Source organism: Gemella haemolysans, assembly GCF_012273215.1.
Classification (GTDB): Bacteria; Bacillota; Bacilli; order Staphylococcales; family Gemellaceae; genus Gemella; species Gemella haemolysans_A.
Genome location: NZ_CP050965.1, coordinates 976,523 through 1,091,865 on the forward strand (window position 1 = coordinate 976,523; position 115,343 = coordinate 1,091,865).

General features: G+C 30.1%; 98 protein-coding genes, 3 rRNA genes, 1 other RNA gene, 1 riboswitch and 1 other annotated feature (2 of these 104 running past the window's edge). Of the genes, 13 read left to right on the plus strand and 89 right to left on the minus strand.

All coding sequences use genetic code 11. The features are described from left to right. The 10 genes from FOC48_RS04615 to FOC48_RS04660 all read right to left on the minus strand — a co-directional run. Positions 1-1,358, minus strand: the 5' end (the start) of a protein-coding gene (locus FOC48_RS04615) for a BspA family leucine-rich repeat surface protein (protein WP_172497874.1). Its footprint begins 2,146 nt before the window's first position; 1,358 of the gene's 3,504 nt are visible here — the first part of the coding sequence; it begins with the start codon at positions 1,356-1,358; its stop codon lies off the left edge, out of view. A 34-nt stretch (positions 1,359-1,392) separates the two neighbouring features. After that, on the minus strand, positions 1,393-2,001 hold the full coding sequence (locus FOC48_RS04620; protein WP_003145821.1) for a YSIRK-type signal peptide-containing protein: 609 nt from the start codon (positions 1,999-2,001) through the stop codon (positions 1,393-1,395). 225 nt (positions 2,002-2,226) lie between these two features. Continuing rightward, on the minus strand, positions 2,227-3,579 hold the full coding sequence (locus tag FOC48_RS09960) for a sensor histidine kinase (RefSeq protein ID WP_035466751.1): 1,353 nt from the start codon (positions 3,577-3,579) through the stop codon (positions 2,227-2,229). Positions 3,580-3,581: 2 nt separating this feature from the next. After that, positions 3,582-4,232, minus strand: a complete 651-nt coding sequence (locus tag FOC48_RS04630) for a response regulator transcription factor (protein WP_003145817.1) — start codon at positions 4,230-4,232, stop codon at positions 3,582-3,584. Positions 4,233-4,461: 229 nt separating this feature from the next. Further along, a complete protein-coding gene (locus FOC48_RS04635; RefSeq protein WP_172497876.1) occupies positions 4,462-6,114 on the minus strand; it encodes a thioester-forming surface-anchored protein in 1,653 nt (550 codons plus the stop codon). A gap of 752 nt (positions 6,115-6,866) precedes the next feature. Beyond that, a complete protein-coding gene (gene secD / locus FOC48_RS04640) occupies positions 6,867-9,161 on the minus strand; it encodes a protein translocase subunit SecD (protein ID WP_003145814.1) in 2,295 nt (764 codons plus the stop codon). Between the two features lie 137 nt (positions 9,162-9,298). Next, the gene (locus FOC48_RS04645) at positions 9,299-10,132 is read right to left on the minus strand and encodes a Cof-type HAD-IIB family hydrolase (protein ID WP_003145813.1); all 834 of its coding nucleotides are present in this window, start codon (positions 10,130-10,132) and stop codon (positions 9,299-9,301) included. Continuing rightward, positions 10,132-10,566, minus strand: a complete 435-nt coding sequence (locus FOC48_RS04650) for a GtrA family protein (protein ID WP_003145812.1) — start codon at positions 10,564-10,566, stop codon at positions 10,132-10,134. Before FOC48_RS04650 ends, FOC48_RS04645 begins: the two co-directional genes overlap by 1 nt. Positions 10,567-10,901: 335 nt before the next feature. Continuing rightward, positions 10,902-12,467 (minus strand): peptide chain release factor 3, encoded by a 1,566-nt coding sequence (locus FOC48_RS04655; RefSeq protein WP_003145811.1) that lies wholly within the window; start codon positions 12,465-12,467, stop codon positions 10,902-10,904. 20 nt (positions 12,468-12,487) lie between these two features. Further along, positions 12,488-13,984: a UDP-N-acetylmuramoyl-L-alanyl-D-glutamate--2,6-diaminopimelate ligase gene (locus FOC48_RS04660; protein ID WP_003145810.1), complete on the minus strand. Its 1,497-nt coding sequence runs from the start codon at positions 13,982-13,984 to the stop codon at positions 12,488-12,490. A gap of 235 nt (positions 13,985-14,219) precedes the next feature. Here FOC48_RS04660 and FOC48_RS04665 point away from each other — a divergent pair, with 235 nt between their 5' ends. After that, a complete protein-coding gene (locus FOC48_RS04665) occupies positions 14,220-15,383 on the plus strand; it encodes a class I SAM-dependent methyltransferase (RefSeq protein WP_003145809.1) in 1,164 nt (387 codons plus the stop codon). A 52-nt stretch (positions 15,384-15,435) separates the two neighbouring features. Here the strand turns inward: FOC48_RS04665 and brnQ (FOC48_RS04670) are convergent, their stop codons facing one another. The 14 genes from brnQ (FOC48_RS04670) to FOC48_RS04735 form a co-directional block, all read right to left on the minus strand. Further along, a complete protein-coding gene (gene brnQ / locus FOC48_RS04670; protein WP_003145807.1) occupies positions 15,436-16,767 on the minus strand; it encodes a branched-chain amino acid transport system II carrier protein in 1,332 nt (443 codons plus the stop codon). Positions 16,768-16,927: 160 nt separating this feature from the next. Next, the gene (locus tag FOC48_RS04675) at positions 16,928-18,229 is read right to left on the minus strand and encodes an NCS2 family permease (protein WP_003145806.1); all 1,302 of its coding nucleotides are present in this window, start codon (positions 18,227-18,229) and stop codon (positions 16,928-16,930) included. 755 nt (positions 18,230-18,984) lie between these two features. Continuing rightward, complete coding sequence (locus FOC48_RS04680; RefSeq protein ID WP_003145803.1) at positions 18,985-19,704, minus strand: amino acid ABC transporter ATP-binding protein; 720 nt, start codon at positions 19,702-19,704, stop codon at positions 18,985-18,987. Positions 19,705-19,713: 9 nt separating this feature from the next. Then, entirely contained in the window at positions 19,714-20,355 is a 642-nt protein-coding gene (locus FOC48_RS04685) for an amino acid ABC transporter permease (protein ID WP_003145802.1), read from the minus strand. Positions 20,356-20,374: 19 nt separating this feature from the next. Beyond that, positions 20,375-21,196 carry a transporter substrate-binding domain-containing protein gene (locus tag FOC48_RS04690; protein ID WP_003145801.1) on the minus strand — a complete coding sequence of 274 codons (822 nt, stop codon included), beginning with the start codon at positions 21,194-21,196 and terminating at the stop codon, positions 20,375-20,377. Positions 21,197-21,412: 216 nt separating this feature from the next. Continuing rightward, positions 21,413-21,608: a binding site (T-box leader), on the minus strand. A gap of 53 nt (positions 21,609-21,661) precedes the next feature. Continuing rightward, positions 21,662-22,237 (minus strand): MptD family putative ECF transporter S component, encoded by a 576-nt coding sequence (locus FOC48_RS04695; protein WP_003145799.1) that lies wholly within the window; start codon positions 22,235-22,237, stop codon positions 21,662-21,664. A gap of 3 nt (positions 22,238-22,240) precedes the next feature. Beyond that, the gene (locus FOC48_RS04700) at positions 22,241-23,641 is read right to left on the minus strand and encodes an ABC transporter ATP-binding protein (RefSeq protein ID WP_003145797.1); all 1,401 of its coding nucleotides are present in this window, start codon (positions 23,639-23,641) and stop codon (positions 22,241-22,243) included. Then, entirely contained in the window at positions 23,641-24,321 is a 681-nt protein-coding gene (locus FOC48_RS04705) for an energy-coupling factor transporter transmembrane component T (RefSeq protein ID WP_003145796.1), read from the minus strand. The genes FOC48_RS04700 and FOC48_RS04705 overlap by 1 nt, the downstream gene beginning before the upstream one ends. A gap of 190 nt (positions 24,322-24,511) precedes the next feature. After that, the gene (locus FOC48_RS04710) at positions 24,512-25,936 is read right to left on the minus strand and encodes a leucyl aminopeptidase (protein ID WP_003145795.1); all 1,425 of its coding nucleotides are present in this window, start codon (positions 25,934-25,936) and stop codon (positions 24,512-24,514) included. Between the two features lie 33 nt (positions 25,937-25,969). Continuing rightward, positions 25,970-27,367, minus strand: a complete 1,398-nt coding sequence (locus FOC48_RS04715) for a protoporphyrinogen/coproporphyrinogen oxidase (protein ID WP_003145794.1) — start codon at positions 27,365-27,367, stop codon at positions 25,970-25,972. Positions 27,368-27,378: 11 nt separating this feature from the next. After that, on the minus strand, positions 27,379-28,617 hold the full coding sequence (locus FOC48_RS04720) for an ABC transporter permease (RefSeq protein WP_003145793.1): 1,239 nt from the start codon (positions 28,615-28,617) through the stop codon (positions 27,379-27,381). Next, positions 28,610-29,353, minus strand: coding sequence for an ABC transporter ATP-binding protein (locus tag FOC48_RS04725; protein ID WP_003145792.1), 744 nt, complete (start codon positions 29,351-29,353; stop codon positions 28,610-28,612). The genes FOC48_RS04720 and FOC48_RS04725 overlap by 8 nt, the downstream gene beginning before the upstream one ends. Beyond that, positions 29,331-29,942, minus strand: coding sequence for a dephospho-CoA kinase (gene coaE / locus FOC48_RS04730; RefSeq protein WP_035466837.1), 612 nt, complete (start codon positions 29,940-29,942; stop codon positions 29,331-29,333). Before coaE ends, FOC48_RS04725 begins: the two co-directional genes overlap by 23 nt. A gap of 149 nt (positions 29,943-30,091) precedes the next feature. Next, a complete protein-coding gene (locus tag FOC48_RS04735; RefSeq protein ID WP_003145790.1) occupies positions 30,092-31,534 on the minus strand; it encodes an amino acid permease in 1,443 nt (480 codons plus the stop codon). Positions 31,535-31,908: 374 nt separating this feature from the next. Here FOC48_RS04735 and FOC48_RS04740 point away from each other — a divergent pair, with 374 nt between their 5' ends. The 4 genes from FOC48_RS04740 (at position 31,909) to FOC48_RS04755 (ending at position 35,737) form a co-directional block, all read left to right on the plus strand. Next, positions 31,909-33,036 carry an acyl-CoA dehydrogenase family protein gene (locus FOC48_RS04740; RefSeq protein WP_003145789.1) on the plus strand — a complete coding sequence of 376 codons (1,128 nt, stop codon included), beginning with the start codon at positions 31,909-31,911 and terminating at the stop codon, positions 33,034-33,036. Positions 33,037-33,277: 241 nt separating this feature from the next. Further along, entirely contained in the window at positions 33,278-34,102 is an 825-nt protein-coding gene (locus FOC48_RS04745) for a phosphate/phosphite/phosphonate ABC transporter substrate-binding protein (RefSeq protein ID WP_003145788.1), read from the plus strand. A 2-nt stretch (positions 34,103-34,104) separates the two neighbouring features. Continuing rightward, a complete protein-coding gene (locus FOC48_RS04750) occupies positions 34,105-35,280 on the plus strand; it encodes a cobalamin-independent methionine synthase II family protein (RefSeq protein ID WP_003145787.1) in 1,176 nt (391 codons plus the stop codon). Beyond that, positions 35,273-35,737 carry an OsmC family protein gene (locus FOC48_RS04755; RefSeq protein WP_003145786.1) on the plus strand — a complete coding sequence of 155 codons (465 nt, stop codon included), beginning with the start codon at positions 35,273-35,275 and terminating at the stop codon, positions 35,735-35,737. The genes FOC48_RS04750 and FOC48_RS04755 overlap by 8 nt, the downstream gene beginning before the upstream one ends. Before the next feature lie 129 nt (positions 35,738-35,866). Here the strand turns inward: FOC48_RS04755 and ftsZ are convergent, their stop codons facing one another. The 15 genes from ftsZ to FOC48_RS04830 all read right to left on the minus strand — a co-directional run bounded on the left by ftsZ (position 35,867) and on the right by FOC48_RS04830 (position 54,155). Continuing rightward, a complete protein-coding gene (gene ftsZ / locus FOC48_RS04760; RefSeq protein ID WP_003145784.1) occupies positions 35,867-36,958 on the minus strand; it encodes a cell division protein FtsZ in 1,092 nt (363 codons plus the stop codon). A gap of 20 nt (positions 36,959-36,978) precedes the next feature. Next, positions 36,979-38,352 carry a cell division protein FtsA gene (gene ftsA / locus FOC48_RS04765; RefSeq protein WP_231291922.1) on the minus strand — a complete coding sequence of 458 codons (1,374 nt, stop codon included), beginning with the start codon at positions 38,350-38,352 and terminating at the stop codon, positions 36,979-36,981. A gap of 230 nt (positions 38,353-38,582) precedes the next feature. After that, on the minus strand, positions 38,583-39,548 hold the full coding sequence (locus FOC48_RS04770) for a cell division protein FtsQ/DivIB (RefSeq protein ID WP_003145781.1): 966 nt from the start codon (positions 39,546-39,548) through the stop codon (positions 38,583-38,585). A gap of 6 nt (positions 39,549-39,554) precedes the next feature. Then, entirely contained in the window at positions 39,555-40,895 is a 1,341-nt protein-coding gene (gene murD, locus FOC48_RS04775; RefSeq protein ID WP_003145780.1) for a UDP-N-acetylmuramoyl-L-alanine--D-glutamate ligase, read from the minus strand. Position 40,896: 1 nt separating this feature from the next. Continuing rightward, positions 40,897-41,880, minus strand: coding sequence for a phospho-N-acetylmuramoyl-pentapeptide-transferase (gene mraY / locus FOC48_RS04780; RefSeq protein WP_003145778.1), 984 nt, complete (start codon positions 41,878-41,880; stop codon positions 40,897-40,899). A 9-nt stretch (positions 41,881-41,889) separates the two neighbouring features. After that, on the minus strand, positions 41,890-44,049 hold the full coding sequence (locus tag FOC48_RS04785) for a penicillin-binding transpeptidase domain-containing protein (protein ID WP_254263200.1): 2,160 nt from the start codon (positions 44,047-44,049) through the stop codon (positions 41,890-41,892). Between the two features lie 39 nt (positions 44,050-44,088). Continuing rightward, a complete protein-coding gene (locus tag FOC48_RS04790; RefSeq protein WP_003145776.1) occupies positions 44,089-44,415 on the minus strand; it encodes a cell division protein FtsL in 327 nt (108 codons plus the stop codon). 16 nt (positions 44,416-44,431) lie between these two features. After that, on the minus strand, positions 44,432-45,367 hold the full coding sequence (gene rsmH / locus FOC48_RS04795) for a 16S rRNA (cytosine(1402)-N(4))-methyltransferase RsmH (RefSeq protein WP_003145775.1): 936 nt from the start codon (positions 45,365-45,367) through the stop codon (positions 44,432-44,434). 11 nt (positions 45,368-45,378) lie between these two features. Then, positions 45,379-45,810, minus strand: coding sequence for a division/cell wall cluster transcriptional repressor MraZ (gene mraZ / locus FOC48_RS04800; protein WP_003145774.1), 432 nt, complete (start codon positions 45,808-45,810; stop codon positions 45,379-45,381). A 148-nt stretch (positions 45,811-45,958) separates the two neighbouring features. Continuing rightward, positions 45,959-46,843 (minus strand): primosomal protein DnaI, encoded by an 885-nt coding sequence (dnaI, locus tag FOC48_RS04805; RefSeq protein ID WP_003145773.1) that lies wholly within the window; start codon positions 46,841-46,843, stop codon positions 45,959-45,961. After that, positions 46,843-48,219 carry a DnaD domain protein gene (locus tag FOC48_RS04810; RefSeq protein WP_003145772.1) on the minus strand — a complete coding sequence of 459 codons (1,377 nt, stop codon included), beginning with the start codon at positions 48,217-48,219 and terminating at the stop codon, positions 46,843-46,845. Before FOC48_RS04810 ends, dnaI begins: the two co-directional genes overlap by 1 nt. Beyond that, on the minus strand, positions 48,212-49,207 hold the full coding sequence (locus tag FOC48_RS04815) for a hypothetical protein (protein ID WP_003145771.1): 996 nt from the start codon (positions 49,205-49,207) through the stop codon (positions 48,212-48,214). The genes FOC48_RS04810 and FOC48_RS04815 overlap by 8 nt, the downstream gene beginning before the upstream one ends. 115 nt (positions 49,208-49,322) lie before the next feature. Next, a 5S ribosomal RNA gene (rrf, locus tag FOC48_RS04820) occupies positions 49,323-49,437 on the minus strand. A 70-nt stretch (positions 49,438-49,507) separates the two neighbouring features. After that, positions 49,508-52,390, minus strand: a 23S ribosomal RNA gene (locus tag FOC48_RS04825). Between the two features lie 208 nt (positions 52,391-52,598). Next, positions 52,599-54,155: ribosomal RNA gene (locus FOC48_RS04830) — 16S ribosomal RNA — on the minus strand. The 16S, 23S and 5S rRNA genes sit together here, the layout of an rRNA operon. 575 nt (positions 54,156-54,730) lie before the next feature. Here FOC48_RS04830 and FOC48_RS04835 point away from each other — a divergent pair. Further along, the gene (locus tag FOC48_RS04835; RefSeq protein WP_003146841.1) at positions 54,731-55,240 is read left to right on the plus strand and encodes a GNAT family N-acetyltransferase; all 510 of its coding nucleotides are present in this window, start codon (positions 54,731-54,733) and stop codon (positions 55,238-55,240) included. 33 nt (positions 55,241-55,273) lie between these two features. On the opposite strand, the gene FOC48_RS04840 is transcribed toward FOC48_RS04835, so the two are convergent. From FOC48_RS04840 to FOC48_RS04880, 9 genes are all read right to left on the minus strand, one after another. Beyond that, a complete protein-coding gene (locus FOC48_RS04840) occupies positions 55,274-57,613 on the minus strand; it encodes an endonuclease MutS2 (protein ID WP_003146843.1) in 2,340 nt (779 codons plus the stop codon). Positions 57,614-57,776: 163 nt separating this feature from the next. Beyond that, the gene (locus FOC48_RS04845) at positions 57,777-58,310 is read right to left on the minus strand and encodes a CvpA family protein (protein WP_003146845.1); all 534 of its coding nucleotides are present in this window, start codon (positions 58,308-58,310) and stop codon (positions 57,777-57,779) included. Positions 58,311-58,441: 131 nt separating this feature from the next. Then, a complete protein-coding gene (locus tag FOC48_RS04850) occupies positions 58,442-60,091 on the minus strand; it encodes a DAK2 domain-containing protein (protein WP_003146847.1) in 1,650 nt (549 codons plus the stop codon). An 11-nt stretch (positions 60,092-60,102) separates the two neighbouring features. Further along, positions 60,103-60,462, minus strand: a complete 360-nt coding sequence (locus FOC48_RS04855) for an Asp23/Gls24 family envelope stress response protein (RefSeq protein WP_003146848.1) — start codon at positions 60,460-60,462, stop codon at positions 60,103-60,105. 133 nt (positions 60,463-60,595) lie between these two features. Further along, on the minus strand, positions 60,596-61,528 hold the full coding sequence (locus FOC48_RS04860; RefSeq protein ID WP_003146849.1) for a ketopantoate reductase family protein: 933 nt from the start codon (positions 61,526-61,528) through the stop codon (positions 60,596-60,598). A 153-nt stretch (positions 61,529-61,681) separates the two neighbouring features. Beyond that, complete coding sequence (locus tag FOC48_RS04865; RefSeq protein ID WP_003146850.1) at positions 61,682-62,728, minus strand: PTS sugar transporter subunit IIC; 1,047 nt, start codon at positions 62,726-62,728, stop codon at positions 61,682-61,684. Between the two features lie 207 nt (positions 62,729-62,935). Next, on the minus strand, positions 62,936-63,649 hold the full coding sequence (gene rsmG / locus FOC48_RS04870; RefSeq protein WP_003146851.1) for a 16S rRNA (guanine(527)-N(7))-methyltransferase RsmG: 714 nt from the start codon (positions 63,647-63,649) through the stop codon (positions 62,936-62,938). Then, complete coding sequence (mnmG, locus tag FOC48_RS04875; RefSeq protein WP_003146852.1) at positions 63,642-65,525, minus strand: tRNA uridine-5-carboxymethylaminomethyl(34) synthesis enzyme MnmG; 1,884 nt, start codon at positions 65,523-65,525, stop codon at positions 63,642-63,644. Before mnmG ends, rsmG begins: the two co-directional genes overlap by 8 nt. 169 nt (positions 65,526-65,694) lie before the next feature. Next, the gene (locus FOC48_RS04880; protein ID WP_003146854.1) at positions 65,695-67,095 is read right to left on the minus strand and encodes a cation:dicarboxylate symporter family transporter; all 1,401 of its coding nucleotides are present in this window, start codon (positions 67,093-67,095) and stop codon (positions 65,695-65,697) included. Between the two features lie 287 nt (positions 67,096-67,382). Here FOC48_RS04880 and FOC48_RS04885 point away from each other — a divergent pair, with 287 nt between their 5' ends. Beyond that, positions 67,383-67,829, plus strand: coding sequence for a flavodoxin (locus FOC48_RS04885; protein WP_003146855.1), 447 nt, complete (start codon positions 67,383-67,385; stop codon positions 67,827-67,829). Between the two features lie 40 nt (positions 67,830-67,869). Here FOC48_RS04885 and FOC48_RS04890 read toward each other — a convergent pair whose 3' ends face one another. The 19 genes from FOC48_RS04890 to FOC48_RS04980 form a co-directional block, all read right to left on the minus strand. Further along, entirely contained in the window at positions 67,870-68,373 is a 504-nt protein-coding gene (locus FOC48_RS04890) for an RrF2 family transcriptional regulator (protein WP_003146856.1), read from the minus strand. A gap of 77 nt (positions 68,374-68,450) precedes the next feature. Continuing rightward, positions 68,451-69,578, minus strand: coding sequence for a THUMP domain-containing class I SAM-dependent RNA methyltransferase (locus tag FOC48_RS04895; RefSeq protein WP_003146857.1), 1,128 nt, complete (start codon positions 69,576-69,578; stop codon positions 68,451-68,453). Positions 69,579-69,634: 56 nt separating this feature from the next. Next, positions 69,635-70,026: RNase P RNA component class B (rnpB, locus tag FOC48_RS04900), an RNA gene on the minus strand. A 54-nt stretch (positions 70,027-70,080) separates the two neighbouring features. Continuing rightward, positions 70,081-70,278: a DNA-directed RNA polymerase subunit omega gene (gene rpoZ, locus FOC48_RS04905; RefSeq protein WP_003146858.1), complete on the minus strand. Its 198-nt coding sequence runs from the start codon at positions 70,276-70,278 to the stop codon at positions 70,081-70,083. A gap of 9 nt (positions 70,279-70,287) precedes the next feature. After that, on the minus strand, positions 70,288-70,908 hold the full coding sequence (gene gmk, locus FOC48_RS04910) for a guanylate kinase (RefSeq protein ID WP_003146860.1): 621 nt from the start codon (positions 70,906-70,908) through the stop codon (positions 70,288-70,290). 167 nt (positions 70,909-71,075) lie between these two features. Beyond that, positions 71,076-71,402, minus strand: coding sequence for an AzlD domain-containing protein (locus FOC48_RS04915; protein ID WP_003146861.1), 327 nt, complete (start codon positions 71,400-71,402; stop codon positions 71,076-71,078). Beyond that, positions 71,389-72,096: an AzlC family ABC transporter permease gene (locus FOC48_RS04920; protein ID WP_003146863.1), complete on the minus strand. Its 708-nt coding sequence runs from the start codon at positions 72,094-72,096 to the stop codon at positions 71,389-71,391. The genes FOC48_RS04915 and FOC48_RS04920 overlap by 14 nt, the downstream gene beginning before the upstream one ends. A gap of 28 nt (positions 72,097-72,124) precedes the next feature. Continuing rightward, positions 72,125-73,792: an Rqc2 family fibronectin-binding protein gene (locus tag FOC48_RS04925; RefSeq protein ID WP_003146864.1), complete on the minus strand. Its 1,668-nt coding sequence runs from the start codon at positions 73,790-73,792 to the stop codon at positions 72,125-72,127. Between the two features lie 137 nt (positions 73,793-73,929). Continuing rightward, positions 73,930-74,694, minus strand: coding sequence for a TerC family protein (locus tag FOC48_RS04930; RefSeq protein ID WP_003146867.1), 765 nt, complete (start codon positions 74,692-74,694; stop codon positions 73,930-73,932). Between the two features lie 12 nt (positions 74,695-74,706). After that, a complete protein-coding gene (locus FOC48_RS04935; RefSeq protein WP_003146869.1) occupies positions 74,707-75,468 on the minus strand; it encodes a hypothetical protein in 762 nt (253 codons plus the stop codon). Then, complete coding sequence (locus FOC48_RS04940) at positions 75,468-76,310, minus strand: hypothetical protein (protein ID WP_003146870.1); 843 nt, start codon at positions 76,308-76,310, stop codon at positions 75,468-75,470. Before FOC48_RS04940 ends, FOC48_RS04935 begins: the two co-directional genes overlap by 1 nt. A gap of 175 nt (positions 76,311-76,485) precedes the next feature. After that, positions 76,486-77,820, minus strand: a complete 1,335-nt coding sequence (gene brnQ / locus FOC48_RS04945) for a branched-chain amino acid transport system II carrier protein (RefSeq protein ID WP_003146871.1) — start codon at positions 77,818-77,820, stop codon at positions 76,486-76,488. A gap of 283 nt (positions 77,821-78,103) precedes the next feature. Continuing rightward, on the minus strand, positions 78,104-80,155 hold the full coding sequence (topA, locus tag FOC48_RS04950) for a type I DNA topoisomerase (RefSeq protein ID WP_003146872.1): 2,052 nt from the start codon (positions 80,153-80,155) through the stop codon (positions 78,104-78,106). Between the two features lie 77 nt (positions 80,156-80,232). Continuing rightward, positions 80,233-80,994 carry a type I methionyl aminopeptidase gene (map, locus tag FOC48_RS04955; RefSeq protein ID WP_003146873.1) on the minus strand — a complete coding sequence of 254 codons (762 nt, stop codon included), beginning with the start codon at positions 80,992-80,994 and terminating at the stop codon, positions 80,233-80,235. Positions 80,995-81,008: 14 nt separating this feature from the next. After that, complete coding sequence (locus tag FOC48_RS04960) at positions 81,009-81,776, minus strand: TIGR01457 family HAD-type hydrolase (RefSeq protein WP_003146874.1); 768 nt, start codon at positions 81,774-81,776, stop codon at positions 81,009-81,011. Between the two features lie 212 nt (positions 81,777-81,988). Continuing rightward, positions 81,989-82,765: a phosphotransferase family protein gene (locus FOC48_RS04965; protein ID WP_003146875.1), complete on the minus strand. Its 777-nt coding sequence runs from the start codon at positions 82,763-82,765 to the stop codon at positions 81,989-81,991. A 235-nt stretch (positions 82,766-83,000) separates the two neighbouring features. Further along, the gene (pepV, locus tag FOC48_RS04970; protein ID WP_003146876.1) at positions 83,001-84,398 is read right to left on the minus strand and encodes a dipeptidase PepV; all 1,398 of its coding nucleotides are present in this window, start codon (positions 84,396-84,398) and stop codon (positions 83,001-83,003) included. Between the two features lie 14 nt (positions 84,399-84,412). Further along, positions 84,413-85,120, minus strand: a complete 708-nt coding sequence (locus FOC48_RS04975; RefSeq protein ID WP_003146877.1) for a pseudouridine synthase — start codon at positions 85,118-85,120, stop codon at positions 84,413-84,415. Beyond that, on the minus strand, positions 85,120-86,751 hold the full coding sequence (locus FOC48_RS04980) for a putative polysaccharide biosynthesis protein (protein WP_231291944.1): 1,632 nt from the start codon (positions 86,749-86,751) through the stop codon (positions 85,120-85,122). The genes FOC48_RS04975 and FOC48_RS04980 overlap by 1 nt, the downstream gene beginning before the upstream one ends. A gap of 448 nt (positions 86,752-87,199) precedes the next feature. Here FOC48_RS04980 and FOC48_RS04985 point away from each other — a divergent pair, with 448 nt between their 5' ends. Next, positions 87,200-87,583 carry a MerR family transcriptional regulator gene (locus tag FOC48_RS04985; protein WP_172497878.1) on the plus strand — a complete coding sequence of 128 codons (384 nt, stop codon included), beginning with the start codon at positions 87,200-87,202 and terminating at the stop codon, positions 87,581-87,583. A 46-nt stretch (positions 87,584-87,629) separates the two neighbouring features. Continuing rightward, positions 87,630-88,967 (plus strand): type I glutamate--ammonia ligase, encoded by a 1,338-nt coding sequence (glnA, locus tag FOC48_RS04990; RefSeq protein WP_003146881.1) that lies wholly within the window; start codon positions 87,630-87,632, stop codon positions 88,965-88,967. A 102-nt stretch (positions 88,968-89,069) separates the two neighbouring features. Here glnA and trxA read toward each other — a convergent pair whose 3' ends face one another. The 3 genes from trxA to FOC48_RS05005 form a co-directional block, all read right to left on the minus strand. After that, positions 89,070-89,375, minus strand: coding sequence for a thioredoxin (gene trxA, locus FOC48_RS04995; protein ID WP_003146882.1), 306 nt, complete (start codon positions 89,373-89,375; stop codon positions 89,070-89,072). Between the two features lie 84 nt (positions 89,376-89,459). After that, a complete protein-coding gene (gene groL, locus FOC48_RS05000) occupies positions 89,460-91,064 on the minus strand; it encodes a chaperonin GroEL (RefSeq protein ID WP_003146883.1) in 1,605 nt (534 codons plus the stop codon). Positions 91,065-91,108: 44 nt separating this feature from the next. Next, positions 91,109-91,384, minus strand: a complete 276-nt coding sequence (locus FOC48_RS05005; RefSeq protein WP_003146884.1) for a co-chaperone GroES — start codon at positions 91,382-91,384, stop codon at positions 91,109-91,111. Positions 91,385-91,706: 322 nt separating this feature from the next. On the opposite strand from FOC48_RS05005, the gene FOC48_RS05015 reads away from it, so the two are divergent. Then, on the plus strand, positions 91,707-93,068 hold the full coding sequence (locus FOC48_RS05015; RefSeq protein ID WP_196792839.1) for an NAD(P)/FAD-dependent oxidoreductase: 1,362 nt from the start codon (positions 91,707-91,709) through the stop codon (positions 93,066-93,068). Between the two features lie 120 nt (positions 93,069-93,188). Here FOC48_RS05015 and mtrB read toward each other — a convergent pair whose 3' ends face one another. The 4 genes from mtrB to FOC48_RS05035 form a co-directional block, all read right to left on the minus strand. Continuing rightward, a complete protein-coding gene (gene mtrB, locus FOC48_RS05020; RefSeq protein ID WP_003146887.1) occupies positions 93,189-93,392 on the minus strand; it encodes a trp RNA-binding attenuation protein MtrB in 204 nt (67 codons plus the stop codon). 28 nt (positions 93,393-93,420) lie between these two features. After that, a complete protein-coding gene (folE, locus tag FOC48_RS05025) occupies positions 93,421-93,981 on the minus strand; it encodes a GTP cyclohydrolase I FolE (RefSeq protein ID WP_003146888.1) in 561 nt (186 codons plus the stop codon). 69 nt (positions 93,982-94,050) lie between these two features. Next, a complete protein-coding gene (locus tag FOC48_RS05030; RefSeq protein WP_003144688.1) occupies positions 94,051-94,323 on the minus strand; it encodes an HU family DNA-binding protein in 273 nt (90 codons plus the stop codon). A gap of 178 nt (positions 94,324-94,501) precedes the next feature. Next, a complete protein-coding gene (locus tag FOC48_RS05035) occupies positions 94,502-95,512 on the minus strand; it encodes an NAD(P)H-dependent glycerol-3-phosphate dehydrogenase (protein WP_003146889.1) in 1,011 nt (336 codons plus the stop codon). A 196-nt stretch (positions 95,513-95,708) separates the two neighbouring features. Between FOC48_RS05035 and FOC48_RS05040 the strand changes: the two genes are divergently transcribed. The 3 genes from FOC48_RS05040 to FOC48_RS05050 are packed head-to-tail and all read left to right on the plus strand — an operon-like array spanning position 95,709 to position 96,759. Next, positions 95,709-95,912 (plus strand): hypothetical protein, encoded by a 204-nt coding sequence (locus FOC48_RS05040; protein ID WP_003144653.1) that lies wholly within the window; start codon positions 95,709-95,711, stop codon positions 95,910-95,912. Position 95,913: 1 nt separating this feature from the next. Next, positions 95,914-96,120, plus strand: a complete 207-nt coding sequence (locus FOC48_RS05045; RefSeq protein WP_003146890.1) for a hypothetical protein — start codon at positions 95,914-95,916, stop codon at positions 96,118-96,120. Between the two features lie 21 nt (positions 96,121-96,141). Continuing rightward, positions 96,142-96,759, plus strand: coding sequence for a DUF7489 domain-containing protein (locus FOC48_RS05050; RefSeq protein WP_003146891.1), 618 nt, complete (start codon positions 96,142-96,144; stop codon positions 96,757-96,759). 49 nt (positions 96,760-96,808) lie between these two features. On the opposite strand, the gene FOC48_RS10105 is transcribed toward FOC48_RS05050, so the two are convergent. From FOC48_RS10105 to FOC48_RS05130, 15 genes are all read right to left on the minus strand, one after another. After that, positions 96,809-98,002 (minus strand): cobalamin-independent methionine synthase II family protein, encoded by a 1,194-nt coding sequence (locus FOC48_RS10105; protein ID WP_263639684.1) that lies wholly within the window; start codon positions 98,000-98,002, stop codon positions 96,809-96,811. A gap of 195 nt (positions 98,003-98,197) precedes the next feature. Continuing rightward, a complete protein-coding gene (gene yedF / locus FOC48_RS05065) occupies positions 98,198-98,539 on the minus strand; it encodes a sulfurtransferase-like selenium metabolism protein YedF (RefSeq protein WP_003146895.1) in 342 nt (113 codons plus the stop codon). Positions 98,540-98,791: 252 nt separating this feature from the next. Then, positions 98,792-100,636, minus strand: a complete 1,845-nt coding sequence (gene typA, locus FOC48_RS05070; RefSeq protein ID WP_003146896.1) for a translational GTPase TypA — start codon at positions 100,634-100,636, stop codon at positions 98,792-98,794. Between the two features lie 208 nt (positions 100,637-100,844). After that, entirely contained in the window at positions 100,845-102,500 is a 1,656-nt protein-coding gene (locus FOC48_RS05075) for an L-lactate permease (protein WP_003146897.1), read from the minus strand. A gap of 539 nt (positions 102,501-103,039) precedes the next feature. After that, positions 103,040-103,504, minus strand: coding sequence for an SsrA-binding protein SmpB (gene smpB / locus FOC48_RS05080; protein WP_003146898.1), 465 nt, complete (start codon positions 103,502-103,504; stop codon positions 103,040-103,042). An 11-nt stretch (positions 103,505-103,515) separates the two neighbouring features. Beyond that, entirely contained in the window at positions 103,516-105,642 is a 2,127-nt protein-coding gene (rnr, locus tag FOC48_RS05085) for a ribonuclease R (RefSeq protein WP_003146899.1), read from the minus strand. Between the two features lie 93 nt (positions 105,643-105,735). Beyond that, a complete protein-coding gene (gene secG, locus FOC48_RS05090; protein ID WP_003146900.1) occupies positions 105,736-105,966 on the minus strand; it encodes a preprotein translocase subunit SecG in 231 nt (76 codons plus the stop codon). Positions 105,967-106,042: 76 nt separating this feature from the next. Then, positions 106,043-107,122 (minus strand): PIN/TRAM domain-containing protein, encoded by a 1,080-nt coding sequence (locus FOC48_RS05095; protein ID WP_003146901.1) that lies wholly within the window; start codon positions 107,120-107,122, stop codon positions 106,043-106,045. Between the two features lie 235 nt (positions 107,123-107,357). Beyond that, a complete protein-coding gene (radA, locus tag FOC48_RS05100; RefSeq protein WP_003146902.1) occupies positions 107,358-108,740 on the minus strand; it encodes a DNA repair protein RadA in 1,383 nt (460 codons plus the stop codon). 2 nt (positions 108,741-108,742) lie between these two features. Beyond that, on the minus strand, positions 108,743-111,217 hold the full coding sequence (locus FOC48_RS05105; protein ID WP_003146904.1) for an ATP-dependent Clp protease ATP-binding subunit: 2,475 nt from the start codon (positions 111,215-111,217) through the stop codon (positions 108,743-108,745). 4 nt (positions 111,218-111,221) lie between these two features. Continuing rightward, positions 111,222-111,740: a CtsR family transcriptional regulator gene (locus FOC48_RS05110; protein ID WP_003146905.1), complete on the minus strand. Its 519-nt coding sequence runs from the start codon at positions 111,738-111,740 to the stop codon at positions 111,222-111,224. A gap of 218 nt (positions 111,741-111,958) precedes the next feature. Continuing rightward, positions 111,959-113,218 carry a nucleobase:cation symporter-2 family protein gene (locus FOC48_RS05115; protein WP_003146906.1) on the minus strand — a complete coding sequence of 420 codons (1,260 nt, stop codon included), beginning with the start codon at positions 113,216-113,218 and terminating at the stop codon, positions 111,959-111,961. A gap of 135 nt (positions 113,219-113,353) precedes the next feature. Then, a riboswitch (purine riboswitch) is annotated at positions 113,354-113,455 on the minus strand. Between the two features lie 126 nt (positions 113,456-113,581). Next, positions 113,582-114,514, minus strand: a complete 933-nt coding sequence (locus tag FOC48_RS05120) for a dihydroorotate oxidase (protein WP_003146907.1) — start codon at positions 114,512-114,514, stop codon at positions 113,582-113,584. Positions 114,515-114,680: 166 nt separating this feature from the next. Further along, positions 114,681-115,058, minus strand: a complete 378-nt coding sequence (locus tag FOC48_RS05125; protein ID WP_003146908.1) for a DUF302 domain-containing protein — start codon at positions 115,056-115,058, stop codon at positions 114,681-114,683. Between the two features lie 198 nt (positions 115,059-115,256). Then, positions 115,257-115,343, minus strand: the 3' portion of a protein-coding gene (locus FOC48_RS05130; protein ID WP_003146909.1) for a hypothetical protein. The gene runs 102 nt beyond the window's last position; the window shows 87 of its 189 coding nt (coding positions 103-189); the start codon falls outside the window, past its right edge — the gene reads right to left on this strand; it ends in the stop codon at positions 115,257-115,259.

Here is a 115,343-nt window from a genome sequence, read left to right on the forward strand (position 1 = left end):
GAAGATAACTGTTCATTTACATTTTCAGTATGTGCCCACTTGATATGATCTTTCCCATTATCGAATTCTCCTTCTTTACCATCTGTTGGTGAAAACTCTAATGTTCCATCTTTATATACTCTCCAAGTAACTGTACCTAGAATTCCAGATGCTTTTTCATCTACAAGTAGTTCATTATGGTTCTTCTCATAGATTTCTTTTAATTCATTTAAATATTTATTTTTCAACTCATCAATTTTTTTATTCTCAGGAAATTCATCTTTCACTAATGCTTCTCTAGCTTCTTCATATTTCTTATCTAGATTTCTAACCTTCTCCCTACTAAAGCTATCTTCTTTTAATCTAAGTTTATCAGCATAATCTCCTACTTTTTCTATTAATTCTTCAATTGCTTTATATCTATATGGTACTCCTAATTTATTTTTTAAGGTGTTTTCTATTTTATCTAAAACTTCCTCTCTAAATTCTCCTAAATCCTTAGGTGTATCTATTTCTTTCTTAAGTTCTTCATATAATTTTTCAAATAAAGTTAGAAGTTTTTCTTTATCCTCTTTTGTATAAATCTTACCACCTTTTTTGGCAATTTCTTGAACTTCTTTTATCTCTTGTCCTGCTATAGCAGCTCTCTTATCTTTTTCTAATAATTTCCCATCTCTCGTATTATTTTCAATAATCTCGCTTTCACTATTAGCATCTTCACTTCTATTAGGGAATTCATCTCGTTTTGATGAAGAAATTAAATCAGAACGTTTTACAGAAATTACATCACTTTCACCTGCAGACAGCGATGTACCATCAACACTTTTTTTACCTCTTACTATAACATTATACTCAACTTTTTCCTCTAAATTATTGAAGATAACTTCTCCCTTTGAATCGGTTTTCTTATTTTCAATTTTCTGACTAACTGTATTTTTCAATTCAACTGTATAATCTGTAACAGGTTTTTCATTTTCATCTACTACTTTAACTGTAATTGAATTCTTATTTTTATTATTTAGCTTTGGTATATTTTTATCAAGCTCTTCAATTTTTTCACCTGAAGCAGCCTTATTCAAATTAATTACATAATCATCTAATAGTTTTTTAAGTTCTAACTTTGCAGGGAAATTCTGGTCTTTTATCTTGTTTAACCCAATTTCATATTGTTTTTTTAACTCTTTTTTCCTTTTAATTTTTTCGCTATCTTCAACAGTTTCTAAATTTTTATCTATCTCAGATAATTTTTTTTGATATTCTTCTCTTAAATTATTTAAAATTTCGAATCTATCTAAATTATTCCCTAAAGTATATTCTTCTTCCCTACTTATCTCATCTATTATCTTACTCGCAAAATCTTTTTCGTTTCTTTCTGACATCTTGGGGATACTCTCAATAAGATCCTCTTTCAATTCACCAAAACCTTGTAATAGTAAAGTTTTTTTCTTCTAATGTATAAATTTTACTTCCATGTTCTACTCTATCTCTTGCATTTTCAATAAAATCAGTAATTATACTTTCTCGTTTTTTATCATCAAAGTTCTCATTAGTTGATATTTCTCTTCTTACTCTTGGTTTTACATGATCTTTTTCTTGATTATCATTTCTTATTGCATTATTCATATCCTCATTGTTTTTTGTCACCTCATGGAAAGTGCTTTTATTAACAGGGGTATCTGCATTTTTGGAATTTACCACATCCTTCGAAGTTTGAACTGAATCAACTCTTTCTTTAATTGACTTTATCGCTTTTCTTATCTCGGAACTTTCCCCTTCATTATTATTCACCCCTTTTTCTTTTTTAGTATTTTCTGAAGTTTGTTCCATATTTTTTATTGTTGGTGGTACAACTCTTCCTTGTATAACTGATTCAGTAGTTTCTTTATTTTCTTCTTTTGTATTAGAGTCACTAGCTTGCACAGTTCCTCCCATAAACATTATCGAAGCAACTGCTACACTGAATACTCCAACACTATATTTTCTTATTGAATATTGATTTGTTTTATTAAATTGTTTTAACATATTTTATCTCCTTTAATCTTAATAATCACATTATATTCAATTAATATTAAACCAATATGAAAAAATACGTATAATTTCATTTCTTATTAATTTTTGAATTAACAAAAAAGCATCGAAGATGATATCAAGATTTTAAAAAAATCTCGTTCTCTCTTCGACACTTTATTTTTAAAAGTAATATTTACTTTTTGTATTAAAGACTATCTATATAACTCATTTTATGATCTAATTTTCTTTTTTACATTCATTAAAATTAATACTAAATCTCATCCCTTCATCGATTGGTTCTAAACTATATGTATAATTATAACTATCTAAAATATTTTTCACTATATACAACCCTAATCCTGAACCTCTATTCTTATTACTTTCTATTGTATTCGAGTGAAAGAAAATTTTAAAAAGATTACTAAGTTCTTTAGAAGTTAGTGGTTGACACGTATTATCTACTATTAGACTATTATTACTAAGATAAATATTCACTTTACCTTCAAAATATGAATACTTAATAGCATTACTAATTATATTACAAATTACTTTATCCAAGGCTTTTTTATTCATATCTACTTTAAAATCATCTATTATCTCATAAGTTAATTTTATATTTTTACTTAAATATAGTTCTTCATATTTCCCTAGAATATTTCTTATGAATGATGACATCTGTATTGTATTTTTATTTTCTGTCCATTCTTGAAATTTCGAAGAATCTAGGACTTCCTTCAGCAGCGAATCCATATTATCGATTACAACTATACTTTTTTTCAGGTACTTCTCATGATCTTTATATCTACCAATATTAAATAGCATATTTTCAGACATTATTCTTAAACTAGTTAACGGTGTTTTTAATTCATGTGATGCACCTCTTAAAAAGCTTACTTTCTGTTTTTGCATTCTACATATATTTTCATTTTTTCTTTCTAAATCATCTATTACACTTATTAACTTTTCATAAAGATTATCAATCTGTCTACAAACATCGCCAAATTCATCTCCATAACATGTATTAAATCTAACACTCTTATCCATTTGCTCCATTTTCTTTGTTACTCTGGAGATATGTAATAATGGACTTACAATTCTCTTTGAGTAAAAATACGAGAATATAATTGAAAAAATTAATGTTATACAGGCTATTACTGGAATTGTTAAATTCATCATTTTTATAAATCTAGTTTTTATATCTTTATTTAAAACCACTTGAACATAAACATGTTCTCCATCTTTTGTTGTTAGTTCTCTTTCTTCAATTAAAAGATGATTGTCAAACGTATCTTCTTTTATATCTAAGTCATGTGTTAAACTAAAAGTTCCATTCTCTATATCTCTTCTCAGATGTGCAGCTACATTTATATTTTTTGAATATGCGATTAACTCATCTCTTATAACACTAATTTCTTTTCCTTCTAGACTTCTAACTAGTATATCAGCACTTTTTCTAACTTCTTCTTTCTGTTGTTCAATATAAACATTAGGAAAGATTAGATAAAAAATTAAATGAGCTAAAACAACAACACTCCCTAAAATACTAACTGTGTAAATAAATGTTTTGGGTAAAATCTTAAAATTTTTCATTGTCAAATTAATTTATACCCCACATTTTTTACTGTGACTATACAGTCAAGACCTAATTTCTTTCTTAAATTTTTAACATATACATCTATTACCCTGTCTAATGGAGGCTCTTCCAGACTATTCCACAACTGTTCTATTATCTGTCCTCTACTTAAGACTCGGTTTTGATTTCGCAAAAGTAATTTCAGTATATCAATTTCTTTAGGTTTCACATCTACCGAATTCCCTTCGAAAGTTGCTGTATAACTAGAAAAATCAATAATCGCATCTTTATATGTCCAAATTTCATGTTCACCGTAATGTCTATTTAATAATACTTTGATTCTACTGGCTAACAAAGGCAATGAAAATGGCTTGATAACATAATCATCCGCAGTTAATGCAAAGCCTGATAATTGTGTTTGTTCATCATTCAATGCACTTAATAATATAATTGGTACATTACTTGTTTTTCTTATTTCTCCTAAAACTTCAAAACCTGTTTTTCCTGGTAACATTATATCTAGTATCACAAGGTCTACTGAATTATCTCGAAAAACACGTAACGCTTTTTCTCCATCTTCAGCTTTAAAAATATGATATCCTTGGGTACCTAAATACTCTGATATACCTTCTAATATTATTTTTTCATCATCTACAATTAGTATATTCATTTAAATTCTCCATTCAATAGTTTTTATAGACATAACATAAAGTCTCATTTTATAAATAAATGTACGTTAAAAAAGTAAATTAATCTTGTATATAATGTATAGTCAGATACTTAATATTCTAATAATCAGTTCCATATATATAATAACATGAATTAAACTACAAGTCATTTATCCAATAAATATTTCATTAAATCATCTAAATGTTAATTATTCTATAATATTTTATGTTTTACTTTCTAAAAATATTTCTCGTAATATTTTTTCTGAAAACTAATAAACTAACTAAAACAATTATAATAGCTATAGCACATTTATATGTAGACGTCTCACTTCCAGTATTAGGCAAGGATCCCTTTTCTTTTATAGTTTCTTTCGAATTTTCTTTTGACTTTTCTTTTAAATTATTATATTTCTTATGTTTATTTTGACCTGTAAATTCTTTCGTTTGAGGAGACTCTTCTATTTCTATTTGATTCCCTGTATTTTCTCCTCCTATTTTCTCTGTATTAGTATTTTCAGTAAACTCAAATAAGTTATGCTCTTCTATTTCTTCCACAACATTTGATCTATTTGATCCACTCTCTTCTTTTGGCATAGTATCTTCACCAAATTCAACATAATTATTCTCTGTTGTTTCTTCTATCGTTCTACTATCTTCTCCCTCTTCTTGTTTCTTTAGATTTTCTCCAGTAATATATTCAGTTGCTGTATCTTCACCAAATTCAACATAATTATTCTCTGTTGTTTCTTCTATCGTTCTACTATCTTCTCCCTCTTCTTGTTTCTTTGGATTTTCTCCAGTAATATGTTCAGTTGCTGTATCTTCAATAAATTCAATAAAATCTCCTCCTGTTGATATCTCTACATTATTATAATTAATTGATGGTTTTATATAAGTATTTGTAACAGTTAATTCATTTTCTTTTTTTACATAATCTTTTAATTGTAATGATTCTCCGGTCTCATCTACTTCTTTTACTGAATATATAAATTTCTCTCCCTTTGAGTTAGTTGCAGGTAACATTTCCCATATAACTGTTGTCTCTTTATCCTTTTTACTATCAACTTTTTTTAACTCCGCTTCATTTACAGCTTCTTCAGTTCCATCCTCTATATGTCTAAATAACTTTAAATATATAATAGGTTTCTCATCTGGTGCATCTATCCAAATTTTCTTTGCACTAATATTTTTTTTTAAAATTGGTTTTAAAGGTGTCGCTGGAATATTTTCTACTACTGGCTCTACGCTAATTACAGCTTGATAACTCTCATCTTGTGGTACAAATATATTAAATTTAGTATTTGTATACTTATCTAAATCTTTATTATCAATTAATTTTAAGTATGCAGTTTTCATAGCAATTGCATTTTTTCCAGAATAATTTTTATCTACTGGAGCAGTTGCTTCTGTAAAATACCACACCGCATCTTGTGTAACTTCAATTTTTTCTTGTTCTGACAATTCATTTAAATAACCATTTTTATTAATTGGGTATCCTTCAGTTACTACTTTAGCTATTTGTTTTCTCAAATTTGTTAATTCTGGTTTATTGTGTTCATATTTCGATGCATATTGTTTTAACGTTTCTTCATCACTACTCTGTAACTTTTTATATAATTTCTTTGATGATAGCTTTGTTGGTGGAAAATGTTTCGTTAATTGAAAACAATACCCTTGATAAACTCTCCCTGTTCCCCCTAGTTCAGCTATCTCTAATTTGTGGCTACCTCCTTCAAGTGTACTTCCATTATCATAAATTTCATATTTATACTCACCTTGTGATCCTGTGTTCTCTACAGCAAATGATTTATTCGCTACTAGAAATGTTAGTGTAAAAATACATACTAAGCTTGTTAGTAGTATATTTCGTATTCTACTCAATTAAAATACCTCCTAATTTTTATGTTTCCCCTATCTAATCAGCTACTTTATTTACTCCTCTATTAAACTACTTAATTTATCTTTTATATTTATAATAACAAACAGTTGTTATTTAATCATTAGATACCTCCTTAACTACAAAATGAGAAAGAAAACATGTAGGTTTAACTACTGTTACTTTCTCTTTAAAATATTCTATATACATGAAAAATATATACGGTAAAATGATTTTATTTTCATTTCACAAACAAGCATACACTATCAATATGAAATAAATATGAATTGTATATGAAATATAAAACCAAATACATTAGTACTAATTTATTTACCTAATGTAATATATTGATTTTTCTACTAAATAATTATAATCAAATTTTCAGCATTATATTTACATTCATACTCATTATTTTAATGTTAATTTTTAAATTTTAAATATTATCTGTCTCAAAAAAATAAAGAAAGAGAGAGAGTATTCTATAATTTCTAAAATCTCTCTCTTTAAGAAAACCAGGTTGAAAGGATATTGTATATCCTGCTTTGTTTCGTTATTATTTAATTTTCATCAATTAGTCTTTGCTTAATATTTAATTTTATTCTGATAGGAAAAAACAATTTTTATCAACCTTAGAAAGTAACCAACACTATTACTTTCTATAATTAGTATACAAACTTAATATGAAATAATTATGAAACTAAAAAAAAAAAAAAATAAGACCCAAAACTAAGTTTCCTTAATTTTGAGTCTAAAATTTCTATACTAAAACTTTATCGTTTTCTTTTCTCTCTTTTGGAGATTGACGTACACTTATTTCGATTTTTCCTTTTTTGTTTAACTCACGTACTTTTAATACTGCCCATAATTGAGCTGCGATAAATAGTGATGAATATAAACCAAAGACTAATCCGATAAGTAATGCTACGTTAAACGTATAAATTGAACTACTTCCTAGTAATAACATAACTACTACCGTAATTATAACTGTTAATACCGTATTGATAGAACGAGTTAACGTTTGTCTTAAAGATACGTCTACAAGTTTATAAATTTGTTCTTTTGATTTCAATACTTTTTCATGATGCATATGTTCACGAATACGGTCAAATGTAACGATAGTATCGTTGATTGAGTAACCTACAATCGTTAATACCGCTGCGATGAATGTAATATCTACTTCTAGTCTTAATAAACTTGTTATGAAGATAATTATACATACGTCGTGTAGTAAGGCGATAACACTTGTAAGTCCCATACGCCATTCGAATCTAAATGCTACATAGATAATGATACCTATTGATGCATACATTAATGCGAATAATGCGTTTTTAGCTAATTCTTTACCTATTACTGGAGATACAACACTTAGGTTAGCATCTTTTTCATATTTTTTAGCAAAGTATTCTTTTATTTCGATTGATTTTTCTTGTCCAAAACTCTCTTTAGAGTGAATTGTCGCTTGTTTTTTATCTGGTGATAAAACTATTTTTTCATCTTTTACTTTTAGATTGTTTAAATCTTCTTGAACTTTATCTACTGATAATTCAGTGTTAGCAGCTACGTCTATACGAGTACCACTAGAGAAGTCAATTCCTAGGTTAAGTTTATTCATTCCTAGAGAAATAGATCCTGCAATCATAATTGCAATACTTAAAGCGAAGAATTTCTTCATGTGCTTAGTAAAGCTTAACCATTCAAATTTTGTACTTAAGTTAAGTGAGTTAATACCAAACTTAGTTTCATGAATACTCTTCTTACTTACACCGAAGTACCCTGGGTGATTATTAAAGATGTTAGAGTTTACTAATAAACTTAGTAATAATCTAGTACCAAATACCGCAGTTATAAAGCTGACAAGAATTGATAGTAATAACATTGTCGCGAAACCTTTAACACTACTTGTACCAAAGATGAATAGTACTACTGCAGCGATAACTGTCGTAAATTGCGAGTCAAAGATTGTCCATAATGATTGTTTAGCACCGTCTAAGTATGCTTTTTTCAATGGATATCCAGCACGTACTTCTTCTTTAATTCTTTCATACATGATAATATTGGCATCGACCGCCATACCAACCCCAAGAATTAAGGCTGCGATACCAGGAAGTGTTAGCACCCCTGAAATCATGTTGAAGAACACTACTGTGATATACACGTATGCAACCATCATCACACTCGCTACAAATCCAGGTACACGATAAATAACTAACATGAATAAACAGATAATAGCTAATGCGATAGCCCCTGCATATACTGTTTGATTTAGCGCATCGGCACCGAATTGAGCACCTACTGAGTTAGAGTAAATTTCTGTTAATTTAACTGGTAAAGCACCTGAGTTTAATAAAGCTGCCATTTCTTTAGCTTCTTTTACAGTAAAGTTACCAGTGATTTGAACATCTTTAGAGTTAATAGTTTGTGCTACTTGTGGTGCAGAAACATATTTAGGTTTCTCTTTAGCAGCTTCAGCTTTGAATGAGTCTCCTTCATTGAAATCCATCCAAATAACCATTAAGTTTTTCCCTTGACCACGTTTACTGATTTCTGAAGTAATATTACCGAATTTATCAGCATCTTTTAACTTCAAGTTAACATCTGGCTTATTGTTTTGATCAAATCCTTGAGAAGCTCCATTTTCTTGTAAATCAGATCCATCTAAAAGAACTTTATCTTCAATATCACGAATAGTAAGGTTCGCTTGTGTTGATAATACTTTACGAGCTGATTCTTGATCTTTTACACCTGCAAGCTCAACACGAATTCTATTTCCTGATTCAACAGTAATAACCGGCTCACTTACCCCAAGAATGTTAATACGTCTACTAATAGTGTCCGCAGTTGCTTTTACAGCCGCTTCATCTATAGTTTGACCTTCTTTAAGAGGTTCTACTTGGTATAGCACCTCAAATCCTCCTTGAAGATCCAGTCCAAGATTTACTTTTTCTGCATTAGATTTTGAAGTTAACCCTATTGAAGTAAGGATAATAACTACTAATGACAAGAAGGCAAGTATTCTACTGAACTTTTTCTTCTCATTTTTTCTTCCTCTCATGAAAGTTCTCCTTTATTTTATTTTTCATTGTACAATTTATAGTAATCAAATATAAAATTATTTATATGTAAATCGCTATATAGGTAATTAATACGCTACCTTCTAATTTATCAAATTTTCGCTAACTTATCAAGTATTTATTTAATTTTTTTATAATAATCCTCTACATATTTAATGACAGAAAAATCATTATTATTTCCGATAACTTCATCGCACATATTTTGAATCTCATCTTTTGCATTATTTGGACAAACGCTCCATCCTGCTACATCGAACATTTCTTTGTCATTAAAATTATCACCAAATACCACACAATCTTCGATTGGAGATTTGTAATACTCGGCTAATTTTTCAATTGCAGTACCTTTGTTACATCCTTTCGGCATGATATCAAAGAAATTAGTCGCTGAAAATGTTCCATCAACTTCTAACACTTCACTAACCTTGTTATAGAAATTCACCACTTTATCATGATCTTTCGCAATCATCATAATTTTTTGGCAATCTTCATTGTTTTTCTTAAGTTCCCCAATGATGTCTTCGTGAATATACATAGGTGTTTTTAATTCCTCAGGCATATCCGCTTCTATACGTTTCATACGTGCCATGCTAAATGATAAATGTGTACAGTATATATAGTTTAACGTATAAACATGAAATTCTATCTCATCATCGTTTAATTCTTTAAACATACTGTATATTTTTTCTATTTCTTCCGTTTTAAAGCTTTTTTGATATACTATTTCACCCGTTAATAGATTTCTAATTAAACTTCCATTGTTAGAAATAACTACATCGTTCATCCCTAAGTTGTGATAATAATGTTTTACAGCAATATCAGGTCTTCCTGTGGCAATTATGAATTTACTTCCTTTATCTTGCAGTTTGACAATCACATCTTTCGCATTAGGTGCAACTTCTTTTTTATCATTCAAGAACGTTCCATCCATATCAGTAATAAACCATTTCATTAGTTATTTTTCTCCTTTGTGAAAACTAAAAATTTACTAATTACATAATTAGCAACAAGTACTACGAATTGAATAATAAATTTACTTAAATATGCATTCATTCCTAAGTAAATGAATAATTCTACTCCGAATACTTCTATAACAAGTGTAGATAATCTAGCTGTGAAAAATTTTGTAAGTTCATAAAGAACTTTCTTAAATCCAGCAGCCTTAGAGTTAAATACGTATTTAGCATTAACAAAATATGCGAATAAAATAGATAATGTTATAGATATTAAATTTGCTGGTCTAACTTCCATCCCATAGTAATACAAAATAAAATATGTACCTACATTTACAAGTGTCGTACAAACTCCAAAGAATATGTAATTCACTATACTCTTGTATTTAGGTTCTTTGTAAAGATCCAGCATTTTCTTTATTAAATTTTTCATGCTATCCTCTTTATATTAAAATTTTGCCAACACTTAATTATATACCTATAATCAGTTTTTTTCAAATTTTTACATGTTAATTTCTAATTCAAGTTAGAATTGACTTATGAATTTTTTAGTAATTCAATTTTATACCATTTTTCTTTGACTAAATGCTAAAAAGAGAGGTTTTTCAACCTCTCTTCTGTCTTTAAACTTTCACCTTTGGTATATAGGCAGTGAGACACCTTCTTTATATTCTCAGTATATCAATTAATCTTTTAACTGTCAATAAAATTAACTAGTTTTAAATAAATTTGAAATTTCTAATTTATACACAACTTATTTTATTTAACCTACAGTTTACTGAAAAGCTTAACTTCTGGGTATTTATCGCTGAACCAGTTCATCGCGAAGTCATTTTCGAATAAGAATACGTAGTTATCATATAAGTCTTTAACTAAAATACTTCTTGAACTTGACATGTTCTCATTGATTGAATCTTCATTTTCAATCCAACGAGTAGTTTTTTGTCCGATACGTTCCATTATTACTTCTGTGTTGTATTCATTTTTCATACGGTGTTCAAACACTTCAAATTGTAGTTGACCTACTGCTCCTAAGATAATTTGATTCGTATGTAATGTTTTATAATATTGAATAGCTCCTTCTTGTACTAGTTGCTCTACACCTTTGTGGAAGTGTTTTTGTTTCAGTACGTTTTTAGCTGAAACTTTTACGAAAATTTCTGGTGTAAATGAAGGAAGTGCTTCAAATTCAACTTTTTTATTTTGATATAGTGTGTCTCCGATTTGATAGTTACCGCTATCGTAAAGACCAATAATATCTCCCGCATAAGCTACATCAACTGTAGCTTTATCATCTGCCATGAAATTAGTTGAACGTGAAATTTTTAATTTTTTCCCTGTTCTTGCTAAGTTTACATCCATACCACGATTAAACTCACCTGAACATACACGTAAGAATGCGATTCTATCACGGTGTTTAGGGTCCATATTTGCTTGGATTTTAAAGATGAATCCTGAGAAGTCTTCTCCTGTTGGTTGAATATCTTCTTCATTTACTCCACGACGACCTTTTGGTGTTGGTGCATTATCTACATAGTAGTTTAAGAAACTTTCCACTCCAAATGATGATAATGCTGATCCGAAGAATACTGGAGTTTGTTCTCCTTTTAGTTGTTTTTCATAATCATAATCAACACCCGCTTCAGTAATAAGAATCATATCTTCTACACATTTTTGATACATAGTATCTTGAGCAAGTGGATTATCATCAACGATATTATACTCTTCATCTAACTCTACAAAATCACTATCTTCATTGAATGGTTCGATAAAATGATTTTTTCTATCCATAATTCCGAAGAAGTTTTGTCCCATACCTACTGGCAGGTTCATCGGATATGTTTCAATTTCTAATTTATCTTCAATCTCAGCTAATAATTCTAGTGGATCTTTAATTTCACGGTCAACTTTGTTGATGAATGTGAAAATTGGAATTCCACGCATACGACAAACTTTAAAAAGTTTTAATGTCTGTGCTTCAATACCTTTTGCTCCATCGATTACCATCACTGCACTGTCAACAGCCATAAGTGTACGATATGTATCTTCTGAGAAATCTTCGTGACCTGGAGTATCTAGGATATTGATAATTTTGTTATCATAGTCAAGTTGCATTACTGAAGATGTTACAGAGATACCACGTTGCTTCTCTATATCCATCCAGTCACTTTTTGCATATTTTCCTGTTTTCTTACCTTTTACCGTCCCTGCTTCACGAATTGCTCCACCGAATAAAAGTAATTTTTCTGTTAATGTAGTTTTACCAGCATCGGGGTGAGAGATAATGGCAAACGTTCTTCTTTTTTCTACTTGTTCTCTAATTTTTTCTACCACGTTATTTTCCTTTCAATTTTTTATTTTATATTAAATTTCTTTTTCGCTTCTTCTACAGCAACGATTGGATCTGAATGCCAAACTTTTTTACCACCTTGAAGAATCTCATAATCTTCACGCCCTTTTGAGGCTAAGATTACTACGTCTCCCGGTTTTGATAATTCAATTATACGTTTAACCGCATCTGTTCTGAACCATACTTTTTCATAATTTTTATGAGTCATACCTTTTTCAATTGACCCCATAAGAACTTCTACATCTTCATCGCGTGGGCTATCTGTAGTAATAACAACATAATCCGCTTCTGAGATAATTTCTCCAATTAATGGTCCTTTTGAAATATCTCGTCCACCACCCATTCCTGTTACCAGAAGGGTACGTTTTCCTTTTCTTATTTCACGAGTTGCTTCTAATAATTTTTCATATCCATCTGGAGTGTGAGCAAAGTCACTAATTATATCTATCGGTAAATCATCACCTAAAATTTCCATACGACCGTATAAAGCTCCTAGTTTCGGTAATATATTAACTAATTGCTCTACACTATATCCTTTTACCCAAACAGCACTAAGTGCAGCAAGAACATTACTTACCATAAAGTCTCCGATATAATTAGTAGTACATTCAAAAGTACCTTCTGGAGATTTTAGTGTGAAACTTGTTTTATAGATTTTATCTTCTTTAAATTGTTTAATATTATATGCATAAAAATCAGCAGTTTCATCTTTGATAGAATAATTAATTTCTTGTTGATATAAGCATTTAGAAATAATTTTATAATAACTATCATCTTTGTTCAACACACCAAACTTCGCTTCTGATAGGTTATTTCCTAATGTTGAGAATAGTAAACTCTTATCATAGGCATAAGTTTGCATATCCCCATGAAAATCTAGGTGTTCGTGTGTTAAGTTCGTAAATATTGCTACGTCGATATCTACATTATAAATACGCCCTAAAGCCATTGCATGCGATGATGCTTCGAATGCAAGATTCTTGATATTTTCATGGCGTAACTCTCCGATTTGATTATGTAATGTTACTACATCAGGAGTTGTATTACCAAAATAAATCGGTTCATCATCATTTTTACCAAAACCATTAGTTCCAATATAAGCACTACTTTCTCCTAGATTTCGTAGCATATTATGAACTAATGTAGAAATACTCGTCTTACCGTTTGTTCCTGTTACTGCAACTGTGTGAATATCAGCACCTTCATTAATCTTTTTAGCTATCATACTAGCAATTTTTTCAATTTCATGCTCTCTAACAACAAGAACAGCACAATTTTCTACATTATAATTTTCATAACGACTAGCTATTACTAAAGCCGCCCCTTGTTCAATAACTTTTTCTATAAAGTTGTGACCATCTACAGTATAACCTTTAATAGCGACAAATACATCCCCTTTTCCAATTTTTCGTGAATCTTGAGAAATGCTGTTAACACTATCTGGTAATTTTCCATAAATAGTTTTTATTTTTATATTATCAATAATATCTAAAATATTCATACTATCTACCTTTTTCTTATTTTCTAACTACTAAATTATACCACGCATACTAGTAATACTCAACCAACAACGGTAATTATTTTATTTTCACTAGTAATATTGATAATCTTTTTTCTTTATTATTTAACGAATTTCTGTCGACAATTGACTTTATATTTCAGTTATGTTGATAATTAATAAAATCTAGTGTAATATATATAAGAAATCATTATTAAAGAAACTTTAAGGAGCAACAATGGAACACGAAATTATTTCCGAAATATTAGGTCATATAGCTAATAACAATATTAATAAAATCACTTTTTCAAATATTCGCAATAAAGAATTAGAACTTGATAAAGTCATTGGTAAATTAGTTAATATTAAAAACTGTATTAATCTACAATTAGAATATCGTTATAAAAGAATAATAAAACATACGAACCTTGTTACCACTGATTCTGAAAGTATCGAAAAAGTCATTATTGGACTTTTCGAATTAGCAAAAGACATAAATATAGTTACTGTTGATGAAAATATAAATATTAAAGTATCTAAAAAGTTCAAAGTTAGTGTGAATAGAAATAAAACGACTGCAAAAGCTGTCTCATTCGATCACAATAAGAAAAAAGAATACTTCCTAGATGAAAAACAAAAATATGACTTTTTAATCGAACTAGGTATACAAAATAAAGATGGTAAAGTTGTTAAAAGTAAATACAATAAATTTAAACAAATAAACAAATACCTTGAATTTATTAAACAAGCTACTACTCAATTAGATTCTAATAAACAGATCACAATCTTAGATTTTGGTAGTGGTAAGAGTTACTTAACTTTTTCTACCTATTACTATTTAACTGAAGTTTTAAAAATGAATGTTAAAATCATTGGAATAGATCTAAAGAAAGAGGTCATTGAACACTGTAATAATATCGCTGAGAAACTTAATTTCAAAAATCTTAGTTTCATTTACGGTGATGTTATTGATTACGAAAATAAAGATGAGATAGATATGGTTATTAGTCTGCATGCATGTAATACTGCAACTGATATAGCTATACTAAAAGCTTTGGGTTGGAAGGCGAAAGTATTCTTCGCTGTACCATGTTGTCAAAAGGAAGTTAAAGGACAACTTAACTCTGATTTCCTTCCATTCATGCTAAAACATGGAATTATTAAAGAAAAATTCTCTACACTTCTTACTGATTCAGTACGAAGTGAAGTTCTAGAAGCATTTGGATATAAATCTGATATAGTCGAGTTTATTTCAGCAGAAAATACACCAAAAAATCAACTTATCCGTGCTTATAAAGTATCGGATAATATTAATAAAAATAAAATTATTAATCTTGAGAAATTCACTTCATCATTAAATGTGAAGATGTTCTTACTAGAAGAAGTAAACAAACTTATATAAAAATAAAGCATTAGCTCTTGATTTCGAGCTAATGCTTTTAATATTCATAAAATTACAGTTCACTAAAGTCGTAAACTTTACCTTTTTGTCTATTTGGTAATACCGCTGCAATTACTAAACAAATTAATGCAGGTACTAACCACTCTAAACTTTGTGCTGCTAAAGGCAGTTTTGCGATTAAGTTACTGAATGAAGCAACTTTTAATTGACTTCCAATTACAGAAACAATAGAGATTAATGTCACTATTGCCATAGTTAGTTGCATTCCTAATTTTGATAGTGCAACGTATTTGTTAACAATAACGATTAATACTAAAGCTATTGTAATTGGGTATAAGAATAATAGCATTGGTACTGAGAATTGAATAACACTTTGTAATCCTACATTTGCAATTGCAAAACCTACAATTGTGAAAATAACAGCATAAACTTTGTATGAAAGTTGTGGAAATTTTTCGTTAAAGAATTCTGAAGTCGCAACGATTAATCCTACTGTTGTAGTGAAACATGTAAGAATTACCATAATTCCTAAGAAGACACTTCCGTATGTTCCAAAAATTAAACGAGCTGATTCAGATAGCACGTATGCCCCTTTGTTAACTTTAGCATTAGCTAATACTTCTGCAGGTACTGCAAATCTATTACCTAATAATCCAAGTCCAACATATAGAATACTAAATCCAATTCCTGTTGCAATACCAGCGATCCATACACTAGATAAAAATTCTTTTTTATCTTTAAATCCTAATTGTTTTAATGCACTCATCGCAATGATACAGAACGCTACTGAAGCTAGAGCGTCAAGAGTATTATAACCTTCGATAAATCCAGTACCGAATGCTAATCCACTAGTTGCATATGTTTTAGCTGCTTCTCCTGTTGAATTAAATTTAGATACACCAAGAATTACTAAAACTACAATTAATAAAGCAAAGATAGGTGTTAAAACTTTCCCTACACTATTTAAAATCTTAGTTGGGTTTACTGCTAATAAAAACGCACATAAGAAATAAATTACCGTAAAAATTAATAACCATGGTAACTTACTTTCAGCTACAACTGGCGCTACTCCAATATCAAATGCAGTAGCTGCTGTTCTTGGAATCGCAAAAAGAGGTCCAATTGATAAATAAAGTAAAACTAAGTATGTTGTTGAGAATAGTGGAGAAATTTTTTCATCCATTTCTACTCCATAACCATTCGGATTAAGTGCACCTACGATAAGTGTAACGATAGCGATACCTACTCCAGATACAACAAATCCTAAAATTGCTGGCCAAAAGTTTCCTCCTGCACTTACTCCAAGTGTTGGTGGAAAGATTAAGTTTCCAGCACCAAAAAAGATACCAAATAATAACAATCCGGTTAATAAACCTTTTTTCATATAAAATATTCTCCTTTCTTAATTTATAATAGTATTATTATAATACTATACCTTTTTAAAAAAGGCAAATACTTTTTAAATAATAATATAGCGTTTTCAGATAATAATGCGTATAAATTTGAAAACGGATTTGAAATTAAATTTCAAATCCGTTTTTTTATTATATATGTAACCAAAGAAGTTGGATAACAAATAATACTGCAAAAAGATACATTAATGGGTGAATATCTTTCCATTGTTTTTTAGATAGTTTTAATACTACATAGAATATAAATCCAAATGCGATACCATCATTAATAGATCCAGTTAAAGGAATACCAATAATTGTAACAAATGCTGGGAATGCTTCTGTTATATCATTCCATTCTATCTTCGCAATACTTTCCATCATAAATGATCCAATGATAATTAACGCTGGAGAAGTAATCGCTGGAACTGCTGCTAAACTACTTGCAAGCGGGAATAAGAAAATTGATATTACTACAAAGAAACTAGTAGATAATGCAGTAAGACCTGTACGACCTCCATTTGCTACCCCTGCTGATGATTCAATATAAGCTGATGTTGGTGTACTACCAAATAACGATGCAGCTAATGTCGCGAATGAATCAGCTAATAATGCTTCTTTTGCTCTTTCCATTCTTCCATTTTTTACTAATCCTGCTTGAGTAGTTACTGCTACCATTGTTCCTGTAGTATCAAATAGTGTAACCATTAGGAATGTAAATACTATTCCATATAATCCTAATTGTAAAGCATTAATACTTTCAGTAGCTGGATTATATAGAAGGCTTAAATCCATGTGAGGAATACCAAACACTTTTTCTACTTTTAACATTCCTGTAAAGTAAGAAATAATAGCAATAATTGCCATACCAATAAATATTGCTCCTTTAATCTCTAGAGCTAAAAGCACTAAAATAATAAAGATACCTAAAATTGTCATGTAAGCCACTGGATTTTTTAAATCACCTAGTGAAAGGATTGTATGTGGATTTGCAACAATTAAAGCTGAGTTTTTCAGTCCTAAAAACGCGATAAATAGACCAATCGCAGCTGAAATACCGTATTTTAAATTATTCGGAATAGAATCAATTAAACTCTCACGAAACTTAGTTGCTGATAAAATTACAAAAATTACAGCTCCCATAAAACATGTTGCTAATAATGTTTTATAATTATATCCTGATGTAGCTGCTAATGTTGCAAAATATGAGTTTATTCCCATACCTGGTGCTACTACTATAGGATAGTTCGCTGCTAATGCCATAATCAGAGTACCTACTAAAATTGCAATGATAGTAGCTGTAAATACTCTATCTAATGGAATACCTGCTGCTGATAAAACAGCTGGATTTACTACTAAAATATAACTCATAGAGAAAAATGTTATTAAACCAGATACAACTTCTGTTCTAGCATTCGTATTATTTTCTCTTAATTTAAAAAGACGTTCTAACATATTTAGAAAATTCTCCTTAGTTTTTATTAATGCCGAAGCACATAAATAATAATATATGTTTTAAAAATAAAAGTCAAGAGTTTTTTTGATATAAAGTTCATATTCTATAGTTAATTTTATATTTTAATCGTTTTAATTAACGGAATAAATATTTCTAAAACATAAAATCAATTTGTTTACATAAATATATTTAAATAAATACGAACATTAACTTTTTTAAATCTATTAATGATTCGAGTTTAAATAAATAAAATTCTTTAAACATAATACTTAAAGAAACAGCATTTTGTTTAAAGAACTATTTTTTTATTCTTCATTTTCAGGTATAACTCCCATTAATTTCAATAATTTATCCCATTCTAATAATAACTGTAGGGTATATAGCATTAAAAATAGATATATCATCTTTGTAATTGGGAAATCTTGATAATCTAAAAAGAAAAATCTCAGAAAAATTACAAATATTAATGATACTGTACATATTTTAAAATGTTTTCCCCCGGTACTTTTACATTAAAAAATATAAGGAATATAGGAATTAAGCTCCAGCTTGCAAAACTTTCTAACACAGTCATAATTTCTCCTCCTTTAAAATAATTATCCTTAATAATTTAGAATAACTATATATAGGTATTATATCATAGAGTTAACATAAAATAAAACGTTATCATAGAGTTGAATACTAACCTTTTCTAATTTAACATATAAAAATATCACTAAGAAATACTCTTAATCTCTTAGTGATATTTTCTATATTATAATATTTTCGAGAAGAATTCTTTCGTTCTTTCTTCTTTTGGATTATCAAATATTTCTGATGGAGTTCCTTCTTCTAAAACTACTCCTCCATCCATAAATATTACTTTATCAGCAACTTCTTTTGCGAAGTTCATCTCATGAGTAACTATTAACATAGTTAATCCTTCTTCTGATAACTCCTTAATAACATCAAGTACTTCTTTTACCATTTCTGGATCTAACGCACTTGTTGGTTCATCAAATAGTAACACTTCTGGTGAGTTAGCTAAGGCACGTGCAATTGCAACACGTTGTTTTTGTCCACCCGAAAGGCTATTTGGATAAACATCTTTTTTATCTTCTAAACCAACTCTTTTTAATAACTCAATTGCTTTTTTCTCAATATTTTCAGCAGTGTCATCACCGAATGTTTTTGGAGCAAGTGTAATGTTTTCAAGTACACTCATATTTGGGAATAGGTTAAAGTTTTGGAATACCATTCCTACTTTTTTTCTATATTTATTAATATTTTGTTTAGTGATATCTTCACCATCGTATAAAATTTGTCCACTCGTTGGAGTTTCTAATAAGTTTACACAACGTAATGCTGTACTTTTTCCACTCCCACTTGAACCTAGAATTACAATTTTCTCCCCTTTTTCAACGTTGATATTTACACCTTTTAATACTTCTAATTTTCCGAATTTTTTATGTAAATCTTTTATTTGTAATAACAATTTTTTCACCTACTTCGTTAATTTTTTCTCTAAACGTTTTACTAATAATGATAATATTGATGTAATAATAAAATATATTGCAGCAGCTACTAAGTACGGTCCAAATGTTTGATAAGTTGCATTTTTTACAGTGTTTGCTGTAAACATGATATCCGCTACCCCTACAAAGTAAACTATTGAAGATTCTTTTACTAATGAAATAAACTCATTACCTAAGGCTGGTAAACTATTTTTTAAAGCCTGTGGCAAAATAATTAATTTCATAGTTTGGAAATAACTAAGTCCTAATGAACGACCTGCTTCCATTTGACCTTTATCAATTGCTAAGATTCCAGAACGGAATATTTCACTAACATATGCTCCTGAGTTAATTGAAAGAGCAATTATCGCTGACATAAATGGTGTAAATGAAATCCCAATTTCCGGTAATGCAAAGTAGATAATCATAATTTGCACTAAAATTGGAGTATTTCTAATAACTTCTACATAAATTGCTGCTATTATATTAAGTACTTTAAACGTACTAATTTTTGCTAAACATATTACAATACCAAGTATTAATCCTACTAGTAAAGCTATAAGTGAAATTTTTAAAGTTGTTACCGTAGCTTCTAAATACGTTATGTAATAATTTGGAAGAAAATCAAACATTCTATTTTATACCTCTCTCTTATTCGCTTTGTGCAGCAATTTTAGCATATTTATCAAGTTCTTTTTCAAATGCTTTTTGATCTTGAATTTCTTTAATTACTGCATTTACTTGTTCTAATAATTCTTTATTACTATCATTTTTTCCTTTTTTGAATGCTATTGCCATACCTGTTGCTTCAGGATCGTTATCTGCAGTAAATGTACTAATTTTGATATCTGTATATTTATTCATTGCGATTTTCGCTACATCATCTGGAATTAATACTGCATCAATTTTTTTGTTTTTAAGATCTTGAAGTAAACTTGGTACATCAGTTAAAGCTTGGATATTTTTATCATCCATTTTTAATTGTTCTTTAGCATATGTTTCATATGTTGAACCTTTTTGAACACCGATTTTTTTGTTTTTAAGATCAGCTACAGATTTTATTTCTTCACTGTCTTTATTTACCACGAAAATACCTTTACTTGTGTAGTAAACTTCTGAGAAATCAACTGCTTTTTTTCTTTCCTCGGTTGGGTTAACACCTGAAATTACCATATCAACTTTGTTTGCATTTAAAGCAGCGATTAATGAATCGAAAGCCATTTGTTGAATTTCAACTTGAACACCTAATTTTTTAGAAACTTGTTCTGCTAAGTAAATATCAGCACCTACTACTTTTTTATTTCCATTTTCTGTTGTTAGAAATTCATATGGTGGATAGTCAGGTGATACTCCTAGTACTATTTTATTTTTTTCTTTAACTTCTTGTAATTTATTTTTTGTACTGCTGCTTGAGCATGCTGTTAATGTTACGACTGTTATGATTGATGTAATGAATAATAATAATTTTTTCATTGTCTTGTCTCCTTTTTCTTTATTATATTATATTTTTTAGAAAAGAACTAATTATAAATAAAAAATCTCTTTGTAGCCAGTTATCTAGCTACAAAGAGACGAATTTTCGCGGTGCCACTCTTTTTGGTATACGAATACTAAGAAAATACAGTCCATGGTCAGTATTATGGTACGAAGATAAATAAAAAAGTCTTTTTATAATTTCCTAAGAAACTATAAAAAGACGAAATCATTTCCGCGTTGCCACTTTTCTTGGTATTTAATATACCCACTCAATCTCTTTAAGGCAGAGTTACCAATTATTTAATAATTGCCTAAAAAGTGCGTTCATCTAGAAAAATTACTAACCTCACATCAACGTTAGCTCGCTAAAAATTTTTTACCAAATTACTATTCTTTTCTAAGGTTTTGTTTTATTGTTAATTATTTTACACCTTTAGTATTTTCTTGTCAAGTGAAAAATTATTATTTTTGATATTTTTTCAAAATTTTTCTTGCAATCAATACTCCTATACAACTTAACGTTATTATACATACTATACCTAAGATTAACCATGGTCCTGAACCATATTTTATTGAGGTATCCATTGCTTCAGCTGATTGACCTCTTGCTATCCAATCACTTCTGTATGAATCAGCAAAAAATATTATCGGTATCCATGCGCCACATGCACTTCCTATGTTTATCAAACTTAATGCTGCACATTGAGAAATAACATTATTATAACCAAATGTTTTTAATACAAAATCTGCTAAAAAGGCACCAGTAATCGAAGAGATCCACCATGGTAAATACGCTCCTCCCATTATTGAAAATATAATCATATGTATAATTATAAAAACAGTAAATATACCAAACTTTTTGTAATTATAGCATATATATACAAAGATTATTCCTGCTAATAACCCCCATATCCCAGGTGATATGCTATGACCAAATGCACCCAAGAAGCTTGAGATAACCATTGCTATCATGTAAACTACTAATGACAATACTGTTGCCATTCCTAAAAAAATATAATCTTTTGTTTTTAATTTCATTTTTTATCCCTCCATATTTATAAAAATATTCTGAACTTCTGATTTACTTTCATTATCTAAATAAAAATCTTTTTTTATCGTCTTATTATCTAAGTATATTATTCTATTGCATGTTTTATATAAAAACTCTATATCATGTGTAGCTATTATTAGAGCATTTTTTTTGGATATATTTTTTAACACACTACTAACCTTTTCCATATTTATATAATCTAGACCACTTGTTGGTTCATCAAACATCAATAAATTTACATTAGATATTGCAGCTATAGAAATGAGTAACCTTTGTTTTTGCCCTCCTGACAATTCAAAAGGAATTTTATCTTTAAATTTATTTAATCCCAATTCTTCTAATAGATTATTAATTTTATCATCCTCAACTCCTTCGTTTCCAAAACGTATTTCACTTAAAACTGATTCTGTAAAAAATTGATAATCCATATCTTGCATCACTAAAAAGGGTTTAACATTTCCTAAAATTTTTCCTTTAGTTGGATTTATTATATTGGTAAGCATCCTTAATAATGTTGTTTTCCCTGCACCATTTCTTCCAATCAAACCGATCACATCACCTTTATTTATAGGTGTTGAAATTTGCATTAATATATCTCCATAACTTACATTATCAATCTGCAGTAGTAAGTCATTATTTTTTGAGCTAATATTTTCTAGCTGTAAATTAAATACATCTAGAGTTCTTAAAGGAAAATCAGTGGTGATTTTCAAATCATCAACTGTTATTTCCTTAATCATACCTTTATTTACAATTAAAACCTTATCTATTAATTTTTGAATATAATGTATTCTATGCTCTGCAATAATTATTGTATAACCTTTATTTTTCAGTTTTTCAATTAATATTGTTAATTTCTTTGTCATGCGAAAATCTAAGTTAGATGATGGTTCATCTAATATTATTACTCTCGGTATTAATGTTAAACTACACCCAATCGCTATTTTTTGACGCTCCCCACTAGAAATATACAAAATATTCTTATCAACAATTTCTTCCAGTTCTAATAATTCAACAACTGCATTATACCTTTTTTTCATTTCATCTAGAGAAATTCCAAAATTTTCCATAGCAAATACAAGTTCACTCGTTGTGTTTGTAGTAAAAAAATGTCCTCTTGGATCTTGGCTAACATAACCAATATCTTTTGCTATATCATATGTTTTTATACTTTCTAAAGAAGTGTTATTATAATATATTTTCCCAGTTAATTCTCCTTCATATAATGCTGGTATAAGCCCATTCATTAAATGAACAATAGTTGACTTCCCACTTCCAGATATTCCTGTTAATAAAACACACTCACCCTCATTAATTTTAAAACTCACATTATTTAACACCTTCTCTTCTGAATTCTTATAAGTAAAAGACACATTTCTAAATTCTAACATTATTTAATGCCCCCTATTAATAGAAATACAAAAATTATAAAGACAATAATTAAGAAAATATAATCAATTATTCTCATTCTCACATTATAAAATGATGTCCTTCTCATTGGTGACTCTACCCCTTTTGTCATAGCTGTTGCTGTCATTTCTTCGGCAATAAGATTCATCCTCATTAAAACTGGAACTAGCCAATACTCTAAAAATTTTAGAGGTTCTGTAATTTTTAAATTAATATTTCTCATCTTTAATGACTCTCTAATCATTCTAATTTCCAATTTATATGTTGGGAAAAATCTTAAAGCTACTGTAATACTTAACATAATTTTTTTGGGTAAATGAATTTGTTCAAATGCAGATAATAATTCATTACTTTTTATGTCTTTTACTAAAATATAAGCAATCATCATAACCGGTGTCATTCTGAGGATAATGTAAACTAATGTTCCAAATAAATCTGCAATCCAAATTATATTACTAATTGATATTGAATATGCTAGTATTGAAAAAGATATATACCAAATTATAAATTTTAATATTTGTAAATAGCGTTTGTATATAGATAAAACTACAATTGCAATCAATAGACAAATAGTTTCATAAATTATACCTTTCCCTAAAAAGATAACTACTGGAAATAAAATGTTTAATATTACCAGCGTTAATGGATTTAACTTTATCATTGTACCCTCCTTACTTTTCTACTTATATTTATTTTATCAATAATAATTATCAATGTCAATTACTGTTGAAATATCTCTTTTTACATTTGCGAATTATTTACAAAATCTTAATATAATTACCAACAAATTCACAATATTATATAAAAAAGCTCAAGAATATAATATGTTATACCCTTGAACTTTTAATATCTTATTTATTTAATAAGTTATACAGTGTTTTAACATGTACTCCTGTAGCACCTTTTGGAAGGTATTTTTCCGCTTTTGATAAATATGCTGTTCCCGCTATATCTAAGTGAATCCATGGAACATTATTCGCTACGAAGTTTTCTATGAATAATCCTGCAGTTATTGTTCCTCCAAGTCTTCCACCTGTGTTTTTAACATCAGCTACAGAAGATTTATTTAATTCTCTGAAGCTATCATCAGCTGGCATTTGCCATACTCTTTCTCCAGCTTCTTTCGCAGCTTTATTTAGTTCGTTATAAAATTCTTGGTTGTTCGTTACTGCTCCTGTGTAGAATTCTGCTAACGCAACTAAACATGCACCAGTAAGTGTTGCTAAATCTATAACTTTATTTACTTTAAGTTTTTCAGTTGCATAATATACTGAATCAGCAAGAGTAATACGCCCTTCAGCATCTGTATTTGCTACTTCTACTGTTTTTCCTGATAGAGTAGAAATAACATCACCTGGTTTATATGATCCACCTGAAATCATATTTTCACAAGCTCCTACAATAGCAATAACATTTGTTTTTAATTTTCTAGTAGCAATTAGCTTCATTGTTCCAATTACTGTCCCTGCTCCACCCATGTCACAGTGCATAATATCCATACTATTAGCTGTTTGTTTAATTGAATAACCACCTGTGTCATAAGTTACACCTTTTCCTACTAAACCAACTACTTCACTTTCTTCTGGGTTATTTAAATACTTCATAACGATAAATCTTGGTTTTCTATCAGATGCACGACCTACAGCTAACAATCCTTTTAACCCTAATTCTTCACATTGTTTTTCATCATAAACTTCAACTTCAACGCCTAAAGCTGTTAATTCCTTACTGGCAATATTAGCAAGTGTTTCTGGGTATAGATATTCTGCTCTTTCGTTAACTAAGTCACGAGCAAAAAATACACCACCAATAATATCACATGCTTCACTAACTACTTCTTCTATATTTTCTAACTGTTCTTCTGTAGTTAAATTAATAGTAATTTCTGGGAAGTCTTTTCTATCAGATTTATACTTATCAAATTTATATGTTGCATGTAAAGCTCCTTCTACAGCTGCATTCACTAACTTTTCAGTATGTATATTTTCTACTTTTGGTAAAGTAACTTGAACTTCAAATTCTTTATTTTTTGCTAATACTTTAACTAGTTTAAAAAATACCTCACGCACTTGATCTTCTTTTAATTCATCACGTTTCCCTAAACCTATTAATATTTCTTTTTCTCCATTATATGGTAAATTTACAAATATTTCATTAAGTTTTCCTTTAAATAATTTTTTCCCTTTTGTATATTCTAAAAGTCCATTATTATAATTTTCATCTTCGAATATTGGTGTTACAATTACACCCTCTAATTTATTAGTATTAAATTTCATCTAATTTTACCTCGTACTTTGTACGGCCTTTCTTTATATTCTTTCTAATATCTCTTTTGCTATTTCTTTAGCTTCTAATACTGTATTTTCTAAAGTTGTTCCTTTTTTTGATTTACCTATAATAAAAACATTTGAATATTCTTTTTTCATATATTCATTGAATTCATTAATGTTTTTATTATAATTTTTACAACAAAAACGGTAGTTATCTTTTACTTTACTAACATAGTACTTATTCACATTTCCTACTACACCATGAACTATAATTATTTCTTTTTCAACAATTTCTTTAATTTCACTATCACTTTTTTCTATAAGTTTTTTTACTGCTTCTTCTCTACTAATATATGCTCTTACTATTTGAATTCCGCTCATTTTTATATCAATCCATTTATTACTTACGTATTCTAGCTTTGTAACATATTCACTTTCATTTTTCGGAAAAATTATTTCTCCAATTTCACGATTTATGTGTAAATCATCTCTCTTATAAATAAGCGTAACAACTATATTAGAAACATATTTCATGTCAGAATAAAATTCAATTATTTTATCGTCATCATTAAACCACGGTAGGAAATTTTTTTGATTCAATGTTAGTATTATATAGTCATAGTAGTAAATACTACCATTTGAATGAACTAAATATTTATCCCCTCTTTTTTCGATTTTTTCGACTTTTCTATTTAGTTCTAGAAATACTTTGTCTGAAAAATTTGATTCTAGAGTTTCTATAAATGATTTCAATGTGAATTTCAAACGATATTCTGCTCCTACAGTAATATTATCAATTACATTTCTATCATACATCTCTTCAAGTACTTTGTTGATATCTTCTTTTTGAATCGTTAAAAATGATAATTCTGGCATCAAACTTACCATACTTTGTTTAGAAATATCACTAGCATAGTAACTTGTCAATAGTGGTTCTATTAGCTTAACATAGATTTTTTCATTAACTATAGCTCTAAAAAACTCTTCAACTGTTAACTCTTTAATATCCTCATCTTCTAAAGTATTATACATATTATATAAAATAGATAACTTTTCTTTAAAAGTAAATAAATCAGACATTAACAATTCTCTTTTATCAAGTGGAAGACCATATAACATTTTTTCTGGTAAATACTTTATTCCCTCTTTTGTAAAAAATACCTTTTTTGTTGCTCCACTCTTTATTAAATATCTATGTAAACCTAATTCTATCATTAAATAAAACAAAACTCCTTGTTCACTAATAGAATTGTGCCATCCATTATCATAAATCTCTTGTCCAAGCTGAAACTTTCCGAATCTATCATTTGCAAATTCTAAATCTCTCTCGATTAGATCAATATTAAACTTTTTTGAGTTTACTCCTGAGAGTTTATCAAGAAAGTAAGCACAACTTACTCCTGATAAGTCTCCTCCTATTATTGCTATATTTTTCATAATCTATCCTTCTACTTCACTTTTCCAATAAATATTTTAGATATTATATTAGCTATAACTACTGAACCAATTATTACTAAGATGTTCATTGTGCTAAAACTAGATAATAATATAGATACTACCGCTAATAATAATGTAGTTACTATCATGACACTAGTTAATAATTGTTTATATCTTTTTATTTTAATATCTTCACTTACTGGTAAAATACTATGCCAAATATTATTACTCATTTGCTTGTACAATGGAACTAGCTGAATTATTGTTAAATAACTGTATGAAATTATTGCTAAACCACTAACATATGTATTTTTAAAACTAAAAATAACTAGAGCGGCTAAGAGCACTAATCTTAACGCTAGATAGACTGTATTTTCTTGTCTTAAAAATACTCTATAGTAATAATATTTAAAACTATTTTCTTTTTTGAAATTATCTTTTGTTAATTTTGGTAATAGTATATCAAAATACTTTCTTCTAGCAACTTTTACACCACTTAACGGAACATCAACAAACATATTTACAAACTTTAAATAGCTTTCCATACGATGTTTGTCATAATCTGCTGCTTGATTCCAATTCACAACATATTTTTCTTGATCCTTAGTATTTAGGTTATTTCCTGCATTTTTCATAATATAGTATGTAAACACTGCTAGTACAATTATACCTATTAAGTAAATAATACGAATAGCTATATCATCGAAAAACACTACTAACAACTGAATAAAGATTACTATGAACAGTAATAATTTACCCCAGATTATCTCTCTATAGTGAATGACTTGGAAGTATTTTAATAAATTGTTCCAAATTAATACTATTAATAACATACAAATACTTAGTCTATCTATATTACCGATAAGATTAGTAATTGGTTTGGTAGCAAAATAAAATATCACACTAGCTATTATATGAATTACTGTGCTATTTGTTACAGTTTTCATTCCTACTTTTCGATAGTATTTTTCTAAAGGTAATAAAAATACCGCATCCGCTTCTTTAATATGTGTTTTTATTTTAGAACTTACTAAATAATAACTAAAAGCAAGTGTTGCTGCTATGTAAACTGAATATAATTCTACTTTACTTGCAATAGCTATCCATTTCGAATAATTTATAAGTGCTGCTCCTAAAACTATAATAAGAAACATTATAAGGTGCGAATTAAAAATGTACTTACTATAGGTTAACTTTAACTCTTGCTCTTTCTTTCGTCTGTCAGAAAAAATATTTTCTATATTACTCATTATTTCCTCGCACTGTTAATGATAAATATATTTCATCTAAAGACGCACCTGCCATATTAAATTCGGCTCTTAATTGTTCTAAATTACCATTTGCTAAAATTTTTCCTTCGTGAATTATTACAAAGTTATCACAATATTTTTCTGCTGTTGCAAGAATATGCGTAGACATTAAAATACTTGCTCCAGCATCCCTTCTTTCACACATCAAGTTAATTAAATCATTTATTGCAATAGGATCTAATCCTAAAAAAGGTTCATCAATTATGTATAGATTTGGTTCTACTAGAAAGGCACAAATTATCATAACTTTTTGTTTCATACCTTTTGAAAAATGAACAGGGAAGAACTTTTTCTTATCTTTCAATTTGAATAATTCTAATAATTTTTCAGCTCTTTTCCATGTTTCTTCCAAATTCAATCCATAAGCCATTGCTGTAAGATTAATATGTTCTTCTAAGGTAAGTTCTTCATATAAAACGGGTGATTCTGGTATATAACTGATACTTTTTCTATATTTTTCATTATTTCCAGTAATTGTTATTCCATTAACTTTTATTTCACCTTCCATAGGTCTAAGTAAACCTAAAATATGTTTAATTGTTGTACTCTTACCAGCACCATTAAGACCTATTAATGCTGTTATGCTTCCCTTTGGTATTTGGATATCAACATTATCTATTATTTTTCTTCTATTATATCCTCCACCTAAATTACTAATTTCTAATACATTCGTCATTTTTTATGACTCCTCTCTCTAACTCATCTAATATCAAATCTATTTGTCTATATGTTTCTTCTTTTGTGTTGCTATTATTTATTACATAGTCACCCAGCTTTGATTTATCTTCTGAGCTCATTTGGCTTTTTATTCTATTCATAGCTGCTTCGGAAGAAAGTGAATTTCGATTCATCAATCTTGTTAACTGTTCTTTTTCATTTATATGAACCACTATTATCTTTTCAACTAAATCTTCAAATCCAGCTTCAAACAAGAGTGCTATATCTAAAAAAACTAATCGTTCGTCGCTATGTTTTTCTTGTAATTGTAAAATTTGTCTTCTTATATAAGGATGCACAATACTATTAAGTATTTTTAAATTCTCCTCATTACCAAAGACTAATTTCCCTAATTTTTCACGGCTTATCTCATTATTCTCAATAATCCTTAAACCAAAACTTTTCTCAAGTTTTTCTCTCACTTCATCACTAGTTAGTGCAATATGACCTAATTTATCAGCATCAATAATAGTATATCCTTTATCCTTTAGATAATTTGATACTGTACTTTTTCCACATGCAATACTACCTGTAATTCCTATATTCAAAATATCAACTCCATTAAGTTTCTTATGTACAATTTTATCATAAACCGTAACCATTTACCACATTTTACGAATCAATAAAAAATATAACATATAAAAATTACTCTCTCTATCAGAGATTAATCCTCAGATAGAGAGAGTAAATATTAATATTATTTTTCTTTATATGGATGAATATCCATTTCCTCAAGTTTTACAAATTTTCGTTTTGTTACTACTTTAAATGTTAAATACATTAGTACACCAATTGCTGGACAAACTAGGTTATACGACATTTTTACAAAACCACCAGTTGCATAATCTGAAACTAATTGAAGTAAAATTATTGTAGCAAATGATAGTAATGCAATGTAAGAACCTACAACTCCTGTTTTTGATGTATATGGTAATACTTCTTCGGCTTTTTTCCCTTGTTTCGCAATCGCTTTACGTAAACGAATTTGCGAAACTAGCGATACCATCCAAATAATCATTACTATAATTCCTACCATTGATAATAACATGTAGTATCCACTTGGATTAAGTTTTTCAAATATGAAACAAAGAACCATAAATAATGCAGATACTGTTAAAGCAAATACAGGAATTGAATTACTATTTAACTTCTTAAATAATTTTGGTCCGTAATCATGTGAACTTAATGAGAATAATTGTCTACTTGAGACATACATACCTGAGTTTGCAGCTGATAATACTGATGTTAAGATTACGGCATTCATAATTACTGCCGCTATTTCTAATCCAATATTTTGGAAAACAATCGTAAATGGTGAAGCCGTTACATTGTTTGTATCTAATAATCTTGGATCATTTGCTGAAACTATTGAAGATATAATTATCATAGTAGCTATGTAGAATATTAAAATTCTCCAGAACACTTGTTTTACTGCTTTTGGCATTGTTTCTTTTGGATTTGGAGATTCACCAGCTGTAACAGCTACTACCTCAGTTCCTCCAAATGAGAATGCTGCTGTAGATAATACCCCAAATAAGCCTAAAGCTCCTGCACTACTTGTTTTTTCTCCATTTTGGATGAATGTATGAATACCAGCTTCACTATTTCCAGTAGCACCAAAAATAATTGCAGCACCAACTAATAAGAATGCAACAACAGTCATTACTTTTATTATTGTTATCCAATATTCAACTTCTCCGAAAACTTTAACACTAACTAAGTTTAATAAATATAATAATACTAAAAATACAATACAAATTGAAAATGTTGAAAATTGTCTAAAGAATTCCCAGTAATGTAGTATCTTTGATAATGTGATAATATCAACACTTGCTACTAAAATCCACAGGATCCAGAATAACCAACCTACTCCAAAACCTACCCCTGGGTCAATAAAACGTGTTGCATATGCTCCAAATGAACCAGAAACTGGATAAAATGTCGCTAATTCTCCTATAGAAGCCATTAAAAAATAGATAATAACTCCAATCAATGCATAAGTAATAACCGCTCCATAAGAACCTGCTTTACTTACAACTGCTCCACTTGCCATAAATAATCCTGTACCTATACATCCACCTATGGCAATCATACTGATATGACGAGCTTGTAATTTTCTTTCCATTTTAGAATCTGTCATTCTCTTCATCCTTTCTTATAATATATTGTAACTATATAAGTAATGATTATACTAGAATATTTATATTTTGTAAACAATTTTCTGAAACTTTATTGTTATTTTTTAAAAATTCAAGAGAACATTTCTAATTAACTTTAATTAATTGATAATGGATATCATTTAATGAAATTTTATTTTATATTCTAGAATATAATATTTTTGTTAAAATGGTTACAGTTTATATCGCCAATTTTCACAATAATTCAATTTATTTTTAAAAAAGTATTTAATTACAATTATTATTATATCAAAAGTTAAAGCATTTACAGATTTTCACTTTAGCTATATAATTTTTTGTAGAAAGCACTATTCTATTAATATTAGGAGGCATTATTATGACAACATTTTATAACGAAGCTAGGGAATTTGCAAAAAAATATATTGATCCTATTGCTAAAGAAATTGATGAACAAGAAAGATTTCCAGAAGAAGTTTTTAGAGAATTAGGTAAAGCTGGATATTTCAAACTTATGATTCCAAGAGAACTTGGTGGACTAGGAAAAGATATGCAAGAACATGCAGATGCTTGTCGTGCATTTGCTAAATCTAGTGCGACAGTTGGTCTATGTTACATGATGCACAACGTTGCTTTAAATTGTGTACTTTCATATGCTGATGATAATCTTAAATCAAAAATTTGTAAAGATATTGTAGAAAATGAAAAATTTATGGCTCTTGCATACAGTGAATTAGGAACTGGAACTCACTTCTACATTTCTGATGTTAAAACTGAATTCAAAGATAATTCTGTAGTTTTTAATGGACTAAAAAGTATGGTTACTTCTGCTGAATTTGCTTCTTACTACTTAGTACTTACTCCTTCTGATGTTGAAGGTGGTATTGATAACTGGGTATTCCCATTAGATTCTAAAGGTCTAGAATTCAAACCTTCTACTTGGCATGGTTTAGGTATGCGTGGAAATGTTTCATGTCAAATGGCAATTAATGATGTTGAATTAGATAAAGAACTACGTATAGGTAAAGCCGGCTCTGGAGTTGATCAAGTATTCACGATTGTTGCCACATACTTCATTACAGGTCTTGCTGCCGTTTATAGTGGATTGTGTGAAGCTATTCTAGATGAAGCAGTAGCTCATACTACAAACAGAAAATATCCTGATGGAAAATCATTAAGTGAGATTGAAACTGTTCAAATTCATCTAGCAAAAATTTACAGTCAAACAAATGCTGCTGTTTTAGGAACAAATGAAGCAGCTCGTAGTTTCATAGCTAAAGAAATTAATATGTTAGCAAAAATTTTATCAGCTAGAATTTTCGCTAGTGAAGCTGCTATTGAATTAGCTCGTCTTGGTATGCGTGTTGGTGGTGGTAAAGCTTATAACCGTGTTAGAAATATGGAACGTTACTTACGAGATGCTTTCGCAAGTCATATTATGGCACCGAGTGTTGACGTACTTACAATTTGGTTAGGAAAAGCAATTACTGGGCAACAATTACCATAATAATTACCAATGAAATCAAATTTTTTAGGGATTAACCCAAAAGTCTTAGATTTTAAAAAAAGTTTATAAGAATACTTATAGACGAAGTGGTTTATTAATATCTAAATTCACTTTATACAAGCTTTTTAGATATTTAATAAACTTTGCGGGGTGACTCGACAAAATCGATTTCTACGAAATCACGATTTTTGAGTCACTCCCTTTATTTAAAAATTACAAATAAGAAAAGAGGAATAATATTATGTCAAAATTAAAAGTTGGAGCTGTAATCTATGATCCAAAAGTAACTGTAATTTGGGGAATTATTGCAAAATTCTTTGAGGATGAAAACTTTCCTATTGAACCCGTTTATTATAAAGACTATAAAACGCAAGTAGACGGTCTTTTATCTCGAGAAATTGATGTTGCATGGAATTCACCATTAGCTTGGTTAGATACTTATCTACGTACTAATGGGACTTCTCTTAATGGCTCTATGCGTGATACCGACCGTGATCGCAGTTCTTATTTAGTAGTAAAATCGAACAAAAATATTGAATCAATTAACGATTTAAAAGGTAAAACAATTGGATTTGGTGCTATCGATTCACCACAAGCAAGATTAATTCCAATCAATCATCTTCACAAAAATGGATTAGAATTTGAAAAAGATTATATAGAAAAACGTTTTGATATTGGAGTTGGTCTTCATGGAGATCATGTTGGTGGAGAACTCGATTCTGCTATTGCTTTAAAAAATGATGAGGTTGATGCTACATGGATGTTAGATTTAAACTACAAAGCTTGGATATCTGATGGAACTTTAGATGAAAATCAAGTTAATATTCTCTCAAAAACTGATTTCTTTGATCATTGTATATTCTCTGGGCATCCTGAATTAGAAGTAACTATATTCGAAAAATTCATAGAAGTATTACATAAAATGGACTATAATAACCCATCTCACAAAGAGATGATGGATATGGAAGGATTAAAAGAATGGATTTCAGGTCGTACATCTGGATTTAAACAACTTACTGAAGCAAATGAGTATTTAAACTTTTTTAACAAGTTCCATGGAGAATAATTATGACTATTTCATCTTTCTCAATTTCTCTTCTAGGTAGTATGCCTAGAAGTAAAAAATTATTAACTGCGAAGAGAAAATTAAATAAAGGTAATCTTGATATTTCTTTATACAAAGAAATTTTAGATGAAGAAACAAAATACGTAATAAATCTACAAGAAAATAATAATATTGATATTATAACTAATGGTGAATTAAACCGAGATAATTACGTTTCATTTATAGCTGAAAAACTTAACGGTGTTACTATGATGAGTATGGCTGATATGTTTGACTACATTGAGGATAAACAAGGCTTTGAACAAATATTAGAAATATTAGATGTACCTGCTATTAGTATCAAAAATGCAATTTGTACTGGTAAAATTGAATATAATAAACCTCTTGTAGCAGATGAAATGATTGAATTAAAAAAATTAACATCAAAAAAAATTAAAGCTACATTGCCAGGTCCATATTTAATAACTCGTTCTATGTGGTTACCTGCTCTTTCAAAAAAATACTATGAAAGTAAGGATACCCTTGGAGAAGATGTAATAAAAGTTTTAAAACAAGAAATTGATGCTTTAGTCGAGATAGGAGTTGATGTAGTCCAATTTGACGAACCTGTATTAACTGAAGTAGTATTTTCTGAGGGAAAAACAAGATCTTTCATGTGCGCAGCACTTTCTGAAAAAAAAGATCCTACTGAAGAATTAAAATTTGCTACAAAATTGATAAAATCTATCATCTCCTATGCTAAAGAAAAAGGTATATTAGCAGCACTTCATGTATGTCGTGGAAATTGGAGTCGGGATGAAAGCATACTTCTTACCGGTCCTTATACTCCACTCTTACCATTATTTGAAGAAGCTTTGCCTAATATTTTAACACTAGAATTCTCAACACCTCGAGCTGGAGAAATTTCATCTTTATTTAGTAGTAAGATAATTAGAGAAAATTGTATACTTGGTCTTGGTGTTATGAACCCTAGAACTGATACTATTGAGCCATTAGAAGATATTCTTACTAGAGTTAAAGAAGTTTTAAAATTTATTCCAAAAGAAAGAATCTGGTTAAATCCTGACTGTGGTTTTGCAACCTTCGCTAATAGACCCGTTAGCACTATGGATATAATAAATAAAAAATTATCTCGGCTAAATGAAACTAAAATCATATTGAGGAAACTATATGAATAATCTATACGAATCTAAAAATTATGATTTAACTTTTAGAGGAATTTTATCAAATAATATATTTAAGATGTACACTAATAATGATATTATAAATATATCTAGTGAAATTAGTTTTGATATTAATGCTGATTATGCAAGCAGTATTAATTATTTTGCTGCTTCTATCTTAGGTGGAATTTCCCATAATATTGTATCACAAAGCAAACAACATAATATTGATATTGAAGAACTTGAAGGAAAAATACATCTTAATTTAAAAAATCCACTTTCTCTAATCGGTGTTAAAGGATACAACGAAGAACCTAAAATAAAATCTTGTGATATTACATATTATTTATATGCTGATTTTGATGAACATAGTTTACTAAAATTTTGTAATACTTCACTTAATAAATCATTTATATACAACACATTAAAACATGTAATCAAATTTAATATAAAATTTATTTTAATTGAATAAACTGTGAAAACATCCTGATAAAATTTTTTATCAGGATGTTTTAATTAAATATTATAAAATATTTATTCTTAGGATGAAACATAAAAAAAAAGAAAATCAGAAATTTATCCGATTTTCTTTCATATCATATTAGATTTCTCTTCTTGTTCTTCTTCTTGGACGTGGGTACATTTCTTGTTCTACTTCGTTTTTACCGTAACCACTTGTGAATGAGCTAGCTTCTGGTTGAGCAGGACGTTGTGCTAAGATATCTCTTTCAACACTCACTCCATCTTCTTCAAATCCAGTAGCAATTACTGTAACGACGATTTCGTCAGTTTTTTCTAACTCTTCGTTAAACACTGTACCGAAAATCATATTTACTTCATCATCACTAGCTTCTTGAACGATACTTGCAGCAGCTTGAGCTTCAAATAAACTTAATGATGGACCACCAGTGATGTTTAATAGAACACCTTTAGCTCCAACGATTGATGTTTCAAGTAATGGAGATGAAATAGCTTTTTTAGCTGCTTCGATAGCTCTATTTTCACCTGAAGCTACCCCGATACCCATTAATGCAGAACCTTGATCAGCCATAATTGCTTTAACATCTGCAAAGTCAAGGTTAACTGTACCTGATACGTTAATTAAATCAGAGATACCTTGAACCCCTTGACGTAACACGTTATCAGCTTCAACGAAAGCTTGCATCATTGGAGTAGATTTATCTACGATGTCTAATAATCTATCATTAGGGATAACGATAAGTGTATCTACTGCACCTTTAAGTGAGTTAATTCCTGCAGTTGATTGTACTTGACGTTTTTTACCTTCAAAGTTGAATGGACGAGTAACAACACCTACTGTTAATGCACCTAATTCTTTAGCAATACCTGCTACGATTGGAGCTGCACCTGTACCAGTTCCTCCTCCCATACCAGAAGTTACGAATACCATATCCGCACCTGCTAATGCTTCTTCAATTTTATCTTTAGTTTCTTCAGCAGCTTTGCGCCCAACTTCTGGGTTAGCACCTGCTCCAAGACCTTTAGTTAATTTTTCTCCGATTTGAATTCTAACGTCTGCTTTAGAGCGTTTTAAAGCTTGAGCATCTGTATTAACTGCGATAAACTCAACGTTTTGAATTCCACTTTCTACCATTCGGTCAACGGCGTTACCACCACCGCCACCAACACCTACTACTTTAATTACTGCTGATTGATCAAATTCTTCAAACATTCTTTATTTCCTCCTGATTGTTATTCAAAAAACGAATTATACATTTTAGTTATTTTGTCGAAAAAGTTTTTATCTTCTTCTTTTTTCTCTTCTTCATAATAAGTTTCTTCTTCATGAACATCTTCATGAGTTTCACTTATCACTGGTGCTTCAACTTTTGAGTTATTTACAGTAATTTCTTCTACTGCAGAAACATTTTCAAATGTTGAATTTGTATTTTTTATTGTTGGCACTTCATCAGTTACTTGATATCCAAACAATGATTCAATTTTGTAACTACTTGTTAATGTACCTACAACAACAGATAATTCTGGTGAATTAGCTCCTATGATTTTTGGTGAACCAATTCTTACATTCATTTTTCTTAGCATATCTTTTGCCAAGTCAAGAACACCAGGCATAAGTGTTGTTCCACCTGTTAACACTACGTTACCTTTAACTCTATTTATACCAGCTTTTCTTAATACATCGAATGAACGTAAAATAATCTCTTCTACAATTTCTTCAATATAATCCGCTAGTTCTTTTTGTGTATATGGTTCTTCATCTGGTTCTAAATTATCTAAGTCAATAATTACTTGTGGTGATGCTAAGTCATAAAAAGCATGCCCTTGAGTAACTTTTATCTCTTCTGCACGTTTTAATGGGACATTTAAAACATCTGATATTGTACGTGTAATATCTTCACCAGCTAACTCGATTGATTGTGATAATTGAAGAATACCATCTTCAAAATAACTCACAGTCGTAAGTCCTGCTCCAATATCAATAATCACTGACCCATAATCTTTTTCTTCGTCATTTAATAGTAATTCACCTAATGAATGAGATGTACAAAATGTTTCGTTACAATCTAATCTTAAGTTTTCAATACTTTTATATATTGTGTGAAGATGAGTTTTAGATGTTAAAACTCTATTCCCTGTTACTTCAAATGAATTATGAACAGTCATTCCTTTTGGTTTTCTAATATTTTCAATATCATCAAGACGATAGTAATCTGGAATTACTTGTACCACTTCTCTTTCTCGTGGTAATGGTAGTATTTTTGCTTCTTCAATTACTTCTTCGATATCTCTACCATCAATATCGTGTTTTGTATCAAATTTAATTTCCGCTACACTTTTTTTAATATGAGTGTGTATACTTGGAACTGCTACATATAATGATCTTATGTCCTTATTAGCTTCACTTTTCGCAATATCTATTGCTTTTTGAATATCTCTAGAGGCAGATTCTACATCAATAATGTTCCCTCGTTTAATAGATGTTGTTTTTACAACACCAACACCGAGTATATTCAATTTTTCATATACTACATCTGCTATTATCACTTTTATACTAGATGATCCTAGATCTATTGAAGTATACAATTGTGAACTCAAGTCAAACACTCCTTCCTTTAAACTTTGTTATTATAATAAAATTGTAAATACACACATATTTTATTTACACATACTAAATTATAACATAAAATTAGAAAAAAAAATATGAAAAACATCAAAAAAAATTAAATTTTATTAAAATATTTTCAATTTGTAATATAACGAATAAGTTTTTTTCTTTTATACAATTTTTCAATAAAAAAAGCATCCGAAATACAAAATTTAGGATGCTTTTTTAACTATTGATTTTTCTTATTACGTGTTGATTGTTGTTTGCTATTATTGTTCTTGTTAGAAGAATTACTTTGATTATTTGTAGTAGAATTTTCAGATTTATTACTTTGTTGTACTTTTTCTTCTTTTTCTACTCTTTCATTATCTTTATTTGATTTCTCATCATCATTTAATCCCTGTCTTGATAGTAGTTTCTTAATACTATCATTTCTAACTTTTTCTGTTTTTGGTGTTTCAAGATATGCACCGTTTATTAAATTTAAAGTAGTATTATTTTTATCTTCAATATATTTAGATATTTCTTCATAGTAATTCAACTTATCTGCAAAGCTAGCTCTTAATGCTTTAACTTTTTGACCATCTTTCATATAAATAATTACTCTATCATTTTCATCATTAATTATTTCAGATATTTGTAATCTTACTTCTTGTTTAAGTTTATTCAAATTTTTGTAAACTTCTTCAAGTTTATTACTATCATCATTGAAATTTTCTATGATAGGTAAATTATAATTGTTTCTAATTTTTCCAGAATATGGTTTCCCATTTTCCATTATTATCTCTAAACTACCATCTTCTTTTTTATTTTGTGCAATGAAACTATACTCTTCTACCTGCACTTTTATAGAGGAAGGCAATTTAGATTTTACTGTTACTGATTTAAATATATCAAATCTTGATTTTATATTATTTTGAATTTCATCATCTTTTATTGACCATGTTCGAAGATCATTGTTAATGTTACCAGCCTCAAGTATTTCTTCTTTAGTAATCTGATTGTTACCTTCAACTTCTATTGTTTTTAATTTTAAATAGCTACTAAATAAAAGTACAAATACTCCTACTACAATTAAAAATAAAGTTACTATGTAAAATACTTCACGTCTTTTTTTTCTTTTAATTTTTTCTAATGAACTACGACGATTATCTTTGTTCATTTTTTCAAGTAACTTCCTATTCTTCTTGTTCATAGTTTTTTAATCCTCTTGAATAATCTTCTTAAATGTTGCTATAAACTCATCTCCACGATCTTCAAAACACTTATATTGATCCCACGATGCACATGCTGGTGATAATAATATTGTATCACCATTCTCTGCAAGTGAATTTGCTAGAATAGTAGCATCATCAATTTTAATTGCTTTATGACAATCAACATTATTATCAATAGCTAAGTTATATAATATCTCTTTACTTTCACCTACTACTACCATAGATTTTACTCTTGGTAGATATGGAATTAATTCTTTGAAATCTATTCCTCTATCTTGTCCACCACAAACAAGTATTATATTTTTTTCAAATCCTGATAGTGCTCTAGTTGTTGCAACTGGATTTGTAGCTTTTGAATCATTATAGAATTTTACTCCTTTATGTTCTCCTACAAACTGTAATCTGTGTTTTACTCCACTAAAAGCATAAAGAACATTTTGAATCGATTCTTTACCAGCACCTTTTATAAATGATATTACAGCAGCATTAATTGCATTTTCCACATTATGCATACCTGGAAGTGAGAGTTTAGTTATATCAAATAATTCCACACCCTCAAAAATAACCATATTATCTCTTACATAGATATCTGCTTCTATATTTTCTTTTGTATCATAGAATAGCACTTTAGAATTTATTCTTTCTATATCAAATTTATCTTTTTCATTAATATTCAAAATTAAGATGTCATTTTTATCTTGATTTTTATAAACATTTCTTTTAGCATCTCGATAATTTTCAACACTACCATGATAATCTAAATGCCCTACACCAAGATTAGTAATTACAGCTATCGATGGTTTGAAATATTTTGTTCCTTGTAATTGAAATGATGAAACTTCAGTAACTAATAATGAATTTGGATGGTTGTATGCAATTTCAATTGAAGGATATCCAATATTACCAGCTAAAAATACATCTTTTTTTGATGCTTTCAGAATATCGAAAGTCATCTGTGTAGTAGTTGTTTTACCATTTGTTCCAGTAATAGCTATCATATCAATGTTAAACAATGTATTTGCTAACTCAATCTCAGTTATAATATCAATTTTCTTGTCAATTGCTTTTTGTAAAAATTCTATTTGATATTTAATTCCTGGATTTTTTACTATTAAGTCAATATTTTCTAAAAGTTCTAATGGATGACCCCCATCAATTACTTTAATGCCTAATTCCCTCAACTCAGCTGCTTTTTCATCAGTACTTAAATCATCATATGCATTTAAAGTAACATCATATCCAAGTTTGTTTAAGATTTTTGCAGTTGAATAACCGCTTCTTGCAAATCCTAACACTAATATTTTTTTATCTTTTAAATTAATCATTTTAAATAACCCCTATAAAGTAACCTATAGCAGATGATATCACAGCTATTATTACAAAAATATAAACAGTTTTTACTTCACCATACCCTGATAATTCGAAATGATGATGTAAAGGTGACATTTTGAAAATTCTTTTTCCTGTTTTTTTGAAGTAAGCCACCTGAATTATTACAGATAAAGTCTCAAGTATATATACTAAACCTATAAATAAGAATGCTATTTCTTTATGCAAGATTACTGAAATCGCGGCTAAAATTCCTCCTAAAGCTAAAGATCCAGTATCCCCCATAAAGATTTTTGCCGGATTTTTATTAAATAATAAAAATCCTAAAAGTGCTCCAACTATAGTTAGACAGAAAACTAATACAGGAAAATTATTTTCCTTATATGCTAATAAAGCAAATGTACTAGTGGTAATAATTGTAACACTTGTTGCTAGACCGTCTAATCCATCAGTTAAATTAACCGCATTAGAAAATCCTGTTTGCCAAAATACTAAGAAGATCAGATATAAGTAAGAAATATTAAGATTATAATCTAATTCTGGGATATGTATATAATTTATATCTTTATAAATAAATGTAACTAAGATATAAAATATTACAGAAAATAGTATTTGTAACATTAATTTTTTTCTTGGAGCAAGTCCATCATTTTTCTTCTTAACTACGATAAGCATATCATCTATATAACCAATAATTGAAAATGAGATAGTTGTATAAATAAATAAAATATAATATTGAATGTTTCCACTATCCAAGATCATTGCAACAATAAGTGAAATTACTATTGAAACTATAAAAGATATTCCTCCCATTGTTGGAGTACCTTTTTTATGCATATGACTTTGTGGGCCTTCTTCTCTAATTGCTTGTCCAAATTTTAGAACATGTAAATATTTGATTAATCTTGGTAGCATTAGCACTGTCAGAAAAAATGCTACCAATAATAACGATATAGCAAATACTGTATCTGAATTACTCATTTCGTTCTCCTAACTAAATTTTATTTTTATCTTGTCCCCTTTTTTTATAAATCTCTGCGCAGGAATTGATTGTTGTTTTGCAAATCCATTCCCTTCAGTTTCAATATCTAAGCCGGCTAATTTAGCATAATTTATGACATCAATCTTAGACCATCCTATGAAATTAGGTAATACTATATTATTATCCGAAACTAATAGAAATACTCTTTCATCTTGTTTAATTACATTATCAGCCGAAGGATATTGTCCAATTATATTATTACCAGAACCGATCGTTATAATATTTTTTGTTTTTTGTTGTAATTTTAGTACTGTTGAATTAACGCTCTCACCTACAACATTCTCCATTTGATAACTTTTTATAGTGTCGTTATCATTAGATTTTTTCACATTTAAATAATTTAATGTATTTTCCATAATTGGTTTAAAAATCTCAGAGGCTCCGTATGCACTACTAGCTACTAACTGTTTCGTTGGTAATTTAATCCCTACATATAAGATTACCTGTGGATCTTCACTAGGTGCATATCCGATAAATGAGTGCATTACTTTAAATGGACTCTTATAATATGTCCCTGTCTTAGGATCTACTACCTCTGCAGTTCCAGTTTTTCCTGATATACTGTAGTTATCTATAGCATATCTCTTACCACCTTGGGCCCAAGTACCATTAACTACCCCGTATAGTTCTTCTTTCATTATATCCGCAGTTTGTTTTGATATTGGATTTCCAACTATTGTTTTCTTTCCGATATTAACATCTTTATCCAATGTTTTATCATGAACTCGTTGTAAGAAATACGGTGCTAGCATTTGACCATCATTTAAAATTGCCGTCTCTGCTTGAACCATTTGCATTGCTGTAACTGTACTACCTTGACCAAATACGGTAGTCGAAGCAGATACTTTATTATTAAATACTAAATCTCCTGTTGCTTCATTTCCATAAAGTGAATTCGTACTTCTACCAAATCCAAAACTTTCTAAACCGCTTTTTAGTTTTTCAGTTCCTAATTCATTTAAAAGTGTTAACATCAATGTATTAGATGATTGTTGGAATCCATGACGCTGAGTTATTGTACCCCATCCTGTTTTATTCCAGTCAAAAATAGTAGCATCTTCCACTTTGTATGAGCCAGATCTATAGTAGCCTTCTGGTTTATAAATATTATTTTCAACCATTAGTGACATAGTAAAAGTTTTTAAAGTAGAACCAGGTTCATAGGCTGAATTATAAAAAATATTCGACCAAGCGCTTGAAAGATTTTCTTGAGTATTAGGATTGAAGGCTGGAGTTTGTCCTAATCCTAATATTTCCCCCGTTTTTGGGCTAATTGCTATTGCAAAGGCACTTTCTGGTTCATATTTGTCATGGATATCTTTTAATGTATTATCAATAAATCCTTGAATATTTTTATCAATCGTTAAATAGATATCTGCTCCATCAACAGGTTTGATTTCTACTTTTGGTATGTTAGAGACTACTTTACCCCAAGCATCTTTGGCATAAGTAATATGCCCTTCTTTTCCTCTTAAATAATAATCAAATGTCTTTTCAACCCCTAATCGACCAGTAATCAAATCACTATCAGGTGAATTTTGTGCGAATCCTAAAAAGTTCCCTAACATACTTCCATTAGGATAATATCTTTTTGTTGTTGCTATAAACTCAATTCCAGGAAGTTTTAACTCTTCTATTTTTTTCTTATCTTCTACACTTATATCCTTACCAGCTGTTCCAAACTCTACTTGATAAACACCTTTTTTATTAAGTATTTCCTTTATCTTACTTTTATCTAATTTGATAAATTTAGATAATTCATCTGCAGTTTTATCGACATCAATAACATGACGAGGATTTGTGTCATCCTCAGTTGCTTTATCAGAAACTACTGCAACTATCTTATAAGATTCAATATTGTCTGCTAATATATTCCCATTTCTATCGAAGATTTTTCCTCGATTTGGTTGCAAACTACTGTCAATTTTATATTTTTTATCTGCTAATTCTGTTAAATTATGACCCCTGACAGTCCCTATTAGCATCATTTGTCCAATATTTAATATTAATATCCATACAAAGAAAAAAACAAAAATTAAAAAAAATACAATTTTTGTTCTTTCTCGAGAGATATAATCTTTTCTTTCTAAACTTTTTCTATCTTCCAAAAACTTTAAAGTTAATATTTTCTTAAAAAGTTTTATCAATTATCTCACTACCTTTATACTATCTTTTTGAGTCTTCATTCCTACTGTCTCAGCAATTTTTTTAACTCTTTCGTAAGATGACAGATTGTTTATCATAACTTTTTGTTCGTTATTATTTTTTTGTTTTTCAGATATAACAATATCATTTTTTTGTTGAGCACTTCGTAGTGAATAAATCTCTCCCTTATAGTTTAACATAACTACGTTAGCAAGTAAAATAACTCCTACAAAAACTCCATAAGCAGTTTTTTCTAAAAAATTAAATTTCACTTTTTCTTGTACTTTTCGTACTCCATATTCTCTACTATATACCTTTAGTGTAGCCATAAATCTTTCCTCCCCTCTATTTTGTCTGTACTTCTGCCACCCTTAGTTTGGCACTTCTTGATCTATTATTCTCTTCTAATTCGATATCACTAGGATATATAGGTTTTCTCGTAATTACTTTTAATTTAGATAAACTTTCTTCAGGCATAATTGGTAGATTTTTTGGAATATCTTTTGCCTTAGCGTATGAATTGAATATTTGTTTACAAATTCTATCTTCTAAAGAGTGGAAAGTAATAACAGAAATTCTTCCTCCCACTTTAACGATATCAATTGCTTGTTCAAGTGAATCTTCAAATACCGATAATTCATTGTTCACTGCAATACGAATAGCTTGAAATACTCTTTTAGCTGGATGTCCTCCAGTTCTTCTTTTAGCAGCTGGGATGGATTCTTTAATTATTTCTACTAATTCAAAAGTAGTTTCAATAGGTTTTTGTTCACGTTTTTTCTCAATATTTCTTGCTATTTGTTTCGAAAAATTCTCTTCTCCATAGCGGTAAAATATTTTAACTAAATCATGATAACTATATTCATTAACAACTTCATAAGCACTGATTTTTGCATCAGTATCCATTCTCATATCTAACTTAGTATCATAGTTGTAACTAAAACCTCTTTCTGGTGTATCTAATTGCGGTGATGATACTCCTAAATCATATAAAACCCCATCAACCTCATGAACACCATGTTCAGCTAACTTTTCTTTTAAATTAACAAAATTCGATTTAATAAAGACAACTTTATCACTGTATTCAGCTAATTTATTTTTGGCATTTTCTAAAGCTATATTGTCTTGATCAAAAGCATATAGTTTTCCATTTTTTAATTGTTTTAAAATTTCTAAACTATGTCCTGCTCCACCTAAGGTACAATCGACATATATACCATCTTCTATTATATTTAAGCCTTCTACAGCTTCATTTAATAATACACTATAATGTTTAAACATTTTCATCCATCCTAAAAATCAAAATCTTCTAATTCTTCTGCTATTTCTTCTACGCTAGCTTCACTTTCAACAAGTAAATCTTCCCAACGATTTTTATCCCAAATCTCTATCCTATTTGACAAACCATTAACAACACAATCTTTATCTAAAAAAGCATGTTCTATTAATGCGTTTGGAATATTAATTCTTCCTTGTTTATCTATTTCAACTTCAGTGGCTCCGGAAAAGAAGAAACGTTGGAAAGTACGAGCATTTTTCTTAGTAATAGGCAGTGATTTTATCTTACTTTCCACCTTTTGCCACTCTTGTAGTGAATAGCCAAATAAACAAGAGTCTAGACCTCTTGTAATAATAAATTTTTCACCTAGTTCATCTCTGAATTTTATTGGAATACTAAGCCTTCCTTTGGCATCCATTTTATTATTATATTGACCAATAAACACTACTTCTCACCACCTTACTTTTATAATTTACCACATTTCCCCACTTTTTTCCACTATTTTCGAAAAAAAAATGAATTTTTTTGAATTTTTTACCAAAAAAATAACCAAGTATTTATAAACATAAAAATTTATAAATACTTGGTTTATTTTAATTATAATATTCTCTTTCGTTTTCACCATCAAGAAAGTGTGATGAACATAAAGAATGTATTCTTTCTACTATTCTTAACGCCTTTGTTCTATCTACTGTTGTTCTACCATTCGATAATAACTCAGCTAAATCATCTATACTTAGATTAGATGAGAAGAATGTCGGTAGTTTTTCAGCTTCTCTATGATTAATAATTGGGCCTAATACTTCATCACGAATGAATTCAGTAATATTTTCAGCACCAATATCATCAATTATAAGTATCTCTTCATCTCTAACTAGATCTATATATAAATCATAACTATTATCACTTATTTTAGATTTTATCTTTCTAATAAATTCTGGATAATATAAAATAGTTGGTTCTTTTTCATTTTGTTTAAAATAGTTGTATATAGAACCCATTAAATACGTTTTACCAGTACCCGTTGGTCCATATACATAAACACCTCTAGAAGATTGACCATTTAATATACTTCTGCAAATTTTAATAATTTCTGTCGCTAACATACCCTTTTCTCTATTCCTAGATAGATTTTCAAAAGTGTATGTCAAAACTCTTTTTGGTATAAACTCTGTCTTCACCTTATTAGAGGTCTTCATACTTGCTACTTTTTGCTTGTACTCTTCAGTCTCTTCGTATAAAATACTAACTTCTTCATTACTAAAAACTAACCTAGGTTTATGCTCTATATTAAGTAGTTTATCTTTCGAAATATAAAATTGATAAAACTTTTCAATATTATTTTCTATATCTATTTTGGTAAAATTATTGTCACGAATAAACTTAACAATTTCAGGATCATTAAGAACTTTTTCCGATATAAATCTCTTAAACGAATCTTGAGTATTGCTAGCAACTATATTTGATAATTTTTTCACTACATATCCCTCTTATTATTTAATTCTTGCATCATCTTATTGTATGCATCTTCATCTTCTTTAGTAACAACACGATCCTCTTTTTTCTTAGAAACGTTAAAATTACTTTGACGATTTTGAAGATACTCAGGAAACGGTGCATAATTTCCTTTCTTATTATTCACATAATTCTTTTGTTGCTTAGAAGTCTTTTTATTTGATGTATCGATATTTTTCTTATAATTTCTATTATTTCTAACAAAATCAATTGCATCCTTTGCACCTAAAAGTTTTTGTGCACTCCAAGAACTAGCTATCTTATCAATATAATTGATATGAGGTATAGAATTATTTCCTGTCTGATTAATAGAATATTCTAATAAAATATTTAAAACTCCTGTAGGAAAATTATACTTACTTTGTAATTCACCGATATTCTTTGCGTCAATATTAGAAACTACTATACCTTTTTGTTTATTAAGGAATGTGATAAAGTTTGTATTATCTACTTCTTTAATGAACAATTCTTCCTCAGTAAGTTTCTCTTCCTCAATATTAGTTAGATTTTTATTTACCATACGTTCTAATGTCGGTACTTCTTGTTTTCTTACATTAACATTTAATTGAACAATGTAATCTGTTAATACTTTAAGATTAATTTCACTTGCTCCATTAGTAATTTCAACAGATTTTTCTATAGCTTTTGCCATATCTTGAGAATCCATTTTATAAATATGTGCCAAACCTAAAATCTTGTTCTTTACTTCATCATTTGAGATAACTTCAGTTAGATAACTATTTGCTAAATAATAATTTAATTTATCGAAATCAAAATAATACTCATCAAAATTAGGACCAGAAGTAACTTTATTTTCCAAATAATCAAAACCAAAATCATTTAAGTTTTCTAAATGAAAGACATCTGAAAACTTAGAAGTTATTTCTTCAAAACTTCTAAAACTTACTTTATCTAGGGAATAATAATTACTTAATTCCTTATATTCAACAGTACCTATAGTGTTTTCTAATAATTGAGCCAAAACAGGTGTTCCGAAGAATTGAGAAAAATTTAAAGCTTGCTTAATCTTATAAACAAATTGACCTACTCCGTTGTTATCAATATAAAAAGTTTGAAGTAGACCAATTGCTTCCAATTTCTTTCTTGCGACAATGAACTTATGATTAGATAAAGCTAAATTATCTAATATATCGTAGTGTAAATAATTCTTTGAAAGATTTTTATCACTAAGCATTTTACTCCCTAAAAAATTATATAAACTTATAGCATCATTACCTAATAATGGTAGATATAGTAAGTTTAACTCTTTAGAGTATTCTGAAATATCATAGTCATTATAAACACAATAAAAATCCTTAACAGAAAAAATATTACTCATGTTTTTCATCCATTACTTCTATAATTATTTGCGTATATTCTAAAGCATAGATGAAATCTTGATTATAATCATATTTAATCTTATCATCGTTTCTCAATGGTGCAAAGAAAGATTTTACTAAAATTGGATATATATTAGATAAAAGCAATTTTGCATTATCATTTTCATAAAGTGCTCTTAAGAAATTAAATACTTTGTACACACATTCTAGAAATTCCTCTTTAGTTGGTGTATTTATATTAGTATAACTTTCAATTTTTGTTGAAAAACTAAGTATATTTTTTTTATCATTTTTAGCCACAAAAGTTCTCAAATCATCTATTAATTCATACATATAATTAAAGAATGATTCGAAATCTTCTAGATACTCATTATTAATGATTTGAGATTCATTTTTTAATAACAATTTATTAATATTATAATCAGTTACAAAAAGATAAATCTTATAAAGATCTGAGTATTCAACATCACTTAATTTTTGATAATCTTGAACTATATCATTTAAACTCTTACCATCTTTGTAAATATTATACAATGTATTTAACCATATAAATTCATCAAGTTTCTTATTATTGATTAAAGTTACTAGATAATTATTGAAACTATACTCTTTTTCATCTTCAAAAAGAATAGAAGTTCTACTTTCAATTCTAGATAAAATTGTATTGAATTCTTTTACTGAATCTTCATCAACAATTATTTCATCAAAGTTAGGTTTTAAATCAGCTTTAATACGTCTAAATTCATCTGCACTATTATCAAGGTTGTCTAATCTCTCCTGATAAACTTCATTATATCCAGGCTTTTGTGAATGATAATATGTTTCTATTGCTTTATTAAATACTAGAACTTTCTCTAAAATTTTTATGTATGCAACTTTAATACTTTTATTATCTGAAATTTTATTAATCAATTTTAATGCGTTCAATATGTCTTTTTTATTCTCACTAGTAAGTACTAATGTTTTTTCATCTTCTAAATAAAACATGCTCAAACCTCCAATTATATATTACTATACTATGATACTCTATTTTTGAAAGAAAATCAAAATATATGAAATTAAAATAAAAAAAGAACCTTCCAAAAGGAAGGCCCTCACTGTTGCCTGGCAACGTTCTAGTCTCACAGGGCGTAAGCCCAACTACATTCGACGCTAAAGAGCTTAACTTCTGTGTTCGGTATGGGTACAGGTGTGTCCTCTTCGCTATCGCCACCAGACGAAAACTTCATATACATATTATATCATCTTTTTTCTTTTTGTCAACAGTTACTTTCAAAGAACTTTCACTTGATTAAGTCCTCGACCTATTAGTATTAGTCAGCTGAACACGTTACCGTGCTTACACTCCTAACCTATTCTCCTTGTCGTCTTCAAGGGGTCTTAATATCCGTGGGAAATCTCATCTCGAGGGGGGCTTCATGCTTAGATGCTTTCAGCTCTTATCCCTTCCGTATTTAGCTACCCAGCTATGCCACTGGCGTGACAACTGGTACACCATTGATACGTCCATCCCGGTCCTCTCGTACTAAGGACAGCTCCTCTCAAATTTCCTACGCCCACGACGGATAGGGACCGAACTGTCTCACGACGTTCTGAACCCAGCTCGCGTACCGCTTTAATGGGCGAACAGCCCAACCCTTGGGACCGACTACAGCCCCAGGATGCGATGAGCCGACATCGAGGTGCCAAACCTCCCCGTCGATGTGGACTCTTGGGGGAGATAAGCCTGTTATCCCCAGGGTAGCTTTTATCCGTTGAGCGATGGCCCTTCCATGCGGAACCACCGGATCACTAAGTCCTGCTTTCGCACCTGCTCGACTTGTAAGTCTCACAGTCAAGCTCCCTTGTGCCTTTACACTCTGCAAATGATTTCCAACCATTCTGAGGGAACCTTTGAACGCCTCCGTTACTCTTTGGGAGGCGACCGCCCCAGTCAAACTGCCCACCTGACACTGTCTCCCGGTTTTCTATGCCGAGGGTTAGAATTTCAATACAGCAAGGGTAGTATCCCAACAACGCCTCCTCATACACTGGCGTGCATGATTCTTAGGCTCCTACCTATCCTGTACATACTGCATCAAAATTCAATATCAAGCTACAGTAAAGCTCCATGGGGTCTTTCCGTCCTGTCGCGGGTAACCTGCATCTTCACAGGTACTATGATTTCACCGAGTCCATCGTTGAGACAGTGCCCAAATCGTTACGCCTTTCGTGCGGGTCGGAACTTACCCGACAAGGAATTTCGCTACCTTAGGACCGTTATAGTTACGGCCGCCGTTTACTGGGGCTTCAATTCATACCTTCGCTTACGCTAAGCACTCCTCTTAACCTTCCAGCACCGGGCAGGCGTCAGCCCCTATACTTCACCTTACGGTTTTGCAGAGACCTGTGTTTTTGTTAAACAGTCGCTTGGGCCTATTCACTGCGGCCTACTCTCGTAGGCACCCCTTCTCCCGAAGTTACGGGGTCATTTTGCCGAGTTCCTTAACGATGGTTCTCTCGCTCACCTTAGAATTCTCTTCCCAACTACCTGTGTCGGTTTGCGGTACGGGCACCTCTTATCTCGATAGCGGCTTTTCTTGAGAGTTTGGCTTCATTGACTTCGCTACTATATTTCGCTCCCCATCACACTTCAGTCTTACAAGCAGCGGATTTTCCTACTACTCAACCTTTGTGCTTAGACGTCCTATTCCATCAGGACGATCAATTAGCCTCCTCTGTCCCCACTTCTCTCAAACGATATTTGGTGGTACAGGAATTTCTACCTGTTGTCCATCGGCTTCACCATTCGGCTTCACCTTAGGTCCCGACTTACCCAGAGCGGACGAGCCTTCCTCTGGAAACCTTAGTCATTCGGTGGATAGGATTCTCACCTATCTTTCGCTACTCACACCGGCATTCTCACTTCTAACCTCTCCACCTCGCCTTACAGCTCAGCTTCTATGATGTTAGAACGCTCTCCTACCATATAACATTAGTTATATCCGCAGCTTCGGTTGTATGTTTAGCCCCGGTACATTTTCGGCGCGATGTCACTCGACCAGTGAGCTATTACGCACTCTTTAAATGGTGGCTGCTTCTAAGCCAACATCCTGGTTGTCTGTGCATCATCACATCCTTTTCCACTTAACATACAATTTGGGACCTTAGCTGGCGGTCTGGGCTGTTTCCCTTTCGACTACGAACCTTATCACCCGCAGTCTGACTCCCGTTGATATTTATCTGGCATTCGGAGTTTGTCTGAATTCGGTAACCCGGGATGGGCCCCTAGTCCAAACAGTGCTCTACCTCCAGTAAACTCACAACGAGGCTAGCCCTAAAGCTATTTCGGAGAGAACCAGCTATTTCCAAGTTCGATTGGAATTTCTCCGCTACCCACAGCTCATCCAAACACTTTTCAACGTGTCCTGGTTCGGTCCTCCATTCAGTGTTACCTAAACTTCAACCTGGCCATGGGTAGATCACTTGGTTTCGGGTCTACTCCATCATACTATTTCGCCCTATTAAGACTCGCTTTCGCTTCGGCTCCATGTCTTCCACTTAACCTCGCATGATAAAGTAACTCGCCGGTTCATTCTACAAAAGGCACGCCATCACCCCCGAAAGGGCTCTGACTACTTGTAAGCACACGGTTTCAGGTTCTCTTTCACTCCCCTCCCGGGGTTCTTTTCACCTTTCCCTCACGGTACTGGTTCACTATCGGTCACTAGGTAGTATTTAGCCTTACCAGATGGTCCTGGTAGATTCCGACGGAATTCCTCGTGTTCCGCCGTACTCAGGTGCTCTCTCTCGCCAACTTAGCATTTCGTATACAGGACTTTTACCTTCTACGGTCTAACTTTCCAGCTTGTTCTACTATACTTCGTCATACGATTTGTTGAGAGTCCTACAACCCCAATATGCAAGCACATTGGTTTGGGCTCCTTCCTTTTCGCTCGCCACTACTAAGGAAATCGATTTTTCTTTCTCTTCCTACAGGTACTTAGATGTTTCAGTTCCCTGCGTTACCTCGCTTTCGCGTACCGCCCTTTTAAAAACGGTGGGTTCCCCCATTCGGATATCTACGGCTCTTTGCTTACTTACAGCTCCCCGTAGCATTTCGTCGTTTGTCACGTCCTTCATCGGCTCCTAGTGCCAAGGCATCCTCCGTGCGCCCTTTACTACTTAATCGTGTGTAGCTTTTACGCTTCGTTCTTTTCCTTGAACTCTTTGTGAATAAGTTTTACAACTTACTTACTTTTTTCTCGGTTTTGTAAATCTGTTTTTAATTTATAGAAAATTATTTTTGATCTAATATATATATTCAGTTTTCATTGTGCTTGAGTATTCTTTGAACACTCAAAACTAAACGAATTATCAACGTATTCCTTATCCTTAGAAAGGAGGTGATCCAGCCGCACCTTCCGATACGGCTACCTTGTTACGACTTCACCCCAATCATCTGTCCCACCGTGACCGGCTCCCTCCTAAAAGGTTAGGCCACCGTCTTCGGGTGTTACAAACTCTCGTGGTGTGACGGGCGGTGTGTACAAGACCCGGGAACGTATTCACCGCGACATTCTGATTCGCGATTACTAGCGATTCCAGCTTCATGTAGTCGAGTTGCAGACTACAATCCGAACTGAGAATAGTTTTGTGAGGTTTGCTTACTCTCGCGAGCTCGCTTCTCTTTGTTCCTATCCATTGTAGCACGTGTGTAGCCCAAGTCATAAGGGGCATGATGATTTGACGTCATCCCCACCTTCCTCCAGTTTATCACTGGCAGTCTATCTAGAGTCCCCATCTTACTGCTGGCAACTAGATATAAGGGTTGCGCTCGTTGCGGGACTTAACCCAACATCTCACGACACGAGCTGACGACAACCATGCACCACCTGTATCTGTGTCTAACCAAAGGTCAGAACAACACAATCTCTTGTGTCCTCACAGTATGTCAAGACTTGGTAAGGTTCTTCGCGTTGCTTCGAATTAAACCACATGCTCCACCGCTTGTGCGGGTCCCCGTCAATTCCTTTGAGTTTCAACCTTGCGGTCGTACTCCCCAGGCGGAGTGCTTAATGCGTTAGCTGCAGCACTGATCTCTTATGAGACCAACACTTAGCACTCATCGTTTACGGCGTGGACTACCAGGGTATCTAATCCTGTTTGCTCCCCACGCTTTCGCGCCTCAGTGTCAGTTACAGGCCAAAAAGCCGCCTTCGCCACTGGTGTTCCTCCTAATCTCTACGCATTTCACCGCTACACTAGGAATTCCACTTTTCTCTCCTGCACTCAAGTTTAACAGTTTCCAATGACCCTCCACGGTTGAGCCGTGGGCTTTCACATCAGACTTATTAAACCACCTGCGCGCGCTTTACGCCCAATAATTCCGGACAACGCTTGCCACCTACGTATTACCGCGGCTGCTGGCACGTAGTTAGCCGTGGCTTTCTGGTTAGGTACCGTCTCTACTGTGTATAGTTACTACACAATCATTCTTCCCTAACAACAGAGCTTTACGAACCGAAATCCTTCTTCACTCACGCGGCGTTGCTCCGTCAGGCTTTCGCCCATTGCGGAAGATTCCCTACTGCTGCCTCCCGTAGGAGTCTGGGCCGTGTCTCAGTCCCAGTGTGGCCGATCACCCTCTCAGGTCGGCTATGCATCGTCGCCTTGGTAGGCCTTTACCCCACCAACTAGCTAATGCACCGCAAAGCCATCTCATAGTGTTAGCAAAACCAACTTTTAAACATCAACCATGCAGTTAATGCTGTTATCCGGTATTAGCTATCGTTTCCAATAGTTGTCCCAGTCTATGAGGCAGGTTCTTTACGTGTTACTCACCCGTTCGCCGCTAAGTTTTTCTAGTGCAAGCACCAGAAAAACTTCGCTCGACTTGCATGTATTAGGCACGCCGCCAGCGTTCGTCCTGAGCCAGGATCAAACTCTCCAAATAAATTTGTTAGCTTGATTAGCTCATTAAAAAGTTTTATAGTTTCTTTTTAAAACTGTCCTTTTTTGGAATTAACGTTGACTTAATTCGTTTAGTTTTCAATGTTCAAATCGTTGTGATTAACAACTTTTATATTTTAACATTTTTAAATTTCTTTGTCAAGTCTTTTTTAGAACTTTTTTTAAAAATGTTTTTTCGTCTTCATTAGAAGACTTTAATTATTTTATCATTTCTTCGAATGTTTGTCAAGAAGTTTTTTATATTTTTTTGAACTTGTTAACCGTTTACTTCGTTGAAATAATAAGCGTTGTCTTGTTTCAAGACGTTTATAAGTTTATCATTTCTTTTTTATTTTGTCAAGAAGTTTTTTATATTTTCTTAACTTTTAATTATTAGAAATCTTATATTGTTCGTCTTCTTCTTGAGAAGACTTTTACTATTCTATCATCAACTTTATTACTTGTCAACATTAATTTTCATATTTTTTCATTTTTATTTCAATATTTCTTTCTATTTGCTATTTATAATCAAATTTTATTGTGATATTATATAATTAAACACTTCAAGGAGGATTATTTATGATTTATTTTAAAGAACCTAAAGATGTTACTTTTGAACAAATATCAGATTACAAAGAAGAATTTGTTCTTAATAATGAAATCATTCATGGTGCAGCAAATATAACTGATTTATCTGTCCCTGAATGGGTACAATTTACAGAAGATACTAAATATAAAGAATCAGTAACTCCTGGTTTTGTCACTGCTCATACATTTTTCGCTTTAGATAATGATAAAATCATTGGTATTATTAACGCAAGGCATAAACTGAATGACTACTTATTAAACTTCGGTGGCCATATAGGCTATAGTGTTAGAAAGTCACAGCGAAGAAAAGGATATGCTAAAGCGATGTTATCTTATACAGCAGATTTTTTATTTTCACTTGGCCTAGAGAAAATCTTAATTACCTGTGATAAAAAGAATATTGCCTCAAAACGCACTATAGAATCATGCGGTGGTATTTTAGAAAATGAAATAATAGAAGAAACTAGAACTACATTAAGATATTGGATATATAAAAAATAAGGTTAGGTTGGAATTTAATCCAACTTAACCTTTCTATTTCATCTCGACTACAGTAGCTCCCATACCACCTTCGTTTTGACCTCCGGTTCTATAGCTAGCTACATATCTATTATTTTTTAGATATTCACCTATATTTTTACGAAGTATACCTGAACCTAAACCATGTATTATAGTAAATGTGTCATATCCTTGAAGTATTACTTTATCCATATAATCTTCTATTTCCCTTATAGCTTCTTCTGTATTTAATCCTATTACATTAATATCAATACCTACTTTTTTGCTGCTAACACTACTTGTGCTCACGTATCTAGTAGTCACTTCAGGTTCACTGTCTATTTTTCTAACTTCTTTTTTCTTAATATTTAGTTTCATAGCACCCATTTTTATCTGTAACGTATTTCCTGAAATTTCTAAAACTGTCGCTCTTTGATTATAACCTAATACTAATACATCATCTCCAACTCTAATTTCACTATTGTCAAACTTAGGTTGGTTTTGTAGTTTTTTATGAAATTTAATATTATTTTTACTTCTATCCATAGTATGCAGCAATTCATTAACTTCATGCTGTTTTAACGAAGAACTATCTTTAAACTCTTTATAAATCTCAATCATTTCTGCTTTCTTCTCTTCAATCTCTCTATTAAGTTCTACACTTAAATCATTATATAAACTTTCTCTATACTCTTCATATTTTTGTAGATTGGTATCTAGAGTTTGTTTTACATCATCTATCTCATCTAGTGTTTTATTTATATACTCTAATTTATAATCATATTCTCTGATACTTTCAGAAAGTTTATCAATAAATAGATTATTTTCTTTTGTATTTACTTCCAATAATGAAATTGCTTCATCTATAATTGATTGTTCTAAACCTAGTTTAGCTGATATATTAATCGCGTTAGACTTCCCTGGTAACCCAATAATAAATCTATAGGTTGGTTTTAATTTTTCAAAATCAAATTCCATTGAAGAATTTTTATAATACTCAGACTCAAAACAATAATTTTTGATTTCTGGATAGTGAGTTGTACATAATATAGTTGCATTCATTTTTTTGAATTTTTCTAGTAATGCAATAGAAAGTACTGCCCCCTCACTAGGATCTGTTCCTGAACACAACTCATCTAGAAGTATCAAACTCTTGTTATTCGTTTTATTTAGTATATTAATAATATTAGTCATATGAGAAGAAAAAGTAGATAAGTTATTTTCAATAGACTGTTCATCACCTACATCTACAAATACATCTTCAAAAAATCCGACTGTTGATTCCTCTAATGCTGGAATATAAAATCCTAGATGTGATAAGTACACACATAATCCAACTGTCTTTAAAATTACAGTCTTACCACCAGTATTAGGACCAGTAATTATTAGTGAATTTCCTTTATTATCTAGAATAACATCATTTTTCACAACTACGTCTTTATCAATTAAAGGATTATATGCTTTCTTTAGATTAAGCTCTTGTGAATTTACTATGTTTTGTTTATTAAAGCCATTTCTAGCACAAAAATTCATTTTTGAAAATATAAACTCTATTTGAGAAAAGTTCCAAAGAGAATTTATAAGTTCATCTGCTTTTTCTTTAATTACTTCAGATGCTTCTTTTAGTATTCTAAGAATTTCTTCTTTTTCCTTACGTTTTAGAATTCCTATTTCATTATTAATCTCTACATTTTCTTTTGGTTCAACGTAAAATGTATTTCCTGAGGCACTCTCATCATGTATTATCCCGCCAAAGTCATTTTTATATTCGGGTTTTACTAAAATTACATCACGATCATTCCTCTTTGTTACAATTGCTTCTGTTAATTTTTTTACATTTGAACGAAGAATATTTTTTAGTATCTGATCACTCTTATTTTTCAACTTAGAAATATTTACTTTTATATTTTTTAATTCAAGTGATGCATCTGGTCTTATATATCCATCTTCATCTATTATTCTATCTAAATATCTTTCCAAATCGCTAAAATCATCTAATTTAACAACATATTTTGTTAAACTTGGATAATTAGAATGTTCGTGTAATTTTATATTTTCAAATCTTCTTGAGAATCTATCATAAGTTATAATATTTCTTAATATATAAAAAAGTTCCTTTTCTGACAGTACACTATCAATTTTTGCCTTTTTAACACTAGAATTATAATCAAATATTTTTAATTTGAATTCGTTTGGGTATTTTCTAAGAAGATCATATCCCTCTTCATTCTCCTTATGTACTTCGACTAATTTATCAAAATTTGTAATATACTCTAAATTTTTTATTTTTTCAAATGATAGCTCTGAAAAACAGTATTTTTCTACATCTTTTAATACTAAGTCTAAATTAATTTTCTTTTGAGTAATTTTATTCAATCTAATCTCACTCCTTCAATCTATATTTACATGCTTTATCTTTTTATAACACAAACTATTATACACTAAATAAAAGTATTAAACAATTTCTTTTGATTAAAATCGACTTCTTACTCACATAATAGAAAAAATTCGGAGCACCTCAGGAACCCCGAATCTAATTTTATTTATTAAAGAATAAACTAATAAACTGCTTTGATAATACTGGTGTATTTTGAATTATATAATCTGGTAATGTAGAATCTTTAAATATCGCTATCTTCCAATCTGGAGCAGGCAATACCGTTACAAGGTAAAGTACTACAAACACAATCAAGTAAATCTCCACGAATCCTAGTATAGCACCAAGATATCTATCAGTCGTTTTTATTAATGGTAATTTTCTAATAACGCCCAATGTTTGAGCTAAAATTTGTATTATTAATCGAATAACAATAAATAATACGATAAATGATACTATACGATAATATGCTGTTGGAATATTAAGACCTTTATATATTCCCTCAAGCCCTTCCGTAACATCTGTTGGAATCGGGATCATACTCGTAAACAAATACGCTAATCTTGAACTAAATAACATAGATACTGCATAACCAATCACTATTGTTCCTAAATAGAATATTTGCATGATTAATCCACGTTTGTATCCTAAATATGCTCCCGCAGCTAATAATAATGCAATAATTATATCAACCATTTTTTCTCCTTTCAAATCGTTATCTATTTCTTAATGACTTATAATTAATATATAAGTATTTTAATCTACCAACTTTAAAGTAGCATTAATCTATTTTAGACTAATGCTACTTTTTTAAAAAATTTAAATTATTATTCAACTCCGATAATGTATGGATATACCGGTTGTCCTGATTCTATAAGTTCTACTTCTACGTCAGGGTATTTTTCTTCTATTAATTGTTCTAAGAAATCAGTATATTCTTCTGTACTTTCTTCACCTAAGTAAAGAGTTACAATTTCTTTATCTTCATCAATAGATTTTTCTAATAATTCTTCTAATACTGTATTCAGAGATAAGTTAGAAACCACTATTTTTCCATCTTTAATTCCCATGAATTCATCTTTTTTAATTTCAACACCTTCGATATTAGTATCACGAACAGCATGTGTTACTTCCAGAGTACTTACTGTTGATAATACTTCTTGCATATTAGCGAAGTTTTCATCAGCTGAAGCTTGAGGATTAAACACCATAACCGCAGCTAAACCTTGAGGCGCTGTTTTACTTTCAATAACAAAAACATTTTCCTCAGCTAACTCAGCAGCTTGTTTTGCTGCAAGTTGGATATTTTTATTATTAGGGAAGATAAAAATGTTCTTAGCGTTAACTTCTTTAATTGCTTTCATTATATCTTCAGTTGATGGATTCATAGTTTGTCCACCTTCCACGATATAATCAACTCCCATAGAAGTTAATACTTTACTTAATCCAGCTCCCATAGAGATAGAAATCATTGCTTGTTCTTTTAGTTCTTTTGGAGTAGTCGCTTGTTTAGCTTCTTGTTTTCTTAGAACTTCACGGTGCTGTTCTCTCATATTATCAGATTTAATCTTGATAAGTTCTCCATATTGTTGACCATAATTGAATACATCTCCTGGAGTTTCTGTGTGAACGTGAATTTTTACATACTCACTATCAGAAATAACTAGAAGAGAATCTCCAAATTTACTCATATCTTCACGGAATTTATCTTCGTTGAAATCTTTTTTCTCTTTATCAAGACGAACAGTAAATTCTGTACAGAATCCATACACGATATCTTCTGGAGACATAAAGTCCATATCGTGATCATCTTCAAACTGCATATCAACAACATTAGTCTCTACAGATTCTAATCCTTCAATTTTTTCACCTTTAAGTGCAGCTACGAAACCTTGATATACACAAACAAGCCCTTGACCTCCTGAGTCTACTACACCAACTTCTTTTAGAATTGGTAATAAATCCGGAGTTCTTTTTAGTGAAGCTTGAGCTTCAACATAGATTGCTTCCATTACTTCTACTACTGATGTAGTATTTTCAGCTGCTTTAAGTCCAGCTTCCGCTGCTTCACGAGCTACTGTTAAAATAGTTCCTTCTACTGGTTTAATAATCGCTTTATAAGCAATACTCACACCATTTTGAATAGCAACTGCAAACTCTTTAGCATTAACTTCTTTTTTATCAGCTATGTGCTGAGACATTCCTCTAAATAGTTGAGAAAGGATAACACCTGAGTTTCCACGTGCTCCCATTAATAATCCTTTAGAAAAAGACTTACCTAATTCACCGATGTTTTCTACAACATTTGCAGCTGTTTCTTTAGCACCTGATGACATTGAAAGGTTCATATTTGTTCCTGTATCACCATCTGGTACAGGGAAAACATTTAATGAGTTTATTTTTTCTGCATTTTTAGCTAAATTTTTTGATCCTAAATCAATCATTTCAGCTAAAACGAGTCCGTTAATTTTCTCCACTATCTTTCCTCCTATTTATTTACCTTGATGCCTTGAATATAAATGTTGATTTCATCAACTTTGACACCTAAAGTTTTTTCAATTTGATATTTTACTGAAGATTGAACATTGTTAGCTATTTCTGAAATTTTTGTTCCATACATAACTATAATATATAAATCAATTACAAGTTTTTCTTCATCTTTTTTTACTACTATTCCTTTTGCGTAATTTTCTTTACGTAAAATTTCTGTAATTCCATCCTTAACTTGATTTTTACTAGCCATTCCTATAATTCCGTAACAACTTACAGCTGCACCACCTGCAACTGATGCGATTACATCATCACTAATAGAAACATGACCATATTCATTATTAATTTCTAATGACATATCTTTTCCTCCTATTTTAAAAATAGTCAACTGAACATACGAACTATTATACCTTTTTTAACAGAAAAATACAAGTGAAACATTGATAATTCTTTACTTAGAGCCTTTTAGTATCCCTTTTATATTGCTAATATTATTTATTATTATTAATAAATTCCTTAGAATGAATCATTAATGTAATGACATCACACACTGGTGTAGGAATATTATGAATTTTTCCAAGTCTTGAAATTTCTCCATTAAGATAATCTATTTCCGTCAAACGACCATTCTTCATGTCTTGATATAATGATGGATAATGTGCTCCAGCAGTCTCTAAAGGAAAACAATTTTTTATATTATTTTCAATTACATCTTGATTAATATCAATCCCTTCAGCTTTACCTACAGCTGTAATTTCATTTAAAACCGCTCTTGTTAATTCTAAATTCTTATCATAGCTTCCATACTGATTAATATTACAATCAATAAGTGTGCAAAAAGTATTTAACACACAGTTTAAACCAGCTTTATGCCATATTGATTGATATGTATCTGCCGAATATTTAATATTTAATCCCGCATCATTTAATCTATCTACAAGTTTCAAAGTTTCATCTAAGTTAATCTCTTTAACTTGTTTTAACTCTATTTTTCCCGTTCCATGAGCATTTAATACACCAGGACCTCCTAGTCCACTAGTCCACACTGTTACACCAATAAGAATGTTCTCTTCTTTTATATAATCTTTTAAAGTCTCAACATGACCTAAACCATTTAAAATACAAATGATTTTAGTATCATCGTGAAATAAATGTTTAACTTTTTCTAGCATAGCTCTTAATTGCATAGATTTAGTTGCAACAAAAACTACATCATATTTTCCTCTAACTTGATCAGGATGATATGTCGGTATATAATAATTACCTAAATCCACCTCATCAATTATAACTTTTAATCCATTATTAGTAATATTTCTTACATGTTCCTCCCAAGAATCTACAAATGTTACATCTTCATTATTTTTAAATAACATATACCCAAATCTTGAACCAAGAGCTCCTGCTCCTGCAAATAATATTTTCATAATTAATCTCCTTAAAGCGTATTCTACCTTAATTTTATAACTATAAAATAACTTTGTCAATGTGTTATCAAATCAATATAAATAATTAAAATAACCTAACAAAAACATCTCTTAAAAAACGAATTTGTTAAGTTATTTTTTATATACTATAAATTATAGATTTTCTGGTTTATATGCATCTTTCTTATATAATTTCAATACATCAGAATAAAATCTATCTGCTAAAAATGCAACTGTAAATGGAATTACGAAGAATGCCAATAACACTGGTAATAAGTTACCATTATTCATTGCGTATGATTTAGAAGGTCCGATTAAACCGATAATACCAAATCCTGCACTCTCGTGTGTCCCAAGAATTTTTAGGAAATATCCTGAAAGTCCTGTGATTGCTGCTGTTGTTAAAATTGTTAATAGTAACTGTGGTTTACGTGCACAGTTTGGCATCATAAGTTTGATTGCACCTAAGATAATAGCCACACTAGCACCTTTACTTTTCGCTCTATAAGTACCGATAGCTAGTACCGCTGCTGCTGAAACTAATCCTAATGTTGCAGCTCCTGCCCCCACATAGTTTTCATTAGAAAATAGTATTAATCCCATCGCAACTGTTGATACAGGTGTAACGATTAAGAACGAAAATGTCATCGTTATTAAAATACACATTAACACTGGTTGTAATGTTGTAAATTCAAAAATGATCGATGCTAAAAGTTTAGTTAAACTCTTAGTATATGGTAATGTTACTAATCCTAACGCTGCTACTAATCCTCCAGTGATTGGTAAGAAAATAATTGTAACAGCTCCGAATTTATCTTTAACAAGGTTAATTGCTAAAGCTCCAATAATTGTAATTAAAATGACGTTAAATAAATCTCCCATTGGAACCCCAGTCCATGCTTTTGCTTGTGCATTAAAAGTTAAAGATCCACTTGCTGCTAAGACTGTCGCTCCTAATACTGCTGACTCTAATGGTTTGAATTTTAAACTTTGCCCTACAATAACTCCTACTAAAACTGGAATTGCAAATTGTAATAAATACATCGCTTGAGTTAATGTAGTGAATAATCCAGGTGCAAATAATGTTCCTAAATATTTAAATAATGTACTTAGAACTGCATTTGGAATTAATCCTGCAACAACTCCTAAAGCTGTACCGTTTAAAATAATATTAAGAAAATCCCTTACTGATTTTGTCATATACATCCTCCTTTGTTTGTTTTTAATGAATATAATAAATATAATAATATAAAATCAAACAAAAGTAAAGAATTTTTTGAAAATTTATCTATTTTTTCTTTATTTTATTATGTAAAGCGTATACAAATTAAAAAGCAGCTAACATCATTAGGTATAAAATGATATTTAGCTACTTTTATAATACTTTTATTTCATCACAAAATTACACTATAATAATGGTTTTTTATTCGGTGTACCTGCTTTTCTAGGATATTTGTTAGGTGTCTCTTTAGCTTTTCTTATTTCTAAAATATGACGCTCCTCACCTTCAATATCAAATTCTAAATCTTGTTCTAACTTTCCACCTAGAAGTTTTATTGCATTAATCGCTTCTTTCGTCTCTTCTTCCGCTTTTTGTGCTTTTAAACTTAAGAAATATCCACCTTTTTTTACTAACGGTAAACACAATTCAGCTAATACATTTAATCTTGCTACCGCTCTAGCAGTTACGATTTCAAAACTTTCTCTGTAGTCTTTATTTTGTCCAAATTCTTCTGCCCTAGCATGAACAAAATTACAATCACTAAGTCCTAGTTCATCTTTTACTAAATTTAAGAACTTAATTCTCTTGTTTAACGAATCAACAATCGTAACTTTTAAATTTGGATATAATATTTTCAATGGGATTGAAGGAAATCCTGCTCCACTTCCCACATCACAAATACTTTCAATATTAGAATAATCTTTATAGAAAGCTAGTGAAATTGAATCAAAAAAGTGTTTTGTATAAAATTCATCTTCTTCGGTAATAGCAGTAAGATTTATCTTCTGATTCCATTCAACTACTAAATCATAATATTTACTATACTGCTCTTTTTGAAGCTCTGATAATTCTATTCCTACCTTTTCTTTTACTGCAGCATAAAACTGTTCTTTATTCATTGTTTGTTCCTCTACGTTGTTCTAAATATACTAATAAAATAGAAATATCCGCTGGATTAACTCCTGAGATACGAGATGCTTGACCAATAGTTAATGGTAATACTTTTTTTAGTTTTTCCCTTGCTTCTAAAGCTAAACTTGGTACTTCATCATAATTCAGATCTGTAGGTATTTTCATCTCATTCATCTTCTTAAGTTTTTCTACTTGTTGAAGAGATTTTTTAATATAACCTTCGTATTTAACTTCGATTTCAACTTGCTCTACTACATCTTTAGGAAGAACTGTATCATCATTAGCTAAATATAGAACATTTGCATGGCTTAATTCTGGGCGTCTTAGCATATCAATCGCCAAAATACCGTCACGAATTTCCGCACTATTTAATTCTGCTAGTTTTTCTAGAGTAGCAGCTGTTGGAGTTATTCTGAAAGTTTTAAGTCTTTCAATTTCGTCAGCAACCATCTTACGTTTTTCACAGAATTTATTATATCTCTCTTTAGTTACTAAACCGTAGTTATAAGCTTTTTCAGTTAAACGCATATCAGCATTGTCATGACGTAATAATAATCTATGTTCTGCTCTTGAAGTTAAAAGTCTATATGGCTCATTTGTTCCTTTTGTTACTAGGTCATCAATAAGAACTCCAATATATGCTTCATCACGACCTAGAATCATCGGCTCTTCACCAAGCACTTTACAAGCGGCGTTTATTCCAGCCATAATACCTTGACCTGCTGCTTCTTCATAACCACTCGTACCATTAATTTGACCCGCAGTAAATAACCCGTCAATTAATTTTGTTTCCAATGTTGGCCATAGTGTTGTTGGATTTACTGCATCGTATTCAATCGCATACCCATTACGCATAATTACTGCATTTTCAAGACCAGCAATACTATGTACCATGTCACGTTGAACATCATCTGGTAACGAAGTAGACAGACCTTGTACATATATTTCTTTCGTATTTCTACCTTCTGGTTCTAAGAAAAGTTGATGTCTTTCCTTATCGTTAAAACGAACATATTTGTCTTCAATACTTGGACAATATCTTGGTCCTGTTCCTTTAATCACTCCAGAATACATAGCTGAACGTCCTAAGTTCTTATCGATAATTTCATGTGTTGTTGAATTTGTATAAGTTAACCAACATGGTACTTGATCTTTAACAAATTCTTTAGTTTCATAACTAAATGCATGTTCTTCTTCATCACCTGGTTGAATTGCTGTTTTAGAAAAATCTACACTATCCGCATTAACCCTTGGTGGTGTCCCAGTTTTAAACCTAACTAAGTCAAATCCTAATTCTTCTAATTGTTTCGCAAGATCGATAGATGGCATTTGATGATTTGGTCCAGAAGAATATTTAATATCTCCAATTACAATTTCACCACGTAAATATGTACCTGTAGTTATAATAATTGTTTTTGCTTTATACGCTGTTCCAAGCATAGTTCTTAATCCAACTACTTTATTATCTTCAATAATAAGTTCACGTACCATTGCTTGCTCAATATCTAAATTTGGAGTATCTTCTAAAATTCTCTTCATCTCTAATTGATACTCAACTTTATCAGATTGCATTCTTAGTGCACGAACTGCTGGCCCTTTTGCTGTATTTAACATTTTACTTTGAATATTAGTCTTATCAGCTACTCGTCCCATTAGACCACCAAGTGCATCTACTTCACGTACAACAATTCCTTTTGCCGGTCCACCCACACTCGGATTACACGGCATAAACCCAATAGTATCTAAATTAATTGTAATCATTAGAGTTTTAACACCTTTTCTACTTGAAGCATGTGCTGCCTCAATTCCGGCATGTCCTCCTCCAATTACAATAACATCATATTCTTTTAAAAATTCAGTCATAGTACCTCCATATATTTTAACGTAATTGCAAAATAATGCTTTGACCAAAATTTTGATATATTACTAAATTTTTACCTTTATAATATTATCATATCGAGAAGAAAAACACTAATAATATACCTATGTTCATAAAAAAATCGTAGCACTTTCGTACTACGATTTAAATTATTTATTCTGTTACTTTATCAAACTCATAAAATTTATCTTTATTAAATAAACCTAAGTGTTTATCAACCATTATTGAGTTTGTCATACCACCACTAACATTTAAGCAAGTACGTCCCATATCTAAAATTGGGTCAACTGCTAAAATTGGGTTAATTTGATTGAATAATGCTCCAAAACCTACTCCGTTAACTGAAACTGAGGCAGCTGTAATTGCTGTACCAGGAACCCCTGCGATACCTACAGAACCTAATGTTACTACAATAACAGTCATAATAAATAATGTTGCATCAATTGTTATTCCATTTGCATTAGCTAAAAATACTACTAACATTGTTGGATAAATACCAGCACATCCTTGCATTCCCGCTGTAGAAGAGAACGAAGCAACAAAGTTTGCTGTTGACTGATTAACTCCCATTTCTTTAGTTAAAGTATTAATAGTTAAAGGTAATGTACCCGCACTTGAACGTGAAGTAAATGCTAAAACTAATGGCTTACTTGCTTTTTTAAAATATGTAACAGGTGAAACACCATGTAGTAATAAGAATAATCCTTGAATTACAAATTGAATTACTACTGCTACATATAATAATCCGATAAATAATAATACATCTTTAATTGATTTTAATCCTCTTTGTGCAATTGTGTTAGCTAGTAACGGAATTACAGCATAAGGTAATAATCTAATTATTAGTACTGTCATTCGAGATACAATAGCATGTAAATTAGCAATATAGTCTATGAAAGTTTTTACTTTACTTTCATCTTTATTTTGAATATATCTTGCAGCTAGTCCGATAAACATCGCAAAAATTACTACACCAATTACATTAAAGTCAACCATTGCTTTAATAGGATTTGAAGGAATTAATTCTCGAATAATTGTAACAACATTTTTTACTTCTTTAATTTTACTATCCCCATTACCTAAAACAATAGAACTACTTCCAAGTTTAAATACTGCAGAAACTACAAAACCAACTATAGAGCTTATTGCAACCATTCCTAATGTAATAATCAGTGTTAATCTTGTTAATTTTTTAACATCAGTATTAGCATTAATATTTACAATTACATTGATAATTGAAACTAATACTAATGGTACGATTAACATTTTAATTAAATCAATAAATCCATTCCCAAATAATGAATACCATGTAGTTGTTTCAGCAACATATTTAATCTTCATCGGTTCATCACTAAATCCTGAATATGCTTGTATACCAATCCCTAGAAGTAAACCTATTGCTGTTGATAATAACGTTCTTTTTGAAGAACTAACTCTTTTTTTTGCTAAATAATACATTAAGTAAAATAACGCAAAAAGTACTACTAAAAATAATAATGTTTCTTTTGTAGAAATCATAATAAATTTCTCAAAAAATGTAAATTTGTTTTCCATTTTCTATCCTCCAAATGAGTTTTTACTCATCTTCTTTTTTATTTTGTAAAATTTTAATCTTAAATTTTACTCCATCTACAGATAGAATGGAAAAGATAATGACCTTTTTCCATATTGTACCTCCGTAATGTAAAAGATATTTAAATTAAACTACAATTTTCAGAAATTTTCAATAGTTTTGCTCAAAAAAATATATTTTATAAATTCTTTTTATTTACTTAATATTTTTAATAAGTTATAATAATGATTAGTTATTATTTATATATTAATAGAATGGAGGGATTTTTTTGAGTATTAAATTAGTTTACGCAAGTTTAACAGGTAATACTGAAATGTTATCTGATTTAATAATAGAAAAATTCGAAGAAGAAAAAGGTCTAGAAATAGAAAAACTATTTATCGAAGACATGGAAGATTTTGATTTTCTAGATGATGCAGATGCTTTTATCGTTGCAAGTTATACATATGGTGAAGGTGAACTTCCTGAAGAAATGGAAGAATTTTACGAAGCATTAGCAGATAAAAACTATGAAGGAAAAATCTACGGGGTTATTGGAACTGGTGATACTATCTACGATGAGTACTGTGTTTGTGTAGATCAATTCGATGAGCAAATCGCTAAAACTGGTGCTACTAATCCAACTGAAAATCTTAAAATTGAAATTGAAGCAGATACTGATGAAGATTTCGAAAACATTGATAAATTTATTGAAGCATTCGCTAGCGCTCTATAATAAAAAAAACGGTTATGATAAATCATAACCATTTTTTTATTTATCCTTTAAAGAAAACATTAACCCTTTCAAATTCGTCTTCCCAATTATTCCAATCTAATCTTATCTTAGAATTTTCTTCAAGAATATCCTCAACTAAATTTTCGATTGTAATTTCTTCTAATGAAGCTTTAATCGCTTTATTCACAGTATTAACCTTTTTCAAGTATTTACTATAACGTTTATCTACCGCTAAAGCACCTTCAAAAATTTTTGAAACATAGTCTGTTTTTAGTGCAAAAATTTCTACTTCGTCATTTAGCGCTACATATATATCATATAAAGTAACTTTTTTATTTGACTTGTATTTATATCCCCCGCCAATACCAGTGTTAGCTTTTACTAGATCATTGACAACCAATTTTCTCATAATTTTTTTCAGATATGTTGGAGAAATATTTAAACGCTGGCTTATTTCCTTAGAATTCAAGAAAACATGTCTATCTTGAAGGTATAACATAACCATTATACAGATTGCTTGTTCAGTACTCTTTGTTAAATGCATAAACTCAACCTCTTTTCTTTTTAATATAACTCTACTTACATCCTTATTTTATGATATATTTTTATAATTGTCAAATGTTATCTTAATTTTTCTCCCCAGTATTGATAATAGGTACATTCAATGGAACCATTAAAAAGTTTTCTTCTTTTTGTTGCTTTTTTTCCATATAAATGTTCAAACATTTTATGAGATGTTAATAAATAAAGTGACCAATGTTTCTTATTTTTAAGCTCAGTTCCTAAAAACTTATACATTGCTTCTACTTCTTTTTTCTCACCAAGACGTTCACCATAAGGTGGGTTTGCAATTACACATCCAGTTTCTTTTTTTGCCACAAAGTCAAATACCGACATTTGTTTGAACTTAATTACTCCTGCAAGTCCAATTTCCTCAGCATTATTTTCAGCCGTCGCAATCATTTTAGGATCAATATCAGAACCATATAGTTCTAATTCTTTATCATAATCAATAAGATCTTCTGCCTTATTTCTTTCTTCATCTACAAGACTTTTTGGCATCCATGGCCACTTTTCAAAGTCAAAGTTTCTATTAATACCAGGAGCCATATTTTGAGCTGCCATAGCCGCTTCTATTAATAATGTTCCAGATCCACAGAACAAGTCATATAATGGTGTTTCACCTTTCCAGTTAGTTAATTTAACCATTGCTGCTGCTAGTGTTTCTTTTAACGGTGCAGTACCTTGTTTAGCACGGTATCCACGTTTATGAAGTCCATCTCCTGAAGTATCTAGTAGGATAGTTGCAATATCATTCAACATAATTATCTCTAATCTATATCTAGCACCAGTTTCTGTTAACCATCCTGTAACTCCATAACTCTTTTTCATTTTTTCTACAATTGCTTTTTTTACAATAGACTGACAGTCAGAAACACTAAATAATATAGACTTATGACTACGTCCATCTACAGGGAACTTAGCATCTACTGGAAGATATTTATCCCATTCGATTGCTTTAGTTTTTTCAAATAATTCCTCAAAAGTATACGCTGGAAATTGTGCTACAACGATTTTTACCCTGTCAGCACATCTTAACCATAGATTTGAACGAACTATCGCTCTTTTATCTCCAGAATAATAAACTCTTCCATTTTCTACTTTTGTCTCATAACCTAACTCTTGAACTTCTTTAGCTACTATTGCTTCAATTCCCATTGGGGTTGTTGCTACTAAATTAAATTTCATCTCTTCCTCCTTAAAAAAAGAGGCTCCTAAGAGCCCCTAGAACTAGTTGTTTTTCTTATCATAAGCCATATTCTGTATCTATCTTACTCAAACGAGACTAGTCTACTCTCGTAAAAATAGCTGTGATCATCTGTCTAAATATATATATATATATATATATATATATCCTATTCCTACATTCATTTCTGCGGAATAAGTGCTTCTACCAAAATTTGAATTGCTCACTCAAGGGGTTTACCGCGTTCCACTTCTTATATTTCTATAAGAACTCCGTCACTGTGGCACTTTCAAGACATATAACCATATAGAAAACTACTTAGGTTATATTTTCTGCCGTCACCATAAGGTGCCTAAACTTATTTTTTCGTTTAGCGTTGAACACTACAAGCATCTCAGCCTGTGTGAGTATGGACTTTCCTCAGCATTTCTGCCGCGATCACTCAAAGAAAAACACTTATACTACTTTATACTAAAAATATTATTTTGTAAACAATATTTTAAACTATTTTTCTAAAACAGAAATTTTCCCTTCAGCAATTTCTTCTAATGCTTTACCTACTTCTTTGTGAGAAGTATATTTATCTAATTTTGCTGTTTCAGGGTTTGCAAATAATTCTCTTGCTCTTTTGCTTGCTAATGAAACTAACATATATTTTGAATTTACTTTTGATTTTAATACATCTAATTTTGGATATAACATCTTCTTCTCCTACATTTCTTCTAATTCTAATAATGCTCTTCTATATTTCATCTCTATACGTTCGCGTTTTAAATGTTCACTAAGTATAATTGCTTTGATTCTTTCTACAGCTTTATCTACTTCATCGTTCTCTACTACATAATCATATAGATGCATCATATTAATTTCTTTTTTTGCTTTAGCTATACGTGATTCTATTACTTCATCGCTTTCTGTACCACGACCTTTTAATCTATCTTTAAGATCTGCAATACTTGGTGGAGCTAAAAATATAAATAAGGCATCTGGGATTTTACTTTTAACTTTCTCAGCACCTTGAACTTCAATTTCTAAAAATATATCTTTTCCTTTTTCCATCGTCTCCCTAACGTACTTAACGGGAGTTCCATAATAATTGTCGACATATTGGGCATATTCTAATAATTCACCTTGTTGAATTAAACTTTCAAATTCTTCTTTTGTCTTAAAGAAATAATCAACTCCATCTTCTTCACCAGGTCTCATGCCTCTTGATGTCATTGAAATTGAATATTCGAAGTCAACATCTTTACTTTCAAAAATTCTTTTTCTTACAGTACCTTTACCTACTCCTGAAGGTCCTGAAAGAACTATTAGTAATCCTTTCTCCATTTTTCGTATCCTTCTATTAAGTTTTATTATCCTTTTATAATACCATAAATCGGAAAAAATTTAAACTATAAACATGTATATTTAAGTTGAAAATTAATTTACTTATATTTTCTCAAAATTCTCAATTTTCTAGTATAGTTTACTTCTAATTCTTTATTTATATCTTCCTAAAAAGCATATCTTATTATCCCTGAAGATAATATTCCAACCACAACAATAACGAGAAGACTTTTTGAAATAATAGCACTAACTACTGTAGGCAAAGATGCTAATAGGTTTTCATAATTGATTTGAGGAAATTCCCCAATTTTTTGTATAAATAAACTATCAAACCACAATGCTGACATTATTACAATTGGTACAAAACTAAGATACTCAATTATCGCTTTTGGTAGATCAAATTTTTTCAATAGTACAAATGGAAGTACTCTTGATAGCCATGTTACAATTGTACATCCCAATATTGTTAAGAGAATATAACTAGTTGATAACATTCTTTAATACCACTCCTATCGCACATCCTATTAAAGTAACTACTATTATCAATACATTACTCGGAATAAAAATCATTCCAAAATATACCAAAAATAACACGACAATAATTACAATAAACTGGACCTTTTTCTTTATAGTAAAGTCTGAAAGAACTTGTAAATATAATAATCCTATAAACATTGCTACTAAAGCAAAATCTAAACCAAGAGATTTAGGATCCTTAACTATTCCCCCTAATAATGCTCCTGCAACTGATGAAGTAAACCATGTAAAATAAGATATTAAATTTGCTGCATTAAACCATTCATAAGTAAGATTTCCATTTGTATAGTTTTGCTTATTCATTCCTAAAGCAAAACTCTTATCTGTTAAAAAAGTACCTATTACTATATTCTTAAATACACTATAACGTTTAAAAAATGGAGCTATGGCCATACTCATTAATATCATCCTCGAATTAATTAGAAATGTTGCTAGAACGATTGAAAGTATAGGAGCACCGCTTGAGAGCATACTCACTGTAATAAATTGAGCTCCTCCTGCATAAATAAATAATGACATTGCTCCTACAAAGAAAGGACTAATCCCCACTGAACTAGCTATAATTCCAAATGCCAAACCTATACCTATATATCCAAATACGGTTGGTAATGTATCTTTTATAGCTGTTTTTACATCTAATTTATCATCCATATACTCACCTTCCTTTGATGTTTAATATTTAATTTTTATCATTTGTTAAAAGTTGTCCAATAAGATCTTTATCTATCTTTTGCTTAACAGTTTTTTGTCCTGTATACGTCACTAATCCAGGTTTAGCACCAGATATTTTTTTCACATTTTTTATTAATGTTCTGTCAACATTAACATATTCTTCATTTTTAAACTTCGAATAGTATGCTGCTAACATTGATGCAACTTCTATTGTATCTTCACTTGGATTATTATCAAAAATTACAACATGACTACCTGGAATATCTTTTGCATGAAACCATAAATAGTCACGTCTTGCTAATTTATTTGTAATAGTATCATTTTGAAGATTATTCTTTCCAACATATATTGCTGTCTCATTATGATAAATAATAAAATAATTACTCTTGTTCTTTTTCTTATTAATTTTTATCTTTTCTTTTAAAATACCATTAGCAATCAATTCTTCTTTAATTTCTGCTATATCTGTTTTATCCGCATTTTCAAGTTGGAATTTTATCGTCTCAAAGTATCCTAAATCTTCTTTAGCTATCTCTATTTGTTCAATTAGATTCTCAATGGTTCTCTTATTCTTTTTATAAAGATTAAAATATTTCTCCGAGTTTTTTTCAATAGTTAAATTCGGATCTAATTCTATCTTAATTTCAGACAAATCTTCACTATAAAAATTCTGCAACGTTACTGTTTCTGGTATCTCTCTTTTAAATAAATAAATATTAGAAATCAATAGCTGACCTTTTAATTTGTAATCATCTCTATTTTCAGCTTGAATAAGCTCACTTTCTAGTATTCTTACCTTTTTATTTAGTCTATTTATTTTTGTATTAATAAAATTAAATAGTTTTCTGTCAGTATTCTTATTAATTGATTCTCTAGCTATATCCATATAATAGTAATCAAGCAATTGTGATAACGAATCAAACTCTTTACTATACTCTTTAACTTCAAAGAAGTAAAAATCCTTTTTACCATTTTCTTCAATCAAAATAGGCTTATTATACTTATCAAATTCCTCACAGAAGTTTAGAAAAGCATTTTTCAAATCCAACTCAGAATTTTTTTCGAAATACTTATTCAATAAAGCAGAAACACCATAGAAATTTTTCATTAAAAACTTGTTATCTTTATTCTCAAATTCTAAATTTTTATATTTGTCAAAGTCGAATGGATCATATTTTTCTTTAGTAGGAGGTAAAGTATAAGCCATGTTTGAAATTGTAGATCGTTTAAATTCAAGACTATAACTATTTTTCAATGATTCAAGTATAATATTATCTTCATTTGTTAAAATAATATTAGAATGTTTCCCCATTAGTTCTGTTATTAAATAATAGTATTTCTCATATCCAAGGTCATCAAAATTTTTAATTTTAAAAACCAAAACACGATCATTATTTACTTGCTTTATTTCTTGTATTATCCCACCTGTTAAGTATTTTCTAAGTACAGAACAAAAATTTGATGGTGTTGAAGGATTTTCATAACTATTATTAGTTAATTGTATTCTAGATGCACTTGGATTTGCTGATAGAAATAATTTTAAATTTTTCCCTTTTCTGATTGAAAAGACGAACTCATCTGTTGATAGATTATTTACTTTATTTATTCGCCCTTGTAATATAGTTTCTTCTAATTCTTTTACCATCTTTCTTACAAAAAAACCATCGAATGCCATTTTTCTCCTCCTAATTCTAATTCAATATATATCTTAAAATTATATCACATATCTTTCTATGTGTATATGAAAACCAGAAGTCTAAGTGAACACAAAAAAAAAGAGATAATAACTATATCATCTCTTTTTTCTATTTATTATTTATTTTCAAATCTTTTAGATACTAATACTCCCCATACTAATAATCCAAGTAATACAACCCAGAAAATGACAGTCCAAAGTGTTGAATGAGGAAAATCGTGTGGTATTAATCCTAATTTTTCATGGGCAGCTGCTATAACAAATAGTTTAATACCTACCCAGCCAACTATTAAGAAAGCTGCGATTTCTAAACCAGGTTTAGTTTCTAATACTCTAATAAAAATATTAGCAGCATAACGCATTATTATAACCCCAACAAAACCACCGATCACCATAACAGAAAATTGTCCAAGGTTAATCCCTCCGATTGATGTCTCTGAGATATGCGGTAATGTAATCGCAATTGCTACAGCTGCTAAAATTGAATCGATAGCAAAAGCTATATCTGTTAATTCTACTTTTATAACTGTTGCCCAGAAACCACCTTGTTTTTTCGGCGCTTTTACTTCCTCTTCAGAATTTTTTTGTTTCTGTTTATCAAAAAATTCCTTGATATGCGTACCAGCCATATATATAAGATATAGTCCACCTAGTACCTGTATTTCCCAATACTGTGCTAAAATTGTAATTAGGAAAATTGCAATTATTCTAAAAATTAATGCTCCTGCAAGACCATACATTAAAGCATGTTTTTGATCCTTAGGAGGAAGATGTCTAACCATAACAGCTAGTACAATAGCATTATCTGCTGACAATAATCCTTCTAATAGTATCAAACTAAGCAACACTATTACATACTGAATTAATATCTGTGTATCCATTTAAATCTCCTTCTATCCGAATATTTTTTTTATTAATCTTACTATATAAATAACTATTACTAATCCAACAAAATTTAACACTAAAGGTAAAAAAGTAGTAAGGTTAAATGTAATATGTTGATTCAAATTATTAAATGATTTAGTAAAAATAGTAAGCACACTATTATCTATTCTTTCACTTGCAAAGTTAAGCCTTGTTTTAATCATCTTAGCAATTACCTCTCCACCTAAAAAGTATAAAAGAGAAACAGAAATAGCTAAATTAGTATTATTGAATAATGTTAACGATAATAAGAATATAATATTTACGAACAATAACAACAATATTAACATTGTTGCGAACGCTCCTACAGTATTTACATTCATCATAATCGATTTTATTTCACTAAATAAACTATTCTTACGAACAAATAATAAAGCTAATAAACTTGATACTATTATTACATAATAAACTAAAAAGTAAATTAAATTAGCTAAGATTGAAGAAAAATCTCGGACACTTTTCTTTTTATGAATCTCAAGAAAAACATTTACCTTTGAAATATAATCTTCTCTATACGAAAAGATGTAATTCAATCCCATAATAAATAATATTACCACTAAATCTATTTTTAATACAATATTAAAAATAATATCCACCAAAGACTTATCATAAAATAATGATAAAGAATCTAATTTAAAAACTATACCTAAATTTAATAAAATTAAAATTAATGCGAATAGATAATTAAATTTTCTTCTAAATAACTTACCAAATTCAATCCTAAAAAACATTATAAATCAGCCTCGCCCTCATACAATTTAATTTTCTCACCTAAGTTACGAATTTGATATACTTCAATATTATTTTTTAATAGGTTATAAACTACTTCTTCAAGAACCTCTTCTCTTACTACTATTTCATTATCATGATATATAGTATACTGATATCCAGATAGTATATCATCTAGTTTTTCGTTGTCAGAAATATTAATAGCAGTAAGTTGTTTTAAGATTAATAAATCTTCAAGATTACCAAAATATGATTTAATTCCATCAGTAATAACTAGAACCTTATCTGCAATACTGTTATATCTATTTAACATAGTATCTAAAATAATTACATTGGCATTATTTGATTTATCCAAAATAAAGTCACTTATAACTTCCATATCTTCAGAAGTTAAATCTTTATCAGTATTATCAATAATAAGAACATTTTGATCTACGAGTATTGAAAATAGTGTATGAAATTTATTAACTTCATTTGGAAGTAATTCCTTATACTTAGAACTTGATTTAAGATTTAAAGATTCTAAATCATTTTCTAAATCATCAATTGAAAATTTTACATTGTATAAATCTAATGCTACCTTTAAATTTTTTATTAATGTTAAATCATTATAAAATCCGAAATCCTTAGTGAATAATAGTTTTTGCTTACTAACATCTTCATTATCGAAAAGAATCTCCCCTTTATACTTCGTTCTTTTTCTAAAAGAATCTTTTAGAAGTTCTAAATCCTCTGATTTATTATTAATAATAGTTAATATTTCACCTGTATCCACCTGTAAATCTAACTCTAAGATGGTATCTTTTTTTATTTTCTTTTTATATTCTCTAAATTCTAAAACCATTGCTTCTCCTATATAAAAATAACAAAATTTTATTACTCTTTTTCTATATCTTTTTTTCCTTAAAAATATAAGATTACATCTTACTATAATACCATTGCTTTATCTCATTGTCAAAACAATAGTCAAAAAAATTAAAAGATGATAGAAGATTAAACTCCTATCATCTTTTAATTAATTATTTATTTTCTTTTACAAAGAAAGTTAAAACGATACCTAGTACAAAACCGATTAATGCAAAGTCTAACCATGCAAAATCTGCAGGTACTGGTAAGAATTTAACTTTTGCTAATAAATTATCAACAGCTGGTACTGCTAATTTAAATGTTGAAATTACAGTTGTATATAAACTAAATAATCCTGTAAATAATACTGTAGTTACATAAACAACTCTCTTTCCACCGAAGAAATTATTTAAGAATCCTAATAGGATTAATACCATTGTTAATGGGTATAATAAAACTAGTACTGGTACTGCTCCTTGAATGATTGCAGCTAATCCATAGTTACCTACTGCAAATGAGAATAAAGTAAGTGCAATAGCATAAGTTTTATAGCTAACTTTATCATATAATCTTACGAAATATGAAGAACAAGCTGTTACTAATCCTACACTTGTTGTTAGACAAGCTAAGAATACAATAACGAATAATAATAATTTACCAACATTACCGAAGTAATACGTTGTTGCTCCAGTTAATACTCCTGCACCTGTTTTTTGTAATCCTAATACTGAAACAGATGTAGCTCCAATATTTGAAATGAATACATAAACTAAAGCTAGTAATACAGCTGCAATAATTGCTGATTTTGCTGTGTTGTTAAACACTTCTTTCTTAGTTTTAGCTCCGTATAGTTTTACAGAGTTAATAACGATAATACCAAATACTAATGATGCCAATGCATCCATAGTATTGTATCCTTCCATTAAACCATTTGTAAATGCTAATGAAGTAGTAGCATATGTTTTAGTAGGTTCTTGAGCTACACCCATAGGTTTAACTAATGATGCAATAATTAACACAACCATTGAAAGTAGTAAAACTGGTGTAATTACTGTACCAATTCTATCTACTAGTTTATTTGGGCTAATAGCTAACCATAATGTTAATCCCATGAATAAAGCTAAGAAAATAGCTTGAGCAATTGTAGTATTTTCAGGCGCTACAAAGCTTGATAATCCTAATTCGTAAGTTGTAGTTCCTGTTCTAGGAATTGCAAAGAAAGGCCCGATTGTTAAGTATAATAAAGTCGTAAAAGCAATACCGAAACCTTTACCTGCTCTACTAGATAAATCTAATAAGTCCTCAGCTCCTGAGTACCCCATTACAATAACTCCTAAAAGTGGTAATCCCACTCCCATAATAATAAATCCTATCATCGCTGTAGATAAATTAGTTCCAGCGTTTTGTCCTAGGAATGCTGGGAAAATTAAATTACCAGCACCAAAGAACAGTGCAAATAACATAAGTCCGATTGATATATATGGATTTTTCTTTAAAAATTTTAACATGTCATCTCCTCCAAATAATTTTTGTTTTTCAAAGTATGTTATATACAATAATATATTTATTAATATTTGTCAATAGATTTTTAAAAATATTTCATTTTTTGTTGGATAAATGCTTTAAATTTTCAGATAATTAACCCCTTAAATAACATAAGTTAATCGTTTTCTCGATTAATTTATGGTGTTTGAAGACGCTATTTTAATACTAATAAATTATTATCTATCAATAATTAAAAATTAAAAAGATTTGACAATTAAACAAATTATCAAATCTTTATTATTATTTTTATTTTTTAATTTCTTCTTTGTAATCACAGTGATCACAATGAACACCTTTTTTACCTTCAAATAGAATATTATCACACTTAGGACAATTTCTATTTATCGGCTTATCCCATGATACAAAATCACAAGTTGGGAATCCTTCACATCCATAGAAAAGTTTACCTTTTTTAGATTTCTTTTCTAATATATCATGTTTCTTACATTTTGGACATTTTACCCCTACTTTTTTCTGAATTGTATTTGTATATCTACAATCAGGGAAATTAGAACAAGCTATGAATTTACCAAATTTACCTAACTTGAATACAAGTGGAGATGAACATTCTGGACAAGATTCACCAGTGAATTCTTGTTTAATTTCAACTTTTTCCATTTCTGATTCCGCTTTTTCTACATCTTTTCTAAAACCACTGTAGAAATTATAAATTGTTTTTTCCCATCCAACTTTACCTTCTGCAATATCATCTAGCTGACTTTCAAGATTTGCAGTAAATTTTGTATTAATAATATCAGGGAAATACTGTTCGGTAATTTTACTTACTAATGTTCCTAATTCTGTTGGAGTAAATACTTTATTTTGCAACTTAGCATAATATCTTTTTTGTAGAGTATCCACTATTGTTGCATAAGTTGATGGACGACCTACACCTAATTCTTCAAGTTCAGCAATTAATTTTGCTTCAGAATATCTTGCTGGTGGCTGTGTGAAGTGTTGCTCTTCTTTCATCTCTTTAACCTTAGCATCTTCTCCAACTTCAAATTCTGGTGCTAATTTAACTTTTTCTTTTTCTTTTAATACTGCCAAGAATCCATTAAATAAAAGCTTAGAATGTGCTCCGCGATATACAACTTCATTATTTTCAAATGTAGTAGTACTCGTTTCATAAACTGCAGCACTCATACGACTCGCAAGGAATCTTTCCCAGATTAATTTATATAACTTATATTGATCATTTGATAAATATTCTTTAATAGAATCTGGGGTGAAATTAATGTTTGTTGGTCTTATCCCTTCATGAGCATCTTGAACATTCTTACTAGATTTTCTTGATTTTACTGATGTAGCTAAATAATCTTTACCAAAATTATTTAGTATATAATCACTAGCCATTTTTACCGCTTCATCAGATACTCTAGTTGAGTCTGTTCTCATGTACGTAATTAACCCGGTAACACCACCCAATTTTTTAAGATTAATTCCTTCATATAACTCTTGTGCTACACTCATAGTTTTACGAGTTTTAAAATTAATCTTTCTTGAAGCATCTTGTTGCATAGTAGAAGTAATATAAACATTAGGAGCATTCCTATTTTTCTTAGTTTTCGCTACATCCGTTACTTTAAATGTATCACCTACTATAGCTTTTCTTATATTGTCTACATCTTTTTTGCTCTCAAGTTTAATCTTTTCACCTTTATACGAATAGAAATTAGCTGTTAAGACTTTTCTATTTTTAATAAAATCTATAGGCATTGACCAATATTCTTGAGGTACGAATTTTTGTATCTCTTCTTCCCTATCTACAATTAGTTTTAATGCAGCATTTTGCACTCGACCAGCAGATAACTTTGGTTTAACTTTTTTCCATAGAACTGGTGAAATATTATACCCTACAAGACGATCAAGAATTCTTCTCGCCTGTTGTGATTGAACTAAGTCCGTATTAATTTTTCTTGGATGCTTAATTGCATCCTTTACCGCATCTTTTGTTATTTCATTAAATACTATTCTATTATCAGAATCATTATCTAATCCTAATATGTGAGCAATATGCCATGCTATTGCCTCTCCTTCTCTATCAGGGTCGGATGCTAGGAAAACTTTTTTCCCTTTTGCCTCTTTTTTTAGAGATTTGATTACATCACCTTTTCCTCTTATAGAAATATAATCAACATCCACACTCCCATTATCTAGTACTTCTACTCCCATTCTACTTTTAGGTAGGTCTCTTACATGACCTTTTGAAGATATTACTCTGTATTTTTTCCCTAGATATTTTTCAATAGTTTTTGCCTTTGAAGGAGATTCGACTATTACTAAATTTTCTGCCATTTTCTTCTCTCCATAATTTTTTAATAAGTAGTATCTTAAATCATTTTTATTAAATTGTCAACTTTTTTCAATGAAAATTAGTCTATTTTTGTTAAAATCAAGGGTTCTTGATTCTCACGGACAACAATTGTATGTTCATATTGAGCGATATATGAACCGTCATTTGCGACTAATTCCCATTCATCTCTATCTGAATTTCCTACAGTTTTTGCTTTTGTAGATACGAATGGTTCTACAGCCAAACACATACCATCTTTTAGGATAATGTTATCCCATGGGTCAAAATAGTTGAAAACATGTTGTGGCTCTTGGTGTAACGAAGTTCCAATTCCGTGACCTGTTAAGTTTTCAATTACTTCTAACTTATGTTCTTTAATTTTTTTGTGGACATTTTTCCCAATTTGATTAATTTTTCTTCCAGCAACAGCATGTTTAATACCTTCGTAAAATGCTTCTTTAGCAACTTCACAAACTTTTTCTTTCATCGGGTCATCTACTTTACCTACTACAAAAGAAATACCAGTATCTGCATAGTAACCATCTTTACATCCTGATACATCGATATTAAGAAGATCTCCATCTTTTAAAATTTTAGTACTTGATGGAATACCATGTGCTGCTTGATAATTTAATGAAATACATGTATATCCAGGGAAATCATACTCAGTTATTGGAGCTGACTTTGCTCCATATTTTTCAAATAATTCTTTAGCAATATTATCAAGTTCTTTTGTTGAAACTCCTGGTACTGCTTTTTTTACCATTTCGTCTCTGATTGTTGCACAGATGAAACCTATTTCTTTCATTTTCTGTAATTGTTCTTCAGTTTTTATAATCATTTATATTCTCCTCGCTATTTAATCAATTGATATAAGTTTTCTATTGAATACGTTGGTTTTTTCTCTTTTTCTTTCAATTCTTCGAAGCTTGTCACACCTGTTTGAACATGAATTGTATCTATTCCGCTATTTATACCTGACATAATGTCTGTATCATAATTATCACCTACCATTACTATTTCATCTTTTCTATAATTGAATAATTTAATGGCAGATTCCATAATAATATTACTAGGTTTACCTATAATTGTAGCCAGCGTAGAAGTTGCATATTCCAAATATTTGACTTGCCCCCCATTACTTGGCGCAAAACCATGTGCAGTAGGTAATAATGTATCTGGATTAGTACCAATAAGTTCTGCTCCATTTAAAATAGCTTTAGTAGCAATAGCTAATTTTTCATATGTAAGTTCTCTATCTAGACCTACCACTACTGCTTCAACATCTTCTTCAGTATCCTTTTGGCAAAATAAACTAAGCGTATTCTTTACCCCAGCTTCTCCTATTACATATAAGTTTTTATATCCTTTAGATTCAAGATAAATTTTAGTAGCATCACTTGAAGTAAAAACATGTTCTTCAGAAGTGTATATAGCAAATTTCTTTAGATGCTCAGCGACATCTTTTGGTTCTTTCGTCGAATTATTTGTTAAAAATAAATAGTCTATATTCTTTTCGTTTAAATATTCAACAAATTCTTTAGCATACCTGATTTTTTTTTCTCCATTATATATAGTACCATCTAAATCTATCAGGTATAATTTATAATTTTTTATAGTCATGCTATTACTCCATAAGTTTCTATTAACATAACAGTAAAATCATCAAATTAAAATAATTTTCGTCTTAAAATATAAATTTATTAATTGATATTACTTAAGCTATATAAAATCACAATTTTGATTCATTTTAGCACATATTATGTTACTCTTTATATTTTACACCGTTTATAAAAAAAATAAAAGCATTAATTAGGTTTTTCCTATTTAATGCTTTAAATAAAATCTTTAAATATTCTATCTAAAAAGATTAACCATGAGTTCATTTCAGATAATTGTTTTTTCTCATGATACCAAACTATCATAATAACTGATTGTAACGTTATATACCACTTCAATCTATTTCTATATTTTAAAGTAGGCTCTTGCCCATATATCTCTAACCATTCATTCCACTCGCTTTGAGGAATATATCTATACAGTACAAATGAAATATCGATTGCCGGATCACATAATATTGAGTGTTCCCAATCAACTAAAAACAGTTTCCCTTGATCAGATAACAACCAGTTATCTTTATGTAAATCTGTATGACACGGCGTATACTCAACTTCATCAACCGGAATAGAATTCTCTAGATAATTAAGTGCATTTACTATATTACTATTTTTACGAAGTTCATCGGCAATAATTGATTTCAAATTATATAAGGAACTCGCAGCTGTTTCCTCTGTATATCCCTGAGCCTTCATTATTTTCTTTAATTTTTCAGATCCATGAACTTTTTTTAAAATTTCAGGAATTCGTCTATCAGTCATGTCTTCTGTATTTAATGTTCTACCATTTTCAAAATCCTGAGCAATTAATACATCTCCATTACTTATACGCTTAGTCCATCTTAATCTAGGTACTATTCCTTCTGCTGAAAGAGTTGCTATCATTGGAGTAGTATTTTTTTTAATAAAATATCTCTGATTATCTCTCGAACAAAAATAATCTTCTTGATATGTATCATCTAAAGTCCAGCCCATTTGATAATATTCTTTAGACATTTTTCTTACTGCTCCTTTCTTCAATCTCTTTTTCTAATTTTAAAAACTATAATGCACTATATATTTTACATTCTTTAATCATTTTTTTCAAGATGCTATTTTTAATTAAAATTAAAAATCTCAAAGATATTCTAATTTTAATATTAAAAATATATAAGAACATCTTTGAGATTGACTTTTTATGTTACCTTGTGCTCTAAAATTATTATATCAAATAAATATTTTTATATAATTTTTATTCGCAGCAAAGTTTGTAAATTCCTTCTGCATAAATCGCAGTTGCTAATAATAAATCTTCAATTTCTAAGAATTCATTAGCTTGGTGCATTGTATCTTGTTTACCTGGGAAAAGAAGTCCAAATGCTACACCTTTTTTCAGACATCTAGCATATGTTCCACCACCAAGTACAAATGCATCATTTTCAATATCTCCTGTATACTTTCTATATACATCCATTAGAGTAGTTACTAACTCATCATCTTTTGGTACGTAGTGCGCTTCTTTTGTACTAGTTACTTCAATATTTACATTATCAACTTTTATTGTTTCCAGTTTTTCAACTAGATTAAATTTCTTAGGATGACGGCAGTCAGTTGATACTACCCCAACTTTTTCTGATAAATCATATTTTAAAATACCATAGTTGTATGTTGATGCACCCATTTCATCATCAGAATAATTTATCCCTAATTTTTCACCGAATGGATCATTTGCTAATTTTTCTACTATATAGTTAACGAAGTTTTTACCATTAACATCTAATCCTAATGTGCTTAAAAATTCTGCTAATTTTGTAGCACCATTAATACCAAATTGTGGTGTTGATCCATGAGCAGCTTTACCTTTTAGAACAAGTTTAATTGTATTACCAACTTCAACTTTTCCTTCTAGTTTTTCATTTGCTAAGAATTTTTCAAATTTTTCTTTAATATCGCTAGCATCGCCTTCTAATTCAGCTTCTGCACTTGCAATAACCATATTAAGAACTTGTCCACCATTAAATTTAACAAGTTTGTATTCATAAGTTCCTTCTTCATCTATAAAGATTAATTTATGATCGAAAGTAACACGAGCTTTCTCAGCATAAACTAATGGGAACATAGCATCTGGTGTAAATCCTAAAGCAGGTTGTTCTTCATGTTTAAAGTATGATTCAACACATCTAAATCCTGTTTCTTCATCACTACCGATAATTAAACGAACACGTTTATTCCATTTTACACCTAATTTATCTAAAAGTTTTACAGCATAGTAAGCAGCCATTGTAGGTCCTTTATCATCTAACGATCCACGTGCATAGATTTTCCCATCTCTAACTTCTGGTTTAAACGGGTGGCTAATCCAATCAGCTTCAACTACTGGCACTACATCGACGTGACCAAGGATACCGAATAACTCTTCACCTTCACCAACTTCAATGTGACCAGCTTTGTTTTCTACTAATTTAGTTTTATAACCATCACGTTCTCCAAATGATAGAATTAAATCTAATGCTTCTCTTGGACCGCTACCAAAAGGTGTTTCCTCAGTTACATCAGTTCCTAAAATTGAACGAACACTTAATAAATCGAATAAATCTTTTAATAGATCCTCCTTATGATTTTGAACCTCTTGTTTAAAATTGATATTCATAATATATCCCTCCATTATTTATTTAAATTTTTTAGTTCCTTTTCTGTTAAATATCTATATTCACCTAATTTTAGATTTTCATCTAATTTTAATGATCCTATAGACAATCTCTTTAAGTATGTTACTGTAGTTCCTAGAGCTTTCATCATTCTTTTTACTTGATGAAACTTTCCTTCAGTTATAAATATACTTGCTCTACTTTTTTCTTCATTTGATTCGAGTATTTCTAAGCGAGCACTTTTACACTTATATCCTCCGTCTATAATAATTCCATTTTCGACAAGTTCGATATACTCATCTTTTAATTTTCCAGATACTTCAACATAGTATTTTTTTTCTACATCTTTTTTTGGGGAAATTAATTTATGAGCAAGCTCACCGTCATTCGTCAGTAACATTAATCCTTCAGTATCCTTGTCTAGTCTACCAACAGGAAAAACTTTATGTATGCGATCTTTTTCTTCTAAAATATCAACTACTGTTTTTTCAACCGCATCTTCTGTAGCTGATACAACATTTTTAGGTTTATTCATCATTATATAAATATATTTTTGATAAACTAACCTTTCACCATTCACTATAACCTGATCACTTAATTCATCGACCTTATAATCAGGAGATTTTACAAGAATATTATTAATCAATACTCCCTTTTTTATTATTTTTTTTGCTTCTGCTCTACTTAGCGTCGTCGTTGTACTTATAAATTTATCTAGTCTCACTATCCTCTTCTCCTCATATTTCTTAATGATGATAAGGTTATTGTTCTTCCAAACAAATACTTATCAAATTTCATTCTAGTAATACTAAAGAAGTAGACTACAGCGCCTATAACAGCACATATTATAATTAATATCATACTAGAGATTTTTGACTCAATAACAAAATTAGAGACAATCGAATCATAAACCGCAGCGACTGCGATAAACATAATGAAACAACTACTTAAAAGAATAATTAATTTTGATAAAAATTCTAAAACTTTAAGTTTAACAACACTATTTATTATTACTAAGTTAATTATAATCATAACTACATAAGTTGTTACTGAAGATAAAATTACACCGTTTGTCTCATAATTAACGACAAATGGAGTAATCGTCATGTATTTGACCGCCAATCCAATTACTATAGTTATAAGATTTATCATTTGTTTATTTATTGCTTGCATTATAACACTTGTTAAACTATAAAAAGAATATAAAATCGCAAGTGGTAAATAAAATCTAAGTAAATCTGCATTTATAAGACTTCGACTATAAAATGTAGAATATAGCGGATCAGCAAGAACAAACATACCAACCAAAGCTGGTAAGACCATCATCATAAGAGCCAATATGACTTTATTAATCTGCGTACTTACACTTACTTTATCACCTTGGGCAAATAATCGCGTAATAGAAGGTAAAAATGTACTTGAAAATGCTGGCGCGATAGCTACAGCTATCATTACTACTTTATTAACAAGTTGTAAAGCAGAGAACCTTCCATCAACAATATCAGCTTTTCCTATTTTTGTCATACCATGAATAAAATTGTGTTGATCTATTATATTTAAAATCGGAAATAATCCAACAATAAATATAAACGGAATTGAAACTGATAGAAATTCTTTTACTAACTCTCCAGTAGTAATTTCTATAGAATTACTATCTTTTGGAGTATTAAAATCTAAACTTCTTCTATATTTAGTATAAAAAAAGGATAGCGTAATTAAAGAAAACACAGCTCCTACTGCTGCAGCAAAAGTTGCACTAACATTCCCTTCAACGACTCCATAACCTAAAACTCTCATGATAAAGTATGTTGCTCCTAACATGAAAGCAATACGAGCTACTTGTTCTACAAATTGACTTAATGCTGATGGTAACATAATCTCATGACCTTGGAAAAGTCCACGAATACCTGCAGAAATCAATACAAGTGGTATTCCAAAACTCAAACTTTTAAGCACCAACGCTCCTTCTTGAGGTGTAAATTTTTGTTGGTTACTAATTAATATCTGTTCCGAAATAAATCCAGAACCGAAAAATAAAATACAAAAACCAATTATTCCCATTACAACAAGAATCCAAGAACCTAATCTATAGATTTTTCTACTTATACTATAAGCACCTAAAGCATTATATTTCGCAACTAATTTTGCAATTGCTAAAGGAACCCCTGCTGCAGAAACCTCCAGTATAGTAGCATAATAACTATATCCATAATTGAACAAGGCCATCTGCTCTTCTCCACCAATAATCTGATAAAACGGAATTAGATATACAGCTCCCAAAACTTTCGTCAAGATTAAACTTATGCTAAGTATAGCAGTCCCTTTAAACAAGGAATCTTTTTTCAAAATTTTCACATCCAAACTTAATATTTAATTGTAATTTATATTATCTTATAAGTATAAATATTGATAGCAAAATACTAAAGCACTAACTAAGCTGTATGCCGCCACCAACTTCAATACCTTATCCATACGTCTTTTTTTTATTTTTCTTTTTGCCACTAGCATTATGTACGAACCTAAAAGTAGAACAAACGAGATAATAAAAACTATAACAGATAAAAATATCGCCATACTATCATCCTTTCTTTTTTATATAGCTTTATTTTATCACGATTTCTAAAAATTTTAAACACACTTTATATATATATTTAAAAAAACTCTATAATAATGCTTCTTCTGTTAACATAAAATTTAAATGTTAGATTTTTTAACATATACTTTATTTTTCAATTTTATTTTGTTATTATACTAATAGATATAAAATATTTATTTCACAAAATCTAATCTGAGAGGTGCTTTTATGGGGTTTAAAGAATTACAAAAAAATCTTCCTGTTTTTTCTATAAGTGTAGTAACTAAGATTACGCAACTTACAGCTAGACAGATAAGATATTATGAAGAAAAAAAACTATTCACTCCTAAACGTACTGAAGGAAACACTAGGCTTTTTTCATTTAATGATATTGATAAACTATTAACTATAAAAGATCTACTTACAAAAGGTTTTAGTTTAAAAGCAATAGATGAAATAATAAATGAGAAAGACGTATCTGCTAAAACTACACAAATCAGACAAATTATTCACAACGATATATTTGCTGGTCCAAACGGATTACCTAGGGAACGCTCTATTGGACGAGGTGACTTATCAAGATTTTATAACAAAAAAAAAAATAAATTTTAATGTTAGATTTTTTAACAAATTTTTTACAGAGTTTTAAGGAGAAGACATGGCTAAAACTATTACTAGAGAAGAAATTATTAAAAGAATTGAAGAAGAAAATGTTAAATACATTCGATTACAATTTACTGATATTACTGGAACTATAAAAAACGTAGAAGTACCAGTTAGTCAAATTGAAAAAGTATTAGATAACAAAATGATGTTTGACGGTTCATCAATTGAAGGTTTCGTTCGTATCGAAGAAAGTGATATGTATTTATACCCTGACTTAAATACATTCTTAGTATTTTCATGGGATAGTGAATATGGAAAAGTTGCTCGTTTTATCTGTGATGTGTACACAGTTGATGGCAAACCATTTGCTGGAGATCCTCGCGGTAATTTAAAACGAACTCTTGAAAGAATGAAAAAACTTGGTTTTGATACTTTAAATCTTGGACCAGAACCAGAATTCTTCTTATTCAGACTTAAAGAGAATGGTGAACCAAGTTTAGAATTAAATGATAATGGTGGATATTTCGACCTTGCTCCAGTTGATTTAGGAGAAAATGTTCGTCGTGACATTGTACTTGAATTAGAACGCCTTGGTTTTGATATCGAAGCAAGTCACCATGAAGTTGCACCTGGTCAACATGAAATCGACTTTAAGTATGACGATGTAATTTCAGCTTGTGATAATATTCAAACTTTCAAATTAATCGTTAAAACTATCGCTAGAAAACATGGACTACATGCTACATTCATGCCAAAACCTATCTTTGGTATTAACGGATCTGGTATGCACTGTAACGTTTCATTATTTAGTAAAGGTGAAAACAGCTTTTACGATAAAACTAGTGAAAATGGTTTAAGTGAAGTTGCTTCACACTTTATCGCAGGAATTCTTAAACATGCTCGCAGTTTCACAGCTGTTTGTAACCCTACTGTAAATTCATACAAACGTCTAGTACCAGGATACGAAGCACCTTGTTATGTTGCATGGTCAACATCTAACCGTTCTCCTCTAGTACGTATCCCAGCAGCTCGTGGTAAATCAACTCGTGTTGAAGTTAGATCGGTAGATCCAGCAGCAAATCCATACTTAGCTATGTCTACTATTTTAGCAGCTGGCTTAGATGGTATTGAAAATAAACTTATTCCGGCTGAAGAAGTTAGAAGTAATATCTATGTTATGACTCCTGAAGAAAGAATTGCTAATGGAATCGATGAATTACCATCAACATTATACACAGCCCTAAAAGAATTATCTTCATCTTCTATTATGAAAGAAGCTCTTGGTGAACACATTTTCTATAACTTTATAGAAGCAAAATCAATCGAATGGGATTCATTTAGAACTCAAGTTACCGATTGGGAAATTGATCAATATTTAAAAAATTATTAATATTAAAAAAATCAGGAATAATTCGCAATCGAGTTATTCCTGTTTTATAATATTTAAGGTAATAAAGGCCACAGAAAATTAATCCTGTAGCCTCTTTTTTTATTAGTATTTTGATAATAATTCTAATAATGCTTCTTTTGGTTGGTATCCAGTTTTTTCTTCTAATACTTCACCATTTTTCATAATTAATAGTGTAGGAATTGACATAATTCCATATTCACCAGCTGCTTCTTGATTTTCATCAACATTAACTTTATAAAATTCAATGTTAGTTAATTCATTAGAAACCTCTTCTAATACTGGTGCTAACATTTTACAAGGACCACACCATGGTGCCCAAAAGTCAAATACTTTTACACTATCAGTTTTTGATAGTTCAAAAAATTCTTTATCTGTACTTTCTCTCATTGTTTCCGTCTCCTTTATTACTTATGTTTTTATTTTATAATATCATAAAAAAATATTCAAATTATTTGTCTTACTAATAATTTACTACATCATTGGCATTTGAGGTTGCATAGGTTCATCCTTTGAAACATCAGCTACTACTGCTTCTGTTGATAAGAATAAACTTGATACACTCGCTGCATTTTGCAAGGCAGAACGAGTAACTTTTGTCGGGTCTACGATACCAGCTTTGATCATATCTACCCATTCTTCAGTAGCTGCATTAAACCCATATCCAACTTCAACTTCTTTCAATTTAGCCACGATAACACTACTCTCTAATCCAGCATTTTCAGCAATTTGACGAACTGGAGCTTCAAGAGCTTTTTTAATTATGTTAATACCTGTTTGTTCATCACCAGTTGCTTCTAGTTTTTCAACCTCAGATATTACTTGAACAAGTGCTGTTCCACCACCAGGAACTATACCTTCTTCTACCGCGGCACGTGTTGAATTTAAAGCATCTTCTATACGAAGTTTTCTTTCTTTTAATTCAGTTTCTGTTGCTGCACCAACTTTAATTACTGCAACACCACCTGAAAGTTTCGCTAGTCTTTCTTGTAATTTCTCACGATCAAATTCAGAACTTGATTCTGCATATAGTGCTTTTATTTGTTGAGTTCTACTTTCAATTTTTTCTTTATCACCTTTACCACCAACAATAACAGTATTGTCTTTAGTAACATTAACCTTAGCTGCTTTACCTAGCATTGTAATATTAGCATCTTTTAGCTCAAGACCTAAATCGTCAGTAATTAATGTTCCACCTGTTAAAATAGCAATATCTTCTAAAATTGCTTTTCTTCTTTCACCAAATCCTGGAGCTTTTACAGCTACAACATTAAATGTACCACGAAGTTTGTTTACAACAAGTGTAGCAACAGCTTCTTGCTCAATATCATCTGCAATAATTAATAGTGGTTTAGTGGCAGCAACTACTTCTTCAAGTACTGGTAAAATTTCTTGAACCGCACTAATTTTCTTATCCGTTACAAGGACATAAGGATTATCTAAGTCAGCAATCATTTTCTCAGTATCACTTACCATATAAGGAGATAAATAGCCTCTGTCAAATTGCATCCCTTCTACTACTTCTAGCGTTGTCTCAAGACCTTGAGATTCTTCGATAGTAATAACACCATCATTCCCTACTTTATCCATAGCTTCTGAGATGAATTTTCCTATTTCTTCATCAGCTGCTGAAATAGCTCCTACTTGTGCAATTTTATCTTTAGAATCCACAGTTACACTAATCTCACGAAGTCGTTCTACAGCTACTTTTACAGCTCTTTCCATACCTTTTCTAATTCCAATTGGATTAGCTCCGCTTGTAACATTTTTTAAACCTTCAGTTATCATTGCTTGAGCAAGTATTGTCGCAGTAGTTGTACCATCTCCTGCAATTTCATTTGTTTTATTTGCAACTTCAGCTACTAACTTTGCTCCCATATTCTCATAAGGGTCTTCCAGTTCAATTTCTTTAGCAATTGATACACCATCATTAGTTATTAATGGCGAACCAAATTTTCTATCTAGTACAACATTTCTCCCTTTTGGTCCTAATGTTATTTTTACAGCATTCGCTAATTTATCCACACCAACTTTCATCGATTGACGTGCATCTTCTGAAAATTTTAATTCCTTTACCATGATTCCTCCTATAATACTAAAACATCTCTTTTTTAAATACGAACTTAATCTTCAATAACAGCTAAAACTTCTTCTTCATTAACTAAGAAGTACTCTTCGTTTTTAAAATTTACCTTTTTATAGTTATCTGAAAATACAACTTTACTTCCAGCAGTCAGTTCACCTTCATTGTCCTTAGATAATAAACAACTTTCTCCTAAAGCAACAACTACTGCAATATTTGAAGTCTCTTCTTTTGAAGCTAATACTATTCCGCTAGTCGTTGCTTTTTCTTCTTCTACTTTTTTTAATAATACATTATCAAATAATGGTTTAATCATATTAATAACCTCTTTTAAAATTTTTATTCTATATACCTTCTGAAATATATAATAAAACAAAAGTCAAAAAAAGTCAAATCATAAATTCCAATAGGTAATATATAATAATATTCAACTTAATTTCAAAATAAATATTTAACAAAATTGCTTATAAATTAAAACATATTTTTTATAGAAGTAAAACGGTAACAAAAGCATTCTCATCATTTTTTCAAAGTATATTATTTTTATATTTTGGTGTTATGTGTTATAATACTATTTGTATAATAATACAATAGAAATTATACGGGAAAATTTTAATATTAATTTAGGAGGAAAATATATGAAATATGTAGTTGTTGGAACATCTCACTTCGGTTACGAAGCTGTTCAAACTATTTTAAAAAACGAGCCTAATGCTGAAATTCACTTGTACGAAAGAGGCGCAGGGGCTTCATTTATGGGTTGAGGTAGCCAATCTTATTTAGATGGGACATCTAAAACATTATCTGAACTACACTTTGCTACAGAGGAATCTTACCGTTCTCAAGGTATTAACATCCACTGTAACAGCGACGTTGTAGGATTAAACTCAAAAGAGAAATATGTTGTTGTTAAAACACCAGCTGGTGAAGAAAAACAAAGTTACGATAAATTATTATTAAGTCCTGGTGGAGCTGCAATTAAACCTCCATTCGAAGGAATTGAATTAGAAAATATCCACACTTTCCGTGGACCAGAAGACACTCAAGCAGTATACGATTGCATGCAAAACAGTAAAAAAGCTGTTGTTGTAGGTGGTGGATACATCGGTCTTGAAGTTGCAGAATCTTATGCAAAATACGGTATCGATGTAACAATCGTTGACTTTGCACCAAGAATCTTAAACACATACTTAGACCAAGAACTAACTGACATCCTTACAGAAGAAGGTGCTAAACACAACCTTAAAGTTCGTGGTGGAGAAAAAGTTCTTTCATTCAAAGGTGAAAATGGAAAAGTTACTTCTGTAGTAACTGATCAAGGTGAATACGAAGCAGATACAGTGATCGTTTCTGTTGGTGTTCGTCCAGATGCTTCATGGTTAAATGGAGAATTAGAAATGACAGAACGTGGTTTTGTTGTTACTAACGAATACTTAGAAACATCTGCTAAAGATGTATACGCTGGAGGAGACTCTACTTTACTTCCATACGCTCCAACTCGTGGAGAATTACCAATAGCTCTTGCTACATTAGCTCGTCGTCAAGGTGTTGTAGCTGCATTAAACGCTATGGGTACTAAAACTAAAATGCCTGCAGTAAACGGTACTTCTGCATTATCATTCTTTGATTACAAATTTGTAAGTACTGGACTATCTCAAAACGGTGTAGGTCTATATGACGGTAAAGTAGCTTCTAAATATGTAGAAGAAAGAATCTACCCTGACTTCATGAGAAAAGAAAACAATCTAGTTCACATGAAAATTTACTATGATGAAGATACTCACAGAGTTCTAGGAGCTCAATTCATGTCTAAACACGACGTTTCTAGTGCTATCGCAGCTTTATCAATAGCTATCGCATCAGACTGGACATTAGAACAATTAGCACTTGCTGATATATTCTTCCAACCAGAATTTGACCGTCCATGGCACTTTATTAACGTACTTGCTATGGCTGCTCTTGACTACAAACTTGGTGGAGCAGATAAATTACTATTTTAGTAAAAATAAAGAAGTTCGCAGGAAAATTTCTGCGAACTTTTTTTATTCCAAACAATAGTTTCACTATATTTTTACAAAAAAACCTACACAAGCTCCTTTTGGACTGTGTAGGTTTATGATTTATTCTGAAATTACCTGATCTAAATTTGATACAATTCTCGCTCTTCCTTGTACTTTAAAGTTTACGATATTATCAAAAATGTTTAAAATAATAACTTCTCCCTTATTTAATATTTCTAAAGCTTCTTCATTATTTGTCTTTTTCGTAATAACTTTTACATTATCGACTTCAGCTCTAATAATAATATAACTACTCTCTTTCATAATCTACTCCTTATATTATCAGTTATTCTTATAACTTAATTTTATATTGAATATCTTTAACTAATTCCGTATCTTCTAAGAAAATACCAGTTTTTTTACTAGTCACTGTTTTTGATCCAATTTTCTTGATTCCTCGCATAGCCATACACATATGTTCAGCTTCAATAATTACATACACACCTTTTGGTTGTAGTTGTTCTTCTATTGCATTTACAAGCATCAATGTCATATCTTCTTGAATTTGCAGTCTACGACTAGCACTTTCTACAAGACGAGCTAATTTACTAAGACCTGTTATTTTTTTATTATTTGGAACATATGCGATGTGACACACACCATAAAATGGTAACATATGATGTTCACATAATGAATAAAACTGAATGTCTTTTACTAATATAGGTTCATCATTATCTGATTCAAAAAATGTATTAATTTCTTCTTTTGGATCTACATTCGTTTTTGATAATAACTCTTCATACATTTTCACACATCTTTTTGGTGTATCTAGTAATCCTGGTCTTGATGTATCTTCCCCAATATTTTCTAATAATGTTTTTATAAGTTCTTGTGATTGTTCTTTATTTTTCAAAACTATCCTCCATTTTTATAAAAAAAAGAGCTACTAAGTAGTAACTCCTCTTTTTGAATTAAATTGTTATTATTTAACTGCGTCTTTAAGAGCTTTACCAGCTTTGAAAGCAGGAACTTTGCTTGCAGCGATTTCGATAACTTCGTTAGTTTGAGGGTTGCGTCCTTTACGAGCAGCTCTTTCTCTAACTTCAAAGTTACCAAATCCGATAATTTGGATTTTTTCACCTTTAGCTAAAGTTTCTTCAACTGTTTCTACGAATGCTTCGATAGCAGCAGTTGCTTGTTTTTTTTGTAGTCCTGATTTCTCAGCAACTTTTGAAATTAATTCTGATTTATTCATTAATTCTTTACCTCCATTATTGAGTAACGGTTCTCCCGTTTCACTTATTAAATATTACCACATAAATCGCTAATAATCAAGGTTTTATTATATAAATTTAGCATTTTTTAGCATTTTTTCTATATTTTAATTAGTAATTTTCAAATTATTTTATCTTTCTATTAATATGTAAACTTCTTTATTCAAATTTATTTAATTCTTCTGCAGCCATTTTATTCATAAGGTTGTTAACACAGTCTTTTATACTAAGTCCTTCATATAGAACTTTATATATATTTTCAGTGATTGGCATATATACATCAAACTTCTTAGATAAGAAATAACATACTTTCGTTGTTCTAACACCCTCTGCCACCATGTCTAACTTTTCTATTGCTTGATCTAATGTATAACCCTGACCAATTAAATAACCGCAGTTATAGTTTCTTGAGTGCTTAGATGTACATGTTACTACTAAATCACCTATTCCTCCAAGCCCTAAGAAAGTCATTTCATCGGCACCTAATTTTTTACCTAATCTAGTTATTTCTATTAATCCACGTGTAAGTAACGCTGCTTTAGCATTATCACCGTATGCCATTCCATCAATAATCCCACATCCAAGAGCAATAATATTTTTAAGTGCTCCACCAACTTCTACTCCTACAATATCCTTGTTGACATAAATTCTAAAATATTTATTGTGGAAAATCTCCTGTGCTATCTTATTTAGTTCATCATTTTCAGAAGCTATTGCTACTACAGTAGGATTTCTTAAAATTAACTCTTCTGCATGAGATGGGCCACTAAGAACTCCAACACCTTTAAGTTTATCTTTATCAATTTCATCAGATATAACCTCTGACATCCTCTTGTTAGTATCCATCTCCAATCCTTTGGATACATGGATTATATATTTTGGTCGATCTAAGTATTTATTAATTTCCCTTGATACTTCTCTCATTACTTTAGTAGGTACTGCTATTACAATTACCTCTGCAAATTCTACTGCTTCTTTTAAATTACTAGTAGCAACAACTTCCTTAGGTAAAATAGCATTTTTTAAATATCTACTATTTGTGTGATGGATATTAATTTCATCACGCGATTTCTCACTTCTTGAATACAATAATAGTTCATGCCCATTATCAACAACAGCTTGAGATAAAGCTGTTCCCCAACTTCCTGAACCTATCACAGATATTTTCATCGTTCTGTCCTCACTATGCATTATTCTAACTATAATTATATCAAATTTTTTTAAAATATACATTAATTTTACTTATAAGCATCATTTTATCTTAACCAAAAAATTCAACTAAAATAGCATCCACTAACTGCTATACTATTTTTTTCTTTTAAATTATGTTATAATTTAGTCAGAATAAATATAAGGAGGTAATTTTATGAATTGGTTTGAAATTACTTTAATCGATGGAAATCGTGGATTAATCAACTTAAACAATATCGTTGATATTTGGAAAGGATTAAATGATGAGTATGCGACTATTTCTCAAGTAAATGGAGAAGAAATTGAAGTACCTGCATCAGAATATGATAGATTAAAACGTGCATTAGATATGAAAGGATACGTTTTAGGAGGTTTCTAATATGGCTAGATTTTTAAAAATATTTCTTACTTTATTAACTATCACAATTGTAGGGTTTGGTTTATATTATTACTTCAACAACAACTCTACCGATGATAATAAAGTAGATGACAAAACTAATATTGAAAATACTGTAAAAAGCGAAACAAATTCTCAAGAAAATATCGAAGGGACTGTCGTCGCTAAACGTAGTACTGAAAATAATTAATTCTTGCGAAAGGATAATACTATGAAAAAGAATACTCTAAAAAAAATAACAAGTTTATTTCTTACATCTACATTAATATTTTCTACAATAAGTGCATCAAGCATTAATCTTATAGAGGCAAAAGGATCATCAGCTAGGCCAAGCGCTTCAAGATCTAGTTCTAAACCTAGTTCTTCTAAACCATCTAGTAGTAAACCAAGTTCTAAACCTACTAGTTCAACTTCTAGTAGCAAACCAACTTCAAGCACTACTAAGAACTTCACGAAAAATTCAGGTGGTTCATATAATAAGGATTATAATAGTTACAATAATCAAGGTTATAAAAAACAGTATACTGACTACATAAATAATAACTACAGAAGTAGCGGTTTCTTTTCAGGAAGTAATATAACGAATGCACTTCTATGGTATACATTATTCAGTTCAGCTACATCACACAATCATGTTCAAGTAAGTGATAAGCAAAAAGAGTTAGTCGATAATGTAAAAGATTCCAAAGTTCCAGTTTATATGCTTGAAATTAAAACTAAAGATGGTGAAACAAAACACGTTACCGTTACAAAAGAACAATATGAAAAAGTTAAAGAAGGAGATAATATCTCTTTAAAAGACGGTAATTTAGAAATTAAAAATCAATAACTCATAAAAATTAGCCTAAGAATTTTATAATTCATAGGCTAATTTTTCTTTATTTACAATATTTTTCTCTTAATATTTTTGAAGCTTTTACCATATTCTGTAGTTTTTTCCGAATTATTGGATAAGGATTTAGAGGTCTCTTCGAAAATGTTGCAAATCCACAGTCAGGATTTAGCCATACATTTTCAGGTGGTAAGAATTCCAGAACCTTTTCTACATTTCTCACAATTTCCTCAACAGTTTCAACTCTATCACTTCTTGGATTTATACATCCAAAACCTAAAATAATTTTTGTATCTAGAAAATTATTATAAAACAATTTTTCCACTTCTCCTGCTCGAGGTGTTGAAAATTCTAATGCCAGCATATCTACTTTAAGAGAATCAAAAAATTTCCCAAGTTTATCATATGCTCCTTCGAGTAATACACTTTCATCTTTTGTCCAATTCCCTCTACAAACATGCATAATACTCATTATACCTTCATGAGAATTTATTTCATTTAATACCTCAATTAATAAATTCTTTGTAAACTTTAACTCTTTGTCAACCTTGACTTTTTCTGATAGAGCACCTCAGTAGAAGGAATTATCTGATTTAGAATTAGTAAAGACGATTTCTGATAATATCGGTTCATCTATCTGAATAATCTTTACTCCCTCTTTTACTAATTCTCTAATTTCATGACGTAAAAGTTTTACTACATCTTCTCCTAGTTCATTTCTACTCTCATAAGAATTTCCTGTAATTTCTTTTAACCACATTGATCTAGTTAATAAATATGGACTTGGTAATGTACATTTGAAATGTTCTATTGAACTATTCTTTAGTACTTCTATTTCTAATTTATTTAACCTAACTCCGGTATTTATTTTTTCAAAACAAATTGGACTATTCATACTATTATCTGAAGCATCCATTTCTTCTAAACTTTTACGAAAATTTTCATTATTCCCTGTTAATTCTTTTAACTCTTCAAGAGTTAATAATTTTACACCATCAACTATTTCACCTATGTAACTCATATAGTTATCTCGATTTAATTCGCCGCTAACAATAACCTCTATTCCACAATCTTTCTGAAAAGAAATTACTTTATTTGTTTCTTCAATATATTTTTCTAAATACACATTACTATATTTTTCACTTTTCATACTACTTTCTTTCAACATCAACAGTTCCTTTGATCTCGGCAAACTACCTATTAATGATGTAGTAAAAGGTTTAAACAGATTTTCATCCATACTTAATACCTCCATCACCCTAAAGTCCTAAAATTTAACAAAGTTTATATGAAAACTCATAGACGCAGTGGTTTATTGATTTAAAAAATATCTTTATTAAAGCTTTTTTGAAATCTAATAAACTGTGTAGGAGCGACTCCACAAAATCTTGTTTCTACAAAATCACGATTTTTGAGTCGCTCCCTTAAAACAATACTATGGTTCAACAACTAGTTCGCTATTTGACAAAATATCTATTACTTCTGACATAGTTGTTAGTCCACCTACTTTTAAGTAATCAGTTAAGTCATAATAGTCTACACAAATTCCACAAGAAAGTATTTTTACTCCTCTTAATTCTAGTTCTTTTAAATCTTCTAACGCTTCAGAACCTTTTGCAGTATATTTTACTCCTTCTCCATAAAATATAATATGCTCTGGTAAGTGTTCTTTTTGAGCAAGAGTATGGATAAACCCTTTCATTAGGTTATCACTTAATTCTTGTTCTCCACTACCCATTCCTGTAGATTTAATAACAACATCATATTTTTTTGACATAATTATGTCCCCCTTAGTTTTTATAATATTTTTATAGAATTATTTCTAATACATATTATATCATTATATATAAAGTTAATCTACATCAAAATTAAATAAAGAAAAATTATTATATTTCTAACTATAAAGATTCTATTAAAATAATTTATTTATCTCTCTATATATTAATACAATTTTTCTATAAATATACAATAATTTTTCTTCATAAAAAAACTTTCGAAATAGTTTCCTACTTCGAAAGTTTCTTTAATTTTATTCTTCTGAATATTTAGCTTTACGAGCTGCTTTTTCGCGAGCCGCTTTATCTAATTCTTTTTTACGTAGACGAATTGACTCTGGAGTTACCTCTAAGTATTCATCATCACTTAAGTACTCAAGACTTTCTTCTAAAGTCATGATACGAGCTTTTTTAAGTGTTACAGTTTGGTCCTTAGTTGAAGAACGTACATTTGTTTGAGCTTTAGCTTTTGTGATGTTAACTGTTAAGTCATTTTCACGGCTGTTTTCTCCAACAATCATACCACCATATACATCAGTACCTGGTTCAATAAATACTGTACCACGATCTTCTAAACTTGAGATAGAGTACGCTGTAGCTTGACCATTTTCTAATGCTACTAATACACCATTACGACGTCCACCAACACGTCCTTTTTGCATTGGTTGGTAAGAATCAAATGTGTGGTTAATAATACCATATCCTTTAGTCATAGACATGAATTCTGTAGAGTATCCGATAAGTCCACGAGCTGGTACATTGAAGATAAGACGAGTTTGTCCATTGCCATCAGCTTGCATGTCTACCATATCACCTTTACGTTGTCCTAAGGACTCAATAACTGCTCCAACACTTTCGTCTGGTACGTCAACTTGAACACGCTCAACTGGTTCACAATCAACACCATCGATGTTACGGATAATTACTTCTGGTTTAGAAACTTGAAGTTCGTAACCTTCACGACGTAAATTTTCAATTAATATTGATAAGTGAAGTTCTCCACGTCCACTAACTACCCAAGAATCACTTGTATTTGGTTCAACACGTAATGAAACGTCAGTTTCTAATTGTTGCATTAATCTATCTTCTAATTTACGAGCTGTAACAAATTTACCTTCCTTACCAGCAAATGGTGAGTTATTAACTAAGAAAGTCATTTGTAGTGTTGGTTCATCAATGTGAAGCACTGGTAATGCTTCTTGGTGATCAGTTGGACAAACTGTTTCCCCAACGTTGATATCATCCATACCACTTACTGCAACGATATCACCTGCATGTGCTTCTTGAATTTCTTCACGTTTTAATCCAAAGTAACCGAAAATTTTAGTTACACGGAAATTTTTAACTGTTCCGTCAAGCTTCATAAGAGATACTGATTCCCCTACTTTCATACTTCCACGGAATACACGTCCAATACCAATACGACCAACATAGTCATTGTAGTCTAATAATGCTACTTGGAATTGTAGAGGTTCGTCACTATTATCTTTTGGTGCTGGAACATAATCGATTACTGTTTCATATAAACATTGCATGTTTTCTTCTTGAGCATTAGGATCACTTTCTAAAGAAGCTGTTCCGTTAATAGCTGATGCATAAACAACAGGGAATTCAAGTTGTTCATCGTTTGCACCTAATTCAATAAATAAATCAATTACTTCATCCACAACTTCTTCTGGGCGAGCTGAAGGTTTATCAATTTTGTTTACTACAACGATTGGTTTTAAGTTTTGTTCTAAAGCTTTTTTAAGAACGAAACGTGTTTGAGGCATTGTTCCTTCATAAGCATCAACTACTAAAAGAACACCATCTACCATTTTCATAATACGCTCTACTTCTCCACCGAAGTCTGCGTGTCCCGGTGTGTCTAGAATGTTAATTCTCTTACCTTTATAATCAATAGCTGTATTTTTCGCTAAGATAGTAATACCACGTTCTCTTTCTAAATCGTTAGAGTCCATCGCTCTTTCTTCAACGTGCTCATTAGAGCGGAAAATCCCTGATTGTTTTAATAATTCGTCAACCAATGTTGTTTTACCGTGGTCAACGTGAGCGATAATCGCAATATTTCTAACATCATCTCTTAATTGTACTGACATTTTTTTCTCCTTGTTCTTACTTTATAAAACATAATAAATCATTAAATATAATTTTTATAATCTAACTTATCAATAATACCACTATTTTCCTCCATTGTAAACAAATATACTAATGAAAGTGATTTATTTTAGAATTTTTTTCTACAACTCTATATACAATGAAAAAGAAGACCGAGTATAACTCGATCTCCCTCTAAAATTTCTTTTATTATGGGTGTACTGGAATCATCCATCCAAGTACTCCTGTTGATTGAAGTGCGATGATAGCACACACAATGATTAATAGGATGAAACTGTGTTTAACTGTAAATTTAAGTAAATCTGACTCTCTTCCTACTAATCCAACCGCTGCAGCTGCTACCGCGATAGATTGTGGAGAAATCATTTTACCTACAACTCCTCCAGATGCGTTAGCTGCCACTGCTAATAATGGATCCATTCCTACTTGGCTAGCTGTAACTTGTTGTAATTTAGCGAATAGTAAGTTAGCTGATGTATCAGAACCAGTGATGAATACTCCAATCCATCCAAGTGCTGGAGATAAGAATTTAAATGCTCCTCCAGTTGCCGCTAATGCGTATCCTAAAGTATTTGACATACCTGATGCATTCATGATGTAAGCAAATCCTACTACAAAACAGATAGTTAGCAATGCAATTTTAACTTCATTAAATGTTTGAACAAATGTTACAGCTGCATCTTTCCAACTAATTTTAATGATAAATTTAGAAATTAATGCTGCTACTAAGATTGCTGTACCAATTGATCCTACTAAATCTAACTTGAATACTGCAGCTATTTCTTTACCAGATACTGAACTGATAATGTTGTTGTGAATAAATGGTACTTTAGGGTTTAAAGCAATTGTTTTGAAGAATGCTTTAGAAGATTTCATAGTCCATAAGAAGATAATCACTGTTAATACTACGAATGGTGACCAAGCTACTAAAACTTCGTTTAAGCTGTGTTTTGCTTTAACATTCTCTTTACCATCAACTTCTTTTTCATCAGCAAATCTCCAAGTTGTTTTAGGTTTCCAGAATTGAAGTAAAATAACGATTGAAACTAATGATACTAATGATGAAAGAATGTCAGGTAATTGTTCTCCCATGTAGTTAGAACTTACAAATTGTGCGATTGCGAATGATCCACCAGATACTAATAATGCTGGCCAAACTTCTAATGTTTTCTTAAATCCAGCCATAATTAATACTAAGTAGAATGGAATGAAGATAGACACTAGTGGTAATTGACGCCCAATCATTGCTGCGATTTCAGCAGCTGCGATTGGTGAACCATTTGCGTATGTTGCTAATCCGTCCATAGCTGTTACCGGTGCTCCAACTGCTCCGAATGCAACCGGTGCAGTATTAGCGATCATACAAACACCTGCAGCATAAAGTGGTTTAAATCCTAAACCTACTAATAATGAAGCTGTGATTGCTACTGGTGCACCAAATCCTGCAGCTCCTTCCAAGAACGCTCCGAATGAGAATGCAATGATTAATGCTTGAATACGACGGTCATCAGTTAATGAAGTAATACTGTCTCTGATAATGTCAAAGTGACCAGTTTTTACTGTCATTTTATATAAGAACACTGATGTTAAGATAATCCAACCGATAGGCATAACTCCGTATACCATACCATGTAATGTTGAGAATGCCGCAAATTGGAATGGCATTTTAAAGAATAGACATGCAATTACAATTGCTACTAATAAAGTTAAAAGTCCTGTTAACCACCCTTTAACTTTGAATCCAGCTAGTGCTACTAAGTAAAACACAATCGGGATTAATGCAACAAGTGCAGAAACATATAAATTATCAGCCACCGGCTGTAATAATTGAGTGAATTTTTCCATAAATACACTTCTCCTTTGTATAAATATATTTTGTTTGGTTTGAGAAAATCTATTGTTTTTAACTACCAAATAATATGTTAACTAAAAATCAAATATCATAAAAATTCTAAACTGTTTATTTTAAAGACTATTTTTTTCTTTTTCAAAAATCAGATATATAACAGATTTAAAACTGTTTCATTTTTTATTGATTAGATATAATAACCGCTTGATATTTGATGGTAATTAATCAATGATTTTCTTGTTTACATTAAATATTGTAGCACGCTTTCATTTAAATGTAAAGCGTTTTTTTAGTTATTTTTACAACATTCTTAAGAAATCCACTAATACCAAAGATAATTGTATGTATTTTTTTGAAATAAATTACAAACGTTTTTTATAACAGTTCCATTTTCTATTTACACTTTTCAATAAAAAATTAAGGTCAAAATAATTATTTTATACTATTTTATTCTTTAGGTATAAAAAAAACATATCGTAATAAACCTTATTACGATATGTTTGATTATACTTACTATAAAATAATACATAGTTTTTTAATATTTTTGTTTATCTTTTAAAACCCTACTTATCTCTTTATTTGCTTCTTTTTGCTTCAACACATGACGTTTATCATAGTTCTTTTTACCCTTAGCAACTCCAATTAACAGCTTTGCGTAGCCATTTTTTATATATAGTTTTAAAGGAACTATACTCATACCAATTTCATTTTGGACATTAGTCAATGAAGCAATTTGTTTTTTCTTTAATAACAATTTTCTTACTCTTAATGGTTCATGATTAAATCTATTCCCCTCTTCAAAATGAGATATATGCATATTATATACAAACATTTCTCCACGTCTAGTTTGACAATAAGAATCCTTTAGATTAATCCTTCCACGACGTATCGATTTTATTTCCGTACCAGTTAGAACTAATCCTGCCTCGTATGTTTCCTCAATAAAATAATCATGATTTGCTTTTTTATTTTGAGCTATTACTTTAATTTCTTTGTTCATAATATCTTCCTCTATTTACCACTAATTAATGATTTATGTTTTAATATTTTGAAATCTATTTCCTGATTCTCTAAATCAACATTCGCTACTTTAACGATAACCTCATCACCTAGGCGATATATTTTTTTCTTTCTTCTTCCAATTAAAACCATGTTCTTTTGATCATAAGTATAATAATCATCATTCATAGCCTTAATATGGACTAGTCCTTCAATATTACTTCTTTCTAACGTAATAAACACTCCAAAATTAGTAACACTAGATATAATACCTCTGAATGTTTGTTCTTGATATTTTAACATATACTCACATTTCTTCATTCTATCAACTTCACGTTCACAATCAACCGCTCGTTTTTCATATTCTGAAGAACTTTCTGCTAATTCTGGAAGTCTAGTTAGAAAGTTATCAATCGTTTCATCAGATACATCTCCATTAAACAGATAAGTTCTTATCATTCTGTGTACCAATAAGTCAGGATAACGTCTTATAGGCGATGTAAAGTGAGTATAATATTTCGTCGCTAATGCAAAGTGCCCTATATTATTTGTAGAATATCTTGCCTGATTCATAGTTCTTAATAAAATTGTAGAAAGCATAGGTTCTACTACTTCACCTTTAAATTTTCTAAGCATATTTGCAAGAATATAAGGTTCAATTTCGTCAATTTTCCCTTTTGTTCTATATCCTAGACTAGCCGCGATATCAAAAAATTGTCTAAGTTTTTCAAATTTTGGTTCTTCATGAATACGATAAATAAACGGCACTTGCATCCAAAAGAAGTGTTCTCCTATTACTTCATTTGCACTTAGCATAAAATCTTCTATTAAGCGTTCTGATATACCTCTTTCTCTTAGAACGATATCCACTACCTCACCATTCTCATCAACTACAACTTTAGATTCTGGTTTATCAAAATCAATAGCTCCTCTTGTTTCCCTATTCATTCGAATTTTTCTAGATAATTCTAATGCAGTTTTTAACATAGGGACATACTCTTTATATTCACCTATAACTTCTTTATTTTCTGCATAGACTTCATTAACTTTTTTATAAGTTAGTCGTCCTTTTGATTTGATAACCGCTGGATAAATATCATAACTTTCAGGATGTCCTTTAAAATTAAAATCAATATCACAACATATTGTATATCTTAATATATGTGGATTTAACGAGCAAATATTATTAGATAATTTTCTTGGTAACATAGGTACAACCCTATCCGCTAAATAAACACTGCACCCTCTATTAGCTGCTTCTTTATCTAATGGGCTATCCTCAGTAACATATCTACTGACATCAGCAATAAATACTTTTAATCTATACCCTTTTTTAGTTTTCACAACAGAGACAGCATCATCTAAATCCTTCGCATCATCTCCATCTATTGTGACAACCATTTCGTCTGTACAATCTCTGTACTTATCCTCAATTTTAATCTCCTCACTGATTTTTTCAGTTTGTTCAACTACTTCCTTTGGAAATTCATTCGGGACATTATGTTTATATATTACTGAAAGAATATCAACTCCTGGATCATCTTTATGACCTATTGACTTGATTATTATCCCTTTATGATCTTCAAAGCTAACCTTAGAATAATCAGTAATTTCAACTAACACCTTAGTTCCATCTACAAAATTAAAATTTTTGGCATTTGTTATTTTTATATATTTTACAATATTTTTATCATCACTTTTTACAAAAGAGAAAAATTTTGCATTAGTTAATGTTCCAACCGTATACTTAGTATTTCTTTCTAGTACTTTTTGAACAACACCTTCTAAATTACGATCGTTTTTATATACACTATCTACTTTAACAAGAACAACATCACCAGTCATAGCACTTTGTGTAAATCCTTTAGGTATATATACTTCTATTCCTAAATCAGCCGAATAAACAAATGCAAATCCTTTTTGATGTAATCTAATTACCCCTTCTACTTCTATAGCTTCTTTGACATAAAGAAATTTCTCATTAGGTAATTGAGTTATAACTAATTTTCTTTCTAACTTTCCAACATTCTTAACTAACTCAACAAATTCTTTTGCTGAATCAATATTTAATTTTTCTTTTAAATCTTCAATACTTAAAACTTTATCTTCATTGAATATTTTTTCAATTTTTTCTAACATATAATCCTCCTTTATTAGATTATACAACATATAATTATTTCTATAAAAATAAACCTAAAATGAAATTACATTTTAGGTTTATCATTGTTTAGTCTATAATTTTAACCAAGTAAGACACACTAGTGTTATAAAAAATATTAGTCCTAGTACTATTGTAATTCTTTGTAAAACTAATTCAGCACCTCTTACTTTTTGTTTTCCAAATAGTTCTTCTGCTCCACCAGTTAATCCAGATAAACCTCCAGATTTACTTTCTTGTAATAAAACTACTACAATTAACAGAATACTACTTACTATTGCTATTGTCATTAAAAAAGTGTGCATACTCTCCTCCTAAAATAATCATTCGTTAATACAATACAATTTATATTAACACATTTTTTCAAAAAAAGCAAATTAATTAAACAATTCTTGTGAATATTATTCTTCCTGAAGATGTTTGTAGTACACTTTGCACCTCAACTTCGACAGTTTTTCCTACGGCACGTTTACCATTTTCAACAACAATCATTGTACCATCTTCAGTATATGCTACACCTTGATTATTTTCCTTACCTTCTCTTAGAACCTGAACTTCTAATTTTTCACCTGTAGTTAACATAGGTTTTACAGCATTACTTAAATCATTAACATTTAGAACCTTAATCGATTGTAAAGTAGCAAGTTTATTAAGGTTATAATCAGTTGTTATAATAGCACATTTATATTTTAAAGCATAGTCAATTAGTAGATTATCTACACCTTTATGCTCGTTATAATTGTATTTATTATCTATTTCAAGATCAATCTCTTTCATTTTTTGGAGATGTTCAACACAATCTAACCCTAATCGACCTTTGGCACGTTTTAATGGATCCTCTGAATCTGAAATTAATTGTAATTCTTTTAATACAAACTCAGGAACAATAATCTTCCCTTCTAAAAATCCAGTTTTAGCAACATCTTGAATACGTGAATCAATTAAGGCACTTGTGTCAACAACCTTAGCTACAACTTTCTTAGTCTTAACTTTAGGTTCTTTTTCTTTAGGTTTATTTCCAAATTTAAAAGCTGTAAGGATATTTAAAAATTCACCTTCACGTCTATACCCTAGTACCAATCCTAAGTATCCAAAAACAATATAAATCACAGCTGAGATAATTCTTCCCATTATTCCTGCACCAGCTATAACATCAACTCCTGATGAAAGTAAACTGGCTAAAAGTAACCCAAGAATTAATCCTATTGTCGTGAAAACAATTTTTTGTATTGGTGTTCTTGAAAGACGATCTTCGATTCTTTTTAACATTGCTACAAATCTATCTGAAAATAATAAAGACATTAATACAAAAAATACTGTAGTTCCAATTGTAACAATGATTCTTAACATCGTCTCACTCATTGAAGTAAATATATTATAATAAATCAATGCACTAGTTGAAAGTGTTCCGACAGTTATTCCTAGAAAAAAGGAAATTGTAATTATAACTTTTTTCAACATAAAAATCACTCCTTTAAATATTTAATTGTAATTTAAAATTATTAATTATTCTCTAATAATTTTATATTGTATGATAAAGAGATATAAAACGTCTCTTCTAACTATTCTACTACATTCTACTTAAAATTAACATAATTAAGTTCAAAATAATTTAAGTATTTTTAATATTTTTTTATACTAATAGATGAATAGAGAAATTAAATTACTAAAACTCTATTCACCTATCATAATTTATTTAAAAAAAATTGCTAAAAGCTATGTCTAAACATTCTCTAATATCTTTTACCGGAATTATTTCAATCCCATCTGGAAAATCAGAATTTTTCATATTGCCTATTGGCACTATAACACGTTTAAATCCATGTTTTTTAGCTTCATTGATTCTTTGTTCTATTCTACTTACTCTTCTAACTTCACCAGTTAATCCAACCTCACCGATGAAACAATCATTCATATTAACCGCAATATCTTTAAAACTTGAAGCAACAGCCATGACTACACCTAAGTCTACAGCAGGATCATCAATTTTAACCCCCCCTGAGACTTTAACGTAGACATCTTGTTGTTGAAGTAAATACCCTGCTTTCTTCTCAAGAACAGCCATTAATAGGATTAATTTATTATACTCTAATCCAGTAGAAATTCTTCTTGGGTTATTAAAAGCAGTTGGTGTAGTTAGCGATTGTATTTCTACTAATAATGGTCTACTACCTTCCATTGTACTTATAATTGTTGCCCCTGCAAGATTTTTACTTCGTTCCTCAAGGAACATCTGCGAAGGATTAGCTAAATCTTCTAGTCCACTATGTTTCATCTCAAAAATACCGATTTCATTAGTAGAACCAAAACGATTTTTCACAGCTCTAAGTATTCTGTAACTATGTTGACCTTCCCCTTCAAAATACAGTACAGTATCAACCATATGCTCAAGCATGCGTGGCCCTGCAATAGTTCCTTCTTTAGTAACATGTCCTACTATAAAGATAGCTATGTTTAGACTCTTAGCAATTTTCATAAGTTGTTGTGTACATTCTCTAACTTGAGTAATACTTCCTGGTGAATTTTCTAGATTAGGATTATAAATTGTTTGAATCGAGTCGATAACTAAAAACTGAGGTTTTATTTTTTTTACTACTTGATAAATTAAATTCAAATCAGTTTGCGCATAAACAAAAAGTTCATCTGTATTATTTTTTAATCTATCAGCTCTTATTTTAACCTGCCTTACAGATTCCTCGCCTGTTACGTAAAGAACATCGTGTTCTTTGGCTAAATATGCTGATATTTGAAGAAGTAAAGTAGATTTCCCAATACCTGGATCTCCTCCTAAAAGGACTAACGATCCTCCTACAACTCCTCCTCCTAGGACTCTATTTAATTCACCGCTATCAGTAAGTGTTCGTGGAACATCCTGTGTAGAAACTGATTTTAGTTTCCCAGCTTCTACACGTTCTGTATCATTTGTTTTAACTTCAAATTCTGTATGTTTAGTAGCCTTCTTTGCTTCAACTACTTCTTCCATAGATGCCCATTTTTTACAATTAGGGCATCTTCCCATATATTTCAAACTTTGGTAACCACAGGCATTACATTCATATTTAACATTTACCTTTGCCATAGTTACCTCTTAGTTTTCTTTACAACAAAATTATCATTTTTATAATCAATATTAATAGTTCCAGTTAAATCTGGATTTCTTAATAGTTCTTCACTTAATAAGTCTTCAATATTTTTTTGAATACTACGTTTCAATGGACGAGCTCCATATTCTTTTATACTACCGTCTTCAACGATTTTAGCCATAGCTTTCTTAGTAAGTTTAATAGTAATATCTCTATCTGCTAATCGCTTAGATAATCCATCAATTAATAACTCTGAAATTTTTTCTAATTCTTCTTTTTCAAGAGTTTTGAAGACAATAATATCATCTATTCTATTTAAAAATTCTGGGCGATATTGTTTTTTCAATGCTTCCATCATAGTATTTTGAACATTTTTATAATCATTTTTGATAGATTCACTTCCACCAAATCCTACAAATTTTTGATCATTTAGTTCACTCACTCCAACGTTCGAAGTCATGATAATAATAGTATTTTTGAAATCTACTACACGACCTGAGGCATCTGTTAAACGTCCATCATCTAATACTTGTAATAAAATATTAAAGATAGATGGATGAGCTTTTTCAATTTCATCAAATAATACTACAGAATATGGTTTTTGACGAACTTGTTCAGACAATTGTCCCGCTTCTTCATATCCTACATAACCTGGAGGAGCTCCAACAAGTCTACTAATTGAGTGTGGTTCCATATATTCACTCATATCAATACGAATCATATTATCTTCTGAACTAAATAATGCTTCAGATAAGCTTTTCGCAAGTTCTGTTTTCCCTACACCTGTAGGTCCTAAGAAAATAAAACTTCCTATTGGTCTATTAGGTGCTTTAAATCCGCTTCTCGCTCTTCTAACCGCTTTAGCTAGACTTACTACAGCTTCATCTTGTCCAATAACTCGTTTGTGTAGAATTTCTTCTAATTTTAGAAGTCTTTCACTTTCTGTTTCTGTTAATTTAGTAACAGGTACCCCAGTCCAAGCTGCTAGAACTTCAGCTACATGATCAGCACTAATTTTTATTTTATCTTTTGATAAACTGTCTTGCCAAGAAATTTTAAATTGTTCAATTTTACTAATTACTTGGTTAACTTCATCACGTTTTTTAGCTGCTATTTCAAATTCTTGATTAATTACAGCTCTATCTTTTTCTTTATTTAAACGACTTAATTCATCTTCATATTCTTTTAATTTCTCTGGAGATTTATAAAATCTTAGTTTAACTTTAGAACAAGCTTCATCGATAAGGTCAATTGCTTTATCTGGTAAACATCTATCAGTAATATAAGTTGTACTTAACTTAACCGCTGCATCTAAAGCTTCATCTAAAATTTCTACATTATGATGTTCTTCATATTTATGGCGTAATCCTTCTAGAATTTTAATTGAATCTTCTGTATTTGGTTCTTCAACTTTAATCGGTTGGAATCTACGTTCTAAAGCTGCATCTTTTTCAAAATATTTTCTATATTCTTCAGTAGTTGTAGCTCCTATACATTGAATTAAACCACGTGATAATGCTGGTTTTAAGATGTTTGATGCATCAGCACTACCTTCAGTTCCTCCAGCACCAATTATCGTATGGATTTCATCGATGAATAAAATAATATCTCCTGCATCTTCAATTTCAGTAATGATATTTTTTAATCTTTCTTCGAATTCACCACGATATTTAGTACCTGCAAGTAAAGTTCCCATATCTAGAACCATAACTCTCTTACCCAATAAATTACTAGGAACATTTTGAGATACTATTCTTTCCGCTAAACCTTCAACAATAGCTGTTTTTCCAACCCCAGGTTCTCCAATTAATACCGGATTATTCTTAGTACGTCTATTTAGTATCTCTATCATTCGAGTAATTTCTTTATCACGAGCTAAAACAGGGTCTAATTTATTATTAAAGGCATCTTTTGTTAAATCCTTAGCTAATGAATTTAGTGTTTTAGTTTTTGCTGAACTATCTTCTGGTGCTTCTAATTTTTTAAATCCATCGAATAATTTAGACAGTAACCCCTGGCTTTGTTTTAATAATTCAAATAGTTCCGTAATTAACGCATCAACATTAACTCCTAACTTGTCAGTTAATAAACGAACAGCAGTCCCTGTTTTTTCATTAAGTAAAGATAACAGTAAGTGCTCACTTGTAACTACAAAACTAGATGTATCATCTGCAAACTGTTGACTTTTTTCTATAGTTCTAACAGCTCCATTAGTATAATCTATTTTCATTAGAACATTGCGATAAAAATCAGTACCTTCTAATTCCGCTTCATAAAAGTCTACTACGTTTTTTCTGAAGTCATCATAATAAACACCATATTTATTAAGTGTTTTACATGCTAATGTATTATTCATACTCAACATAGCTAATAGTAAGTGTTCAGTCCCTACAGCCTTAACACCAAAATCATTAGCTTCTTCTTTTGCTGTCGTTAGCACCATAAGGGCTGTTTCATTAAATCTTATGTACATAACCTTATCCTCTCTTATTATATTTTATATTTGTTAAAAATCTTATTGTTAAATCTTTTAAATTTGCTTTTGTTTTAGAAATCATCTCTTCAGCACTATTATCATCAATATGCTCTAAGAACTGATTATGCACTTCTGTAACAATCTCTACGCTATCTATAAAATGATTGTAATCAAATTTATCTATGTATTCTTTTTCAAGTAGAATTTTAGCTATTCTCATAGCTTCATCTACCTCTAAAATTTCATTATCTATTGTCTCAATTAAATAGTCTATGTAATCTTTATTTTTGTGAAGGGTTATTTTAGTAATCCTAATAAATCCTCCCCCTCCACGTTTACTTTCTATAATAAATCCATGTTCCGGAGTAAATCTCGTTTTTATTACATAATTTAATTGGGATGGTACACAGTCAAATTTTTGTGCGACATTACTTCTTTTAATAATTATATGATCTTCTGTTGCCTCATTAAATAAGTTCATAATATATTGTTCAAGAATATCTGTCATATTATTATTCATAAGGGCACCTCCTTTATTGACTAAAATTGACCTTTATTAAATTATACTACATCTACAATATTTTGTACACAAAAAACATTGATTTTTAAGCCTAAATACATAAAAAAAGAGAACGTTTTTATAAAATCGAAATATTATATAAATCAATATTATAAAGTCATTCTCTTTTTAATTTTTAATAAATTTCTATATCTAAATCACAATCTATATCTAGCTAATTAATTATTTAATTTTGATTTTCTATTAAATATTAAATTCATTACAATAGCAACTATTGTTCCTAGTACAATACCACTATCCGTAAACATACGAATAAAGCTTGGTAATTGTGAAAATGCTGTTGGTGCTGTAGTAACACCAAGTCCTAATCCAACTGAACAAGCTATTATCATAAGATTTTCCTGTTTCGCAAAATCTGTATTACCTAACATCTTAACCCCATACGCAAGTACCATACCAAACATACTAATCATCGCTCCCCCTAATACTGGTTGAGGTACGATTGTAGCTAAAGCTCCGATTTTTGGAATAGATCCAAAAACTAGTAGTAAAAGCACCATTACATACATCACTTTTTTACTCTTAACACCTGAAATTTGCACAAGCCCTACATTTTGAGAATAAGTTGTATACGGGAATGCATTTACTAATGAACCTATCATTACAGCTAAACCTTCAGCTAAGTACCCTCTTCGTAAATCTGGTTCTTTAACTTCTTGATTACAAATATTTCCTAGGGCATAATATACACCAGTTGATTCAATCATACTAACAATCCCCACTATAACAAATGTTAAAATAGCACTCATGTTAAATTCAAAACCAGTAAATTTAAATGGTGTTGGATGCTGGAACCAACCCGCTTGTGATACTTCTGATAAACTCACCAACCCCATAAAACTAGCAATAATTGTACCAGATACTAAACCTAGAAGAATAGCTATTGATTGAATAAATCCTGTAGTGAATTTATATATTACTAAAATAATTGCTAAAGTGATACATGCTAATAAAATATTTTTTGGATTCCCAAAATCTTTTGATCCTTGTCCACCTGCAATATAGTTCATCGCAACAGGCACTAAAGTAATACCAATAATCGTAACTACACTTCCTGTAACAACTGGAGGGAATAATTTAGCCACCTTTGCAAAGAATGGAGCTATTAAAACTACTACTAATCCAGAAACGAAAATAGCTCCATACATAGTTGGCAACCCAGAACTATTACCTATAGCTATCATCGGTGCTACTGCAGTAAAAGTACATCCAAGAACAACAGGTAAACCAATACCTGTAAATTTTCCTTTATATACTTGTAGGAATGTTGCTACCCCACACATGAAAATATCAACTGACACCAAATAAGTTGTTTGTTCTGCTGAAAGACCTAATCCACCAGCCACAATTATCGGAACAATAACTGCTCCTGCGTACATTGCTAGTACGTGTTGTAAACTTGATATAAAAGTTTTCAAAATTCTTATCTCCTTAGTTATATATTATTTTTTGACAAATATAACTATATAAATACAAAAAATCACCTATAATTACTTATAGGCGATTTAAAATTCTACTACAAATAATACTTTAAAAACTAGTTTAAAGTAAAATATAATAATAAGTATGCCCATAGTCATCAAATTTACGGTTTGATGGTAGAAACTTGCAAGCCATATTCTTGCCTTTATATGTGCTATATTTTGTCTGTACAATATATAATAACAATTTTCAAATTGATTTTCAAGTGTTATCCATAATTTATTTAATATTTTATTATCTATCATAGAAGAATTTAATATATTATTAGGTTCTCAAATAGAATCTTTAAGCCCCAATGACTAATCTATTACTTTTAGCTTACCTCTAAAGTCCTCTAAACTTGAGTATCCTTTTTCTTTCATGATTTCTTGTAGTTCTTTAGTTAATCTAGAAAATACTGAAACTCCCTCTTTATGTAAAGTTGTTCCTACTTGAACTAAATCTGCACCACATAGAATATGTTCGAATACATCTTTACCATTAATAACTCCACCAGTTCCAATAATTTTTATACTTGGATTTAATCTTTCTCTAAATGCACGAACATTGGCTAATGCTGTTGGTTTAATATATTCTCCACCAAGACCACCAAATCCACCTTTTGGTTTAATAACTACTTGTTCTTTATCTAAATCAATATATAAACCATTACCTACACTATTTACGCTATTTACATACGTAAGTGGATATTTATTAAGAATTTTTGCCATTTCATCAAAATGTGCAATGTCAAAATATGGTGGTAATTTAACACCTAGTGGTTTTGTAAAGAATGTGAATACCTCAGCTAATAATTTATCTGTAAGTTCAAAATCATAAGCAATCTGAGGTTTCCCAGGAACATTCGGACATGACAAATTAAACTCTGTGACCCCTTCATATTCGCTCTCTTGAATTTTCTTTAATAAACCAACATTCTCTTCATAACTCATACCAGTAACTGATAAAAACTGTAATTTTGCTCCAGATTTTTGACGCTCAATAACATAGTCTAAATAATAATCTAAACCATTATTTGGTAATCCCATTGAATTAATACTTCCTAAATTTGTATCATAATATCTTGGTTCAGGATTACCTGCTCTATAGTCTCTAGTTGCAGTTTTTGTAACAAAAGCCCCCGCTTCACTATTAGCTAATTCATCTAATTCCTCGATAGTCATACAGTGTACCCCTGATGCATTCATTAACGGATTAGATAATTCTACATCTAAAAAGTTTGTTTTTAACATTCTTCATACCTCCTATGTTTACTAACAATAGTTTATCACAAATAAATTCTAATAACCATTGTTAAAGCTAGTTTTAGATTTGTATCCAAGTAAAAAAAGAAGGAGATAAAAAATCAATTTTTTCTATCTCCTTCTATAGAAGTTAGTAATAAATAAATAATTCTTATTATGCTTCTATATAATTAATTATATCTAAATATAAATTGTCCATCTTAGGTAATATTTCTTTTATTCTATCAGAATGATTTTCTTTTAACCAAGAAGTAGGTTTTTCATATAATACTTCTGTCTTATCTTCTCTCTTAATAAGTAATAATTTAAGTGGTAGGTTAAAACTTAGATATAAGTCATCTTGCATTAGTAATGTTCCAACTTTTGGATTCCCAAAAACAACATATTGAATATCCTCTAATTCTAAATCAACGTTTCTAGCGTATTCACCTTGGTTAATATTTAGAAATTGGTGAATATTATTTTTTTCTAAATATTCATCTACTTTCGATTTTATATTTTTAAATTCGTCATTAATTAGATATTTTTCCATAATTTACCTCACATAAATACTAATATACTTTTTTAACCATATCTTAGTATAAAAAAGACATTTACACAAATAATTTGTACTTTTCTTCTAAATTTTAAAATGTTTTAATATCATTTTTTATTGAAAAAAGTAGAAATCTAAGCAACAAAGTACACCTAGATTTCTAATAAAATTTTTCTTACTTGATAAAACCTCTTTTTATTTTCTTAGATATTTTCTCGTATAGCCCAACCCTAAGCATGCTAGCAGAGCAAAACCTAATAATCCTAACATAGAATCTTTCAT

Coding starts and splice junctions, on each gene's coding strand:
- FOC48_RS04620 (WP_003145821.1), bottom strand. CDS start 2,001: ATGTTAAAACAATTTAATAAAACAAATCAATATTCAATAAGAAAATAT.
- FOC48_RS09960 (WP_035466751.1), bottom strand. CDS start 3,579: ATGAAAAATTTTAAGATTTTACCCAAAACATTTATTTACACAGTTAGT.
- FOC48_RS04630 (WP_003145817.1), bottom strand. CDS start 4,232: ATGAATATACTAATTGTAGATGATGAAAAAATAATATTAGAAGGTATA.
- secD (WP_003145814.1), bottom strand. CDS start 9,161: ATGAGAGGAAGAAAAAATGAGAAGAAAAAGTTCAGTAGAATACTTGCC.
- FOC48_RS04645 (WP_003145813.1), bottom strand. CDS start 10,132: ATGAAATGGTTTATTACTGATATGGATGGAACGTTCTTGAATGATAAA.
- FOC48_RS04650 (WP_003145812.1), bottom strand. CDS start 10,566: ATGAAAAATTTAATAAAGAAAATGCTGGATCTTTACAAAGAACCTAAA.
- FOC48_RS04660 (WP_003145810.1), bottom strand. CDS start 13,984: ATGAATATTTTAGATATTATTGATAATATAAAAATAAAAACTATTTAT.
- FOC48_RS04665 (WP_003145809.1), top strand. CDS start 14,220: ATGGAACACGAAATTATTTCCGAAATATTAGGTCATATAGCTAATAAC.
- brnQ (WP_003145807.1), bottom strand. CDS start 16,767: ATGAAAAAAGGTTTATTAACCGGATTGTTATTATTTGGTATCTTTTTT.
- FOC48_RS04675 (WP_003145806.1), bottom strand. CDS start 18,229: ATGTTAGAACGTCTTTTTAAATTAAGAGAAAATAATACGAATGCTAGA.
- FOC48_RS04685 (WP_003145802.1), bottom strand. CDS start 20,355: ATGTTTGATTTTCTTCCAAATTATTACATAACGTATTTAGAAGCTACG.
- FOC48_RS04690 (WP_003145801.1), bottom strand. CDS start 21,196: ATGAAAAAATTATTATTATTCATTACATCAATCATAACAGTCGTAACA.
- FOC48_RS04695 (WP_003145799.1), bottom strand. CDS start 22,237: ATGAAATTAAAAACAAAAGATTATATTTTTTTAGGAATGGCAACAGTA.
- FOC48_RS04700 (WP_003145797.1), bottom strand. CDS start 23,641: ATGTTAGAATTTAGAAATGTGTCTTTTACTTATAAGAATTCAGAAGAG.
- FOC48_RS04705 (WP_003145796.1), bottom strand. CDS start 24,321: ATGATAAAGTTAAATCCATTAACGCTGGTAATATTAAACATTTTATTT.
- FOC48_RS04710 (WP_003145795.1), bottom strand. CDS start 25,936: ATGAAATTTAATACTAATAAATTAGAGGGTGTAATTGTAACACCAATA.
- FOC48_RS04715 (WP_003145794.1), bottom strand. CDS start 27,367: ATGAAAAATATAGCAATAATAGGAGGAGACTTATCAGGAGTAAGTTGT.
- FOC48_RS04720 (WP_003145793.1), bottom strand. CDS start 28,617: ATGAGTAATATAGAAAATATTTTTTCTGACAGACGAAAGAAAGAGCAA.
- FOC48_RS04725 (WP_003145792.1), bottom strand. CDS start 29,353: ATGACGAATGTATTAGAAATTAGTAATTTAGGTGGAGGATATAATAGA.
- FOC48_RS04735 (WP_003145790.1), bottom strand. CDS start 31,534: ATGACAGATTCTAAAATGGAAAGAAAATTACAAGCTCGTCATATCAGT.
- FOC48_RS04740 (WP_003145789.1), top strand. CDS start 31,909: ATGACAACATTTTATAACGAAGCTAGGGAATTTGCAAAAAAATATATT.
- FOC48_RS04745 (WP_003145788.1), top strand. CDS start 33,278: ATGTCAAAATTAAAAGTTGGAGCTGTAATCTATGATCCAAAAGTAACT.
- FOC48_RS04750 (WP_003145787.1), top strand. CDS start 34,105: ATGACTATTTCATCTTTCTCAATTTCTCTTCTAGGTAGTATGCCTAGA.
- FOC48_RS04755 (WP_003145786.1), top strand. CDS start 35,273: ATGAATAATCTATACGAATCTAAAAATTATGATTTAACTTTTAGAGGA.
- ftsZ (WP_003145784.1), bottom strand. CDS start 36,958: ATGTTTGAAGAATTTGATCAATCAGCAGTAATTAAAGTAGTAGGTGTT.
- FOC48_RS04770 (WP_003145781.1), bottom strand. CDS start 39,548: ATGAACAAGAAGAATAGGAAGTTACTTGAAAAAATGAACAAAGATAAT.
- murD (WP_003145780.1), bottom strand. CDS start 40,895: ATGATTAATTTAAAAGATAAAAAAATATTAGTGTTAGGATTTGCAAGA.
- mraY (WP_003145778.1), bottom strand. CDS start 41,880: ATGAGTAATTCAGATACAGTATTTGCTATATCGTTATTATTGGTAGCA.
- FOC48_RS04790 (WP_003145776.1), bottom strand. CDS start 44,415: ATGGCTACACTAAAGGTATATAGTAGAGAATATGGAGTACGAAAAGTA.
- rsmH (WP_003145775.1), bottom strand. CDS start 45,367: ATGTTTAAACATTATAGTGTATTATTAAATGAAGCTGTAGAAGGCTTA.
- FOC48_RS04810 (WP_003145772.1), bottom strand. CDS start 48,219: ATGAGTAATATTTTTTCTGTTAAGGATTTTTATTGTGTTTATAATGAC.
- FOC48_RS04815 (WP_003145771.1), bottom strand. CDS start 49,207: ATGTTTTATTTAGAAGATGAAAAAACATTAGTACTTACTAGTGAGAAT.
- FOC48_RS04835 (WP_003146841.1), top strand. CDS start 54,731: ATGATTTATTTTAAAGAACCTAAAGATGTTACTTTTGAACAAATATCA.
- FOC48_RS04845 (WP_003146845.1), bottom strand. CDS start 58,310: ATGGTTGATATAATTATTGCATTATTATTAGCTGCGGGAGCATATTTA.
- FOC48_RS04855 (WP_003146848.1), bottom strand. CDS start 60,462: ATGTCATTAGAAATTAATAATGAATATGGTCATGTTTCTATTAGTGAT.
- FOC48_RS04860 (WP_003146849.1), bottom strand. CDS start 61,528: ATGAAAATATTATTTGCAGGAGCAGGAGCTCTTGGTTCAAGATTTGGG.
- FOC48_RS04865 (WP_003146850.1), bottom strand. CDS start 62,728: ATGACAAAATCAGTAAGGGATTTTCTTAATATTATTTTAAACGGTACA.
- rsmG (WP_003146851.1), bottom strand. CDS start 63,649: ATGAATAAAGAACAGTTTTATGCTGCAGTAAAAGAAAAGGTAGGAATA.
- mnmG (WP_003146852.1), bottom strand. CDS start 65,525: ATGACTGAATTTTTAAAAGAATATGATGTTATTGTAATTGGAGGAGGA.
- FOC48_RS04880 (WP_003146854.1), bottom strand. CDS start 67,095: ATGGAAAACAAATTTACATTTTTTGAGAAATTTATTATGATTTCTACA.
- FOC48_RS04890 (WP_003146856.1), bottom strand. CDS start 68,373: ATGCATTTAACAAAGAGTACTGAACAAGCAATCTGTATAATGGTTATG.
- FOC48_RS04895 (WP_003146857.1), bottom strand. CDS start 69,578: ATGAAATTTAATTTAGTAGCAACAACCCCAATGGGAATTGAAGCAATA.
- rpoZ (WP_003146858.1), bottom strand. CDS start 70,278: ATGTTATATCCAAAATTAGATGTATTAAAATCAAAAGTAAATTCAAAA.
- gmk (WP_003146860.1), bottom strand. CDS start 70,908: ATGGAGAAAGGATTACTAATAGTTCTTTCAGGACCTTCAGGAGTAGGT.
- FOC48_RS04915 (WP_003146861.1), bottom strand. CDS start 71,402: ATGTTATCAACTAGTTATATTCTCTTAACAATATTGGGATGTACAATT.
- FOC48_RS04920 (WP_003146863.1), bottom strand. CDS start 72,096: ATGGATGATAAATTAGATGTAAAAACAGCTATAAAAGATACATTACCA.
- FOC48_RS04925 (WP_003146864.1), bottom strand. CDS start 73,792: ATGGCATTCGATGGTTTTTTTGTAAGAAAGATGGTAAAAGAATTAGAA.
- FOC48_RS04930 (WP_003146867.1), bottom strand. CDS start 74,694: ATGGATACACAGATATTAATTCAGTATGTAATAGTGTTGCTTAGTTTG.
- FOC48_RS04935 (WP_003146869.1), bottom strand. CDS start 75,468: ATGTTTTTTAGGATTGAATTTGGTAAGTTATTTAGAAGAAAATTTAAT.
- FOC48_RS04940 (WP_003146870.1), bottom strand. CDS start 76,310: ATGGTTTTAGAATTTAGAGAATATAAAAAGAAAATAAAAAAAGATACC.
- brnQ (WP_003146871.1), bottom strand. CDS start 77,820: ATGTTAAAATTTTTAAAGAAAAATCCATATATATCAATCGGACTTATG.
- topA (WP_003146872.1), bottom strand. CDS start 80,155: ATGGCAGAAAATTTAGTAATAGTCGAATCTCCTTCAAAGGCAAAAACT.
- map (WP_003146873.1), bottom strand. CDS start 80,994: ATGATTATAAAAACTGAAGAACAATTACAGAAAATGAAAGAAATAGGT.
- FOC48_RS04960 (WP_003146874.1), bottom strand. CDS start 81,776: ATGACTATAAAAAATTATAAATTATACCTGATAGATTTAGATGGTACT.
- FOC48_RS04965 (WP_003146875.1), bottom strand. CDS start 82,765: ATGTCTAAAGAATATTATCAAATGGGCTGGACTTTAGATGATACATAT.
- pepV (WP_003146876.1), bottom strand. CDS start 84,398: ATGAATATCAATTTTAAACAAGAGGTTCAAAATCATAAGGAGGATCTA.
- FOC48_RS04985 (WP_172497878.1), top strand. CDS start 87,200: ATGGGGTTTAAAGAATTACAAAAAAATCTTCCTGTTTTTTCTATAAGT.
- glnA (WP_003146881.1), top strand. CDS start 87,630: ATGGCTAAAACTATTACTAGAGAAGAAATTATTAAAAGAATTGAAGAA.
- trxA (WP_003146882.1), bottom strand. CDS start 89,375: ATGAGAGAAAGTACAGATAAAGAATTTTTTGAACTATCAAAAACTGAT.
- groL (WP_003146883.1), bottom strand. CDS start 91,064: ATGGTAAAGGAATTAAAATTTTCAGAAGATGCACGTCAATCGATGAAA.
- FOC48_RS05005 (WP_003146884.1), bottom strand. CDS start 91,384: ATGATTAAACCATTATTTGATAATGTATTATTAAAAAAAGTAGAAGAA.
- mtrB (WP_003146887.1), bottom strand. CDS start 93,392: ATGAAAGAGAGTAGTTATATTATTATTAGAGCTGAAGTCGATAATGTA.
- FOC48_RS05030 (WP_003144688.1), bottom strand. CDS start 94,323: ATGAATAAATCAGAATTAATTTCAAAAGTTGCTGAGAAATCAGGACTA.
- FOC48_RS05035 (WP_003146889.1), bottom strand. CDS start 95,512: ATGAAAATATCTGTGATAGGTTCAGGAAGTTGGGGAACAGCTTTATCT.
- FOC48_RS05040 (WP_003144653.1), top strand. CDS start 95,709: ATGAATTGGTTTGAAATTACTTTAATCGATGGAAATCGTGGATTAATC.
- FOC48_RS05045 (WP_003146890.1), top strand. CDS start 95,914: ATGGCTAGATTTTTAAAAATATTTCTTACTTTATTAACTATCACAATT.
- FOC48_RS05050 (WP_003146891.1), top strand. CDS start 96,142: ATGAAAAAGAATACTCTAAAAAAAATAACAAGTTTATTTCTTACATCT.
- yedF (WP_003146895.1), bottom strand. CDS start 98,539: ATGTCAAAAAAATATGATGTTGTTATTAAATCTACAGGAATGGGTAGT.
- typA (WP_003146896.1), bottom strand. CDS start 100,636: ATGTCAGTACAATTAAGAGATGATGTTAGAAATATTGCGATTATCGCT.
- FOC48_RS05075 (WP_003146897.1), bottom strand. CDS start 102,500: ATGGAAAAATTCACTCAATTATTACAGCCGGTGGCTGATAATTTATAT.
- smpB (WP_003146898.1), bottom strand. CDS start 103,504: ATGAACAAAGAAATTAAAGTAATAGCTCAAAATAAAAAAGCAAATCAT.
- rnr (WP_003146899.1), bottom strand. CDS start 105,642: ATGTTAGAAAAAATTGAAAAAATATTCAATGAAGATAAAGTTTTAAGT.
- secG (WP_003146900.1), bottom strand. CDS start 105,966: ATGCACACTTTTTTAATGACAATAGCAATAGTAAGTAGTATTCTGTTA.
- FOC48_RS05095 (WP_003146901.1), bottom strand. CDS start 107,122: ATGTTGAAAAAAGTTATAATTACAATTTCCTTTTTTCTAGGAATAACT.
- radA (WP_003146902.1), bottom strand. CDS start 108,740: ATGGCAAAGGTAAATGTTAAATATGAATGTAATGCCTGTGGTTACCAA.
- FOC48_RS05105 (WP_003146904.1), bottom strand. CDS start 111,217: ATGTACATAAGATTTAATGAAACAGCCCTTATGGTGCTAACGACAGCA.
- FOC48_RS05110 (WP_003146905.1), bottom strand. CDS start 111,740: ATGAATAATAATATGACAGATATTCTTGAACAATATATTATGAACTTA.
- FOC48_RS05120 (WP_003146907.1), bottom strand. CDS start 114,514: ATGTTAAAAACAAACTTTTTAGATGTAGAATTATCTAATCCGTTAATG.
- FOC48_RS05125 (WP_003146908.1), bottom strand. CDS start 115,058: ATGGAAAAATATCTAATTAATGACGAATTTAAAAATATAAAATCGAAA.